The 115,343-nt window shown below is 37.2% G+C and carries 101 protein-coding genes and 2 pseudogenes (2 of these 103 cut by a window edge); 69 read left to right on the top strand and 34 right to left on the bottom strand.

What is annotated here, in order from left to right; all coding sequences use genetic code 11:
- From C4H12_RS08045 to rpe, 6 genes are all read left to right on the top strand, one after another.
- Positions 1–289 carry the 3' end of a GNAT family N-acyltransferase gene (locus C4H12_RS08045; RefSeq protein ID WP_106098465.1) on the top strand. 1,541 nt of this gene lie to the left of the window's left edge, so only the last 289 of its 1,830 coding nucleotides appear in the window; the start codon falls outside the window, past its left edge; its stop codon occupies positions 287–289.
- 13 nt (positions 290–302) lie between these two features.
- On the top strand, positions 303–1,004 hold the full coding sequence (locus tag C4H12_RS08040; RefSeq protein WP_106099452.1) for a hypothetical protein: 702 nt from the start codon (positions 303–305) through the stop codon (positions 1,002–1,004).
- A 7-nt stretch (positions 1,005–1,011) separates the two neighbouring features.
- Positions 1,012–1,446, top strand: coding sequence for a DUF4268 domain-containing protein (locus tag C4H12_RS08035; protein WP_106098464.1), 435 nt, complete (start codon positions 1,012–1,014; stop codon positions 1,444–1,446).
- A 12-nt stretch (positions 1,447–1,458) separates the two neighbouring features.
- Complete coding sequence (locus C4H12_RS08030) at positions 1,459–2,010, top strand: redoxin domain-containing protein (RefSeq protein ID WP_106098463.1); 552 nt, start codon at positions 1,459–1,461, stop codon at positions 2,008–2,010.
- A 116-nt stretch (positions 2,011–2,126) separates the two neighbouring features.
- Positions 2,127–3,596 (top strand): Fe-S cluster assembly protein SufB, encoded by a 1,470-nt coding sequence (gene sufB, locus C4H12_RS08025; protein WP_106098462.1) that lies wholly within the window; start codon positions 2,127–2,129, stop codon positions 3,594–3,596.
- A 253-nt stretch (positions 3,597–3,849) separates the two neighbouring features.
- On the top strand, positions 3,850–4,497 hold the full coding sequence (gene rpe / locus C4H12_RS08020; RefSeq protein ID WP_106098461.1) for a ribulose-phosphate 3-epimerase: 648 nt from the start codon (positions 3,850–3,852) through the stop codon (positions 4,495–4,497).
- A gap of 72 nt (positions 4,498–4,569) precedes the next feature.
- Here rpe and C4H12_RS08015 read toward each other — a convergent pair whose 3' ends face one another.
- Entirely contained in the window at positions 4,570–5,166 is a 597-nt protein-coding gene (locus C4H12_RS08015) for a hypothetical protein (protein ID WP_106098460.1), read from the bottom strand.
- A 102-nt stretch (positions 5,167–5,268) separates the two neighbouring features.
- On the bottom strand, positions 5,269–6,285 hold the full coding sequence (gene tsaD, locus C4H12_RS08010; protein ID WP_106099451.1) for a tRNA (adenosine(37)-N6)-threonylcarbamoyltransferase complex transferase subunit TsaD: 1,017 nt from the start codon (positions 6,283–6,285) through the stop codon (positions 5,269–5,271).
- Positions 6,286–6,795: 510 nt separating this feature from the next.
- Between tsaD and sucC the strand changes: the two genes are divergently transcribed.
- Together sucC and metE are read left to right on the top strand one after the other, a co-directional pair.
- Positions 6,796–7,989 (top strand): ADP-forming succinate--CoA ligase subunit beta, encoded by a 1,194-nt coding sequence (gene sucC, locus C4H12_RS08005; protein ID WP_106098459.1) that lies wholly within the window; start codon positions 6,796–6,798, stop codon positions 7,987–7,989.
- Positions 7,990–8,286: 297 nt separating this feature from the next.
- Positions 8,287–10,587 carry a 5-methyltetrahydropteroyltriglutamate--homocysteine S-methyltransferase gene (gene metE / locus C4H12_RS08000; protein WP_106098458.1) on the top strand — a complete coding sequence of 767 codons (2,301 nt, stop codon included), beginning with the start codon at positions 8,287–8,289 and terminating at the stop codon, positions 10,585–10,587.
- Between the two features lie 81 nt (positions 10,588–10,668).
- On the opposite strand, the gene C4H12_RS07995 is transcribed toward metE, so the two are convergent.
- Entirely contained in the window at positions 10,669–12,117 is a 1,449-nt protein-coding gene (locus C4H12_RS07995; protein WP_106098457.1) for an ATP-binding protein, read from the bottom strand.
- 383 nt (positions 12,118–12,500) lie between these two features.
- On the opposite strand from C4H12_RS07995, the gene C4H12_RS07990 reads away from it, so the two are divergent.
- A complete protein-coding gene (locus tag C4H12_RS07990) occupies positions 12,501–13,334 on the top strand; it encodes a hypothetical protein (RefSeq protein WP_106098456.1) in 834 nt (277 codons plus the stop codon).
- Positions 13,327–15,615 carry a DUF5682 family protein gene (locus C4H12_RS07985; protein WP_106098455.1) on the top strand — a complete coding sequence of 763 codons (2,289 nt, stop codon included), beginning with the start codon at positions 13,327–13,329 and terminating at the stop codon, positions 15,613–15,615. The genes C4H12_RS07990 and C4H12_RS07985 overlap by 8 nt, the downstream gene beginning before the upstream one ends.
- A 112-nt stretch (positions 15,616–15,727) precedes the next feature.
- Here C4H12_RS07985 and C4H12_RS07980 read toward each other — a convergent pair whose 3' ends face one another.
- Positions 15,728–16,375 (bottom strand): hypothetical protein, encoded by a 648-nt coding sequence (locus C4H12_RS07980; protein ID WP_106098454.1) that lies wholly within the window; start codon positions 16,373–16,375, stop codon positions 15,728–15,730.
- A gap of 98 nt (positions 16,376–16,473) precedes the next feature.
- On the opposite strand from C4H12_RS07980, the gene C4H12_RS07975 reads away from it, so the two are divergent.
- The gene (locus C4H12_RS07975) at positions 16,474–17,652 is read left to right on the top strand and encodes an aminopeptidase C (RefSeq protein ID WP_106098453.1); all 1,179 of its coding nucleotides are present in this window, start codon (positions 16,474–16,476) and stop codon (positions 17,650–17,652) included.
- 455 nt (positions 17,653–18,107) lie between these two features.
- Here the strand turns inward: C4H12_RS07975 and C4H12_RS07970 are convergent, their stop codons facing one another.
- The 8 genes from C4H12_RS07970 to carA form a co-directional block, all read right to left on the bottom strand.
- Complete coding sequence (locus C4H12_RS07970; RefSeq protein WP_106098452.1) at positions 18,108–18,794, bottom strand: OmpA family protein; 687 nt, start codon at positions 18,792–18,794, stop codon at positions 18,108–18,110.
- A 23-nt stretch (positions 18,795–18,817) separates the two neighbouring features.
- On the bottom strand, positions 18,818–19,312 hold the full coding sequence (locus tag C4H12_RS07965) for a lipocalin family protein (protein ID WP_106098451.1): 495 nt from the start codon (positions 19,310–19,312) through the stop codon (positions 18,818–18,820).
- 68 nt (positions 19,313–19,380) lie between these two features.
- Positions 19,381–20,142, bottom strand: a complete 762-nt coding sequence (locus tag C4H12_RS07960; protein ID WP_106098450.1) for an MBL fold metallo-hydrolase — start codon at positions 20,140–20,142, stop codon at positions 19,381–19,383.
- A 91-nt stretch (positions 20,143–20,233) separates the two neighbouring features.
- Positions 20,234–20,392, bottom strand: coding sequence for a 50S ribosomal protein L34 (gene rpmH, locus C4H12_RS07955; protein WP_002669412.1), 159 nt, complete (start codon positions 20,390–20,392; stop codon positions 20,234–20,236).
- 102 nt (positions 20,393–20,494) lie between these two features.
- Positions 20,495–21,259 (bottom strand): carboxypeptidase-like regulatory domain-containing protein, encoded by a 765-nt coding sequence (locus C4H12_RS07950; RefSeq protein WP_106099450.1) that lies wholly within the window; start codon positions 21,257–21,259, stop codon positions 20,495–20,497.
- 74 nt (positions 21,260–21,333) lie between these two features.
- Complete coding sequence (eno, locus tag C4H12_RS07945; RefSeq protein ID WP_106098449.1) at positions 21,334–22,626, bottom strand: phosphopyruvate hydratase; 1,293 nt, start codon at positions 22,624–22,626, stop codon at positions 21,334–21,336.
- A 36-nt stretch (positions 22,627–22,662) separates the two neighbouring features.
- The gene (locus C4H12_RS07940) at positions 22,663–23,136 is read right to left on the bottom strand and encodes a DinB family protein (protein ID WP_106098448.1); all 474 of its coding nucleotides are present in this window, start codon (positions 23,134–23,136) and stop codon (positions 22,663–22,665) included.
- A gap of 1 nt (position 23,137) precedes the next feature.
- On the bottom strand, positions 23,138–24,241 hold the full coding sequence (carA, locus tag C4H12_RS07935) for a glutamine-hydrolyzing carbamoyl-phosphate synthase small subunit (protein WP_106098447.1): 1,104 nt from the start codon (positions 24,239–24,241) through the stop codon (positions 23,138–23,140).
- 447 nt (positions 24,242–24,688) lie between these two features.
- Between carA and C4H12_RS07930 the strand changes: the two genes are divergently transcribed.
- Entirely contained in the window at positions 24,689–25,102 is a 414-nt protein-coding gene (locus C4H12_RS07930; protein WP_106098446.1) for an energy transducer TonB, read from the top strand.
- 82 nt (positions 25,103–25,184) lie between these two features.
- Here C4H12_RS07930 and dnaE read toward each other — a convergent pair whose 3' ends face one another.
- The 7 genes from dnaE to C4H12_RS07890 all read right to left on the bottom strand — a co-directional run bounded on the left by dnaE (position 25,185) and on the right by C4H12_RS07890 (position 34,621).
- The gene (dnaE, locus tag C4H12_RS07925) at positions 25,185–29,645 is read right to left on the bottom strand and encodes a DNA polymerase III subunit alpha (RefSeq protein WP_106098445.1); all 4,461 of its coding nucleotides are present in this window, start codon (positions 29,643–29,645) and stop codon (positions 25,185–25,187) included.
- Between the two features lie 66 nt (positions 29,646–29,711).
- A complete protein-coding gene (locus C4H12_RS07920) occupies positions 29,712–30,575 on the bottom strand; it encodes a lysophospholipid acyltransferase family protein (RefSeq protein WP_106098444.1) in 864 nt (287 codons plus the stop codon).
- Between the two features lie 193 nt (positions 30,576–30,768).
- Positions 30,769–32,403, bottom strand: a complete 1,635-nt coding sequence (gene groL, locus C4H12_RS07915) for a chaperonin GroEL (protein WP_106098443.1) — start codon at positions 32,401–32,403, stop codon at positions 30,769–30,771.
- Between the two features lie 34 nt (positions 32,404–32,437).
- A complete protein-coding gene (gene groES / locus C4H12_RS07910; RefSeq protein WP_002673428.1) occupies positions 32,438–32,716 on the bottom strand; it encodes a co-chaperone GroES in 279 nt (92 codons plus the stop codon).
- A gap of 113 nt (positions 32,717–32,829) precedes the next feature.
- Positions 32,830–33,198 carry a preprotein translocase subunit SecG gene (gene secG, locus C4H12_RS07905; protein WP_106098442.1) on the bottom strand — a complete coding sequence of 123 codons (369 nt, stop codon included), beginning with the start codon at positions 33,196–33,198 and terminating at the stop codon, positions 32,830–32,832.
- A 141-nt stretch (positions 33,199–33,339) separates the two neighbouring features.
- A complete protein-coding gene (locus C4H12_RS07895; protein WP_106098441.1) occupies positions 33,340–34,128 on the bottom strand; it encodes a hypothetical protein in 789 nt (262 codons plus the stop codon).
- Position 34,129: 1 nt separating this feature from the next.
- Entirely contained in the window at positions 34,130–34,621 is a 492-nt protein-coding gene (locus tag C4H12_RS07890; RefSeq protein WP_106098440.1) for an LptE family protein, read from the bottom strand.
- Between the two features lie 418 nt (positions 34,622–35,039).
- Between C4H12_RS07890 and C4H12_RS07885 the strand changes: the two genes are divergently transcribed.
- From C4H12_RS07885 to C4H12_RS07685, 42 genes are all read left to right on the top strand, one after another.
- The gene (locus C4H12_RS07885) at positions 35,040–35,975 is read left to right on the top strand and encodes an aspartate carbamoyltransferase catalytic subunit (RefSeq protein ID WP_106098439.1); all 936 of its coding nucleotides are present in this window, start codon (positions 35,040–35,042) and stop codon (positions 35,973–35,975) included.
- A 24-nt stretch (positions 35,976–35,999) separates the two neighbouring features.
- The gene (locus C4H12_RS07880; protein ID WP_106098438.1) at positions 36,000–36,866 is read left to right on the top strand and encodes a bile acid:sodium symporter family protein; all 867 of its coding nucleotides are present in this window, start codon (positions 36,000–36,002) and stop codon (positions 36,864–36,866) included.
- Between the two features lie 14 nt (positions 36,867–36,880).
- A complete protein-coding gene (gene lepB, locus C4H12_RS07875; protein WP_106098437.1) occupies positions 36,881–37,756 on the top strand; it encodes a signal peptidase I in 876 nt (291 codons plus the stop codon).
- Between the two features lie 360 nt (positions 37,757–38,116).
- A complete protein-coding gene (locus tag C4H12_RS07870) occupies positions 38,117–38,491 on the top strand; it encodes an NVEALA domain-containing protein (RefSeq protein WP_106098436.1) in 375 nt (124 codons plus the stop codon).
- 95 nt (positions 38,492–38,586) lie between these two features.
- Entirely contained in the window at positions 38,587–39,810 is a 1,224-nt protein-coding gene (locus C4H12_RS07865) for a 6-bladed beta-propeller (protein ID WP_106098435.1), read from the top strand.
- Between the two features lies 1 nt (position 39,811).
- Entirely contained in the window at positions 39,812–40,420 is a 609-nt protein-coding gene (locus tag C4H12_RS07860; RefSeq protein WP_106098434.1) for a hypothetical protein, read from the top strand.
- 9 nt (positions 40,421–40,429) lie between these two features.
- On the top strand, positions 40,430–42,358 hold the full coding sequence (locus C4H12_RS07855) for a hypothetical protein (RefSeq protein WP_106098433.1): 1,929 nt from the start codon (positions 40,430–40,432) through the stop codon (positions 42,356–42,358).
- Positions 42,358–43,953 carry an O-antigen ligase gene (locus C4H12_RS07850; protein ID WP_106098432.1) on the top strand — a complete coding sequence of 532 codons (1,596 nt, stop codon included), beginning with the start codon at positions 42,358–42,360 and terminating at the stop codon, positions 43,951–43,953. Before C4H12_RS07855 ends, C4H12_RS07850 begins: the two co-directional genes overlap by 1 nt.
- A 174-nt stretch (positions 43,954–44,127) precedes the next feature.
- Positions 44,128–45,348, top strand: a complete 1,221-nt coding sequence (locus C4H12_RS07845; RefSeq protein WP_106098431.1) for a 6-bladed beta-propeller — start codon at positions 44,128–44,130, stop codon at positions 45,346–45,348.
- Between the two features lie 95 nt (positions 45,349–45,443).
- On the top strand, positions 45,444–46,610 hold the full coding sequence (locus C4H12_RS07840; RefSeq protein ID WP_106098430.1) for a 6-bladed beta-propeller: 1,167 nt from the start codon (positions 45,444–45,446) through the stop codon (positions 46,608–46,610).
- Positions 46,611–46,914: 304 nt separating this feature from the next.
- Positions 46,915–48,045, top strand: a complete 1,131-nt coding sequence (locus C4H12_RS07835; protein WP_106098429.1) for a 6-bladed beta-propeller — start codon at positions 46,915–46,917, stop codon at positions 48,043–48,045.
- A 90-nt stretch (positions 48,046–48,135) separates the two neighbouring features.
- Positions 48,136–49,176 carry a BF3164 family lipoprotein gene (locus tag C4H12_RS07830; RefSeq protein WP_106098428.1) on the top strand — a complete coding sequence of 347 codons (1,041 nt, stop codon included), beginning with the start codon at positions 48,136–48,138 and terminating at the stop codon, positions 49,174–49,176.
- A gap of 269 nt (positions 49,177–49,445) precedes the next feature.
- A complete protein-coding gene (locus C4H12_RS07825; RefSeq protein WP_106098427.1) occupies positions 49,446–50,663 on the top strand; it encodes a 6-bladed beta-propeller in 1,218 nt (405 codons plus the stop codon).
- 131 nt (positions 50,664–50,794) lie between these two features.
- Positions 50,795–52,033 (top strand): 6-bladed beta-propeller, encoded by a 1,239-nt coding sequence (locus C4H12_RS07820; RefSeq protein WP_129588220.1) that lies wholly within the window; start codon positions 50,795–50,797, stop codon positions 52,031–52,033.
- Positions 52,034–52,355: 322 nt separating this feature from the next.
- Positions 52,356–53,576 carry a 6-bladed beta-propeller gene (locus tag C4H12_RS07815; RefSeq protein ID WP_106098425.1) on the top strand — a complete coding sequence of 407 codons (1,221 nt, stop codon included), beginning with the start codon at positions 52,356–52,358 and terminating at the stop codon, positions 53,574–53,576.
- A gap of 259 nt (positions 53,577–53,835) precedes the next feature.
- Positions 53,836–54,975: a 6-bladed beta-propeller gene (locus tag C4H12_RS07810; protein ID WP_164997597.1), complete on the top strand. Its 1,140-nt coding sequence runs from the start codon at positions 53,836–53,838 to the stop codon at positions 54,973–54,975.
- Between the two features lie 100 nt (positions 54,976–55,075).
- A complete protein-coding gene (locus C4H12_RS07805; RefSeq protein ID WP_106098423.1) occupies positions 55,076–55,957 on the top strand; it encodes a carboxypeptidase-like regulatory domain-containing protein in 882 nt (293 codons plus the stop codon).
- Positions 55,958–55,978: 21 nt separating this feature from the next.
- Positions 55,979–56,905 (top strand): carboxypeptidase-like regulatory domain-containing protein, encoded by a 927-nt coding sequence (locus C4H12_RS07800; RefSeq protein ID WP_106098422.1) that lies wholly within the window; start codon positions 55,979–55,981, stop codon positions 56,903–56,905.
- Between the two features lie 830 nt (positions 56,906–57,735).
- Positions 57,736–58,842 carry an efflux RND transporter periplasmic adaptor subunit gene (locus tag C4H12_RS07795; RefSeq protein ID WP_106098421.1) on the top strand — a complete coding sequence of 369 codons (1,107 nt, stop codon included), beginning with the start codon at positions 57,736–57,738 and terminating at the stop codon, positions 58,840–58,842.
- Positions 58,843–58,874: 32 nt separating this feature from the next.
- Positions 58,875–59,768 (top strand): hypothetical protein, encoded by an 894-nt coding sequence (locus tag C4H12_RS07790; protein ID WP_106098420.1) that lies wholly within the window; start codon positions 58,875–58,877, stop codon positions 59,766–59,768.
- A 22-nt stretch (positions 59,769–59,790) separates the two neighbouring features.
- Complete coding sequence (locus C4H12_RS07785; RefSeq protein WP_106098419.1) at positions 59,791–60,663, top strand: carboxypeptidase-like regulatory domain-containing protein; 873 nt, start codon at positions 59,791–59,793, stop codon at positions 60,661–60,663.
- 5 nt (positions 60,664–60,668) lie between these two features.
- The gene (locus tag C4H12_RS07780) at positions 60,669–61,229 is read left to right on the top strand and encodes an Ig-like domain-containing protein (RefSeq protein ID WP_106098418.1); all 561 of its coding nucleotides are present in this window, start codon (positions 60,669–60,671) and stop codon (positions 61,227–61,229) included.
- Between the two features lie 12 nt (positions 61,230–61,241).
- On the top strand, positions 61,242–61,793 hold the full coding sequence (locus tag C4H12_RS07775; protein WP_106098417.1) for a carboxypeptidase-like regulatory domain-containing protein: 552 nt from the start codon (positions 61,242–61,244) through the stop codon (positions 61,791–61,793).
- 2 nt (positions 61,794–61,795) lie between these two features.
- Positions 61,796–63,196, top strand: coding sequence for an efflux transporter outer membrane subunit (locus C4H12_RS07770; RefSeq protein WP_106098416.1), 1,401 nt, complete (start codon positions 61,796–61,798; stop codon positions 63,194–63,196).
- A gap of 41 nt (positions 63,197–63,237) precedes the next feature.
- Positions 63,238–63,786, top strand: coding sequence for a hypothetical protein (locus C4H12_RS07765; RefSeq protein ID WP_106098415.1), 549 nt, complete (start codon positions 63,238–63,240; stop codon positions 63,784–63,786).
- 44 nt (positions 63,787–63,830) lie between these two features.
- Positions 63,831–64,241: an SMI1/KNR4 family protein gene (locus C4H12_RS07760; protein ID WP_106098414.1), complete on the top strand. Its 411-nt coding sequence runs from the start codon at positions 63,831–63,833 to the stop codon at positions 64,239–64,241.
- A gap of 17 nt (positions 64,242–64,258) precedes the next feature.
- Complete coding sequence (locus C4H12_RS07755; protein WP_106098413.1) at positions 64,259–64,981, top strand: SMI1/KNR4 family protein; 723 nt, start codon at positions 64,259–64,261, stop codon at positions 64,979–64,981.
- A 13-nt stretch (positions 64,982–64,994) separates the two neighbouring features.
- Positions 64,995–65,603 carry a hypothetical protein gene (locus C4H12_RS07750; RefSeq protein ID WP_106098412.1) on the top strand — a complete coding sequence of 203 codons (609 nt, stop codon included), beginning with the start codon at positions 64,995–64,997 and terminating at the stop codon, positions 65,601–65,603.
- Between the two features lie 17 nt (positions 65,604–65,620).
- Complete coding sequence (locus tag C4H12_RS07745; RefSeq protein ID WP_106098411.1) at positions 65,621–66,088, top strand: hypothetical protein; 468 nt, start codon at positions 65,621–65,623, stop codon at positions 66,086–66,088.
- Between the two features lie 144 nt (positions 66,089–66,232).
- On the top strand, positions 66,233–66,670 hold the full coding sequence (locus C4H12_RS07740; RefSeq protein ID WP_106098410.1) for a hypothetical protein: 438 nt from the start codon (positions 66,233–66,235) through the stop codon (positions 66,668–66,670).
- Positions 66,671–66,750: 80 nt separating this feature from the next.
- Positions 66,751–67,338 (top strand): zeta toxin family protein, encoded by a 588-nt coding sequence (locus C4H12_RS07735; protein ID WP_106098409.1) that lies wholly within the window; start codon positions 66,751–66,753, stop codon positions 67,336–67,338.
- On the top strand, positions 67,319–67,471 hold the full coding sequence (locus C4H12_RS13710; protein WP_009412294.1) for a hypothetical protein: 153 nt from the start codon (positions 67,319–67,321) through the stop codon (positions 67,469–67,471). Before C4H12_RS07735 ends, C4H12_RS13710 begins: the two co-directional genes overlap by 20 nt.
- A 39-nt stretch (positions 67,472–67,510) precedes the next feature.
- Positions 67,511–68,329, top strand: coding sequence for a DNA alkylation repair protein (locus C4H12_RS07730; protein WP_106098408.1), 819 nt, complete (start codon positions 67,511–67,513; stop codon positions 68,327–68,329).
- Positions 68,330–68,353: 24 nt separating this feature from the next.
- Entirely contained in the window at positions 68,354–68,584 is a 231-nt protein-coding gene (locus C4H12_RS07725; RefSeq protein WP_002665645.1) for a bacteriocin immunity protein, read from the top strand.
- An 8-nt stretch (positions 68,585–68,592) separates the two neighbouring features.
- Entirely contained in the window at positions 68,593–69,309 is a 717-nt protein-coding gene (locus tag C4H12_RS07720; protein ID WP_106098407.1) for a GNAT family N-acetyltransferase, read from the top strand.
- Positions 69,310–70,059: a hypothetical protein gene (locus C4H12_RS07715; RefSeq protein ID WP_106098406.1), complete on the top strand. Its 750-nt coding sequence runs from the start codon at positions 69,310–69,312 to the stop codon at positions 70,057–70,059.
- A 30-nt stretch (positions 70,060–70,089) separates the two neighbouring features.
- Complete coding sequence (locus tag C4H12_RS07710; protein WP_106098405.1) at positions 70,090–70,824, top strand: hypothetical protein; 735 nt, start codon at positions 70,090–70,092, stop codon at positions 70,822–70,824.
- Positions 70,825–70,900: 76 nt separating this feature from the next.
- On the top strand, positions 70,901–71,638 hold the full coding sequence (locus C4H12_RS07705; RefSeq protein WP_106098404.1) for a hypothetical protein: 738 nt from the start codon (positions 70,901–70,903) through the stop codon (positions 71,636–71,638).
- Between the two features lie 69 nt (positions 71,639–71,707).
- The gene (locus tag C4H12_RS07700; protein WP_106098403.1) at positions 71,708–72,247 is read left to right on the top strand and encodes an NAD(P)H-dependent oxidoreductase; all 540 of its coding nucleotides are present in this window, start codon (positions 71,708–71,710) and stop codon (positions 72,245–72,247) included.
- Positions 72,248–72,367: 120 nt separating this feature from the next.
- A complete protein-coding gene (locus tag C4H12_RS07695) occupies positions 72,368–73,006 on the top strand; it encodes a Type 1 glutamine amidotransferase-like domain-containing protein (protein WP_106098402.1) in 639 nt (212 codons plus the stop codon).
- Positions 73,007–73,515: 509 nt separating this feature from the next.
- Positions 73,516–74,265, top strand: coding sequence for an SDR family oxidoreductase (locus tag C4H12_RS07690; protein ID WP_106098401.1), 750 nt, complete (start codon positions 73,516–73,518; stop codon positions 74,263–74,265).
- A gap of 11 nt (positions 74,266–74,276) precedes the next feature.
- Entirely contained in the window at positions 74,277–77,435 is a 3,159-nt protein-coding gene (locus C4H12_RS07685; protein ID WP_106098400.1) for an efflux RND transporter permease subunit, read from the top strand.
- Between the two features lie 68 nt (positions 77,436–77,503).
- Here the strand turns inward: C4H12_RS07685 and C4H12_RS07680 are convergent, their stop codons facing one another.
- The 4 genes from C4H12_RS07680 to pbpC form a co-directional block, all read right to left on the bottom strand.
- Positions 77,504–78,145, bottom strand: coding sequence for a protein-L-isoaspartate(D-aspartate) O-methyltransferase (locus C4H12_RS07680; protein ID WP_106098399.1), 642 nt, complete (start codon positions 78,143–78,145; stop codon positions 77,504–77,506).
- Positions 78,142–79,392, bottom strand: a complete 1,251-nt coding sequence (locus tag C4H12_RS07675) for a WG repeat-containing protein (RefSeq protein ID WP_106098398.1) — start codon at positions 79,390–79,392, stop codon at positions 78,142–78,144. The genes C4H12_RS07680 and C4H12_RS07675 overlap by 4 nt, the downstream gene beginning before the upstream one ends.
- A gap of 60 nt (positions 79,393–79,452) precedes the next feature.
- Positions 79,453–80,748 (bottom strand): tyrosine--tRNA ligase, encoded by a 1,296-nt coding sequence (gene tyrS, locus C4H12_RS07670; RefSeq protein WP_106098397.1) that lies wholly within the window; start codon positions 80,746–80,748, stop codon positions 79,453–79,455.
- A 503-nt stretch (positions 80,749–81,251) separates the two neighbouring features.
- On the bottom strand, positions 81,252–83,567 hold the full coding sequence (gene pbpC / locus C4H12_RS07665; RefSeq protein WP_106098396.1) for a penicillin-binding protein 1C: 2,316 nt from the start codon (positions 83,565–83,567) through the stop codon (positions 81,252–81,254).
- Between the two features lie 339 nt (positions 83,568–83,906).
- Here pbpC and C4H12_RS07660 point away from each other — a divergent pair, with 339 nt between their 5' ends.
- From C4H12_RS07660 to atpG, 13 genes and pseudogenes are all read left to right on the top strand, one after another.
- A complete protein-coding gene (locus C4H12_RS07660) occupies positions 83,907–87,101 on the top strand; it encodes a TonB-dependent receptor (protein WP_106098395.1) in 3,195 nt (1,064 codons plus the stop codon).
- Between the two features lie 9 nt (positions 87,102–87,110).
- A complete protein-coding gene (locus tag C4H12_RS07655) occupies positions 87,111–89,063 on the top strand; it encodes a RagB/SusD family nutrient uptake outer membrane protein (RefSeq protein ID WP_254424731.1) in 1,953 nt (650 codons plus the stop codon).
- 99 nt (positions 89,064–89,162) lie between these two features.
- Complete coding sequence (locus C4H12_RS07650; protein ID WP_106098394.1) at positions 89,163–89,969, top strand: glycoside hydrolase family 16 protein; 807 nt, start codon at positions 89,163–89,165, stop codon at positions 89,967–89,969.
- A 115-nt stretch (positions 89,970–90,084) separates the two neighbouring features.
- Complete coding sequence (gene ctlX, locus C4H12_RS07645; protein WP_106098393.1) at positions 90,085–91,026, top strand: citrulline utilization hydrolase CtlX; 942 nt, start codon at positions 90,085–90,087, stop codon at positions 91,024–91,026.
- Position 91,027: 1 nt separating this feature from the next.
- Entirely contained in the window at positions 91,028–91,546 is a 519-nt protein-coding gene (locus C4H12_RS07640; protein WP_106098392.1) for an adenine phosphoribosyltransferase, read from the top strand.
- A 108-nt stretch (positions 91,547–91,654) separates the two neighbouring features.
- The gene (gene atpB, locus C4H12_RS07635; RefSeq protein WP_106098391.1) at positions 91,655–92,722 is read left to right on the top strand and encodes a F0F1 ATP synthase subunit A; all 1,068 of its coding nucleotides are present in this window, start codon (positions 91,655–91,657) and stop codon (positions 92,720–92,722) included.
- Positions 92,723–92,751: 29 nt separating this feature from the next.
- Positions 92,752–92,949: an ATP synthase F0 subunit C gene (atpE, locus tag C4H12_RS07630; RefSeq protein ID WP_106098390.1), complete on the top strand. Its 198-nt coding sequence runs from the start codon at positions 92,752–92,754 to the stop codon at positions 92,947–92,949.
- Positions 92,950–93,041: 92 nt separating this feature from the next.
- Entirely contained in the window at positions 93,042–93,533 is a 492-nt protein-coding gene (locus C4H12_RS07625) for a F0F1 ATP synthase subunit B (RefSeq protein WP_106098389.1), read from the top strand.
- A gap of 7 nt (positions 93,534–93,540) precedes the next feature.
- Positions 93,541–94,089 (top strand): ATP synthase F1 subunit delta, encoded by a 549-nt coding sequence (atpH, locus tag C4H12_RS07620; protein ID WP_106098388.1) that lies wholly within the window; start codon positions 93,541–93,543, stop codon positions 94,087–94,089.
- A gap of 151 nt (positions 94,090–94,240) precedes the next feature.
- Entirely contained in the window at positions 94,241–95,821 is a 1,581-nt protein-coding gene (gene atpA, locus C4H12_RS07615; RefSeq protein WP_106098387.1) for a F0F1 ATP synthase subunit alpha, read from the top strand.
- 28 nt (positions 95,822–95,849) lie between these two features.
- Positions 95,850–96,569, top strand: a pseudogene (locus C4H12_RS07610) (DUF1266 domain-containing protein).
- 2 nt (positions 96,570–96,571) lie between these two features.
- Positions 96,572–97,249, top strand: a pseudogene (locus C4H12_RS07605) (DUF2625 domain-containing protein).
- A gap of 49 nt (positions 97,250–97,298) precedes the next feature.
- On the top strand, positions 97,299–98,159 hold the full coding sequence (gene atpG / locus C4H12_RS07600; RefSeq protein ID WP_106098386.1) for an ATP synthase F1 subunit gamma: 861 nt from the start codon (positions 97,299–97,301) through the stop codon (positions 98,157–98,159).
- A gap of 55 nt (positions 98,160–98,214) precedes the next feature.
- On the opposite strand, the gene C4H12_RS07595 is transcribed toward atpG, so the two are convergent.
- The 3 genes from C4H12_RS07595 to C4H12_RS07585 all read right to left on the bottom strand — a co-directional run bounded on the left by C4H12_RS07595 (position 98,215) and on the right by C4H12_RS07585 (position 102,437).
- On the bottom strand, positions 98,215–99,843 hold the full coding sequence (locus C4H12_RS07595) for an acyl-CoA carboxylase subunit beta (RefSeq protein WP_106098385.1): 1,629 nt from the start codon (positions 99,841–99,843) through the stop codon (positions 98,215–98,217).
- Between the two features lie 247 nt (positions 99,844–100,090).
- Positions 100,091–101,116, bottom strand: a complete 1,026-nt coding sequence (ruvB, locus tag C4H12_RS07590; RefSeq protein WP_106098384.1) for a Holliday junction branch migration DNA helicase RuvB — start codon at positions 101,114–101,116, stop codon at positions 100,091–100,093.
- 22 nt (positions 101,117–101,138) lie between these two features.
- Positions 101,139–102,437, bottom strand: a complete 1,299-nt coding sequence (locus C4H12_RS07585) for a pseudouridine synthase (protein WP_106098383.1) — start codon at positions 102,435–102,437, stop codon at positions 101,139–101,141.
- 635 nt (positions 102,438–103,072) lie between these two features.
- On the opposite strand from C4H12_RS07585, the gene C4H12_RS07580 reads away from it, so the two are divergent.
- Positions 103,073–103,552, top strand: coding sequence for a Dps family protein (locus C4H12_RS07580; RefSeq protein WP_106098382.1), 480 nt, complete (start codon positions 103,073–103,075; stop codon positions 103,550–103,552).
- Positions 103,553–103,611: 59 nt separating this feature from the next.
- Positions 103,612–104,103: a thioredoxin family protein gene (locus C4H12_RS07575; RefSeq protein ID WP_106098381.1), complete on the top strand. Its 492-nt coding sequence runs from the start codon at positions 103,612–103,614 to the stop codon at positions 104,101–104,103.
- Here C4H12_RS07575 and C4H12_RS07570 read toward each other — a convergent pair.
- From C4H12_RS07570 to sprA, 8 genes are all read right to left on the bottom strand, one after another.
- Complete coding sequence (locus tag C4H12_RS07570) at positions 104,086–105,099, bottom strand: Gfo/Idh/MocA family oxidoreductase (protein ID WP_106098380.1); 1,014 nt, start codon at positions 105,097–105,099, stop codon at positions 104,086–104,088. The genes C4H12_RS07575 and C4H12_RS07570 overlap by 18 nt on opposite strands.
- 37 nt (positions 105,100–105,136) lie before the next feature.
- Positions 105,137–105,817: a hypothetical protein gene (locus tag C4H12_RS07565; protein ID WP_106098379.1), complete on the bottom strand. Its 681-nt coding sequence runs from the start codon at positions 105,815–105,817 to the stop codon at positions 105,137–105,139.
- Between the two features lie 84 nt (positions 105,818–105,901).
- Positions 105,902–106,606, bottom strand: coding sequence for a DUF4272 domain-containing protein (locus tag C4H12_RS07560; protein WP_106098378.1), 705 nt, complete (start codon positions 106,604–106,606; stop codon positions 105,902–105,904).
- 30 nt (positions 106,607–106,636) lie between these two features.
- Positions 106,637–107,248 carry an SMI1/KNR4 family protein gene (locus C4H12_RS07555; RefSeq protein WP_106098377.1) on the bottom strand — a complete coding sequence of 204 codons (612 nt, stop codon included), beginning with the start codon at positions 107,246–107,248 and terminating at the stop codon, positions 106,637–106,639.
- 28 nt (positions 107,249–107,276) lie between these two features.
- The gene (locus tag C4H12_RS07550; RefSeq protein ID WP_129588219.1) at positions 107,277–108,053 is read right to left on the bottom strand and encodes a hypothetical protein; all 777 of its coding nucleotides are present in this window, start codon (positions 108,051–108,053) and stop codon (positions 107,277–107,279) included.
- Between the two features lie 182 nt (positions 108,054–108,235).
- Positions 108,236–109,288 (bottom strand): ankyrin repeat domain-containing protein, encoded by a 1,053-nt coding sequence (locus C4H12_RS07545; RefSeq protein WP_106098375.1) that lies wholly within the window; start codon positions 109,286–109,288, stop codon positions 108,236–108,238.
- A 12-nt stretch (positions 109,289–109,300) separates the two neighbouring features.
- Entirely contained in the window at positions 109,301–109,918 is a 618-nt protein-coding gene (locus C4H12_RS07540; RefSeq protein ID WP_106098374.1) for a YigZ family protein, read from the bottom strand.
- A 209-nt stretch (positions 109,919–110,127) separates the two neighbouring features.
- Positions 110,128–115,343 carry the 3' portion of a cell surface protein SprA gene (gene sprA / locus C4H12_RS07535; RefSeq protein WP_371514455.1) on the bottom strand. 1,873 nt of this gene lie beyond the right edge of the window, so only the last 5,216 of its 7,089 coding nucleotides appear in the window; its start codon lies off the right edge, out of view; its stop codon occupies positions 110,128–110,130.

Genomic DNA, 115,343 nt, shown 5'->3' with positions numbered 1-115,343 from the left:
AGATGCTGATAAAGACTTTATTTTTGATGAAACTAAAGCAGATCTTAATAAATTTGACAAGCTAATTGATGAGCTTGAACCAGGCAACCTACGCTTACCAGTACTTATTAAAAAGTATATTAAGCAGAATGCAAAAGTAATAGCTTTCAATGTAGATCCTCTATTTAATAACTCAGTAGATGGGTTGATGTATATTAGAATAGCAGATCTTCCTGAAAGTACTATGAAGCCTGTTATTGAAGAGTTTCAAGCTGAATTGGAAGCTAAAATGAAAAATAATGAAGAATGAAAATCAATATATAATGAAAAAAATATTATTTTTAGTAATACTACTACCTATAACACTTGCTGCACAAATAATAATTGTACCTAATCGTTATACATTTCAGAAAGAGGATAATCAATACCAACTAAATGTACTTACGAAATTCTTATTTGAAAAACAAGGTTTTAAAACTTATATAGAAAGTGAACTTCCTGCAGGGCTATTGCAAAATCCTTGCAACTTATTAAAAGCTGATGTAAAGAATGAATCAAATATGATGACTTCTAAGCTACAGCTTATTTTGAATGATTGTACTAATAATGTAGTTTTTACCTCAGAAATAGGTAAGAGTAGAGAAAAAGATTATAAAAAATCATATCAAGAAGCCTTAAGGAATACTTTTACAGGAAATGCATTAGCAGCTTTTAGAGCAAAATTTCAAACTCCTGAAATACAAAATGAAACATCCAAACCATTAAAAGTAACTATGCAGCCCTATATAGCTTTACTTCATGCTAAGCAAATAGAGGGAGGTTATGAGTTATATGACAATACAATAAATGAGTTGCAATTTATAATTAAGAAAGTAGATACACCTAATATATTTGTTGCTTTTTGGGTAAAATACCAAAAATATGGGGTGCTTGAGAAAGATGGTTCTACTTTCTATAAGTTTACTTTTTATAAATCAATAGAAGAATTACCAACTGTTATTTCTGCTCAAATTCAATTTAATTAGTTCTATTTTGTACTCAAAATCCGAAGCAAAAAAACTACGTGAAGATTTTTGGATATCCTTTGGTAAATCTTTTCCTTATAAATGGACTCTTTATGATACTAAAATCAAGGATTTCACTTTTAAGTTTTCATTTAATACCCGTAAAGCACAGGTGCAACTTGCTATAGAAGACCCTGATAAATCAATACGTAAATTGTATTATAACAAGTTGTTATCACTTAAAACTATACTACAAGAAGAATATCTTCCTGAAGCTGTTTTTGAAGAACATTTTATTTTAGAAAATGGTAAAGAAATTGCTTGTGTATATGTTGAACTACCTAACGTAAATATTCACAATAAAGCTACTTGGCAACAAACAATGGTATTTTTAAATTATACCATGCAGCAGTTTGAAATCTTTTGGGCAGAGTATAAAGATATTATTCAAGAAGAAAAATAAAGTCATTTTTATATGAAAAAAAAAACAATTTGGAATTTATTTCTTATCCTTTTTATTATCTCATTTTTTGTAACCCCTTTAGGCTATGAAAGTAAGATTTTATTGCAACGTATTTTCGCAGCGTCAGTTCAGATTATTCCTGCAGAAAAAACTCGTAGAATAGACTTTGATTGGCAGCTAAAAGATCGCAATGATAAGCAATTTAATTATTTGCAAACAGAAGGTAAAAAGCCTTCATTTGTTTATTTTTTTTCATCTTGGCGTGAAGTGAGTGTAGCTGATCTTTATGCTGTTGAAAAACTCTATGATGCTTACAAGGATAAAGTAGATTTCTATATTATTACTAATGAGCGCCCTGAACCAGTGGATGAGATGATGCAAAAACGTAATTTTCATTTTAAAGTTACTTATCTCATTATTGGTGAGAAAATGCCTTTTGACCCAGAAAAGATCCCTTCGGGGTATTTAGTAGATAAAAATGGTTATGTGCGTGCTGAAAAAGAGGGCATTGCTCGTTGGAATAGTGATGTAGTTCATCAGCTTATAAATAGCCTTATTCAGTAATTCTATAAGAAATCTCTATCTTTTAAATGAAAATATTTATAAAAATATTATTTTAATCCAATCTAAAGTACTACCTTTGCACTCCGTTGATAATTATGGACTTATAATTGATAAAAATGGCTAAATATACAGAAGAAGAACTTAAAGAAGAATTAGAAAATAACGAATATAAATACGGGTTTTATACCGATATTGAGTCTGAAACTTTTCCTAAAGGGCTTAATGAAGAGGTAGTTATTGCTCTTTCAAAAAAGAAAAATGAACCTCAATGGATGACAGATTGGCGTTTAGAGGCTTTTCGTGTATGGCAATCTATGGAAGCTCCTTCTCATTGGGCAAACCTTAAGTTTGAAATTCCTAATTTTCAGGATATAGCCTATTACTCTGCTCCTAAACAAAAACCTAAACTCAATAGCCTTGATGAGGTAGATCCTCAGTTATTGGAAACTTTCCAAAAATTAGGTATATCTTTAGAAGAACAAAAACGCCTTACAGGAGTAGAAGACAAACCAGCTGTGGCTATAGATGTAGTGATGGACTCTGTTTCTGTAGCTACTACTTTTCAAAACACATTAGCAGAACGTGGTATTATCTTTTGCTCTATTTCTGAAGCAATCCAAAAACATCCTGAGCTTGTGCGCAAGTATATTGGTACAGTAGTTCCTAGAACAGATAACTTTTACGCTGCTCTAAACTCAGCTGTTTTTTCAGATGGTTCTTTCTGTTATGTGCCTAAAGGCGTACGTTGTCCTATGGAGCTCTCTACCTATTTCCGTATCAATCAGGCGGGAACAGGGCAGTTTGAACGTACCTTACTTATAGTAGATGAGGGGGCTTATGTCTCATATTTAGAAGGATGTACAGCACCACGACGTGATGAAAACCAACTACATGCCGCTGTAGTAGAGCTTATTGCTATGGAAGGCGGTGAGATTAAATACTCTACTGTACAAAACTGGTTCCCTGGTGATAAAGAAGGTAAAGGTGGTGTGTACAACTTTGTAACTAAAAGAGGTTTGGCTGAGAAAAATGCTAAAATATCATGGACACAAGTAGAAACAGGCTCTGCTATTACTTGGAAATATCCTTCTGTTGTGCTTAAGGGGGATAATTCAATAGGAGAGTTTTACTCTATAGCAGTTACTAATCACTTTCAGCAGGCCGATACAGGTACTAAAATGATTCATTTAGGAAATAATACCAAATCTACTATTATTTCTAAAGGTATTTCAGCAGGTAAATCACAAAATAGTTACCGAGGATTGGTAAAAGTAGTGCCTAATGCTCAAAACGCACGTAATTTTTCTCAGTGCGACTCTCTGTTAATGGGTAATCTTTGTGGTGCACATACATTTCCTTATATTGAAGCTAAAAACCCTACTGCTCAAATAGAACATGAGGCTACAACCTCAAAAATTGGTGAAGACCAAATTTTCTATTGTAATCAGCGTGGTATTGATACCGAAAAAGCTATTTCGCTCATCGTAAATGGTTTTGGTAAGGAAGTATTGAATAAACTTCCAATGGAGTTTGCTGTAGAAGCCCAGAAACTACTTGAAATATCTTTAGAGGGTAGTGTAGGGTAAAAAAGTAAACTATATAGCAGTTTACAGCTTAAAAAAACAATATGTCAAAGAACTTATCAGGCTCCTTAGTATACATCAGAACTTTCTGAGGGCAAAGGTCTGATGATTTTTTTACTTTTGCAAAAACTTGTAAAGCCAAAAAAATATTATTACCTGTTTTTTAGAAGATTGTAAAAGCATTTTTATAACAACCTATCTAAAGGTTACATACTAAAATTGTAAATTATTAATTCATAATAGCTAATTGAAGAATATGATTCTCGCTCCTTCTCTTCTTGCTGCTGATTTTGGTAATCTTCAGCAATCCATTGAAATGGTGAATGCTAGTGCTGCCGATTGGTTCCATATAGATATTATGGATGGGGTATTCGTACCTAATATTTCGTATGGTATGCCCGTGTTATCGGTTATTCAAAAGCACGCTACCAAACCCTTGGATGTGCATTTAATGATTATTGACCCCGATCGCTATATTAGCACTTTTGCCAAACTCGGTAGTGATATTCTTACTGTACATTATGAGGCTTGCACTCACTTGCACCGTACTGTACAGGCTATTAAAAGCGAGGGTATGAAAGCTGGGGTAGCACTAAATCCCCATACCCCTGTAAGTGTATTGGAAGATATTATTTGCGATATCGATGTAGTGCTTATAATGAGTGTGAACCCGGGTTTTGGAGGGCAGTCATTTATTGAAAATACTTATAAAAAAGTATACCAAGCAAAAACTCTTATTCAGCAAGCAGGAGCCCTCGCTCTTATAGAAGTAGATGGCGGAGTAACTCTTAAAAATGCTCCAACCCTTTTAGAAGCGGGAGCCAAAGCCCTAGTAGCAGGAAGTTTTGTATTTAATGCTCCTAATCCTACCGAAACTATAGCCTCAATGAAGCTCTTAGCTTAATAACTAAAATACACTTTGCCAAAGTATCAAACCTTTAGCAAAGTGTATTTCATTTTTAAATGCTTACGTTTATTAAGAATAACAATTTATACTGTTAAACTTATACTTCTTATCTTCACGAGGGTCTGCAGTATATTCAAACTCTTCAACTTCTTTTAAGCTAAATAGAAAACCGCTATTAGCCAAAGGAAAACCCTTCTTATCTTTGCGCTGATACCCCTGTATTTTTACAGCATATTTCCCAGATTTCACTTCAAACCGTAATCCTTTATGCAATAAAAAACCATACAAGGTGCTATAACTTATAATATTTCCTACAAATTTGCTTGTATCCCAATTCAGTAATAACCCAATTGATCCTATCCAAATACTATTATCACTTCCTACCGTAAGATTAAAATACTCATAGCAGTACTTCTCCTCCCATTCTTCCGAAAATCCCTCACCTAAGTTGCTAATCCTCACCTGATATGTTACAGAATTTATCTGGGGAATAGGAAGCCAGCTACCCGTTTCTATTGATCTTAGGTACAGTTCGTGTTCCTTTTGAAACAGTGATAGCACTTTTTTGGTGCGTGATTTCTTTTCCTCTGAAAGAAAAGAAGTTAATTGTGCTACAGAGAAAATACAGATTCCATAGTCAGAAGTTTCAATTTCATTAACCTCCATATTCTTTATGTTATTGTTTTATTCAGTTTCTTCACTCCCCAAAAGCACCTGCTTTTAGTTCAAAATATTTTAACATTCTTTGCCAATACCCTCAAACACCCCCTATTTAAATGAAAGTCTGGGTTGTGCAGTTGTGTTTTGAGTCGTGAAATCACCGTTTAAATATTTGTAATATCCTACAATTCCTATCATAGCAGCATTATCGGTACAGTACTGAAACTTAGGTACAAAAGTATCCCAGCCGTATTGCTCTCCCATAGCCGTTAAGGCAGTCCTAATACCCGAGTTTGCCGATACCCCACCTCCTATCGCTATTTGCTTAATACCAGTTTGTTTTACAGCTTTTTTCAGCTTGTTCATCAGTATCTGCACTATAGTATGCTGCGCCGAAGCACAAATATCAGCCAAGTTTTCACTAATAAAATTAGCATTCAAGGCCGTTTGTTTCTGGATGAAGTACAATATCCCCGTTTTAAGTCCCGAAAAGCTAAAGTTAAGCCCACTTATATTCGGTTTAGCAAAAGCAAAAGCCTCAGGATTACCTTCTTTGGCATAAGTATCAATCAGAGGCCCACCAGGGTAGGGCAGTCCCAATATTTTAGCCGTTTTATCAAAAGCCTCACCTACAGCATCGTCCAGCGTTTCGCCCAATATTTCCATATCAAAGAAACTATTTACCTTCACTATTTGCGTATGTCCACCGCTAATGGTCATTGCCAAAAAAGGAAATTCAGGCTTCTTTTGCCCCTCATCAATAAAATGAGCAAGGATATGAGCCTGCATATGGTTTACCTCTATCAATGGGATACCCAGTCCCATCGCCATTGATTTGGCAAAAGAAGTCCCCACCAGTAATGACCCCATAAGCCCCGGACCTCTCGTAAAAGCAATAGCCGATAGCTCCTCCTTTCCTACCTTCGCTTTCTCCAAAGCCTGCGCTACAACCGGCACAATATTCTGCAAGTGCGCCCTCGAAGCCAGTTCAGGCACCACACCCCCATATTGCTCGTGTACACTTTGGTTAGCCACCTCATTACTAAGTACTTTGTCATTCAAAAGCACTGCCGCCGAAGTATCATCACAGGACGACTCTATCGCCAATATATAAGTATTTTTCATCTCCATTTCTTTAAAGTGCAAAAATACAAATAATTTACAAAAAGGCAAATAACCGTTCACTGCCTCCCTCATCGCCCTCCCAGCCATCCCCTCTTACTTTTTTCACATCTTATTGCTTGTTTTATTGCGAATTATTCAAAAAAACATCCACCCCCATTTCATCCCCCACCTCAAAATGCAACCCATTAATAATCAAACTGTTGTACTATCAGTATTCCCCCAAGAAGCTTATAACTACCTTATAGGATGAACGAACCATAAACGAAGGATAAACGAACTGTAAACGAAGGATAAGCCTTACTCCCCTGTCTATCAGCTACTTCATTCCTCATCTCTGTTTTTGCCAAAATCGCAACCAAATCCCCAAAACATTGCATTTTCCTCAACACCCAATCCTCCTATCCCCCCATACCTCCCCCCTCAAAATTAAAACTAAAAATTAAAAAAATTTGCTAATTAAAAAAAGTTTTATATCTTTGCCCTCAAAGTTTACTAAAACATCAAAAGCAAATGAATTTACACGAATATCAAGGAAAGGAAATACTTTCAAGTTTTGGGGTAAATGTACAGCGCGGTATCGTTGCCCAAACCCCCGATGAAGCAGTTGCAGCTGCCAAACAGCTTACCGAAACCACCGGCACACAGTGGTATGTCGTAAAAGCACAAATTCACGCCGGAGGGCGTGGCAAAGGCGGAGGCGTAAAGCTCGCCAAAGGTATTGATGAGGTAAAACCCTTAGCATCTCAAATCATAGGAATGCACCTCATCACCCCACAAACACCCCCCACAGGTAAGCAAGTACACCAAGTACTCATCGCCGAAGATGTCTATTACCCAGGCGAAAGCAAAACAGCCGAGTTCTATATGTCAGTACTCCTAAACCGCGCCAAAGGTAAAAATATGATTATGTATTCTACCGAAGGAGGTATGGATATCGAAACAGTAGCCGCTCAAACACCCCACCTTATATTTACCGAAGAAATAGACCCCGCAGTCGGACTATTACCCTTCCAAGCACGCCAAATAGCCTTTAATTTAGGACTCGAAGGCAACGCACAAAAAGAAATGGTCAAATTCGTTACAGCCCTCTACAAAGCCTATGTAACCTCCGATGCCAATCTATTCGAAATAAACCCAGTACTCAAAACCTCCGATAACAAAATCTTAGCAGTCGATGCCAAAGTAGTCCTAGATGATAACGCCCTATTCCGCCACCCCGAATACGCCGCTTATCGCGATATACGTGAAGAAAACCCTATCGAGGTCGAAGCCAAAGCCGTAGGGCTAAACTACGTAGCCCTCGATGGTAACGTAGGATGTATGGTCAATGGCGCCGGATTAGCAATGGCAACTATGGATTTGATAAAACAAGCAGGAGGCTCACCAGCCAACTTCCTCGATGTAGGAGGTACCGCCGATGCCAAACGCGTCGAAACTGCCTTCCGCATCATACTCAAAGACCCCAAAGTAAAAGCCATACTCATCAATATCTTCGGAGGGATCGTACGTTGCGACCGCGTAGCACAAGGCGTAGTCGATGCATACAAAAATATGGGCGATGCAATTAACGTACCTATCATAGTACGTCTCCAAGGCACCAATGCCGAGCTCGCCAAAGAAATATTAGACGCATCAGGCCTAGCCGTACATTCAGCTATACAGTTCCAAGAAGCCGCCGATAAAGTTAAAGCTGTCCTAGCATAGCCTTTAACCTTTCCATATTCAGATTTCAGGTGTAAGATTTAGGGTACAAAGTCTAAGTTATTAGGATACAACTCCTAATACCTCCCTCTATCCTACACCTGATTTCTCTTTCACATACCCCCATCTCCTACACCCCCAACACCCAATATCTATCCCTAAAATTTTCTGCAAAAACACAAATTCACAGAAAAATTTTCTGTTTTAATGCCTATTTGCAAATTTGTTGTCGATAAATTTGCATATTACCATTAAAATGTTGTACCTTTGCACCGAAAATATAAAAGTAAAAAACATTATATGAAATCAAACGTATTAGGCTATCCTCGTATCGGTGAGAAACGAGAACTAAAAAAAGCTAATGAAGCTTTTTGGGCTGGTAACAGCACCGAAGAAGAGCTATTAGCAGTAGCGGAAAAAATCCGCGTACATAACTGGCAATTACAAAAAGATGCAGGCGTAGACTTTATCCCGTCTAACGACTTCTCTTTTTACGACCAAATGCTTGATTTTTCGTTTGTAGTAGGCGCTATCCCTGAGCGTTTCGCCCCTATTAAACACCTACGTAACTTAGATCGTTACTTCGCATTGGCTCGTGGCTATCAAAAAGATGGTATCGATATCACCGCTATGGAAATGACCAAATGGTTTGATACCAACTACCACTATATAGTACCCGAATTTACCAAAAACCAAACATTTAGTATCCTTGTAAATAAACCTTTACAAGAATATAACTTGGCAAAACAACACGGCTTCGATACCAAGCCTGTACTCATCGGTCTTGTTACTTATCTATTATTAGGTAAAGAAAAAGAAGAAGGCTTTAACCGCTTAGATCTTGCCGAGCGCCTTCTACCCGTATACATCCAATTAGTACAAAGCCTAGTCGATGCAGGTGCCAAAACCATCCAGATAGATGAGCCTTACTTAGTGCTTGATCTTCCTGCTGGTGCTGCCGAAGTATATCGCAAAGTATATGGCGAACTTAAAAAACAATTCACCAATACCGAGTTCATCCTTACCACCTATTTCGGCGCACTTGATAACAATACCGAGTTAGCACTATCATTACCATTCGATGTATTCCATATCGATTTGGTACGCGCTACCGCTCAGCTTGATAACGTACTAAAAGCCCTTCCAGCCAACAAAAAACTCTCATTAGGAGTAGTTAATGGCCGTAATATCTGGAAAAATAACTTTGAGCACTCATTAGCACTTATCGAGAAAGCCAAAGAAGCCATCGGTGCCGATCGCCTTCTTATTGCTACCTCTTGCTCACTATTGCACTCACCTTGCAACCTCGAGTTAGAGAACAATGAAAAAGTACTTACCCCCGAAATCAAACAATGGTTAGCATTTGCCAAACAAAAAGTAAAAGAGGTAACTACCCTACAAGCACTTGCTACCGGAAAGGTAACCCCCGAGGTAAAAGCAATTTTTGAAGAAAACAAAAAAGCAGCCGAAAACCGCAAAACATCAACACTTATCCACGATAACAAAGTGAAAGAGCGTGTTAATAACATCACTGCCAAAGATGATGTACGTCACAGCCCATTCTCTCAACGTAAGGTAGCACAGCACAAATCCCTGAACCTACCATTGTTCCCTACCACCACTATAGGTTCATTCCCTCAAACCGATGAGGTACGTAGCTGGCGCGCTCGCTTCAAAAAAGGCGACCTTACCCAAGCCGAGTATGACAAACTATTGGAAAAAGAAATTGAAGAATCTATCCGCTTCCAAGAAGATACACAAATCGACGTACTTGTACACGGCGAGTTCGAACGTAATGATATGGTCGAGTACTTCGGCGAACTTTTAAAAGGATACACCTTCACCAAGTTCGGTTGGGTACAAAGTTACGGTTCACGTTGCGTGAAACCTCCAATTATCTTTGGTGATATTTCACGTCCAGAACCAATGACCGTACGTTGGAGCCAGTATGCACAATCACTTACCAAATTACCAGTAAAAGGAATGCTTACAGGCCCTGTAACTATCCTGCAATGGTCATTCGTACGTGATGATCAGCCTCGTTCACAAACCTGCCTACAAATAGCCTTAGCTATTCGTGATGAAGTAGTCGATCTTGAAAAAGCAGGTATTAAAGTAATACAAATAGATGAACCCGCAATACGTGAAGGATTACCTTTGCGCCAAAATGAGTGGAAAGCTTATTTTGATTGGGCTATCAAAGCCTTCCGTATCTCAGCTTCAGGAGTACAAGATGAAACTCAAATACACACCCACATGTGCTATTCCGAGTTCAACGATATGATCGAAGCCATCGCCGATATGGATGCCGACGTAATTACTATTGAGTGTTCACGTTCACAAATGGAACTTCTTGATGTATTTGGTGATTTCAAATACCCTAATGAAATAGGACCTGGGGTGTACGACATTCACTCACCACGCGTACCTTCACAACAAGAAATGACCGATTTGATGAAGAAAGCCATCAGCGTAGTACCTAAAGAGCAGCTATGGGTAAACCCCGACTGCGGACTCAAAACACGCCACTGGCCCGAAACCAAAGCAGCCCTACACGCAATGGTTGATACTGCCAAAGAACTTCGCAATCTTTACAAATAAGATACAAGAGGTAATATATAAAAAAAGCAATGTGCATTATTTTGCACATTGCTTTTTTCTATTCTAACAGTAATCTTCCAATTATTGCAAAAGTTTTATATTTAGCGTATTAGCCCCTACATTGTAAGCATATATAGCAGAAGAAATAAAGGTAAAGTTCATTTTATCAATAATTTTAGCTCCTGTTATATCTTTAGTAGTGATAACAGCACTTCCCAATTGGTTAGCTCTACAAAAACTCATTAAGCTCGATAAATCTTGTGGCATTTGGTAATACCTATTACTCCATTTAATTTCTACCGCCCACTGTGGTTTGAAATGTTTGTCATCTATCAGTACTAAATCAACCTCTCCTTCTTTTCGCCCTTCTTTCCAGCGGGCATACGTAAGGTTTAATTTTTCTCGGTGCATCCATTGGGCTAAAATACCTGTCTCTACCATATTCCCTATTTCTTCATCACCTTCTTTGATGGGTGAGAAAAGAGCTGTACGTAGGGACGGATTGGTGAGATATACTTTAAAACTAGTAATTCTTTTAAGTTTTTTAGCATTGATATCTACTTTATTAAGTACTTTTATCAAGAAAGCAGCTTCTAAATATTCTAAGTATTTTTTGAGCATTTCTTTATTAATGCCACTTTCTTTAGCCATTTTTTCATAAGAAAACTCATTCCCTGTGTTATAAGCAATGTAGCTAAAAAAACGATTTAACTCTTGTACATCTTTAATACCATATAAACTCGGCAAATCTCTCAAAAGTACTTTATCCACAATATCATTTTTGATATATCTCCCCATATCTTGCTGTATTTTCTCAGAGAATACTACTTCAGGATAACCGCCAAAGTTAAGATATTGTATAAATTCATTATTTAATTCGTTTATATAGGGACTTATCCAATAAGGAACGTCTTTACCATCATAAGTAATATTTTGTCTTTGCATCAAATTCTCTTTTCCCTTTAAATGTATAAACTCCTGAAAAGTAAGTGGAGGTAACATAAAATCAGTGAACCTACCCGCACCACTTTCTGTACTATGCCATTTAAGAGCTGCTGCAGCCGAACCTGATACTACAAATTTAGTCTCAGGATAACTATCTACTAATACTTTTAAATGCCGTTCCCAATCTTTTAAATATTGTATCTCATCAAAAAATACATAAGTACCTTTTAGATCTGAATTACCAATGGCTTTCTGGCACATATCTAAAATATCTTGTAACCCCAAATTGATATAAATAGGATTATCTATTCCTATAAAAAATATTCTTTGAGCATTAACCCCTTCATTAATGAGTTGTGCAATTGTATGATACATCATCACAGTTTTACCTACCCTACGAGGACCCATTAGCACTACTGCCCTGCGAATTTCTCGTTCCGCAACAAAAGGATAAAACAATTCAAAATATAGTCTGCGAGGCATACTCTCGTAAGTAGCAGGTATTTTATTATTTATCCACCAAGGATTCTCGTATTGCAAACGTTCTATTATCTTTTCTGTTGGAATAAGTCCTGAATGTTTCATTATATTTATTTTTGGCGCAAAAGTAGTAAAAATAAACCGTACAAAAAATATTTATTTTTACATTTTTGTAATAATAAGTGTTTTTGTAATATTTTTCATGCTTATTTTTGCATTGTAGTTTCAAGAATTCTATAAGATTTCTTAATGCAAAATTTTTATTAAACCTCTTATCCCATCTAGATACTTGGTTCTTATCTATAACTTTCCTGAAAAAATAGGATTTAGCTGCCTCAAACCACTTTTTAATGAGAGAATACTCATTCATATTAAAAACTATAAGAGCACTATCAAGCAAAAAAATGAATGTAAATGCTGTAATTTGCTAATAACAAATTTGTTCATTTGCTAATTAATCTTTACCTTTGCACTCTAAAATTGAAACAATGAAACATCTTATTACATCTATTCTACTGTTAGCAGCTACTACTCTTTCAGCACAAAATAACACCCCTACCGATTGGCAACTCGCCAACCTTAAAGGCAAAGTAAAAACCATACGTACTATCCCTTATAGCGTCCAAATAAAAGAAGATAAAGTCGTTAAAGCACCTATTGCTAATGGCTCCGAATTCGATAAAATGCCTAATTTAAATAATTATCAAAAAGATTTTAATCCTCAAGGATACCTCACCCAAGAAATTCTTTATCAAAATGATGATAAATTTTATAACCGTACCGAGTATTATTACACCCCCAATGGCAAATTGTTTGAAACTCGATACAATTCCGATAAAACTTACTACGCCTATAACCCCGATGGCTATCTTGTAAAAGTAGCTACTTACTCACCTGGTGGCTTTCTAAAATACCATCATACTAACGAAGTTAATCCCGAAGGGAAAGTTCTAAAAAGAGAAATTTATCAATCCAACCAGCTTATTAATATTATTACTTATACCTACAATAAGAAAGGTAATCCTACCCAAATACGTACCGAAAATTCTTCAGGAGAGCTTGTAAGTACAGAAGAAACCAAATATAACAAACACCAGCGCCCAGTGCGTATAAAAATCTCTGATGAGAAAAACAAATCACCCTATGTAATTACTCAAAAATATAATGCACAAGGTGATTGTATATGGTTTCAGGTGGTAGGAAAACAGCTCTCTACCTATCAATATATTTATGATGACCAAGGTAATTGGATAAGTATGACTACTTTTGTTGATGGCAAACCCGAACAAATAATAGAACGCACCCTCCAGTATTATGAATAACATTCACTTTTTCGGTGTAAGGCACCTTTCTCCCTCAGCAGCATATCATCTTACTGCCTTCTTAGAAGCTCATAAGCCTAAGTGTATCCTTATTGAAGGCCCTGCCGATGCTACTCCTTTAATGTCTCAAATAACACAAAAAGGGGTCAAGCCACCTATTGCTATGTTGGGGTACACTACCGAGCTGCCTATTGAAACAGTATTATATCCTTTCGCAGATTATTCTCCCGAGTATCAAGCTATTTGTTGGGGAGTAAAAAAGAAAGCCGACCTGCGTTTTATTGATTTACCTTCAGAAAATATGCTGAAGCTAAAGCAAGAACAACCTACTGATGAAGAAGCCGAAAAAGCTCAAGAATTCTACCTCTATCACAATACACTCTATAAGCGCATAGCTCACGAAAGTGCCGAAACAGATTATGAAGACTTTTGGGAACGAAACTATGAACATAACCTTACTACAGATAGTTTTGCACCTGCCCTTGCATTACAATCAGGCGAAATGCGTGATATGGTAATCGGGAAAGAGTATGACCAAGCCCCTTTTGATTTTTCGTACAATCTCATTCGTGAGGCCTATATGAAACGCGAAATAGAGAAGGCTTGCACTCAGTACAAACCCGAAGAAATAGTAGTAATAGTAGGGGCTTATCACCTATCAGGTATCAAAAGCAGTCTACCTGCTATGACCGATGCCGAACTGAAAAAACTGCCCAAAGCTACCTCACAACTCACCCTAATGCCTTACTCATATCTGCGCCTCAGCAGTCGTACCGGCTACGGTGCTGGTAATAGGGCTCCTTATTATTTTGAGCTGATGTGGAAGGCAATGAAAGAAGATACTATGGGGCAGTTAGCCGCTACTTATCTTGCCAAGGTAGCTAAAATACTGCGTACTCAAGGGCAAAATGCATCTTCTGCCAGTGTGATCGAGGCAGTACGCTTGGCCAATACTCTATCAGCTATTAAGGAAGGTACTTACCCCGTACTAGCCGATCTTCACGATGCAGTCATTACCTGTTTTGGTGCTGGCGATCTTGCTGTAGTAGCCGAGGCAATTAATAAGGTAGATATAGGTACCGCTATAGGTTTCCTACCCGAAGGGGTAAGCCAAACTCCTGTACAGGAGGATATGAACCAAGAACTCAAACGCCTAAAGCTCACCAATTACAAATCCGCAGTAGCCCAAGATCTCTCGCTTGATCTCCGTGAGAATCTTAAAGTCAAAACTAAGGAAGCTGCTTTTATTGATTTGAATAGGTCTACTTTCTTGCATAGGTTAGAAGTGCTTGGCATTCACTTTGCCACTCGGCAGCAAATCGCACAAGATAAAGCCTCTTGGGCTGAAAAATGGGTGTTACAATGGAGTCCCGAGGTAGAAATAGAAATAGTAGAAGCCAACCTTAAAGGTGAAACTCTTGAAATAGCCACTGCTTTTGTACTTAAAGAACAACTTACCGAAAGTACCGATTTATCAAAGGTAGCCCATATAATTAGGCAGGCTTGTGAGTGCCAGCTTACGCATATCTTTAGTAATGCTCTTAGCACCTTACAGCGCCTTTTGGTTGATACAAATAGCTTTTCGGAAACAGCTTTTGCTGCTCACGAGCTTTCTATTCTCATACAGTACGGTGATTTGCGACAGTTTAATTTAGAACCCCTAAAGCCTATCCTCCAACAACTTTTCTTACGTGCATCTTTGTTATTGCTTAATGCGGCTTCTTGTGATGATAAAGCCTCAAAATCTATAGCCGAGGCTATCAATATAATGGAGTTCATTGCCGAACAGCAATATGATTTAGTAGATGTTGAAACTTGGCATAAAGAGCTCACTCATCTTGCCTGGCGTGATGATGTGAATACAAAACTATCAGGGGTAGCTTTTGCAATATTATTAGAACATAATTTAGCTACAGAAGATGAGTGTGCGCGTGAAGTATCACGTCGTCTTTCAGCAGGTGTCCCTGCCGATTTAGGAGCATCTTGGTTTGAAGGTTTTTCAGGAAGAAACCGATATGCTCTGTTATCTCGTACAATAATATGGAAGGAGTTAGATAATTATGTAAGTCAGTTAGATGAAGAGCAGTTTATGCGTTCAGTAGTCTTTTTGCGTCGTGCATTCTCCAATTTTGAACCTAACCAAAAAAACAGCATAGCCGAACTTCTTGCCGATCTTTGGGGTACTAGTAAAGAAGTCACAGCCGAATTTCTTCAACAAGAACTCACCGAAGAAGAAACTACCAAGCTAGATGAACTTAATGACTTTGATTTTGATTTTTAATAGTGTCAATTGTCAGTTATCAATATAAAAAACTCATATCTTTATAGGGCAACCTAATGCCCTATAAAAATATGAGTCAAAAAAAAGTAACAAATAAAAATAACTCTCTTAATTATTGGTCTTTTACAATTACAAATTGTGCTTTTGAGCCTGTGGCCAAATCCCATCGGTTGCGTACAATCACATTGCCTTTATCATCCAGCACCTGAAATTCAGCAGTATTAGGTCCCGATTCCCCTTGGTTAAGAGCTAAAAACTCTATTTTGTTAAAACCTGGTTTTAAGTTAATCTGAAATCCCCTAAACCGTTCTAACAAAAAAATGTCGCGAACTTCCTCTACTCCATTCACAAATATACTCACTCTATCACCATCAATCGCAGCGAAGTCGCGACAATATACATTTACATATCCTCCATTATTTGTGAAATCTCCAAAAAACTGATTGCCTTTTGGGGCTTCATAATTTTCATTCCTTCTATCGTTTATTTCAGAGTAATTAGGTTTGAAATCAAATTTTCTTTGCACCAAATTGCTTTTTCCTGTAAAATCAATACTTTTCTCAGGTGTTTTAAAAAGCGAACTATTATCGTATTTAGGTGTTGTAGGTAGCTTAAATAAGTTACTCCCCGAGGTGGGTAACTCCGGAGCTTTTTCCAACGGAACCACTACAGGTAATTGCTTCTTCTGCGTTTCAAAAGGTTGTGCATTCATACTTACACAAGCTAATAATAGCAATAAGTATACTAATAATGATTTCATACTTTATAGGTGTTTTATTTTTATACAGCGATAATTGTGCCAAAATGTTGCTATATTAATATTATTTTGTACTTTTGCCGTAATTAATTTTTTTATTTATGAAAAACATTACATTATTTGTTGCATTGTCTTCCTTTTTTATAGGAACAGCACAAGATGATTTGATTAAATCGGTAGCAGGTAATCACTCTGCTAATGCTGGTTTTAACTTTACAACTGTTATTAACCTCGAACGCACCGAGGTGAAAGACCAAGGTAGCAGTGGTACCTGCTGGAGTTATGCAGGAGCTTCATTCTTGGAAAGTGAAATGAGCCGTATGGGCAAAAAACCTATTGATTTAGCCGAAATCTATACCGCTCGTAACACTTATATTGAAAAAGCCAAACAATACGTGCGTATGCATGGCTATTTAGATTATGGACAAGGAGGTGAACTCCATGATGTAATTAATATGTATGCTAAATATGGGGCAGTACCTCAATATGTATATACAGGCTTGCAGTATGGGACCAACCGTAATGATTTTGGTGAGTTACATGCCATTTTGAAAGGTTTCTTAGAAGGTATGGTAAAACGTACTGGCGTAAAAAAACTTACCCCTAATTGGTTGCCTGCTTTTACTGCTACTATTGATGCTTATTTAGGAGCTGTACCTGAAAGTTTTATATATGAAGGTAAGAAATATACCCCACAAACTTTTGCTAAAGAACGTGTAGGTATTAATCCCGATGACTATATCGAAATGGTAGCATACAATAATCAACCACTTTACCAAAATGTATTTATGGCAGTACCCGATAACTGGAGTTATGACCATGCCTATAATGTAGCTATGACCGATTTTACCAAAACTATCGATAATGCTCTTAAAAAAGGGTATACAGTAGCTTGGGCTTCAGATGTAAGTGAACGTTATTTTAGCTGGAAAAATGGGGTAGCTTTTGTACCTGAAAAAGAAATAAGCGAAATGACTTATGATGAAGCTGCTCGCCTATTTTCTAACCCTCCTACTGCCGAAATGACTATTACCCCCGAAATGCGCCAACGTGATTTTGATAACTACCAAACTACTGACGACCATGCTATGCATATCGTTGGTTTGGCTAAAGATCAAAACGGACGTGAATATTATATGGTAAAAAACTCTTGGGGAGTAAGTAATGATCATAAAGGATATCTTTATGTAACTAAAGCATTTGTTCAGTTTAAAACTACTGCTATTATGCTTCATAAAGGAGGTGTCCCTGCCGAAATCCTTAAAAATTGGAAAAAATAGTATAATTACCAATTAATAAATTAGCAAATAAAAAGAGGTTGTTTCATATTGAAACAACCTCTTTTTATTTCTGTTTTTAAAACCTCTTTTTCTTGCAGTATGAATTGCTTTTATAGTTCTTTTTGGTGTCAATATTTCTCATATAGTGTTTATATAAACTATTCGCCCAATACATTATTTATAATAGAGGACCTCTTCAGTTGTAATACCTTTATCAGCTATTTAGGAGTTATTTATAATAGTTTTGTAACAGAATCGAATAAAGTAAACTGACGCACATGTCCCTTTAATCCTTACTTATGAACATCTAGCAAAGCTCTTTACAAAATATTTCATCACCATAATACTATTCACTTCGCTTTTGAAAAACTGAAAAAGTTGTAATATAAAACACAAAAGAGGCTGTTTCATTGAAATAGCCTCTTTTGTGTTTTATAATTACTATTTGAAATAAACTATTGCCCAGCTTGTTTTTGAGCTTCAGCTTTCATTTTCTCATTAGGAACGATAACAACATTCACTCGACGGTTTTTAGCACGTCCTTCAGCAGTGTTATTGTCAGCTACTGGGTTTTGTTCACCAAACCATTTAGTAGTGAAACGACTTGCAGCTAAGCCTTTACTAGTAAAATAATTAGTTACAGCTTGTGCTCTGCGCTGAGATAGTCCCATATTGTAAGCATCTTTACCTTGACTATCAGTATGTCCAGCTACTACTACATTAGTTTCAGGATATTCTTTCAAGATAGCTACTAATTTATCTAAGGTTTCTCTTGATTTTTCATTAATATTATGTTTAGCGGTATCAAAATATACACCACTATTTTCATCAAAAGTAACTACAATACCATCGTCTACGCGTTTTACTTCAGCACCTGGTATTTCTTCTTCAATTTTTTTAGCTTGTTTATCCATTTGGTTGCCAATTACAGCACCTGCAGCACCTCCAACAACAGTACCTAGTACAGCACCTAATTCACTATTGTTACCACTGCCTACATTGTTACCTAAAATAGCACCCAATAAAGCACCTCCAGCAGCTCCTATTACAGCACCACGCTGTGCTTTGTTAGTGTTGTTATATGCCTCACAGCCTGATAAAAGTACAACTGCCGATAAAGCTAATACTATAATTTTTTTCATTCCTTTCTTATTTAATTAAATTGTTATTTTACAAAATTCATAGTGATAACAAAAGGTTTGCCATCAACTCTTACTGTCTGTTCCCATACCATAGCATTTTCAGATAAACTTGCTAAGTGCAAACGAATACCAGCATTAGTTTCAGAAACATATTTTTCATTAGTAGGTTTTAGTAAGAAATCATAATAACCTGTAGCTTTATCAATTTCTTGTACTACAAAAATGAAGTTTCTTTGTCCAGTAGAACAGTCACTGCTGTTAATAGTATAGTGTCCACGATTATTGTTAGGTACAAACTTCCAAGTACTACCTTCAAAACACTCTTTTGATGTGTCATTTAGCAGAGTAACATCAAATTTGCCTTGCTGGCTGTAGGTGATGGATTGCAAAGTCCACTCGCCTTTAATAGCCTTGTTAGCAACGCTAGATTCTTTAGGTTTGGCAGTCATTGAGCCTGAACCAGTTTTACAAGCCATCATTAATGCTGCCATTACAAATAAAAGCGCAATTTTTTTCATCATAATTCTATTTAATTCGGTGCAAAGATACTCTTTTTCCTTTAATAAGAATAACAATTAACTAAAAATTAACATTCTACTACTAAGTTATCGTATGCTAAAAACACATTTCGTGGTAAGCGTTTTTCTACCTCATCGTGGAACCCAAAGGTCTGGCTAATATGAGTAAGATAGGTCTGTTGAGGTTTTAACTCTTCAATAATTTCCAATGCTTCTGGCAAATTTAGGTGAGTAGGGTGAGAAGTATCACGCAAGCAGTTTAGTACTAGTACATCCAATCCCCGTAATTTATCCATTTCTTCAGGGGCAATATGTTTAGCATCAGTAATATATCCCAAATTTTCAATACGATACCCCAATATAGGTAAACTACCATGTTCCACTTGTATTGGTTGAATAGTTTTACCTTGAACTACAAAAGGCTGGGTAGCTACTTCATTAACTATAACTGATGGTGCTCCCTCATAACGATTTTCAGTAGCAAAAATATAAGCAAAGCGAATTCTTAGTTCATCAATCACTCGTTTTAGTCCATATATAGGCATATCTCCTTGCAAATATACAAAAGGTCGAATATCATCTAACCCCGCTGTATGGTCTGCATGTTCATGGGTAAAAAGGATTGCTTCTAAGTGCTGTACTTCATTCCGAAGCATCTGCTGTCTAAAGTCAGGACTACAGTCAATGGCAATATTAGCCCCTTCCCAACTGATAAGAGCTGAAGTACGTAGCCGTTTATCTTTAGGATTAAGGCTTTTGCCTACAGGGTGATTGCTTGCTATTACTGGTACCCCTTGTGAAGTGCCTGTACCAAGAAATGTAATCTTCATCTTTGATAGTGATAAGAGTTAAGAGGTAAGAAGCAAAAGCCCATAGCTCTTACTTCTTACCTCTTATTTCTTACCTTGTTTGAAAAGGTTCTTATTTTTTATGACGTGGTTCTGATGAAACAGTAAGTTTTTTACGTCCTTTAGCACGGCGACGAGCTAATACTTTTCTACCATTGGCAGTTGCCATACGTTCTCTAAATCCGTGTTTATTTCTTCTTTTTCTTTTAGAGGGTTGAAATGTTCTTTTCATTGCTTGTAATCGTTTAAAATCTTATTAAAATGACTAATTCTCTCTATTTATCTAATAGCGGCTGCAAAATTACATCTTTTTTTTTGAACCACAAAATATTTTTTACTTTTTCTTATGCAATACCCTATATTCTTCATAACACTGACTGATAGCTTCCAGCACTTGCAGGTCATTTGCAGTCATTATAAAATCATTAGAATAATTGCATGAGCGTATTATTTCTTCCAATTCATTACGGTCTATTTGTAGTAATTCTAGCAAAGTTTCTCGGTCATAACGTGTTGATAGTAAGTCGCTAAGTTCATTATCTTTTTTTATGTCTCGCAGTTTACGCATTTCCTTCCCTTTTTTACTAAACTGCCTACTTAGCAAGTCTGCAGGGTTCATAACAGCACTTAGCACGCGCCCTACAGCACTAGCACTAGCCCTACTTTCGTAACCTATTTCTAAGCCCGAAACACTGTAGCGTATATGGTTATTATCGTTAATAGGAGCATTTTTAGCATCAATATCTAAGTATCCAGTAAGCTTATAGGGGCGTACCACAACCTCCTCTAAGGCATAAGCAAGCTCAGTCATACCTATTTTCAAGCCTTGGAACTTAAGCATATCATTAGTAACAGCTATTTTAGTCGATTTGTACCCTAAAAAAGAAATATAAAGAGTATCGTTGGCACTTGCCTTAATGGTAAAGTCACCCCTCACGTTACTTGTAGTTCCTTTTACTTTGTTCAAGTTTAGGATATGTACATTCATCATAGGCTTGTTGTCTTGCACACTATAAACATGCCCATGCAACTCTGTTTCCTGAGCAGCAAGAGTACTTATACACAAGAGCATACAAAACCATAATATCTTCTTCATCATATTTTTCATTCTTTTTAAGGTAAAAAAAGAGTGTTCAGGTGTAACCCCGAACACCCTTAATCAAATCTAAAATATTAGTTCTTTACATTGAAAGCTTTTTCTTTAGGATAGTAAGCTACACTGCCCAATGATTCTTCAATACGAAGCAATTGGTTGTATTTAGCCATACGGTCAGAACGTGAAGCCGAACCTGTTTTAATTTGTCCAGTGTTCAATGCTACAGCAAGGTCAGCAATAGTATTATCTTCAGTCTCTCCTGAACGGTGTGACATTACTGCAGTGTAACCAGCGCGGTTAGCCATTTCAACAGCTGCAATAGTTTCAGATAGCGTACCAATTTGGTTTACTTTAATAAGGATAGAGTTAGCAATACCTTTAGCAATACCTCTTTCAAGGATTGATACATTGGTAACAAACAAGTCATCACCTACCAATTGTACACGGTCGCCAATCTTTTCAGTAAGTAATTTCCATCCATCCCAGTCATTTTGATCCATACCATCTTCAATAGAGATGATAGGGTATTTAGCAACCAATTCTGCCAAGTAATCAGCTTGTTCAGCCGAAGTACGTACTTTACCTTTAGCTCCTTCAAAAATAGTATAATCATATTTACCATCTTTAAAGAATTCTGATGAAGCACAGTCCAAAGCAATCTTAATGTCTTCACCCCATTTGTAACCAGCTTTGTTTACAGCTTCTTTTATAGAGTCAAGTGCATCTTCAATGTCTTTAAATGCAGGTGCAAAACCTCCTTCATCACCTACAGCAGTACCCAATCCTTTATCGTGTAATACTTTTTTAAGGTTGTGGAATACTTCAGCTCCCATTTGGATAGCTTGTGAAAAATCTTTAGCATTCACAGGCATAATCATAAACTCTTGGAAAGCGATAGGAGCATCAGAGTGCGCACCAGCGTTAATGATGTTCATCATAGGTACTGGTAAAGTATTAGCATTCACACCTCCTATGTAGCGGTATAGAGGCAAGCCCAATTCTTCAGCAGCAGCTCTTGCTACAGCCAATGAAACCCCAAGAATAGCGTTAGCACCTAATTTCGACTTGTTAGGAGTACCGTCAAGCTCAATCATTGTGCGGTCAATAAGGTTTTGGTCAAATACATTCATACCAACCAATTCTTCTGCTATGATATCGTTCACATTAGCAACAGCTTTAAGTACGCCTTTGCCCATATAATCTTTGCCACCATCACGTAATTCAACAGCCTCATATTCACCAGTTGAAGCTCCTGATGGTACTGCAGCTCTACCAATTGCGCCGCTTTCAGTTACTACGTCTACTTCTACAGTAGGATTTCCTCTTGAATCCAAAATCTGACGTGCGTGTACGTCTACAATAATACTCATATTTTTATTTTTTATTAATTATTTACGTGTTAATTATTACTTGTTAAAACTCTCCCTCCCCCAAAAGAAAGGCGGTTCAATACCCAAAGCACGCAGATAAGTATAACCTTGTCCGCGATGGTGACTCTCGTTTTCAATAGCGTATAATATCCATTGCACAAAACTAAAAGTCATTTGATAAATAGTAAGCGATTGGCTATAATCACCCACTTCTTTCCATTCCCGATCTATGATTTTAGTAACCTTGTCCCACAAAGCCAACACTTCTTTTTTGCTAGTTGGGAACTGTCCCTCAGTGTAAAAAGAGGTATGTTTTTCGTGAAGCGTTTCTCTGAAAATATAATTAGTAATCATCAAAAACTCTTCTACCATTTGTGAAAACGGACGCAAGTTAGCTACACTGAACTCAAAAAGATCTTTCTCAGGGAAAGCCTCAATCACCTTGCGGGTGAGGGCACGTGCATCTTTTAAGCTCGTAAGCAGTCCCTCTTGTGTTAGTAATTCTTTCATATTATTTTTTAGCCATTAGCTTTACAAAATCATCAAACAAATAAGTAGCATCATTAGGTCCAGGTCCTGCTTCAGGGTGATATTGCACGCTAAAACACTTCTTCCCTTTAATGCGCAATCCCATAACAGTATTGTCATTCAGGTGTGTATGAGTAATCTCCACATTAGCATTAGCCTCAGCCTCAGCTCTGTTCACCGCAAAACCATGGTTTTGTGATGTAATCTCATCCTTGCCCGTAAGTAAGTTCTTCACAGGGTGATTAATCCCACGATGCCCATTATGCATCTTATAAGTACTAATACCATTAGCCAGCGCAATAATCTGATGCCCCAAGCAAATACCAAATATAGGCAAATCCTCCTCAATCATCTGTTTTACCTGCGCAATCACCTCAGTAAGAGGCTCAGGGTCTCCAGGCCCGTTTGATAGAAAATACCCATCAGGATTCCACGCTTTAAGCTCAGCCAAAGGCGTATTATAAGGGAAAACCTTTATGTACATATCCCTGTCAGCCATATTCCGCAAAATGTTCCGCTTAATACCAAAATCAAGCGCAGCCACTTTATACTTAGCTTCCGGATTGCCAAAAAAATAAGGTTCTGTAACCGACACACGCGATGCCAATTCCAAACCTTTCATATTAGGTACCTCACTCAACTTCTTTTTAAGGACCTCCAAATCATCAGTTTCGGTCGAAATAACAGCATTCATACTGCCATTATCACGTATGTAACTCACCAAAGCACGCGTATCAACCTCGCAAATAGCTACCAAATGGTTGCTGCTCAAAAAAGACTCAAGCGTTTCAGTAGCCCTCGCCCGCGAAGCATCATAACTAAAATTCCTGCATACCAAACCAGCAATTTTTATGCCACCCGACTCATAATCGTCCTCACTAATCCCATAATTACCAATATGAGCATTCGTTGTAACCATAATCTGACCAAAGTATGAAGGGTCGGTAAATATCTCTTGGTAACCAGTCATACCGGTATTAAAACACACTTCTCCAAAAGCAGTACCTTGAATGCCAACACTTTTACCCCAAAAGGCAGTCCCATCAGCAAGCAGCAATACCGCTTTTTTCTTTTGTTGATACTTCATTGTGCTATCCTTTAATTTGCCGCAAAAGTACAAAATATTTTTTAAAGCACAATGATTAATCATTATTTTTTTCCGAACCCCAATCCCACCCACAAAAACACCCCCACACCCCCTCCACCCCACACATTCACCCAAAGATAATTAAGCAACCAATCCACCCACCCACCAATCATAACCACCCATCCTAATAAGCCCCCCAAAGCACCCCCCTAAGATGAACGAACGAATAACGAAGGATAAACGAACTATAAACGAAGGATAGTTCTTCAGTCATTCCAGCCAAGTAAGTCATAAAATCACCACATCAGCTCCCAACCCAAAATCCCTCCAAAACCAATCTCCTTCACAAAAAAACTTGCACAAAAAAGAAAAAATAGTAATTTTGCCTACCGATGTAACACACATAACTATTCATAAATCCCTAAAAACATCAAGTAACAACAAAATATGAAGCATTATTTTTTATTTTTCGCCCTACTTTTCCTGTATTTGCCAAAAGGTTACACCCAATACACCGATGTAATAGTCAAAGAAATGCCCACCTTCACCTATTACGACGATAACAAAAAGGAAGAAGTAACCATAAACATCAAAACCTTTTTAGACAGATGGGTAAGCAAGCACCCCGACGCCTTTACCGAGTCCAAGAAGAACAAACATCAAGGTGTCATAGTTACAAAATTCAACGTCAATACCCAAGGCGAGTTAATCTTAGAAACAGTAACAGCCCCCCATTCCACTTTAGAGAATGATGCCCGCAAACTCTTCCAAACCATACCCAAACTAAATCCCGCCAAAGACCAAAACGACAAACCCATCCAAATAAGCTTCACCTACACCATCAACTACATAACCAATTAGCACAACACAAAAAAAGAGCTACCCCCAATAGGGTAGCTCTTCTTATCTCCTGTTAGCAAAAATAAATCTACTAAAAAACTCCTTAATCCGAAAGTCCTAACTCCTCTAATACAACCTCCTCTTCCTCTTGGGTTTCATTAGCCTTTTTGCCAATCTTCTCTACACGTAAGTCATTAAGGTTATATTGCGCTTCCAAGCGCTCTAAATCATCCAAAAACTCCTTGTCAATAGCTACTTTCAAAGCGTTATTCTCCATATTAAGATGAATATTCTCTTTGTTATGGTGTACTACAAAGTAAATAGGCAATTCTCCTTTGTGTTTCTCAACCACAGTCTTGTACTTCTCTATTAAGTTAGGAGCAATTTCTTCTATATCAAAATGCAAAGTAAGCTTTTTAGCCAAAGATTTCATCACATCTTGTAGCTGCGCCATTTGCACAAACTGCATACGAGGCTCTCCCAAGGCATTAGTCTCCTTATTGCGGAAACCTTCTACCACCTTGAATTTTATATACAAAAATGCCCCCGGAACCATATACATCTGGAACTTCAGATAATCATCCCCAAAAAGGCGAAACTCGTATGAGCTATCATAGTCTTCCAAGGTCAAGAACCCAAACGGTTTGCCATTCTTGCTAGTGCGGTGCTGCACATCAGTCACCATACCAGCTACAGTAATCTCTCTGTTCACAAGGGGTTGCAAGTCCTGTAATTGTGATAACGAACTATTGCAAAAATGATGTATTTCATGTTTGAAATCATCCAAAGGGTGTCCCGAAATATAGATGCCCACCACTTCCTTCTCACGGCGTAGCTGCTCTAAGTTACCCCATTCCTCGCACTTAGGTACAGTAGGTTCCGGTATAGTAACTTCACTCTCTTCACCAAAAAGGCTCATTTGGGCAGAGTTCTTACTCTCTTGATATTTATTGCCAAAACGTACAGCTTTTTCTAAAAAAGGAATACCATCAGCTTCAGCGTGGAAGTACTGCGCACGGTGTACATTGCCAAAAGAGTCAAACCCTCCAGCCAAGGCAATACTCTCAAAAGCTTTCTTGTTAATATTTCTGTAATCTACACGCTTAGCCAAATCAAAAATAGAGATGTAAGGGCGTTCCTTTCGCTGCTCTACAATAGTATCTACAGCAGCCTTACCTACACCCTTTACAGCCCCCATACCAAACCGAATATTACCATCCTTATTTACCGTGAATTTATAAAACGACTCATTCACATCAGGGCTTAGTACCTTTATACCCATACGGTTACACTCTTCAAGGAAGAACGTAATAGTTTTGATATCTCCCATATTGTTAGAAAGTACAGCAGCCATATACTCAGCGGGGTAGTTAGCTTTCAAGTAAGCCGTTTGGTATCCCACCCACGCATAGCAGGTCGAGTGCGATTTATTAAAAGCATAAGCAGCAAATTTCTCCCAGTCAGCCCATATCTTTTCCAGTTTCTGTGCGTTGTGTCCCTTTTCCGATGCTTGGGTTATAAACTTAGGCTTCATCTTGGCTAGTACAGCTATTTGTTTTTTACCCATAGCCTTACGCAATACGTCAGCCTCACCTTTGGTAAATCCTGCAAGCTTTTGTGATAGTAGCATCACCTGCTCTTGGTACACAGTAATACCGTATGTTTCTTTTAGGTATTCCTCCATATCCGGCAGGTCGTATTCTATAGGCTCTATACCGTGTTTTCGTTTGATAAAGCTCGGTATATACTCCAATGGGCCTGGCCTATAAAGGGCATTCATAGCTATTAAGTCAGCAAATACAGTAGGTTTTAGCTCCCGCATATACTTCTGCATCCCAGCCGACTCGTATTGGAATATACCTACCGTTTCACCACGTTGGAAAAGCTCATAAGTTTTCACGTCATCAAGCGGGAAAGCCTCAGCATCCAGCTCTATGCCGTGTGTTTGCTTAATATTGTCAATAGTATCTTTTATAAGGGTGAGGGTACTCAGCCCAAGGAAGTCCATCTTTAGTAGCCCAGCACTCTCTACTACCGAGTTGTCAAACTGAGTAACAAAAAGGTCAGAATCCTTAGCCAAGGCTACCGGTACAAAATTGGTAATATCATCAGGGGTAATAATCACCCCACAGGCGTGAATACCAGTATTACGTACCGAGCCTTCAATAATATTAGCCTGCTGAATGGTTAAGTAACTTTCTTCTTCACCTTTACCAGCCAAAAGGTTTTTCAGTTCATCTACCTTAGGTAGCTCTTCACTGCGTACCTTTTCTTTTAGTTTTTTCTCATCCCAGTTAAAAAGGTCTTTTAGTGAAAGTCCAGGTGGTTTAGAAGGTACCAAAGCAGCCAATCGGTTCGATTCTTGTAGCGGTACATCTAGCACGCGGGCAGTATCTTTAATAGCCGATTTAGCAGCCATTTTACCATATGTAATAATACGTGCTACTTGGCTTTCACCATATTTATCAATTACATAGTTAATAACATCTTGCCTTCCCGAATCTTCAAAGTCTATATCAATATCGGGCATTGATACACGGTCAGGATTAAGAAAGCGCTCAAAAAGTAGGTCATACTTAATGGGGTCCATATTCGTAATATCCAAGCAAAAAGCCACTGCCGACCCCGCTGCCGATCCCCTTCCAGGCCCCACCGATACTCCCATACGGCGCGCAGCCGCAATAAAGTCTTGTACAATAAGAAAGTAACCTGGGTACCCTGTCTTCTCAATAATAGAGAGTTCAAAATCCAAACGTTCGCGTATCTGTTCAGTAATTTCAGGGTATTTGCGTTTAGCACCCTCATAGGTAAGATGGCGTAGGTAGTTATTTTCACCTTTTTTACCTGTAGGGTCATCTGTAACCTGAAACTTTTCAGGAATATCAAACTTAGGTAACAGAATATCACGTGCCAAGCCATAAGGTTCTACCTTATCAATAATCTCTTGAATATTTAAAATAGCTTGTGGTATATCTTTAAAAAGAGCTTTCATTTCAGCAGCTGTTTTAAAGTAATACTCATTATTAGGCATACCAAAGCGGAAACCACGTCCTCGCCCTATAGGGGTTTTCTTTTTCTCCCCATCTTTTACACACAGAAGAATATCGTGGGCAGGAGCATCATTTTTATGTAGGTAAAAGGTGTTGTTAGTACCAATAATTTTTACATTATGTTTATATGAAAACTCAAGAAGGGTTTCATTCACACGGTTTTCATCCTCTTGGTTGTGGCGCATTACTTCTAAGTAAAAATCATCAGCGAACTGTTCTTTCCACCATAGCAAAGCCTCTTCGGCCTGTTTACTTCCTATGTTAAGTATTTTAGAAGGTATTTCACCATTTATCCCACCCGATAGCACTATAAGGTCACCTTTGTACTCTTCTACTACAGCCTTATCAATACGAGGCACATAATAAAAACCCTTAGTAGAGGCAATCGAAGCCATTTTAGTAAGGTTGTGATAACCTTGTTTGTTCTTGGCTAAAATTACTACTTGATAACCATTGTCTTGTCTACTTTTATCTAAGTGATTTTCACAAATATTGAATTCACATCCTATGATAGGTTTTATAATAGTTTCAGTAGGAGTTTCGCCTTTTTCTTCAGCTTCTTTGTTTTTAGTTTCAGCATCTTTATTATGAGCTTGAACGGCTTGTATGAAGTGGAAAGCTGCCATCATATTACCACTATCGGTAAGCGCAACGGCAGGCATTTTTTCTTTGGCAGTAATTTTTATAAGGTCTTTAATACCCGTGGTAGATTGAAGAATGGAGTGCTGGGTATGGTTGTGTAGATGCACAAAGTGAGCCTCCTCCAAAAGGGCAGCATCAGCGTGAGGTTCATAGGTTTGCTTGTTAGCACTGCTTTTGCGCAAAGCCTCCGAAGCCTCTTTCAGGTTCACGTGCTTTAAGCCTATAAGGGCAATAGGCGCAGGGTGATGAGCCTGAAATTCTGTAATGTAAGTATAGCCAAATGTACCTTCTTTAAAACCTTCATTACGGCGTATTAATTCAAAGAAGCAGCGGGTAGTAGCTTCCACATCGGCAGTAGCGTTATGGGCTTCAGCAAAAGGTACTCCAAAGAGGAAAGAGTGTAGTTCAGTAAGGGTAGGAAGTTTGTAGCGTCCACCACGTCCTCCTGCTATTTTACACAGATTAGCAGTAGCTTCGGTACAAGTATCAATTACCGGCATAGTGGTAATGGGGCTTTCTACCCCATAACGGTAGAATTCTGCCCCCATAATATTAATATCGAAGCCTATATTTTGCCCTACTACATATTTTGCTTTGCTAAGAGCTTCATTAAAAGCCTTAAATACTAGAGCAATAGGAACCCCTTCTTTCTCTGCCAATTGGGTAGAAATACCATGTACTTTTTCAGCATCATAAGGTATGTCAAAACCATCGGGGGCAATAAGAAAATCCTGATGTTCAATAAGTTCTCCCCATTGGTCGTGTAATTGCCAAGCTATTTGTACGGCACGAGGCCAGTTATTACTATCACTAATAGGGGCATTATAGTTACGGGGTAAGCCCGTAGTTTCGGTATCGAATATTAAGTACATTATATATCTAACTGATTTGGAGGGACAAAGGTAAAAATTAATAAGCAGATAAGCAAATTAGTCAAATTACATTCGCTTGAAACGATTATGAGTCCAGAGGTAGTACTCTGGGCGGTCATATATTTGCTGATTTACACGTTCAAAGAAAGCATCGGTAATTTGGAAATCTACATAATCAGAAGGATTTTCTGCTAAAACCTCAAAGGTAGTTTGGTAGTATCCACGTTTTAGTTTTTCAATCTTAGCAAATACAATAACAGTGTTTAGGGCTTTGCCTAAGCGTTCTGCACCTGTAAAAACAGGCACTCTCAGCCCTAAAAAGGGTCGGCGGTAGCTTTTCTGGTTGTTAGGCACTTGGTCTGCAGCAAAGCCATACGAATAGACTTTATGTTCATCCTTATGCTTTTTCATCTCACGTTGTGCTGTGTAGCGTGAAAGCAGGTAGCTGTGGTGTTTCATTCGTACTTTCTGTAAAAATTTATCAAAATACTTATTGCTAAGAGGGGTGTACAGCGCATATGACTGGTGTTTTAAGTAATAAGCCAAAGATAGTAACCATTCATAACTAGCATAATGGCTACACATAATAATGATATTTCTTTCTTGATCTTCATATTTTTTTAATACTTCCAAATTAGGAAATATCATTCTCTTTTTCATTTCTTTCTCACTCATTCCGTATGATTTTACCATTTCTAGTAGGGTGTCACAAAAATGGTGATAAAAATGGCGTTCAATAGTAAGTAGCTCTTCTTCCGACTTAAAAGGAAACGCAGTATATAGGTTTTTGCGTACCACTTTTACCCTGTATTTCAGTAAGGTATAGAGGATGAAGTACAAAAAATCAGACACAGCATACAGCAGCCTAAAAGGCAAACGTGATAGCAACCAAATAAGCGGATATGATAAAATATAGATAATAAAATTCATAGTTACTTAAAAATTTCGGGGCAAAGATACAGATAATTTGCTAATTAGCAATTTGTTAATAAGGCTAAATAGAGGTATTTAGGCTAAAAAGACGAGTAAAGTCCAAAAGATAAAACATAACTATATAAAAATAAAAGAGGCTGTCCTCTTTCGAGACAGCCTCTTTTTGTATAATTTAAAATCTACAATGAAATTACATCATTCCTGGCATACCACCGCCCATAGGAGGCATAGCTGCAGCCTTCTCATCTTTGATATCAACCAAAGCGCACTCGGTAGTAAGTATCATACCTGCTACTGAAGCAGCATTTTCAAGTGCTACACGAGTAACTTTTTTAGGATCGATGATACCAGCTCTAAACATATCGCAATAAGCATCTGTTTTAGCATTGTAACCAAAAGCATCACGTGATGACTCTAATACTTTAGCTACAATTACAGATCCTTCTACACCAGCATTTTCAACAATGGTACGCAAAGGAGCTTCCAATGCTTTTAAGATGATTTTTATACCTGTTTCTTCATCAGCGTTTACAGGTTTTATTTTAGCTAAGGCATTCTTAGCGCGTAGCAGAGCGATACCACCACCAGCTACAATACCTTCTTCAACTGCTGCACGGGTAGCATGTAATGCATCGTCTACACGGTCTTTTTTCTCTTTCATTTCTACTTCAGAAGCAGCACCGATATACAATACAGCTACACCGCCTGATAATTTGGCTAAGCGCTCTTGTAGTTTTTCACGGTCATAGTCTGAAGTAGTGTTTTCAATTTGTGCTTTTATTTGGGCTGCGCGTGCTTTGATATCTTCAGATTTACCTGCTCCATTTACAATGGTGGTATTATCTTTATCAATGCTTACTCTTTCAGCAGTACCAAGCATATCTACAGTAGCATTTTCAAGAGTAAAGCCTCTTTCTTCAGCAATTACAGTACCTCCAGTAAGGATAGCTATATCTTCAAGCATAGCTTTACGACGATCACCAAAACCAGGAGCTTTTACAGCTGCAATACGTAGGGTACCACGTAATTTGTTTACTACTAGGGTTGCTAAGGCTTCACCATCTATATCTTCAGCAATGATTAAAAGAGGTTTCCCTGATTGAGCTACTGGCTCCAATACAGGAAGCAAATCTTTCATAGTAGAGATTTTCTTGTCATATAACAAGATGTAAGGGCGATCAAGCTCAGCTACCATCTTTTCAGAGTCAGTAACAAAATAAGGAGATAGGTAACCACGGTCAAACTGCATTCCTTCTACTACATCTACATAAGTATCTGTACCTTTAGCTTCTTCAACAGTGATAACGCCTTCTTTACCTACTTTCTCAAACGCTTGCGCTATAAGTTCACCAATAGTATCATCGTTATTAGCTGAGATAGAAGCTACTTGTTTTATTTTCTCAGATGATGAACCTACTTCTTTAGCTTGTTTAGCTAAGTTTTCAACTATTTTAATTACGGCTTTATCAATACCGCGTTTCAAATCCATAGGGTTAGCACCAGAGGCTACGTTTTTAAGTCCTTCTTTTACGATAGCTTGTGCCAATACGGTAGCGGTAGTAGTACCATCACCAGCAAGGTCGTTGGTTTTAGAGGCTACTTCTTTTACCATTTGAGCGCCCATATTTTCAAGAGCGTCTTCCAATTCTATTTCTTTAGCTACGCTTACCCCGTCTTTAGTTACTTGAGGAGAGCCGAATGATTTGCTAATAATTACATTACGCCCTTTAGGTCCAAGGGTTACTTTTACTGCATTGGCCAACGCATCAACACCGCGTTTAAGACCTTCGCGAGCTTCTATATCAAATTTTATATCTTTTGCCATTTTTTAGTTTATATTTTTGAATGTTGTTTGTGAATTAGATTACTGCTAATACATCGTTTTCGCGCATAATTAGGTAATCTTTACCTTCTAATTTAAGTTCAGTACCAGCGTATTTTCCATAAAGTACAGTATCCCCTACTTTAAGGGTTACAGGGTTATCTTTAGTACCTGCTCCTACAGCTACTACAGTTCCTTTTTGAGGTTTTTCTTTAGCGGTATCAGGGATGATGATACCTGAAGCGGTAGTAGTTTCAGCTACTGCAGGCTCGATAACTACTCTGTCGGCTAATGGTTTAATATTCAATTTTGCCATTTTAGTTTTTTTGTTTTTAGTTACTTATTCTTAGTTATTAGGTATTTTAGGGTCGGCTACTGTTATATAGCCATAAGTGTGCCAAAGGCTAAAAACTGACAAACTGTCAGTTTTTAGTTGTTGGTGTTAGAATTTGTGGCAGGTGTAGCAGGAGTTTGTGCTGCGTTATTACCTGTTGCCTGATTGTTTTGAATAGGGGCAGTAGGAGTATTACCGTCTAATAGCTTTGAATCACCACCAAATCCTCCTGAAGGAGCTAAAAGGGTATTAGCAATTAGGATAAGTACTGCTAAGGCACCAGCGAATGTCCAAGTACTACGCTCAAGGAAGTCACCAGTTTTTTTCACGCCTCCTACCACTTGTGTATTACCACCGAAGGTAGACGATAACCCGCCGCCTTTAGGGTTTTGTACCATAATTACTAACGCAAGTAGTAAACATACTACTACAATAAGTACTAAAAAGATGTTGAATGCTGTCATTTGTTTATAAATTATTTTGCTGTAATTTTTTAATTTGTTCTATTTGGGCTGCAAAGTAACTACTTTTTTTTAATTACTAACGCAAGTAGTAAACATACTACTACAATAAGTACTAAAAAGATGTTGAATGCTGTCATTTGTTTATAAATTATTTTGCTGTAATTTTTTAATTTGTTCTATTTGGGCTGCAAAGTAACTACTTTTTTTTGGATTTTTCAAAATTAATATTTCATAAGCTTGTATGGCTTGTTTGTATTTGCCCTGATTTACATACACTTGGGCTAAGGTTTCCGTCATTAATTGTTTTTCATCAGCTTGCACTTGGTCGGCTAAATTCACGTCAGAATTGTAGTCCTTTTTAGCTTCAATTTTAGGGTTGTTCTCAAGGAACTTGTCAATAAGCTTAAATTTCTCGGCTACATTCTCATTTTTGTAATCGTCTAGGTTAGGGGTTGGTTGTGGTTCTTTAGGTGTGAATACCTGTGTTAGATCTTGATTTCTGATCAGTTCTTCAGGGAAAATATTTTCTTCAAATATAGGTTGTGGCGGTTGTGGTTGTGGGCGGAAAGAGGGGCGTATCTCGGGCTCTATATAGCTTACCTTTGGAGGGGTATGCTCATCGGGTAGTGGCTCTTTCCGTTCATGACTCTTGCTAATACGTTCAAAATCGCTCCGTATAGCCGAAAAGTCAGGTATTTCTTTTGAGTTTATAAAGTTAAAAAGTACGGTTCGGTCGCTAACATGTACTGCTGCTAATTTCAGAGCTTTATTATAGAGGTAATTCCCTTCCGAGTGTAGTATTTTCAGTTGTAGTACTCTTGCCGCCTGAAAATAAGGGTATTCCTTCACTATCTCGCCCAGTTCACTTACTTGTTCTTTGCTAATAGTGTAGGGATTTTTAATAATTTCTATGAATTGTTTTACGGTCAAGTTACCAGTCTGCCAGTGATGCGTTAAATATGTCTTGTGTAATGCGCTCAAAGATTTGAGGTATAGCTTCATTTTTTACAGCATTGAACTGTGCTGCCGCAGGATAGTCGTAGTAAAAAGAGAAGCGCTTTTCAAAATCTTTTTTTTCTTCGGTATGGTTGGTAAAGCGTACATTTACGCTTATAGTTACGCGGTTTTGTGCAGCTGTTTGTTGGGCGGTAGCAGTCATAGGGGTAATGTTAAATTCCACTATTTCGCCCTCGTACACTAAGTCCGCATTGCGGTTGGTAAGGCTCAGGTTGGTTTGGTTATTGATAAGGTCTTGCAGGGCAATGGTAAAGTCCCTATCAAGGCCTGGTTCTACAAGCGGAGCGTCATTACGGAAAAAATTTACCTGAAAGGTTTTGGCATTTCCAGTGCTTCCGCCAGTAAAGTTATAGATGCCACAACTAAGGGTACTAAAGGCGAGGCATATATATATGAGATATTTCATTGTTTTTTCAATTTCAGGGGGCAAAGATACGATATTTTTCTTAATAAGCAAAAAATACTTCGTTTAGCCAACCACCAGCCAATACCCCTTCTACCACAAGCCCCTCCCAACCGCCTTTTAAGCCGAACGAACGAATAACGAAGGATAAACGAACTATAAACGAAGGATAGTTACCGAGCTACCACAGCTAAGTATGTTGCGAAGGATACTCACCAAGCTGCCACAGCTAAGTATCTCGCCAGTATAGCATATCTCTTCCCGCCATCAAGTACCACCCCCTCTTTACCTCTTATTTCCTAGCTAAATTCACCAATTGCCAGTAGGCAAAAAGAACAACGTGTGTTAAAAATGTTATTGTTCCTTGCCAATTGAAAATTGTTTTGTACCTTTGCACAATCGCTTAACAAAAATCAAAACAATGAGCCAATTAAGTGTAAACCATCTTTTAGGTATTAAATATATTACTGAGGCTGATATTCAGCTCATATTTCAAACAGCCGACCATTTTAAGGAGGTCATCAACCGCCCCATAAAGAAAGTGCCTTCACTGCGTGATATTACCATTGCAAATCTTTTTTTTGAGAATAGCACCCGCACCCGCCTTTCTTTTGAATTGGCCGAAAAACGCCTCTCAGCCGATGTCATTAATTTTTCAGCTTCACAATCATCAGTTACCAAAGGCGAAACACTGGTCGATACCGTCAATAATATCCTCTCAATGAAAGTCGATATGGTAGTGATGCGCCACCCCAACCCCGGTGCCGGAGTGTTCTTGTCCCAGCACGTCAAAGCTGCCATTGTCAATGCCGGCGATGGTGCCCACGAGCATCCTACACAAGCCTTGTTGGACTCATACTCCATACGCGAACGCTTGGGCGATGTAGCTGGTAAAAAAGTAGTAATAGTAGGCGATATATTGCACTCAAGGGTTGCACTTTCCAACATTTTCGCCCTACACAAGCAAGGGGCCGAGGTAATGGTATGTGGCCCACAAACCCTTATACCCAAATACATACATACCCTTGGGGTAAAGGTAGAAACCAACTTGCGCAAAGCACTCAACTGGTGCGATGTAGCCAATATGCTACGCATACAAAACGAGCGCTTAGATATAAGTTATTTCCCTTCCACACGTGAATATGTACAACAGTATGGGCTTACAATGGAGCTCCTCAAATCATTGGATAAAGAGATTCTCATTATGCACCCAGGCCCTATTAACCGTGGAGTCGAGATTACTAGTGAAGTGGCAGATAGCCCTCAATCCGTTATATTGCAACAGGTAGAAAATGGAGTGGCTATACGTATGGCTGTTATTTACTTACTTGCCGAAAAGCTACAACCCCAAGCCTAACCCCCCTTCATTCGCAAATAAAAAATGAATTTTATAGATTACTTGCTTTCAGCAGTGCTGATGCTTATTACCTTTGCAATAGGTAGCTCACTGCGTTTTTCTGATTTTGAGAATATATTTAAGAAATCAAAGCCCTTGTACTTAGGGCTTTTCTTGCAGATGGTATTTTTGCCTATCTGCGCCTTTATAATCGCCGAGTTTATGAACTTATCACCAGCCGAAAAAGTAGGCTTGGTAATAGTTTCAATATGCCCAGGAGGCACAACATCCAATTTTATTAGCTACCTTATAAAGGCCGATACAGCCTTGGCAGTAGCCCTTACAGCAGTCAATAGCCTGCTCATACTCCTCACCATCCCCGTGCTTTCCAACTGGGCATTAGAGATTTTTATGGGAGGACACACACAAGTATCACTCCCCATTATAGATATGGTATGGGAGGTAGCCAAAGTCATAATTATACCCGCTTTGTTAGGGCTCTTCTTTAACCGATTTTTCCCCAATATATCACTTAAAATACGTTTCCCCTTAAAGGTAGTTAATACTATTTTGTTAGGAATGGTCTTTGCCATTAAGTTTTTTGGCGGTACCGAGTCAGGAGGAAGTGGTATTTCCGTCGATGAAATATGGCGACTTCTGCCAGCTACCCTCCTAATGCACCTAATAGCTATGATATGCAGCTATTTTATTGCCTTAAAGTCCAAACTTTCAGGAGTACAAGCTACAACTATAAGCATAGAAGTAGGGCTGCAGAATACAGCTTTGGCAATTTTGGTAGCAGGTACCCTATTGGGTAATGCCAATATGACCAAGCCAGCATTAGTATATGCTATCTTTTCATTTTTTACTACGTTTGCCTTTGCCATTGTAACTATAAGGATAAAAAAGTGAGATAAAGGATTTATATGAAGCAAAGAATAGTAAAAATTTTAAAAATATCTTTTGATATTTTCTTCTACTTACTAATGATAGGAGTAGGATATTTCCTATTACGTATTTTTGTAGTTGATTCATACAAAATACCCACACACTCAATGATGCCTACTCTCATTCCTGGTGATAATATATTAGTAAATAAGTTAGCCTATGGTCCACGTTGGTACGATATTTTTGAAGTAGCAACAGGTAAGCGCACCAATATAAATAGATTACCAGGTTACCAGAATATACAACGTAATGATGTAGTGGTGTTCAATAATCCTTACCCTAATAATAACCAGCAAATACAAATGGAATTTGCAAAATTCTATCTTAAGCGCTGCATAGCTCTGCCTGGTGATACCTTATATATTAAGGAAGGCTTTTACAGTGTGAATCACCTACCCGATACATTAGGTTATTATCCAGCACAGCAACAGTTACATAGCCTTAGCCGTGAACAACTGAAAGGTGTAGAGTATGAAGCTTTTCCTTGGGATAGTATTGTAGGATGGACAATTAAAGATTTTGGAGGACTTTATCTTCCTAAAAAAGGTGATATGCTTACCCTTCATCGCACCGAAAGCTTACTGTATAAAAAACTTATTGAATGGGAAACTGAATGCCCCCTACGCTGGGAGCGTGATACCTTATGGCAAGACCAGACTCCCCTTACTCATTATACTTTTAAGCACAATTATTACTTTATGGCAGGCGATAATGTGCTAAATTCACGTGATTCTCGTTATATAGGCCTCATTCCCGATGAGTATATAGCTGGTAAGGTATGGTTTATTTGGAAAGCAGTAAATCTCAATACAAACGAGTTTCGCTGGGAACGGTTCTTAAAAGTAGTTAGGTAAAAAAATCGTATAGTATGCTTTTTCTTAGTTCTATAAAAAGAAATTAACGGCTATGCGTTTGCTTTTCTTTTTTTTTGCATCAGATAATAAACAAAAAAAAAGATTACAAATGCAATTTACAAACTATTAATTTTCAGAGCTTTACTATTTACCTCTTTATATATCCTATAATTTATATTGAAATTTTAACATTTAAAATTTGGAAGTTTTAATAAAGTGTTTTATCTTTGCTGCGAAATTGTTACAAGGATTTATATTTGTCTTAACTTAAGGTAAATAGATAGCTAAGCTACGAGTTATCTCCTTATATGAAAACAGTGCAAAAATAAAGAAATGTTAATCTAAATTTAATTAAAAAAAATGAAAAGAAAAATTATCACAAGTTTAGTAGTTCTTGCTGTCAGTGCAGTAAGTGGTTATGGTGTAAGCAAAAAGCTTAACAGTGAAAATGATGTTTTACAAAACTTGACATTAAGTAATGTGGAAGCATTAAGTAGCTCTGAATGGGGCTTTTGGGATGGAGTTGGTAACACTTTAAAAGGTCAGGGATGGACTAAAGATGAAAGAGAATGGAAACGTAATTGTCCAAATAAAGAGTCCGGAGGAAAAGTTTCTGGCGGGTATGGAGGAGTATCAGGTTCTGTGGAAGGTTACGATTCTCAATACAATCCTTATATTAGGAAAGAAATAACCTGCCCTGTAGGAGAAGTTAATTGCTCAGAGATAGAGTGTTAAAAAAAAGTCCGAAAAGTTTTAATAAAAGATTTATTTATTAAATACAAAAACTTTTCGGGCTTCTCTTTGTTTGATTATTTTAATGTTTTTTTGTTATGCACAAATATTATATATTATACATAATAGGATTATTATATTTATGTTCTTGTAATAACACTCCTAAAGAGGTTCGTTTTACAGAACAACAAATAGCCTCTCTGCATTTAGGTGATACTAAAATATTGGTTCCTGAAGAAAAAATGGCTACCCATTTAAATCTTACTCCTTTTCTTGGGAAAAAGAAATTTGATTTAGGTAGTATGGTAGAAAAAGTAAAATTAGTTACCTTAGAAACAACAGAAGAAAGTTTGGTTGATGGAATTTATAAGATTATTACTACCGATGACTATATCTATATATTGGATAAATTTAAAGGAGGAAGTATTATCATTTTTACAGCTGAAGGTAAATTTGTAAAACGTTTTTCACACGGTCAAGGACCTGGCGAACTGCAACGTCTTTACGACATTGATTATAACTTTGATACAGAAGAGTTAATAGCTTTCCAGCATTCTTTTTTTCTGTTTTTTGATAAAGAAGGGAACTATCTTCGTCAAGAACGATTGCCTATTAACTTTTATAATTTTATAGCGGTTGATAATGGCTATATATTGAAAACTATTCCTAAACAAGGTAATACACACCTAAATGAAAAAGAGAACTATGCTTTTTTGTTTACAAAAACTGATTTTAGTTTGGAATCTGTAGCTATATCTCAAACGAAAGATATAAAAGCACTGTCAGCTTATTATTTTATATATAAAAATGATAGTTTGATAAGTTTAACAGGGCAATTTTCTGATAGTATTTACAAATATGACGCAAAAAAGGATAAACTATATACCGAATTTGTTTTAGATTACGATAAAAAACTTCCTAAAAAGTATATTTACGGAGATGATTCTAGTGTTTTTGAAAGGTATTCTCAAAATAATGATTGCTATTTTAATATAGGAGACTACCTTGAGACATTTTCTCAAAATGTATTCTTTCTCCAAAATTATTATAATGGCTATCGGAATATTATTTTTCGAGATAAAAGAACGGGCAATATGATAGGAGGAGCCATAACAAGTTTTAATCGTACTGAAATACCTGTTTTTGGGTTTCCTATAGCGGTAACGGGTGATAATTTTGTTTCCTTATACAAACCTGATACTAATGATTATGCTGCTTTAAAAAACAGCAAATATATTTCTGAGGCCGATAAAGAAAAAATCAAACAGTTTAAGGACGATGATAATCCTATATTGGTGTATTTCACTTTAAAAGAGTTTTAAAATGAAAAAGAATTTGTTATATCTTTTATTTTTGATTTTATTAGGGGTAATGATAGGTTTTGTAATAAACTATTACCAATTCAAAAAGCAAACAGCTGTAGTTATAACTGCCTTAAGAGAGCAGCTTACAACTAAACGGTCTATTGAAAAAATTACTGAAATTACCCTTAATAATATAGGTTTTAATTTAGGTGAGGAGCTTGTAAAAGACAGTAGAAGTACACTAATTCCCCTAAAAGCCTTTTTTAACAAAGGGCAAAAATACCTGATAGTAAGTAGGTTTTTGGAAAACAACTGCGAGAGCTGTGTGAACTACTCTATACAAATGCTCAAAAACAAGCTGCCTATACTCAAAGCTGAAAACGTACTTTTCTTGGGTGGGTATAGAAATAATATGCTTTTCAATCAATTAAAACCTACTTACCAAATAGATAGTTTAAATGTTGCTAATGTAACAGCTTTACCCCTTCCAGCAGAAGAATTAGGCTATCCTTACTATTTTGTAATAGATAGTACTCTTACAGTACTAAATGTTTTTGTACCCGATAAAGGTTCACCTTCTATAGATGAGAGATATTTAGAGGCAGTGCAAGCAAAATTCTTTAACTAAAAGCCACTTATGAAATATATCTTGTTTCTTATTCTACTTATACTACTCTCTTGTTCGCAAAAGAATGAGAGAGTAGCTTTTGCTTTAGAGCAAGCAGGTAGTAACCGTACTGAATTAGAAAAAGTACTACAACACTATGAGGGTGATAGCCTTAAATACAAAGCTGCGGTATATCTTATTGAAAATATGCCCTATTACAGCTACCCCCAAAGTGCCGAAATAGATAGTATTAAAGGCTTGCTAAGTGATATATTCCAACGATGGGATTTAACGGAAGCAGAACGCCAGAAAGGTATACGTTGGCAACAACATTCAAAACCTGTAATAAAGCACGATGTGCAGCAGGTAACTGCCGCTATGCTTATTGAGAATATAGATTTGGCATTTACGGTATGGCAAACCAAACCTTGGAACAAACACTTGCCTTTTGATGATTTTTGTGAACTTATTCTGCCCTATCGTATAGCCGAAGAACCCCTTACTCAATGGCGAAAACGATACTATGATAAGTATAATCCTATCTTAGATTCCCTCTATCAGGGTACAGATGTAGTAGAGGCTTGTAATAGATTATCCAATTACCTAAAAACTGAAAAGTTTTACTACTTTGTAGATTTTGGTATACCACGACAAGGAGCTATTTTTCAGTTACAAACGCATATAGGAACTTGTCGTGAAGCTTGTGATATTGCTACCTATGTGATGCGCTCTGTAGGTATACCTGTAACTACTGATATTTACCCTTACTCTCCAGAATTCCAGTCTAAACACGAATGGAATGTACTACGTGATACTACTGGTAAATACTTGCCTTTTTGGTATGAACAATTTGCTGCAACCCGTGATGTTGCTTTTACTGACAAACGCAAAAAAGGAAAAGTAAAACGTATGACCTACGCTTGGCAAGGAGCACTTACTAACCGACAAATGTTACCTCCTACACTTCGCAATCCTTTTGTAAAAGATGTTACTGAGGAGTATTTTGGCAAAAACCAAGTGAATATTCCTCTACAAAAAGTTGCAAAAAACGCTTTTATAGGTGTTTTTACAGCACGCAATGGCTGGTATGTAGTGGGACAAGGTAAAATAGAAAATAGTTCTGCTATTTTTGAGAATATAGAGCCTTTTGTTATCTACCAACCTCTTAGTTATGAAAATAATAAGCTTACTCCTATAGCCTATCCTTTTATGTTAAAAAAAGGTAAGGTACATATTTTTCAGCCACAAGAAAACCAGACTGTAGCTCTTACCCGCAAGTATCCTTTGCGTAAAAACAGTACTGCCCGCTATAAGAACTGGTTGTTAGGCACCCAAATAAAGGGTAGTAATCAGGTTGATTTTTCCTTTGCCGAAAGGCTACACTTAATGCAGAAGCTTCCTCCTGAAAATGTGATCAATATCCCCCTACACCCCTCAAAACCCTATCATTACTTTCAGTACGAAGTACCTAAAGACTCAGTGCTTTCTATAGCTGAAATACATTTTTATAATAAAAATAATCGTGAAATAACTTTTGATACTATCTATAGCAATGGAAAACCTTGGAAAGATGTAGCTCTTTACCAACTTAAGAATTGTACTGATAACGACCCTGTCTCATTTTTTAACACGTGGGAGACTGGAACAAGTATTTTTTTTAAAAGTAATACCCCACAACTTGTTAGCAAGGTAATACTTATCCCTCGTAATGATGATAATTTTATTAGGGAAGGTGATAACTATGAGCTTTTTTACAATAATGGTAGCAAAGGTTGGACGTCATTGGGCATACAAAAAGCTAGTGATCTGCCAATATTGTATTTTCAAGCTCCTAAGAATGCTGTACTTTGGCTTAAAAACCTCACTCGAGGCAAAGAAGAACAGCTCTTCTTTTATGATAATAGACAAGTGTTTCCTACTTTTGAAGAAGAGAAGATACTGAAACAAAATAAAAGTTAATGTCTCTAAAATCTAAACATATTTCCTCTTTTTTAGCACTTTTACTTTTAGGGTGTTTTCTCTTCACATATAATTATACCCAAGCTCTTTCACCACAAGGACTATGGGCAGTCCTGCTCTGCTTTAGTGGTTGGGGCTTGCTGAGGCTTGTGTTTAGCTATTTCCGCAAAGCTACTGTAATAGCTATAACATTCCTCTTATTATGGGGCTGTACCGAAGCTTTATGGGGCTTGGCACAACTATATGGTTGGCTACCTGCAGGTCATAACCGTTTTAAAATTACAGGTTCTTTCTTTAACCCGGGACCTTATGGTGGTTTTTTGGCTGTATTACTGCCTTTAGGTATACACTACACTTACCTGTTAAAACACCAGAAAAGCCCTTGGTATAATGTGTTTCTAAGCCTATTAATACCTTATATAATAATGTTGCCAGCTACCCTTAGCCGCACTGCTTGGATAGCAGCTTTGTTAGGCTGTGGTATAGTATTATTGCTAATGCAATGGGAACACATTAGCTTATGGTTAAAAAAGCAACCTAAAAGTAAACTTTTTTACATCTCTCTTATTTTTTCTACTATTATCATAGCTCTTGCCTATGGAGGATATCAACTAAAAAAGGACTCGGCTAATGGCAGACTCTTGATATGGAAACTAAGCACCAAAGCGGCAATACAGCAAGGGCTTGTAGGTGAAGGATTGGGCAGCTTTGCCCATAATTATGCCCTTGCCCAACAAAACTACTTTAAGAATAATGGTACTGAGATTGAGAAATCTGTAGCTGGAGTTCCTGAATATGCCTTTAATGAGTACCTCCGCCTATGGATAGAACAAGGAGCTTTAGGTTTACTTCTTTGGCTCTTATTATTCATCTCTATTTTCTACCATTCACTGAAGAATAAGCAATATGGAGCTGCAGGAGCTCTTATAGCCTTTGCTACTTTTGCCTTTGCCTCTTACCCCTTCTATTTGTGGCAATTTCTTATAACAATAGTACTTATAGCTAGTATAGGTTCTCATTCCCAAGTTATTAGCTGTAAAAAATATTTTTTAGGGGTGTTGACAAGTATAGTTTTTATAATACCTATAATCTATTGTTTTTCCAAACTTTATAACTACCACCAAGCAGAAAAGCAATGGCAACAACTAGCAATACTTTATAGGAATAAGCAATTTGAGATCATAGAAAACAACTATACTCTGTTGTACCCCACCCTTAATAGTAATCCTAATTTTATATTTGAGTATGCTAGTATTCTTAATGCCGTAGCTCAATACCACCAAGCTAATATAGTAATTGAGCGTGGACTTGCCATCAGTGCTGACCCCATGTTTTACAATTTACAAGGGCGTAATTACCAGCAAATGCAACAATATGACAAAGCAGAAGCTGTTCTACTGGAATCAACTTACCTTTTGCCTAACCGTATATACCCTTACTATCTTCTTACTAAGCTCTATTCTGATAGTGCTTATTATCATCCTAATAAACTGTTATGGGCAGCTAATAAGGTGCTATACACTCCTATTAAAGTATACTCTCCTGCTATTAGTGAAATGCGAAAACAAGCCCAAACTATTATAGATTGTTATTGAGTTTTATTTATAATATAATCATTTTGAATTTTTAGGAAAGCATTTTACATTTAATTACTAGTAATAAAAGTAGTTATTAAGGAAGTTTATACAAGTGAAGTAATATTAGCTGTTACAAATGATGTAAAAGCAAGTAATTTATTTTAGAAAAGTATATTTTAAAAGCCATTTTATATGAAAAAAGTTATTAATTCTCTATTTGTTTTATTTTTAGTAGCCTGCCATAATAACACTCCTAAAGAGGTTCGTTTTACTGAACAACAAATAGCCTCCCTGCATTTAGGTGATACTAAAATATTGGTTCCTGAAGAAAAAATGGCTACCCATTTAGATCTTACTCCTTTTCTTGGGAAAAAGGAATTTGATTTAGGTAGTATGGTAGAAAAAGTAAAATTAGTTGCCTTAGAAACAACAGAAGAAAGTTTGGTTGATGGAATTCTTAAGATTATTATTACCGATAACTATATCTATATATTCGATAGATTTAAACGAGGAGGTATTATCATTTTTACGGCTGAAGGTAAATTTGTAAAACGTCTTTCACACGGTCAAGGACCTGGCGAACTGCAACGTCTTTACGACATTGATTATAACTTTGATACAAAAGAGTTAATAGCTTTCCAGCATTCTTTTTTTCTGTTTTTTGATAAAGAAGGGAACTATCTTCGTCAAGAACGATTGCCTATTAACTTTTATAATTTTATAGCGGTTGATAATGGCTATATATTCAAAGCTATTCCTAAACAAGGTAATACACACCTAAATGAAAAAAAGAACTATGCTTTTTTGTTTACAAAAACTGATTTTAGTTTGGAATCTGTAGCTATATCTCAAACGAAAGATATAAAAGCACTGTCAGCTTATTATTATATATATAAAAATGATAGTTTGATAAGTTTAACAGGGCATTTTTCTGATAGTATTTACAAATATGATGCAAAAAAGGATAAACTATATACCAAATTTGTTTTAGATTACGATAAAAAACTTCCTAAAAAGTATATTTACGGAGATGATTCTAGTGTTTTTGAAAGGTATTCTCAAAATAATGATTGCTATTTTAATATAGGAGACTACCTTGAGACATTTTCTCAAAATGTATTCTTTCTCCAAAATTATTATAATGGCTATCAAAATATTATTTTTCGAGATAAAAGAACGGGCAATATGATAGGAGGAGCCATAACAAGTTTTAATCGTAGTGAAATACCTTTTTTTGGGTTTCCTATAGCGGTAGCGGGTGATAATTTTGTTTCCTTATACACCCCTGATGCTAATGATTATGCTGTTTTAAAAAACAGCAAATATATTTCTGAGGCCGATAAAGAAAAAATCAAACAGTTTAAGGACGATGATAACCCTATATTGTTGTATTTCACTTTAAAAGAGTTTTAATTTTCTGTTTGGAAGTATTACTCATAAAACCTTTATATGAAAAAAGTTATTAATTCTCTATTTGTTTTATTTTTAGTAGCCTGCAAACAGGAAGAATGACGGGGAGTCGTTATACTGAAGAAGAAATAGCGACATTACTGTTGGATGATACCCAAATCATAACTCCTGAAACCTCACAAACTAAACATCTTAATCTTAATCCTTTTTTAGGAGAAGAAAAAGAATTTGATTTTGGTAGCATATTAAAAACGGTAAGGCTTGTACCTTTAGAAACTACAAATAAAAGCCTATTAGATCATATTCAAAAAATAATTACTACTGATGAGTATATTTATATAATGGATAGATATAAAGAAGGTAGTATTATTATCTTTACTAAAGATGGTAAATTTGTAAAACGCCTTTCACACGGGCAAGGACCTGGTGAATTACAACGCCTTTATGATATCGACTATGATTTTCAAAATAATGAGCTTGTGGCATACCAACATTCGTTTTTTCTTTTCTTTGATAAACAAGGTAATTATCTCCGTCAAGAAAAATTGCCTTTGGGGTTTTATAATTTAGCAGTTACTCCCAAAGGCTATGTGATGAAAGTACTTACAGGACGAAGTGATATCCAGATGGAAGACAAACAAAATTACAGATTACTATTTACAACAAAGAATTTTAAACTGAATTCAGTAGCCCTACCCGAACATAAAAAAATACGAGCCTTTTCTGCAAATAATTACCTTCATAAGGTAGGTGATTTGGTAAAGATAACTTCAGAGATATCAGATACTATTTATCAGTATAACTATAAGAATAATAAGCTATCGGCAGAGTTTGTATTAGATTATGATAAAAAATTGCCTCGCAAATATATTTATGGCGATACATTTGATGTTTTTAAAAAAGCAGCTTATCATAATGATTATTATTATTGCTTGGGTGATTACCTTGAAACTTATAATCAGAATGCTTTTTTTGTGCAAAATGAATTTAAAAACTATGAAGGTATAGTTTATCGTGATAAGAAAACAGGCAATATGATAGGAGGTAATAGCTCTATAAGTACAAAAGAAAAATCATTTGCATTTATAGCTTTTCCTATAGCTACTTTTGGCGATGAATTTATTAGTTTTTTTAAGCCTCATTCAGATAATTATGAAACTCTCAAAGATAATATTCTTCTTTCGAAGGCTGATAAAGAGAAAACTAAACACTTTAAAGATGATGATAACCCTATATTAGTATATTTCACTTTAAAAGAGTTTTAACTTTCTGTTTGGAAGTATTACTCATAAAACCTTTTAGCTAAAATATTCTATGTATATAACTCTCTTATTCGTAAAAGAATGAGAGAGTTTTTTATTGTCTATTAATTAAAAAAGCGCTTAAAAATTAACATTTTAAATTTGCAAGTTTTACAAAAGCATTCTATATTTGTCCCAAAATTATAAGGGCTTATGTCTTTCTTGTTTGTAGATAAGAAAAAGCAATCTAAAGAGGTGATAAAATGAACTTAAGAGTGTTATTTATTTTTGGTTCGCTTCTTCACTGCAAAATTTAAAATATAAAGAAATGAAATTTATTATACTATTATCCTATTTATTAGTAACTTTGATGATTAGTTGTAATATTCAAAGTAGCAAAGATGATGAACTTACTTCTATTTCAGTACAATTAGAAGATAAACCTGTTCATCTTTCTCATATTTTTTCAGATATAGAAGTTATCCCTTTAGAAACATCAGATACAATACTAGTTGAACCTGAAGCTAAAATTAATTTTACAGATAGTTTAGTGTTTTTGGAAAGTAATAAAAGTATCCTCATTTTCAATTATAAAGGTGAACTAATACAAACTATTAAACATTGCGGTATAGGGCGTGGCGAATACACCTCTATTTCTGACTTTTTCGTAGATGATAATCTTCAAGTAATAGAAGTATTAGATAAAAATCAAAAAAAAATACTACAATACGATTATAACAACAAATACCTAAGTGAAATTCCACTAAACTTTTTGGCTATTAAGTTTATTCGTAATGATAATAACTTATTTGTCTACAATGGTAATGAACGAGATGAAAATAATAAATACAAATTTAGAGTATTAGCTCCTAAACATAATGCTGCTTTTGCTGAAATAGACAAAAATAAAAGTAAATATCTGCATATCTTTAACCTGATAAATTTTTATAAAAGAAAAAACGAATTGTTGTTCTTTGAACCTTTTAATGATACTATCTATACCCTACAACCTAACAAATTAGAACCTAAATATGCTATTTCATACTATGAAGGTAATATACCTACTAGTTTTTATGAAAAACATCATTTTGCCAATGTGTTTGAATTTTTTCAGGAAATAAAGAAACACAATTATGTGAATAGCACTTACAATGTATTTGAAACTGAAAACAAACTCTTTTTTCAGTGTTATTATAAAGGAAAGAAATACTTAGTGGAATATGATAAACTTACACATCATTCTATTTCTTATGATAGTATTATTGATGATGTTTTTTTACCAACTCCTACACCCCTTCCTTTTCAAGATAATGATTTCATCTTTTTTGCCCAAAATGATAAAGTACTTTTTACAGTACCTACTCAATGGTTATTAGATAGTAAGCAAAAAGTAGAAGAACCTTTTTCTAATTTGAAAATAGATGATAATCCTCTGTTATTTACAGCAAAAATAAAGTAAGTTTGTAGATCCTCCTCCGTTACCCTACAAAGAAAAGGTGCCAATGTTACTTACAACTATGCAGGTAGAAATTTTTAAATATAAAAATATATGAAAGAATTATTTTATTTACTTCTGTCTATGACTATAAGCAGTTGCAATATTTCTTCTAAAAAAGAAGACTTTCCTAAAACTTTAACGCTTACCGGTGAACGTTGGTTCATTGGAGATTCATTAGGAAAAGCCTTTTCAATAGAAATGGTAGGTGATAAACTGTTACTCCACGATGAGCATACAAAAACTCTTTTTACAGCTATCGACTTGAAAAAGCCTTACCAAGCATATCATTTTGGCACGCGAGGAGGAGGACCAGACGAACTAATGAATCCTGGAGCTGTCATTGTTGAACAAAATGCTTTTAAAGTATTTGATTTTGGCAAAATGAGTTTTTTGAAATATGACTTGGATAGTGTTGTTGCAAAAAAAACAAATCCAAAAAAACTTTTCCAAATAGAAGAAAGCTATATACTCTCGGTGATAGAAATACCTCCTTACTATATAGCAAGTGGTTTTTTCCCTGATAAAAAAAGACTTTTAGTATTGGATGCTCAAGGAGAAAATGTTGTAACTACAGGCAATTATCCTGTTAATAAAGAAACATATACAAATACACCTTTCCAAGTATTAGGATTGGCTTATCAATCCCAAATATGCAAGGAACCTAATGGCAATAGATTTGCTTTAGCTACACGTTATGGTGGCATTATACAGTTTTTTGAATGGAATGCTGCCCAAAAACAAGCAGAAGAAATACATCGTATAGAATATTTTTCTCCAGAATTTGCTACAGAAAATATAGGAGGAACCCCTAACTTTCTTCCTACTAAAAAAACACGTTGGGGGTACTTATCAGTAACAGCTACTGATAAGTATGTTTTTGCTCTGTATTCTGGAAAAATACAAAGTCCTGAGAATGCTTTTTATGCAGGAAATATAGTACACATATACGATTGGGAAGGCAAACCTATAAGTATGTTACAGTTAGATTATAATGTTACTTCAATCACAATAAAAGAGAATACTCTTTATGCTCTTATTGATGATAAGAAAATAGGTAATGATGTTGTAATGTATAATTTAAGAGATTTGTAACTAAAAGATTAACTTCCCCTCAAACAATGAAATATATCTTATTTTCTATTTATACTACTCTCTTATTCGTAAAAGAATGAGAGAGTTTTTTATTGTCTATTAATTAAAAAGACTCTTAAATTTTAACATTTTAAATTTGGAAGTTTTACAAAAGCATTCTATATTTGTCGCCGAATTGTTATAAGGGTTTATATCTATATTAGCTATTACAAATGATCTAAAAGCAGGTAATTTATTTTAGAAAAGTATATTTTAAAAGGCATTTTTATATGAAAAAAATTATTAATTCTCTATTTGTTTTATTTTTAGTAGCCTGCCAAACAGGAAGAATGACGGGGAGTCTGTATGTTGAAGAAGAAATAGCTGCATTACAGTTGGATGATACCCAAATCATAACTCCTGAAACCTCACAAACTAAACATCTTAATCTTAATCCTTTTTTAGGAGAAAAGAAATTTGATTTTGGTAGTGTGTTAAAAACGGTAAGGCTTGTGCCTTTAGAAACTACAAATAAAAGCCTATTAGATAATATCCGAAAAATAATTACTACTGATGAATATATTTATATATTGGATGCATATAAAGGATGTAGTGTTATTATCTTTACTAAAGATGGTAAATTTGTAAAACGCCTTTCGCATGGGCAAGGACCTGGTGAATTACAACGCCTTTATGATATTGATTATGATTTTCAAAATAATGAGCTTGTGGCGTACCAACATTCTTTTTTTCTTTTCTTTGATAAACATGGTAATTATCTCCGTCGCCAAAAATTGCCTATAGGGTTTCATAGCTTAGCAGTTACTCCAAAAGGCTATGTGATGAAAGCAATTACAGGACAAGGTGATATCCAAATGGAAGACAAACAAAATTACAGGTTACTATTTACAGAAAAGAATTTTAAATTGAATTCAGTAGCCTTACCTGAACATAAAAAGATACGAGCCTTATCCACATATACTTATCTTTATAAGGTAGGTGATTTGGTAAAGATAACTTCAGAGATATCAGATACTATTTATCAGTATAATTATAAGAATAATAAGCTATCAGCCGAATTTATATTAGATTACGATAAAAAATTACCTCGCAAATATATTTATGGCGACACATTTGATCTTTTTGAAAAAGCAATTTATAATAATGATTATTATTATTGCTTGGGTGATTATCTTGAAACTTACAATCAGAATGCTTTTTTTGTGAGAAATGATTTTAAAAACTATCTTAACATAGTTTATCGTGATAAGAAAACAGGCAATATGATAGGAGGTAGCATAGCTAGAAGTGAAAAGGGAATGGCCTTTATAGTTTTTCCTGTAGCTACTTTTGGTAATGAGTTTGTCAGTACTTTTAAACCTCATTCAAATGATTATGACGCTTTCAAAGATTATCCTATTCTTTCAGATGCTGATAAAGAGAAGGCCAAACACTTTAAAGATGATGATAACTTTGTATTAGTATATTTCACTTTAAAAGAGTTTTAAGAAGAGTTTTTATTTAAAGGAAAAATATTGTAAGTTTAGTTGTTCTTACTATCAGTGCAATTGCCAATTATGGAGTGAGCAAGCAGCTTAACACTGAAATTGTTATTTTAGAAAACTTAGCCCTAAACACTATGAAATTATTTTTTATGCATAGATATTTTACTTATATAATTGTTTTTTTGTTTTTAGTAGCCTGCGATAATAACACTCCTGAAGAGGTTCGTTTTACTGAGCAACAGATTGAATCTCTTCATTTATCAGGAACACAAGTATTGGAGCCGCAGACAGATAGTATTATCCATATTAACCTTACTCCTTTTTTAGGTAAAAGAGAATTTGATTTTGGTAATATTGTAAAAGAAGTGAAAATTGTTCCGTTAGAGACTACTAAAAATAGTTTATTAGATGGTATTTACAAAGTGATTACAACTGATGAATATATCTATATAATGGACAATTTTAAAGGAAAAAGTCTTATTATTTTCACCAAAGAAGGTAAGTTTATAAAACGACTTTCACACGGGCAAGGACCTGGAGAGTTGCAACGTCTTTATGATATAGACTATGACTTTCAAACTAATGAACTTATTGCTTATCAGCATTCTTTTTTTCTTTTCTTTGATAAAGAAGGGAATTTTCTTCGTCAGGAACGATTACCGATAAATTTTGATAATTTTATATCACTTGACAATGGTTATATACTTAGAACAGCTCCCGTACAAGGTAATACACACTTAGACGATAAGGAAGGGTATACTTTTTTATTTACTGATAAGATTTTCACCTTAAAATCAGTTGCTGTGTATCAGCCAAAAGATATAAAAGCTATGTCAGCTCACACTTATTTGTACAAAAATGATAGTTTGATAACCTTAGCTGGTAGGTATTCTGATAGTATTTATAAGTATGATGCTAAAAAAAATAAACTATATACAGAGTTTGTTTTAGATTATGACAAAAAACTTCCTAAAAAATATCTTTATGGAGAAAATTTTCGTGTTTTTCAAGAAGTAACAAAAAATAATGATTACTATTTTAATATAGGGGAGTATTTTGAGACTTTCTCACAGAATGTTTTCTTTTTATGGAATAATTATATCAATCTTCAAACTATAGTGTACCGAGATAAAAAAACAGGTAATATGATAGGTGGTACTTCTGCGATGTTAAATTTGGAAGAAGTTCCTGCTTTCAATTTTCCAATAGGGGTAGATAAAAATTACTTTGTTTCAGTATACAATCCTTACATTAATAGGTATGAAAAATTAAAGAATAGCAAACTCATTTCAGAAGCCGATAAAGAAAAAATAAAACAGTTTAAGGACGATGATAACCCTATGCTAGTATATTTCACTTTAAAAGAGTTTTAACTTTCTATTTGTGAGTATTACTCATAAAACTTTTCAGCTAAAATATTCTATTCATACAACTCTCTTGTTCGTAAAAGAATGAGAGAGTTTTTTTATTGTCTATTAATTAAAAAGACTCTTAAATTTTAACATTTTAAATTTGGAAGTTTTATAGAAGTATTCTATATTTGTCGCGGAATTGTTATAAGGGTTTATATCTTTTTTAAATAGAAAGTAAATAGAAGGCTATGCAGTGCGAGAATCCTTATATATTGAGCTATTACAAATGATGTAAAAGCAGCTAATTTATTTTAGAAAAGTATATTTTAAAAGGCATTTTTATATGAAAAAAGTTATTAATTCTCTATTTGTTTTATTTTTAGTAGCCTGCCAAACAGGAAGAGTGGCAGGGAGTCATTATACTGAGGAAGAAATAGCAACATTACAGTTGGATGATACCCAAATCATAACTCCTGAAACCTCACAAACTAAACATCTTAATCTTAATCCTTTTTTAGGAGAAGAAAAAGAATTTGATTTTGGTAGCATATTAAAAACGGTAAGGCTTGTACCTTTAGAAACTACAAATAAAAGCCTATTAGATAATATCCGAAAAATAATTACTACTGATGAATATATTTATATATTGGATGAATATAAAGAAGGTAGTATTGTTATGTTTACTAAAGATGGTAAATTTGTAAAACGCTTTTCGCACGGACAAGGACCTGGTGAATTACAACGTCTTTATGATATCGACTATGATTTTCAAAAAAATGAGCTTGTGGCGTACCAACATTCTTTTTTTCTTTTCTTTGATAAGCAAGGTAATTATCTCCGTCGGGAAAAATTGCCTTTGGGATTTTATAACTTAGCAGTTACTCCGAAAGGCTATGTGATGAAAGCACTTACAGAACAAGGTGATATGCAGATGGGAGACAAACAAAATTACAGATTACTATTTACAGAAAAGAATTTCAAACTGAATTCAGTAGCGTTACCTGAACATAAAAAGATACGAGCCTTTTCTGCATATACTTATCTTCATAAGGTAGGCGATATGCTAAAGATAACTTCAGACATATCAGATACTATTTATCAGTATAATTATAAGAATAATAAGCTATCAGCCGAATTTGTATTAGATTACGATAAAAAATTACCTCGTAAATATATTTATAGCGATACATTTGATGTTTTTAATAAAGCAGCTTTTTATAATGATTATTATTATTGTATGGGTGATTATCTTGAAACTTATAATCAGAATGCTTTTTTTGTGAGAAATGAATTTAAAAACTATGAAGGTATAGTTTATCGTGATAAGAAAACAGGTAATATGATAGGAGGTAATATCCCTGTAAGTTATAAGGGAATGGCCTTTATAGCCCTTCCTAAGGCTACTTTTGGCAATGAGTTTGTAAGTTTTTTTAAACCTTTTCCAAAATATTATAACGCTTTCAAAGATTATCCTATTCTTTCAGATGCTGATAAAGAGAAGGCTAAACACTTTAAAGATGATGATAACCCTGTACTAGTATATTTCACTTTAAAAGAGTTTTAACTTTCTGTTTGGGAGTATTACTCATAAAACTTTTTTCTAAAAATATTCTATTCATACAACTCTCTTGTTCGTAAAAGAATGAGAGAGTTTTTTATTGATTTTTTTAAACATTTTTGACATTTATAAAAAATATTGTATTTTTGTTGCTTTAAAGATTGAAGAAAAGTAAAATATGAATAAAAGAAAATTAAACAGCTTACTTACTGCTACAATTGGTGTGGCAAGGAGCTATAGTAAAAAAATGTTAAATGCAAATGTTATGAGGAAGAAATACTTGTACATTGTAGGATTTGTAGGGCTTATAGCCTGCAAGCAGCAAACGGAAGGTAACGCTCCTACTATAACTATGAACCCTGAAGAGAAAATAACTCTTTTGGAGGAAGCTGCTACTGATATACAATTAATCAGGTTGGAAATACCTAAGGGGGTATTGTTTGGTGAAATTTCGGCATTGAAGAGCAAGGATGATAAGCTCTTTTTGTGTGATGAAAACCAGACGAAGAGTATTACAATGTTCAATGCACAAGGGAAGTATTTGGGACAGCTACGCCAGCAAGGGCAGGGTCCTAAAGAGTATCATAACATTAGTGCTTTTGCTATTAGCCCTGATGCTAAGCAAATGACAGTGTACCAACGCCCTTTGGGCTTTGTAAGCTATTCGGTACCTAATTTTGAGCATATAGCTACTACTGCTTATCAGAAGTACTTACTAAACTTTGAGTATTTAAGCACTAATGAGTTACTAACAGTAAGTGATGAGAATATTACCAATAATAAGTATGTGGGATTAGAACGATTGAACCTTTCATCATTGCAAGCTACCCCTATAGAAGGGATTACTAATGATGCTGCAAGTATTGAACTATCGTACCCTAATACTATGGTAGGCAGGAATGATTTTACTCTTTACGCTTCGCCTAATGAGTTTACACGTCTTTACAAAATTACTGACAAGCAAACGGACTTATTGGCTAAGGTAGATTTTGGCAAGTACAATATTCCTGAAAATAACTGGAAAAAGGCTGAAGCAAGTGATTTTGAGGAGAGTTTTGCAAGTGGTATTAGGGCTACTTGGGTGCAGAATATTACTTATAATCATCCAAAAATGGCATTTTACTATATATTTAAAACGCCTGAACTGAAGAATGTGGCTGTATGTAACTTACAAACAAATGAAGTGAAAGATTACGGTGTATTGCGCCTTTCTAAAACAAGTAAAGCGGTGCCTTACCCTGTAGGTACTTACAATGATTACTATGTATCGGTTATTTTTTCGGAAGATATTGATATGATTTTTCCTGAGGATACTGATGTAAATAGCCTTAATGGCTGGCAACGGAAGCTATATGAGGCTAAAGATACTGAAGAGGTTTTTTTGTTAATGTATAAATTACTATAAAAACAAAAATGTTCTTGGTATTGGTAATTGTAATGCTTGGAACTTTTGTAGCAGAATGGACAACCTTACCCTAAAATAAACAACTTAATATTAAAAGGAAATGAAATTATTATGTATGTTATTGTTATTCCCTTTGGTGGCTTTATCACAGGTTACTTTTAAGGGGAAAGTAGTGGATAAAAACACTAAACGCCCTATAGCTTATGCTGGTATTTATTACATAAGTAATGAAGATGCTGTGGGGACTACTACCGATGCCAATGGGAACTTTACCCTTACCCTTACGGAGGATTTGTACCAAAAATATCGTATTACTGCAACTGGCTATACGGATATGCTGGTAGATATTACGTACCAACAGCGAGAAGGGCGCTATGAGCTTACGCCACAAGCAGAAGCTGCTGCACCTACAGTGAGTGCTGATGCTAATGCGCCTATCTTTTCGATAGGAGAGAAGGTAGATAAATCGGGATTAAAGACAGGGAAAATTGATGGTTTTGAGAGAAATACCCGCCGTGCAGGATGGTTTGACCTGAGGAAGCTGAAGGGGGATATAGCCTTAAAGAGAATTCATCTTTACATATCGGGTGAGGGTGATGATGAGGGTGAACTTATTTTGCGCCTTATGACTCATAGAAGCAAAAAGTTTTCGACAGGGGTAAATAGAATTGATAATTATTACGACCTTCTGTTGGAGCCTATAGTATTAAAATGTAAAAAGGGCTGGAATACTTATGAGATACCGCCAGTGAAAATGCCTAAAAAGGCAATAGTATTTATCATAGGGCAGGTGGATAGTAACAAATTAGGGAAATGGTACAATGAGTACAAAGAACCTCGAGTAGGGGTGAGTTTGGCTTCATACAAAAAATATGTGCAAAGCAGTGTGATGTATGGTTCTGTTAATAATATGTTTTATTTTTCAAAGTACGAAGATGTTCCAAGCGAAAGTGCTGCAATAGTATTTGATTTTCAGTATTAACAAAATTCTTCTGTTATAATAATGAAAAAGATTTTAATTTTAATCCTGAGTAGTGTTTTTGGCTTGGTACAAGCCCAAAAAGTGAATGGTGAGTTGGTAGATGCTTTTACCGATGAAAAGGTGCCTTATGCTAATATTTATTGTAAAGAGCAGGCTACTATAGGTAGTACTGCTGATGGTGATGGTAAGTTTGGCTTTCGTGTTCCTGAAAAATACAATGAAAAGGAGTTTGTATTTTCGGCTATAGGCTATCGGGATACGATTATACGCCTTAAGAGTGAAGATAAGAACTTGAAAATAAGGCTTACCCCTATAATGTATGAGCTGGATGAAACTACTGTAACGGCTAATGTTACTTACGAGAAAATACAGTACGGCTCGGTAGAATACCCTATACAGGTGAATAAAAAAGGAAAAACAACAGGTGAGTTTTTAGAGAAGAAAACGCCTTTTGGTTTTTTGGTGAAAGCGAGTTCGAGATCGGTATTGCGGAAGTTTAGTTATTTTATAGCTGATGAAGGAAAGCTGGGCAGTACCTTTGTGATGAAAATAGTGGGTTTTGATAAGAGTAGGAAGTTTAAGCAAGGGTATATGAATAAATTTACGGACTCGCATTCATACGATGTGAGCCATAAACCTATTGTATTTACTGCTGAAAAGAGGGGTTGGAACACGATTGAATTACCTAAAGATGATTGGATTATATTGCCTAAGGGTATTTCATTATGTGTTATCTACCAATTGGATAAAGGTAATGACTTGGTGTGGGAGAATGATAGCAAAACTTATAACTTTTACGGCTCGGTAATTGCGAATTATGATGTGCCTTTTTCACGTACTAAATTGAAAAACTGTAGAGTGAGGTATGGTAGTCCTTATGATTTTTTTTCGTATGAAATAGCGAGTCCTTCGCCTGCTGTTATTTTGGAATGTGATAAGCTGAAGTAGCACTGAGGCGAGTTTTTTTAAAAATAGAAATATCTTTATATTTAAGCACCCCTATTTTGGGGGTGCTTTTTTTGTTGTTATTACTCGTATGGCAGGGAGGGTTATTGGCAATTGACAAAAATAGGGGAAAAACGGGTGAAATGTGAATATAATGCAATGATTAGGAGATTTTGTTGCGGATTATGCAAAGAGAATGTTTGGAGGTGGAGGGGCTGATAATCAGGTGGATAATGTTTATCCTTCGTTTATAGTTCGTTTATAGTTCGTTATTCGTTCGTTTAAAGTAGGTAATAGATAAGAGATAAGAGGTAGGAGGGGTAGGGTGTAATGGGTTGATTATTAGGGGGAAGGAGTTAGGAGATAGGGAATAGGGAGGGGTAGGTGATTTTTGCATTATTCGCAATAAAGGGGAGAGGAAATTTAGGTAAGAGATAAGAGGTAGGAGGTAAGATAGAACGAGGAAGTGAAGGGAGTAGAAAGGGAGGGGTGGATGCTTAGTGAATGAGGATGTGGTGTATGGCTGGCTGGTGGAGGGTGAGTTTCTGTCGATAAAAAGAGGGTTTCTGTCGATAAGATGTGTGGGGGAGGGTGAAAACATTGTATTTTTGTGGCACAAATAGGTGTTTTGGCAAGGGGAAAGTTTAACAAAAGATTAACGTATAAAGGCAGTTGTCTGTAATCTTTTTTGGCGTATTTTTGCGCAATATAAGGTGAGCCTATTGGGGGGTATCTTTCATTGGCAGGGGTAGTGATTGGAAGAGAGAAAAGAGTTTGGATACAGATAGATTGGATAGATATTTTAAATCTAATAATTTTAAAAAAATAGAAAAATGAATAGAATCTTTTTAGTAGCATTAGGGGCTATCGGGTTGGTAGCTTGTAATAATGGGCAGGGGCAAAAGCAGGAAGCGAAAAAGCCTGCTTCGTATCCGGTAATTGTGGTAGATGAGCAAAATACGGTATCGGACTTATCATACCCTGTGAATATAGAGGGTGTGGTGAATAGCCAAGTGCAGGCTAAGATATCGGGTTATATTACCAAAGTATTGGTGGATGAGGGGCAGGTGGTTACGCAAGGACAGCCGCTTTTTCAGTTAGAGACGCAGACTTTGAACCAGTCGGCAGCATCGGCAAAGGCGGCGGTAGATGCAGCTAAGGTGGAAGTGGATAAGCTGGTGCCTTTGGTAGAGAAGAATATTGTGAGTGGTGTGCAACTGGCTACGGCTAAGGCGAACTTACAGCGTGCGCAAGCGGCTTATAATGAGGTAGCGAGCAATATAGGTTTTGCGGTGGTGAAGGCTCCGGTGAGTGGGGTAGTAGGCGCTATAGCTTATAGGGAAGGAGCTTTGGTAACGGCTAACAATACGGTGCTTACAACGGTATCGGATGTGAAGGATGTGTATGCTTACTTCTCGATGAATGAGAAGGAGTACCTTGATTTTTTGGCGGATACTGAGGGTAAGACTACTGCTGAGAAGTTGAAGAATTTGCCTGAGGTATCATTGGTATTGGCTAATGGTAAAGAGTATGCTGAAAAAGGCAAGATACAGGCTGTAACAGGGCAGATAGATGCTGCTACGGGTAGTATTCAGTTCAGGGCTACTTTTCCTAATCCTAATAAAGTGCTTACCAATGGGAATAGTGGTAGGATAAAGATACCACAGCACTTTAAAAACTCACTTGTGATACCAGAAGTGGCTACCTTTGAGCAACAAGGGAAGGTTTTTGTGTATAGATTGGCAGAAAAGGATACTTTGAAGCAAACAGTGATTACCGTTAAGAACCGCGCTGATAACTATGTGGTGGTAGAAAACGGTTTGAAAAAAGGAGATACTATTTTGGTAGAAGGACTAAACAAAGTACATAGCGGGGTAGTTATTAAGCCAGAGAGCGTATCAATGGAAAGTGTGGTGAAGAAGATACAACCTATATTTTAGGCCAGAGTGATATTGAGACTTAGTATTTTATTATGAAGAGCTTTTGGTTATTAATGCTTATTTGGGTGCCTCTGACAGCACAAGTAGCTAAGGAAACTAAAGAGGGAGGTATAAAAGATTTAGGAGAGATATCTTATAAGACTCCTCTTTGTATTCTTGATGGGAAGAAGGTAAGTAAAATCTTCTTGAAGGGTAGGACTTTGCAAATGGATGATATAGCCAAAATTTTGGTGTTTTCAGAGCCAAGAGCCAAAGGTCTTTTTGGTAAGAGGGGAAGAAATGGGGCGGTATATATTATCAGTAAAAATGCTTTTGAGAAGGCAGAAGCACTTGCCAATAATCTGCCTAATAGAAAACTTAATAGGAAGGAGCAGCATTATAGAGAGATATGGGAGTTCTATCAAACACAACGCCCTATAGTGGTTTCAGGTAAAGTTACTGATAAAGAAGGGAACCCTTTGGCTAATATTAGGGTGTATAACAAAGATAGGAATACCGATACTTATACAGATAGTTTGGGTAATTATACTGTCAAGGCAGACCGTTGGGATATGCTGATGGTGCATTGTTGTACTTCTTGCAAGCTGATTACTGATGAAGAGAGAGAACAAGAAATAAATTTTGAGGGATTATTTGAAGGAACTTATAAAGAAGCTGAGAAAGCGTATATAGAAGAGATGATAAAGCGGATTCCTCCAAATGCAATAATGCGATTTTCAGAGGATCCTTGTGCTTCACCCTTGTTTGTATTGGATGGTATGCCTATGGACAAGAAGGAGTTTATAGAGAAAACAAGTAGGCTAAAGATTTCAAAAGAGATTCATTACGTTACTCCAGCAGCAGCTACAGCTATTTATGGCTCTGGTGCTATTAATGGGGTATTGGTAGCAGTTACTGAAAAAGCTAAAAGAACAACAAGCCCGTAAAGCTCAGAAAAAGCAATAAGCTATGACCCGACTTGCTATATTTATATTCTTTTTTACACTTTCGGCTATGGCACAAGATGCTAAAGACTCTATAGAAGATTCAAATGCTATATCCGAAATAGCAATTGCTTTTAGAGCCTGTCATTCTATTGTAAAAAATACACCTCCTCTTATTATGCTGGATGATGAAAGTGTTAGTGATAATAATAAATTCCTTGACGAATGGGAAAATAGAGCAGATGAGATTGAAACAATTTATATATTAAGGAATGATATCATAACAGCTTTATATGGATCACGTGCTATAAATGGCTTGATATATGTTATCACCAAAGCAGCTAAGCAAAAAGCTGATAGCCTTGTAATGGAACGTTGGACAAGAAGGAAGGTAAAGAAATATCAGAAATATAGGAATATTTTAGGGTGGTATAACTATATGAATTCTTTTATTACTATAACAGGGAAAGTTACTGATAAAGAAGGTAACCCACTGGCTAATGTTAAAGTGCGTAACAATGATAGTAATAACGAGGTTCTGACTGATAGCATAGGTAATTACACTATCCAAGCCCGTCGTTGGGAGGCGATACAAGCTGAAAATATAGAGGATTGTTACCTTGTTGTAAAAGAAGCAAAAGAGCAAAGGCATAACTTTGTGCAACACCCTCCTATTGAAAGAAGAAGCGACCCAAGAGCCTCTACACTTTCTGTATTTGGATCGCCTTGTAATAAATTGTTTGTTCTTGATGGAGTGCCTATAGAAAAAAAGGAAGAGTTTCTTAAAAAAATACGACGGAAGAAAATAGAGGAAATAATAGAGTTGGACGCACAACAAGCTTCGATATATGGCTCTCTTGGAGTCTATGGAGTAATCATTGTAAACACTAAAAAATAAAAGCTATGAACAGACTTACTATATTTTTATTCTTTTTTACGCTCTCGGCTATGGCGCAAATCACTATAACAGGGAAGGTTACCGATTATCAAGGAAAGCCTCTTGCCAATATTACTGTAAATACAGACGTGATAACTTATACAAACGAAGGGCATTATGCCGCTAATTATGTAACAACGGATGCCAATGGTATGTATAAGATACAAGCAAAACAGTGGGATACACTTCACTTTGGAGGAGTGATGTATTGCTATGTGGTGTTTAAAGACACACCTTACCAAGTATATAACCATACTATGGATAGTACCTATATGAGTGGTATTTGTCTTGAATATGAATATGCTTATGGTTGTGGCATCCTTTTTATACGTAATGATAAGATAGTTAAAGAAAGAGATAGAGAAGCTTTCAAAGAAGAACTTAGGAGTGGACAGTTTTATAAGTATTCTGTAATGGACTATCAAGAGTTATCTAAACATTATGGCTATCGCAGTCAATATGGATTAGTAGCTTATACTGAAGATTACTATAATCGGCATAAAAAGAATAAGAGTAAAAAGAAATAAAATGCTTTTGATATGACACGAATTACTATATTTCTATTCTTTTTTACCTTTTCGGCTATGGCACAAATTACTATAACAGGTAAGGTTACTGACTATCAAGACAGACCTTATGTTGATTTTCCGGTTACCAATGGAAGAGATACAGTGCGAACTGATAGCAAAGGAAGATATAAAATAGAAGCTAAACTATGGGATGTTATTTATTTTTATAGATTGGAGAAGAAATCTCAAACTTATTATGATGGAATTCCATACTATGTACTAAAAGAAACGCCTCATCAGAGTTATGATGCTTTTGTAGGTTTTAGTTCTATACATGAGTGTAGAAAAGGGGCACGAAATCCAGATATACTTTTTGTACTTGATGGAGTGCCTATTAAAGCAAAGGATAAAGAATCTTTTAAGGAAAGGCTAAGAAACGGGGAGTTTTACCAATATGTACTAAAGGAAGATGCTTTTTTTTCGGATAGAATTAGGGACTATTACGCTTATATTCTATATGTTTACACTCAAGATTACTATAACGAGCATATCAAAGATAAAGAGAAAAGTACTAATAACTAAATATGAACAGAATTATTTATAAATCAATAGCAATAGCTGCTATAGCCCTTAGTTTTACGGCTTGTGTAGCGCCTAAAAGGCAAGAATATATGCCTGAGGGCATCAGTGAGAAATTATACCGAGTGGATAATGTATTGGTAGATAGCCTGAGCAGTGGAGCGGTATCGTGGCGTGATATTTTTACTGACCCACTTTTGCAAGAACATATAAACAAAGCGCTTAATAAAAATCTTGATGTGCGTGTGGCACTACAAAGTGTAGTATCGGGACAGGCTTATCTTAAACAAAGTAAGGCAGCCTTTATTCCTACTCTTTTGGTAGGGGCTAACTACACCCGTAGTACCTCATCTCTAAATGCAGGGAGCTTGGCTACTGAACGTACTTACAACAACTTGTTTGACCTTACAGGAAGTGCTTCGTGGGAAGCTGATATTTGGGGTAAGTTATCGGCGCAACAACAGGCCGCTAAAGCGACTTATTTAGCGACCTTGGAGGCACAAAAAGCAGTGCAATCGGAGGTGGTGGCTACCTTGGCAACTGCCTATTACCAGCTATTAATGTTGGACGAGCAGAAAAAAGTATTGGAGCAAACTATAGAATTCCGCACTAAGAGCTTAGAAACAACTAAGCAACTTAAAAGTGCGGGCTCGGCTACTGAAGTAGCTGTAAAGCAGATAGAAGCCTTAGTATATAATGCCAAAGCACAGCTTATTAGTATAGATAACAGTATATGGGCAGCTGAGAGTAGCATAAGTATACTATTGGGTGAAGAGCCTCACGCTATTGAGCGTAGTACCCTTGCGCAACAGCAATTTCCTACTGATTTTAAACAAGGATATCCTGTAAAACTGTTAGAGAATCGACCTGATGTAGCACGTGCTATGTTCAATCTGATAAATGCTGTTAAGCTTACTAATGTGGCTAGGGCTAACTTTTTCCCGACGCTTACCTTATCGGCGCGTGGTGGTTTAAGTAGTACAGAACTTGATACTTGGTTTTCGGCTAAATCAATGTTTGCTAACTTGGTAGCAGGATTGGCGCAACCGATATTGAATAAAAGGCAAATACGTACCCAATACGAGGTACAAAGAGCATCCCAAGAGACTGCCTTATTGAACTTTAAGAAGGCGATACTATCGGCAGGGAAAGAAGTATCGGATGCTATGCACCAGTTTGCAAATCAAGATGCTTTTATTGAGCTTAAAACCAAAGAAATGAAAGCTTACCAAGAAGCTACAGATTACTCTAAACAGCTTTTTGACAGTGGTATGGTAAACTATTTAGAGGTTATTACTGCTGAGGTAAATAGACTTAATGCCGAACTTAGTGTAGCTAACGCGCAGTTTACCCGTATGCAATACGGCATTACCTTATATAAAGCCCTTGGTGGTGGATGGAGGTAGAGTATTAAAACTTATCAAAGGAACAAGTAAAACTGAACTTTATGGCAAATATATTATTACAACAATTAGAAAAAGCCCTCCCCGAGGGAATGCAAATCCCTGAGGAACTCCACAAACTCTATCAGTGGATAGAAGATAATGGCTATTATGAGGACAGAGACGATGGTGTACGCTATGGGTATCTGTATCCTAAAAATCCTCTTAGGAATACATATCTAGATGATATAGACGTAGATATAGATATTGCCTTCTATATAGAAGAAGAAAATTTTAGGAAAGAACTTATGACCATTTCTTTTGGTGAGAATGCCGACAATGCAGCTCAGCGTTTTTTACAAATTGCAGGAAATGAGTATACCGGTTCTATGGTAGCTTTGTGGTTGGACTACAAAGGGACAACCCAAATAGTCCGTTGTCTGAATACGGTTGAAGAGGCAGGTAACTGGGAAGTGGTAAAAAAGCAATTGAACTTCTATAAAAAGCCTATGCGTACTAATGGGATAGATATTTTTGTGCCTATGGGACAGGAAGATAATGGCTTAAATGATGATTTTGAAGGTTGGTATGATGCGATGATGTATAATGGATAGAGGACAACACTAAAGCTATTTTACTCAATAAAATATTATAAAAAATGAAAATTCCAGAAAAGTATTTTGCATTAGTTAAAAAGTATAGCAACTCCGATGATAGTTGGGTAGCTGACAAAGATCAGTTTGGAAATCCAATAGAAACTGAACTAAACATATTCTACAAAACTGAAAAACAAATAATAAAACACAGTAAAGAACTTGTGGAAGACTTCCCCACTGAAGAGGCTGAAGAATATGCCGACACAGAGCGTATTAATGAATACGATTTAGGGTATATTACCGATTTTTCTAAGATATTCATATTTGGGGTAGATGGTGCAGACTGTCAGTTTTGTATGGATTTTAGTGTAGGAGAGCAACCTCGTATTATCTTCTGGGATGATGCGGAGCTTACTTGGCGGGTGATTGCCAATACTATTGAAGATTTCTTTGCTCTTTTTCATAAAGAATAATCTCTTAAATTAGGAAAATGTCAAACATCTTATTGCAACAATTAGAAAACGCACTTCCCGCAGGAATGCAAATCCCTGAGGAACTCCGCCAACTCTATCAGTGGATAGAGGATAATGGATATTATTCAGAGAATGAAGGCATTCGTTATGGCTATCTCTACCCACAAGATAAGCTAAGAGAAAGCTGGAAAGAAGAGGAACGAGAAGGAGGGACTGACATTGCTTTTTCGGTATTAAAAAACATTGACCGTGAGGAAGTGTTGGAGAATTATTACAAAAAACATAAGGATGAAGTAAGACGCCGTTTGCTCGTCTTTGCACAGAGTGGTGCCAATGGTTCGGAATGTGCCTTGTGGCTAGATGACGAAGGGCATACCCAAATTGTGCATATAGGTTCGGGACCAGCACCTGTGTGTATGTGGTTGGATGATGAAGGTAATACCCAAATAGCTTCAGGTTCGGTGATGACTTGTATATTAGTAAAAAATGCTTTGGATTTCTTACGCCTTTTAGCCATTGGCTATGATGAGATTTGCTGGGGTGAGGATTATTCACTTCCCCCTAATAAACTTGGAATTAATACATTCGTTCACCCCAATACACAATACCAAGAGTGGGTACAAAATACCTTTCATACCACTATCCCTAAGATAGGTTTAGAGGTTGTAACCCCTCATAGTATGTGCGATGAACCTATTACAGACCCTTTTTTGAAGTGGTTTTTTGAAATGACAGAATAATCATAAAAAGAAAATGAACATTTATTTATCAGAAATAGCTCCTTTTTGTACCACCGATGCAGAAAAAGTATTGTGGCTACGGCTTAAAAAGATACAGAAGTTCCGTATCAAGCGCCATAGTGATAGTTTTCTGTTGGAATCGTTGTTGCAAAGCTTCCATATAGAAGAGAAATATGAACCCATAATGTATTATTATGAGGAGATCATCAAGTTACCATTAGACGAAGAGTTTCCGCTATGGGATACTTTTTGGGATATTTTATCCGTTTTCTATAACAATCCGCTGTGTACAGAGGCGCAAAAAGAGACTATTTTTGCACGCTATAAAGAGGTTACCCTATATACTTCCTCTTTTGAAGGGGCACAAGATCTTTTTACTAACTTTTTTGCTAATATTTTTTCGTTGGAAGCGATAAAAGAACGCGAACAAGTACTAAAAAAAGCTGTAAAAGAGAATGATTTACTGCTTGAGTTTTCAATGCGTAAGAGCTTGATACTCCGCGCTACAAGAGTAATTATTGTCAACAATGGTAAAGATGTAGCCCTACAAGAGCAGATGCAAAACCTTGTAGCAGAGCAAACGCAAGCCTTGCGGTCAGGAAAATTTGAAGAATATATATAACTAAATATAACAAACCTATGAACAACGAAGTATTACCTACAACATATTTAGGGAGAGAGCTCCCAAAAGAGTATGTAAACAGTATTGAAAAGGGAGAGACCTTCCCAGAATGGCTCACAATGTTCCCTCATACAGAATATGAACACAGTACCGAGATTGAAGTATGGAGCAAAGAATTTCTCTTGTCGCACACTTATAGCGAATCTTTCTGCAATTACGCTTTCTTTACTCGTGATGATCTTGATTTTTCGGTGCTGCAAACCCGTGATGAAGACACTTTAACGCCAGAAGAACTCCAATCAGCCTTTGCTATAGGTTCTGTAAACGAAGGATTTGTGTTTATCAACCTGCACGATGGTTCGCTTTGGATTTGGTATCACGATATGTTTTGTGAGAAAGTTGCTGAAAACTTTTCCGACTTCCAAAATCTTCTTACTAAAGAGCCTATGGATGGAGATGAGGAGGATATAGATGAGGAGGAATAATTTATTGTATGGATATAGAAATTATCAAGAACAGAAAAGGGGTTCAAACCTACAAGAGCAGATGCAAAACCTTGTAGCGGAGCAAACGCAAGCTTTACGGTCAGGAAAATTTGAAGAATATATATAACTAAATATAACAAACCTATGAACAACGAAGTATTACCTACAACATACTTAGGGAGAGAGCTCCCAAAAGAGTATATAAACTGTATGGAAAAGGGAGAGACCTTCCCCGAATGGCTCACGCTGTATCCTCATACAGAATACGAACACAGTACCGAGATTGAAGTATGGAACAAAGAGGATCTCTTGTCGCACACTTATAGTGAATCTTTCTGCAATTACGCTTTCTTTGCTTGTGATGATGTTGCTTTTTCGGTGCTACAAACCCGTGATGAAGACACTTTAACCCCCGAAGAACTCCAATCAGCCTTTGCTATAGGTGCTGTAAACGAAGGATTTGTGTTTATCAACCTGCACGATGGTTCGCTTTGGATTTGGTATAGCGATACGTTTTGTGAGAAAGTAGCTGAAAACTTTTCCGACTTCCAAAATCTTCTTACTGAAGAGCCTGTGGATTAAAGATGAGTAAATGTAGCACAACAGCTTTGCGGTCAGGAAAATTTGAAGAATATATATAGCCAATATATAAACACAACAGAATGAGCAAACAACTTTATATCATAGCAGGTTGTAATGGCGCGGGAAAAACCACCGCTTCCTTTACCATTTTGCCCGAAGTACTCGACTGCAAAGAGTTTATCAATGCCGACGAGATCGCCAAGGGGTTATCGCCTTTCCAGCCCGAAAGTGTAGCTATGCAAGCCGGTAGAATAATGCTCGCTCGTATGGATGAACTATTGCAAAAAGGCGAAACTTTTGCCTTTGAAACTACTTTGGCTACTAAAAGCTATAAGCAAAAAATAGAATGGGCGCAAGCCAATGGCTATGAGGTTACCCTGTTGTTCTTTTGGTTGGACTCGCCCAATATGGCTAAAAAGCGGGTCGCTCAGCGCGTTTCCGAAGGAGGACATAGCATTCCCTCTCAAACCATTGAAAGAAGGTATCATAACGGGATTGCTAATCTCTTTGCTATCTATATGGATATGGTAGATATTTGTTATATATTTGATAATTCAGAGGGAGAACGTACTCCTATTGCAAAGAAATACAAAGGAGGGAAAGAAATAATTTATAATACAGACCTCTATAATCAAATGAAAAACAGCTATGAAAAAGAAAGAAGTTAAAAAAGACATATTAGAAGAGAAACTTTTAAAAGGTTTATCTCTTGCTTATGAGCGAATGATTGCCCAAAAACGCAAGAATAATCAAAAGATTGTAGTGCGCCGCGAGGGAAAAATCGTTACTATCACACCATAAGAATTAGCAAAAGTATCAATTAACACATTAATTAAGTTTATGACCGAAGAAATCAAAAACAGAAAAGGAGCTCAAAAGGCAGTAGATATACCTTCCGAAGTGCTTTCGCTATTAAATGCGGGGCGTATAGAAACGGTAAACCTTACCGAATGGCTGGCTGTAGACCATTCACAGCTGGTAAAATCTGTTTTTCCTACTTTGGGGATTGATAAAAATATCATTGAAGAGTTGGTTTGCCAGATCAATCAGCAAAAGAAACCTTCTACAATGAATACAATTAAGCTCATAGGGGCATTGTTATACGAAAAATATGCAAATACTGACCTTTATGAGCCTTTGTTTAAGCAAATCAGCACGCACTTATCCGATTCTGTACGCTGTTATGCTTGTTATTTGGTGGCTTTGCATACCGAAATTCCTTTAGAAGATAAGCTACACAAACTAAAACCTTTGGTAGCCGATAGTCATTTTGGCGTTCGTGAGATTATTTGGATGGCATTACGCCCCGAAATGAGCGAGCATTTAGACTTTTCCATTGCTTTTCTTTCCCATTGGGCAGAAAGTGAAGATGAGAATATCCGCAGGTTTAGTACAGAAGCCTTGCGCCCGCGGGGTGTTTGGTGTGCTCATATAGAAGCCTTGAAAGAAAAACCAGAGGTGTATTTGCCTATATTAGATAAATTGAAGTCCGACAAGGCAAAGTATGTGCAAGATAGCGTAGGGAACTGGCTGAATGATGCCAGCAAAACCCGCCCTGATTTCGTAACAGCTCTTTGTGATCGTTGGGAACGCGAAAGCCCTACCAAAGAAACCAAATATATTGTAAAAAAGGCACTGAGAACCCTTGCCTCTAAATAGTATAAAAACTTATTTTTTTACCGAATGACCCGAGAAGAACTCATACAATTAGGGAACCAAATCATAGAAGAAACCGATGACGATCGCCAAGAGGAGCTAATGGAGCGCTTCGATCGCAATGTACCTCACCCCGAGGGCAGTTCATTATTCTTCTATCCGGAAAACTACAACGCCCGCACTATGGATATTTCCTCCTACGACCCCACCGTCGAGGAAGTAGTAGACAAATGCTTGGCGTATCAACCGATTATCTAAAACAAACAATGAACACAAACCAATACAATCAACCCATAGGGGATGCATTACCTAATTTTTCAGTAGGAGCAACCCCTCATATAACCCTCTTAGAGGGAAATTATTGTCTGTTGGAACCTCTTTCGGTAGCCAAACACTTAGACGATTTGAGTGATTTCTATTTGGAAGCCAATGCTGTGATGCCCGATTGGACTTATTTATCTATAGCTCCTGCAAAGAACAAAGAGGAGTTGCACGCTTTACTCACCAAGCAGGAAGCCTCTGCCGACCCTTATTTTCTGACGATTGTAGATAAGCAAACGCGAAAAGCAGTGGGTACGCTTGCCCTAATGCGTATAGACCCTAAAAACAGAGTGATAGAAGTGGGGTGGGTGAACTATTCGCCGGCTTTACAGCGTACGTGTATGGCTACAGAAGCACAGTTTTTGTTGGCAAAATATGTGTTTGAAGTCCTTCAATACAGGCGTTACGAATGGAAGTGTGACAGCCTTAATGAACCTTCGCGTCGTGCTGCAGAGCGCTTGGGCTTTGTATATGAGGGTACATTCAGGCAGGCAGTGGTTTACAAAGGGCGTTCGCGAGACACCGCTTGGTTTGCTATGATAGATAAGGAATGGGAAGCTAACAAACGCGCTCTTGAGCAATGGCTCTCCCCTGAGAATTTCGACTCGCAGGGTAAGCAACAGAAGTCTTTGAAGATGTTGAGAGAATTGGCAGAAGAATAGATGAAGTTAAAAAGTAAGAAGAATATACAAACCTTAGGCAAGCACTTGGAAGTTTACCCTTCTTTAGATGCTTTATTCACAGAAGAACAACGTTGGCTTACAGCGCATTTTGTTCCGCTTATTAGTATTGATTTGGCAGTATTAAATAAGGAATGGGCAGGGCAATGTCTTACAGTGATAAGCCCAATAGAACCTCCTCCTGTAGAATTGTTAGGCGAAGGTACATTAGAGTATCATAATGATTATACTTCTATTAATTGGCTTACTTTTAAGCTTACAGATGATAATCGTTATATATTTTTGGGAGAAGAAGGATATTTTAAACGTACAGCTATTCACCATTGGGATTTTGATTCTGAAATGGAAAAAGAATTTCAAAAAATGAAAGAAAAGTACCTTCAAAACAAGGAAGGTTTTGCCGAATATGGTTATATTCCCTCAAGGAGTTATAAAGATAAAGAAGGCAACATACATAAAGGTAATCTTTTAGATAGATTGGGAGGAGAGATACAATATGCTAATTGGACTTGTGATGTAGAAGATGGTATATATCCAAAGGCTTTTGAGATGGAAGTACAAACAAATGAAGATATTGATGATACAGTGGTTTCTATTTCTTATCAAGGAAATCCATTTTACTTTATTGCAGATACCGCAAGTTATAATTGGTGTGGGGGGTATATAGATGGTATCATTATGCTTTATGAACCTGTAAGCCGTATCGTGCTATTCACTTTTGATTATTCGTAAGAAAAATAAATTAATTAATATAAAAACACAATGACAACAAGAGAAGAAATTAAAGAATTGAACGACCATTTGCAGGCGTTCCCAAAAGCAGAAGATATTTTTGTAAAAGAGCAACAATGGCTTAAAAATCATTTTTTGCCCCTGATGAGTATCGATTTAGCCGAAATAACCCCTGAATGGGCAGGGCAAAAGGTATATATGATTTGTCCTTTTGAGCCTTACGATGGCTATATCGGCAATAATACCACTGAGTATCACAACGAATATACCGCGCCCAACTGGTTGGCTTTCCGCTTAACTGATGATAATAAGTTCGAGTTCCTCGGCAAGGAAGGATATTTTTGGAGAACTGCTATTCATAACTGGGATTTTAACTCTGAAATGGAAAAAGAATTTCAAAAAATGCAGCAATTCTATGAGAAATATAAAGCAAATTTTGATAAATACGGTGCATTGGTGAATTTGCAAAATCCCGAACGTAAAGGTAAGCTGAATAAGAAAAACTATTTAGAAAGATTGGGAGGAGAGATAGAGTACGGTAACTGGAGTTCCAGCATTGAAAGGAAGGAATATCCAAAGGCTTTTGAAATGAAAATACAATACGGAAAGGGTGATGAAGAGGCAGTGTTTGACATTTCTTACCAAGGAAACCCATTCTATCTCGTAGCTGAAACAGGGGCTTACGACTGGGTGGGTTCTGGTGGCTATATCATTATGTTGTACGAGCCTGTAAGCCGTATCGTGCTATTTACTTTCGATTATTAGTAGCATCGCTTTGTAGTATGTGTAGGGGCGAATAACTATTCGCCCCAAATTTAGAAACCTTAAAATAATTATCTTTATGACAGCAAGAGAAGAAATTCAAGAATTGAACGACCATTTGCAGGCGTTCCCTAAGGCAGAAGACATTTTTGTAAAAGAACAACAATGGCTCAAAAATCATTTTCTGCCCCTGATGAGTATTGATTTAGCCGAAATAACCCCTGAATGGGCAGGACAAAAGGTGTATATGCTGTGTCCGTTTGAGCCTTACGAGGGTTATATAGGCGATAATACCACCAAATATCACAACGAATATACGGCACCTAACTGGTTGGCTTTCCGCCTAACTGACGATAATAAGTTTGAGTTCTTAGGGAAGGAAGGATATTTTGAGCGAACTGCTATTCATAACTGGGATTTTGATTCTGAAGAAGAGGAAGCCATACAAGAAATGGCTGATAACTATGAAAAGAGTAAGGAAAATGTAGCTAAATATGGTACTTTGGTGAATGTGCGTTACCCTGAATATAAGGGCGAACTCAATAGAAAAACATTTTTGGAGATTTTAGGAGGAGAACTTGAGTATGGCAACTGGTGTTCCACCATTGAAGAGGAGGAATATCCAAAGGCTTTTGAAATGAAAATAGAAGACGGAAAGGATGATGATGATGTAGTGTTTGATATTTCTTACCAAGGAAACCCATTCTATCTCGTAGCTGAAACAGGGGCTTACGACTGGGTAGGGGCTGGCGACAATATTATTATGATGTACGAGCCTGTAAGCCGTATCGTGTTATATACTTTTGATTATTCGTAAATTGATTAAGCAATTTAAATATATTAACAATTTAATTAAATTATTAATTGCCCGTGCGGCTCGTATCAAATGAAAACACTCATTATAGTAACACACCCTCATATAGAGGATTCTCTCATCAACAAACGTTGGATTGAGGAGCTCGAGAAATACCCAGAGCAATATACCATACATCAGTTGTACAAAGCATATCCCGACGAACATATCGACGTTAGGAAGGAACAACAACTGATAGAGCAGTACGACCACATTGTATTTCAGTTTCCGCTCTATTGGTTTAGTATGCCCCCATTGTTAAAGAAATGGCAAGACGAAGTCCTTACCTACGGTTGGGCTTACGGAAGCAAAAGCGGTTATAAAGTAGGTGGCAAAAAGGTAACGCTTGCCATTTCGGCAGGTATTGATGAGCGTGAATATGCGCATAACGAAAAATATAAATACACCCTTAAGGAATTGTTACGCCCTTTTGAACTCACGTTTGAATACATTCACGCCGATTATCGTCCGTTTTTTGCCTATTACGGCATCGAGCTGAACAGTACAACCGAATGGATTGAGAGAAGTGTACCGCTGTACAAGCAGTTTTTAGAGGAATTTGCCAAACAATAGTTAACATATTTTTCTAAAGCTCTCCTTTAGTACTGACTTGCAGCTCGTGTCTCCCTCGTCCGACTCGTCCGACAGGTCAGCCCCGTCTGAATTATCCAATAACAGCAATTATTATTACAAATGAAAAGATTATTTTTAACCTCATCGTTCAGTTCAGTAACAAAATTGTTTGAAGATTTTGCAGGTGAACCCGTAAAAGGGAAAAAATTGGCTTTTATCCCAACAGCAAGTTTGGTAGAAAAAGTGCGTTTTTATGTAGATGACGATAGAAAAGCCTTTGAAAAATTAGGTCTTATCATAGAAGAATTAGAGATTTCTGCCGCTACAACCGAAGAAATAGCGACAGCATTAGAGCGGAATGATTATATTTTCATTTCTGGAGGGAATACATTCTACCTAATGCAGGAATTGAAAAAGAAAGGAGCTGACAAGCTACTTATAGAACAAATTAATAACGGAAAGTTGTACATAGGTACTTCGGCAGGTTCTATTATCGTTTCTCCTACTATTGAATTTGTTGGGGATATGGATGAGATGAGGAAGGCTCCTGAACTCACAGAATATTCGGGTTTGCATTTGGTAGATTTTTATTTTTTGCCTCATTATTTGAACTTTCCTTTTAAGGAAGTTACTCAAAAAATAGTAAATGACTATTCACCAAAAATAGATTTGCGACCTATTTCTAACAATCAGGTAATTACGGTTTTAGGTAATGAAATTAAAACACTTGAAAAACCTAAGCGGGTAGCTAAGAAATAGTAAAAGGCAATAAGATTGGTGAGACGTTGATACTTATATATAGAGGCTAATAAATGGTGCTTGGGAAATGAGAAAAATGTAATGTTTTGGGGGATTTGTTGTGATTTTCGCAAAGAGAAGGTTCGCTAATAAAACGACTGATAATCAGTAGGGTTACGGCTTTCTCTTGCCTATCCTTCGTTTATAGTTCGTTTATAGTTCGTTATAGGTTCGTTCAAAGTAGGTAAAAGACAAGGGGTAAGAAGTAAGAGGGTAGGGCGGAAAGGGCTGATTATCAGGTAAAAGGTAAGGGGTAAGAGGCAAGATGATGGGGGGTGGTAATTTTTGAGATATTGGCAATAAAAATGGGAAATAGATGAATTTTTCGTAAAAAACAAGACATAAAAGGAGAGATATTAAGAGGGAGCTTGGTATAAGCTATTATTAGGGGATTTTAAACATATAGTTTGATTATTTTGGGGAGGGGTGGATATAATTCAATAAAAAAAACAATTTATAACATACATATAATGAAAAAGAATATAGAAAATAAGGTTGTGATTATCACAGGCGCTAGTAGCGGGCTTGGAGAGACTGCTGCGTTACATTTGGCTAAATATGGTGCTATTATTATAGCGGCGGCGCGCCGTAAGGATAGATTAGATACATTGGTAGACCGCATTACAAGAGAAGGGGGCAGAGCCCTTGCTGTGGAGTGTGATGTGACTAAGCGGGAGGATTTGGAGCGCTTGGCACAGGAAACGCTGAAGGCTTATGGGCGGATAGATGTGCTGGTGAACAATGCTGGATTAATGGCACAAGCGCCTTTGGAGAGGCTGAAAGTAGAGGAGTGGGATAGGATGATAGACATCAACATTAAGGGGGTGTTATATGGAATAGCATCGGTACTGCCGGTGATGAAGGAACAAGGAGGGGGGCATATTATTAACCTATCGTCGGTAGCGGGCTTGCGGGTAGCATCGGGTAGGGGTACGGTGTATAGTGCTACAAAGTTTGCTGTGAGAGCGATAAGTGAGGGGCTGCGTATAGAAGAGGCTAAGCATAATATTAGAGTAACGACGCTTTGCCCTGGTGCGGTGGAGAGTGAGTTGAAATACGGGAGTTCAGACCCAGAATCGAGTGCTGGTATCCAAGCTTTTTACAAGGAGTATGAAATATCGGCGGAATCGGTAGCAAGAGCTATTGCTTATGCGATAGAACAACCTGAAGATGTAGCGATTAATGAGATTACCCTACGGCCTACGAAACAAGAATTTTAAATAAATAACTTATGATTAAGAGTTTTATTAATAGACCAGTACTATCAACAGTAATATCGATTATGATAGTTATTTTGGGGGTATTGGGGATTATATCATTACCTATTTCGCAGTATCCGGATATTGCCCCTGTAACGGTATCAATTAGTGCTAACTATGGGGGAGCTAATGCTGAGACGGTGTTAAAATCGGTAGTGATTCCTATTGAGGAGCAAGTGAACGGGGTGGAGAATATGGATTATATATCTTCTTCGGCTTCGAACAGTGGGGCTGCTAATATTACGGTGTATTTTAAGCAGGGTACCAATGGAGATATAGCTGCGGTGAACGTGCAGAATGCTGTATCACGGGCGAATGCTTTGTTGCCTTCGGAAGTAACCCAAGCGGGGGTAACGGTGCGCAAGCAGAACTCTGGTAACTTGATGTTTTTGACTTTCTTTTCGGATAACAAAGAGTTAGATGATGTTTTCTTACAGAACTATTTGAACATAAATGTAATACCAGCATTGAAGCGCATTAGTGGAGTAGGGGATGCCTCTGTTTTTGGAGGGAAGAACTACTCAATGAGAGTGTGGCTTGACCCGCAAAAGATGCAAGCCTATAAGCTGATTCCTACAGAGGTGACAGCGGCTATTTCGGCACAAAGTAGGGAAGCAGCGGCTGGTACTTTGGGGCAAAATAGTGGTAGTAGCTATGAGTATGTGATTAAATACAAAGGGAAATACAAAGAAGTTTCGGAATATGAGAATATAGTAATTAAATCTGTTGAAGGAGGGCGCATATTGCGCTTGAAGGATGTGGCAAAGATAGAGCTTGATGCCTTAAGTTACACTGGCTTTTCGGAAAGTAAAGGTAGACCAGCAGTGGCTATTGGTATTTCGCAAACACCAGGCTCTAACGCTCATGAGATTATTCAGAATGTTGAAAAGTACCTAAAAACAACAGAGGAAACCTTACCAGAAGGGATTACTTATACTATCAACTACAATGCTAATACCTTCTTGGATGCGGCGATTTCTAAAGTAGTATCGACTCTTTTAGAGGCGTTCTTGTTGGTGTTCTTGGTGGTGTATATTTTCTTGCAAGACTTTAGGTCGACGCTTATTCCTGCTATTGCGGTGCCGGTATCTATTGTAGGTACTTTCTTCTTTCTATACCTCTTTGGTTATTCTATCAATATGCTTACTCTTTTTGCCTTGGTGCTAGCGATAGGTATAGTAGTGGATGATGCCATAGTGGTAGTGGAGGCAGTACACGCCAAAATGGAACAAACGCACGAGAGAGCCAAACCAGCTACTATTTCGGCAATGAATGAGATTACAGGGGCTATCATTTCTATAACCCTTGTGATGGCAGCGGTATTTGTGCCAGTAACCTTTATGGGAGGAACAACAGGGGTGTTTTATAAACAGTTTGGAGTAACGCTTATTGTAGCAATAGCTATTTCGGCGATTAATGCGCTCACTTTGAGTCCGGTACTGTGCTCTCTTTTCTTGAAACCACACGGGGACAAGGAGTATGAAGAGAAGACATTTGTAGGGAAGTTCTTTCATAAGTTTAATATAGCTTTTAATGCAGCAACTCGTAAATATGGGCAGACTTTTACTTTCTTTCTTCGACATAAATGGGTGACATTACTGATGTTGATTTTAGCTGGAGGAGGTATTTATTATGCTAATAGACAGATGAAATCGGGATTTGTGCCTAATGAAGACCAAGGCTTTGTGATGATAAATGCGGAGATGATACCAGGTGCCTCAATGGAACGTGTAGCTAATGTAATGCGAGAAATGAATGAAAAACTATCAGGCATTGCTGGTGTTGAAAACGTAACTCTTATAACAGGACGTGGTATGCTGTCGGGTGAAGGTAGTAATAACGGTATGGGCTTCTTAAAACTGAAACCTTTCGAAGAACGATCAAAGCAGCAAGGAGAAGATATAACTACTATTATACAGAAGGCTTTTGGAGTGGCTTCTACTATTAAAGATGCTAATGTGATTTTCTTTCAACCATCTTCAGTGCCTGGTTTTGGTGTAGGGGGAGGAGTATCATTTGTGTTATTAGATAAGTCGGGAAGTGAACTAAGCCAGGTAAATGCTGATGTTCAAACGTTTTTAGAAGCTTTATCTAAAAGGCCTGAGATACAGTTTGCGCAAACTTCTTTTAATGTGAATTACCCACAATACCAAATGGATATTAATGTGGAGCGCACTATGCAGTCGGGTATTACTGTAAGTACTATACTTTCTACTTTGCAGAATTATATAGGAGGTTTTTATGCAACGGATTTTACCCTCTATGGTAAGCAGTACCGTGTAATGGTGCAGGCATTACCTAATGCGCGTAAAGATATTAATAGTCTTAATAGTTTGTATGTAAAAACAAGCAATGGCGAGATGGCTCCTATATCAGAATTTGTAACTTTAGAGCGTACTTTTGGGGCACAATCACTTAGTCGTTATAATTTGTTTACATCGGTAGCTATTTCGGCTCAGAATAACCCTGCTTATAGTACAGGAGACGCCATAAAAGCAGTAGAAGAAGTAGCAGCTCAAAGCTTGAATAGCAATTATAGTATTGATTATACAGGTTTAACGCGCGAAGAACAAAATTCGGGTTCGCAAACTATTCTTATTTTCTTACTCAGTTTGGTATTTACATACTTTATTCTATCGGCACAGTATGAAAGTTATATTTTGCCGTTATCAGTGTTATTCTCTTTACCTTTTGGTATTTTTGGAGCATATTTAGGTCAGTGGCTTTTTGGTTTGGAAAACAATATCTATTTCCAAATTTCTCTGATTATGCTGATAGGTCTTTTGGCTAAAAACGCTATTTTGATTGTAGAATTTGCAGTGCAACGCCGCCGTATGGGAGAAAGCCTTTCTAAGGCAGCTATTAATGCCGCTATGGCACGTTTGCGTCCTATTCTAATGACATCCTTTGCTTTCATAGTAGGTTTGATGCCTTTAGTGTTTGCCTCAGGAGTAGGAGCAGCAGGTAACCGTTCGGTAGCAACAGGAGCTGCTATAGGTCAGCTTATTGGTACTTTCTTTGGGCTGATTGTTATCCCAGTACTCTTTGTATTTTTCCAAGCAATACAAGAGGGTATTGGTGGACATAAAGAAAAAGAAGAGATATTTATAGAACCTACTGATAATTACTAAACACAAATTTTATAATACAAAAAAAGAGCGGCATTCCTTTTACAGAATGCCGCTCTTTTTGTATTAAGCTAATTTCTTTCTGGTAGCATAGGTACAAACTGGAAGTCTCCATATTCAGTTTTATGAAACTCTTTGTCGCTCACACGTTCATAGAGGGTCATAATTTGGGTGTCATTACCCACTGGTATTACCATCCGTCCACCTATAGCCAATTGAGATAAAAGGTCAGTAGGAACGTATGGAGCCCCTGCTGTTACTAAAATACGATGAAAAGGAGCTTGTTGAGGCAAGCCTTTATAGCCATCGCCAAAGTACATTTGTACAGGTCTATTCAGTAACTTTGGTAAGAATTGTTGTGTTTGTTTAAAGAGTTTTTGTTGTCGTTCAATAGTGTATAGTTGTACTCCTAAATACAGTAATATACTAGCTTGGTAGCCACTACCAGTACCTATTTCCAATACTTTTTGGTACGGAGCCACTTGTAATAGTTCAGTTTGAAAAGCTACAGTATAAGGCTGTGAAATAGTTTGTCCTTCACCTATTGGGAAAGCTTTGTCTTGATAGGCGTGATCTTCAAAACTGCTATCCATAAAAAGGTGGCGTGGTATAGCTCTAATAGCCTCCAATACTTGTTCGTTTTTTATACCTTTCTTTTTTAGTAGTTCCACTAACTGGTTGCGTAATCCTTGGTGTTTTAGAGTATCTATCATTGTTTTGTTAGTTCATCAGTTCTTATAAGGCGTTTGGTTTTAAGGTTAGGTAATAGATAATAACCATCCTTTACTTGTACCTCATTTTCGCGCTGTGGATAGCCCAAAAACTTATCCATCTTACTTACTTTGTTCTCTAAAGCATCATATTCATTTCCTTCTTTATCTACAAAATAAGGGGTAGTACCTTTGTATACCAAAGCCATATCTAAGTCCAATGTATTGTCATCAATCTTAGTGTATTCAGGGGGTATAAACCAATTTTCCTTGCTATTCCTGCTCAAAAAACCTATTTTACCGCCCTTTTCTAATGTATACCCTCTATAACTTCTCTTTATATGGTCATATTGGAAGGGCAGTATTTCTACTTTACTATTTATATCAATAATCCCCCATAAACTGTCTTTTGATGCAATAAGTGAAGCCGGATAAATATACTCTAAGTGTTCATATTTGGTAGGTAATAGCTCTTCACCTTTCAGTCCTATTACACCCCAAAGGTTATCTTTTTTTACCATAAAAAATGAAGGTATATTATAGCATTCATTGTATATTATTTCATTGTATTGTAGCGGAGTAAGTTCTTCACCTTTTGCACTGATAATACCCCAAAGACTATCTTTTCTCACACGCGATACCCCTTCTTTAAATACACTCATCTCACTGTATTCAGCAGGTAATAATACCTTATCCCCTTGTAGTAATCCCAATCGCTTATTGTCATAAAAAACAGCTGAAGGGTATATTTTTTCTTTAGGTTTAAAAGTTAAAGTATAGTTGTATGAATCTCCTCCCCAGCTAAAAAAAGGTATTGAAAATCCCCATTCGCGCGCATATTTATACATTTCCAAAACCCCTTCTGCCTTAGGTTTGATATATACTTTATCCACACCTTCTACCACCAAGAAAGGAAAAAAAGGTAATATAATTCTATCTTGTACATATTTCCATCCTCTTTTCCGCCATTTTCCTTTAAATACTTTAGTTTCAGTAGTCAGTACCGAATCTTGTATCTTATCATAAGTAAGATGTAAGTACCGCCCTTCAAAATGCATTTTGAAGTTCAGATATTCATAGTTTTTAGGCTCTATATCTTTATACAATAGAGGAAAAAGCTCACTACTCCTACCTCTTATACTATCAGCAAAAGCATAAAAATCCACCCCACTTACTTGTTGCATATCCATAGGGCTGCGGCAAGAAGTAAGGCATATACCGATAAGCAAAAGGAGTATGAGTCTTTTCATATCTCTTGATAAGTTTTAAAGCAGCCCCCTCTTTTTTAAGAAGAGGGGGGTCGATATTTCTTATACCTTTTTCACTATAAAATAGTTCTTTTTGCCTCGTTGTAATAAAATAAATTTATCATCTACAAGGTCTTTTTCTCCTATTTTATAGTCTTCAGCTACTTTTTCTTTATTTACCGAGATTGAGTTCTCCTTAAGAGCCCTTCTCGCTTCCGAGTTAGAAGCTATAAAGCCTGTTTTAGCCGAAAGGATACCAATCATATCCAAACCATTAGCTATATCAGCAGCAGCTACTTCAGCTTGTGGCACTCCGTCAAATACTTCCAAAAACGTTTTTTCATCAAGGTTCCTCAAGTCTGCTGAGGTCGAATTACCAAACAATATTTGTGAGGCTTGTTGCGCTTTTTCTAATTCCTCACGTCCGTGAACTAAGATAGTAAGCTCTTCGGCCAATTTGTTTTGTAATACACGCAAATGCGGCGCTTCTGTATGTGTAGCAATTAGTTTTTCTATCTCTTCTTTGCTTAGCATCGTGAAAATCTTGATATATCTCTGTGCATCAGCATCCGAAGTGTTTATCCAATATTGGTAAAACTTATAAGGCGATGTCTTCTCAGGATCAAGCCATACATTACCTCCCTCACTCTTGCCAAATTTAGTACCATCAGCTTTAGTTATTAGCGGACAAGTAAGGGCATACGCTTTACCCCCTGCTATACGCCTAATAAGCTCAGTACCAGTAGTAATGTTACCCCATTGGTCTGATCCCCCCATCTGTAAGGTAAGTCCCTTTTCTCTATACAGATGTAAGAAATCATACCCTTGTAACAGCTGGTATGAAAACTCCGTGAACGACATCCCATCCGTATTCTCATTAGGGTCAAAACGCTTCTTAACCGAGTCCTTAGCCATCATATAGTTTACCGTAATATGTTTCCCAATATCACGTATAAACGATAAGAATGAAAAGTTCTTCATCCAGTCATAATTATTCACCAATTCAGCACGATTCGCAGCCTCACTCTCAAAGTTCAAAAACTTAGCAAGCTGTTTCTTTATACCCGCAATATTATGAGCCAAAACCTCTTCAGTAAGTAAGTTGCGTTCTACCGATTTCCCCGAAGGGTCTCCAATCATACCAGTAGCACCTCCCACAAGAGCATAAGGCTTATGACCACAGTTCTGAAAATGGCGCAACATCATCACACCCACCAAGTGCCCAATGTGTAATGAATCGGCAGTAGGGTCAATCCCCACATAAGCAGCGCGCAACCCTTCCATAAGGTGTTCTTCAGTCTCGGGCATAATATCCTGAATCATACCGCGCCAGCGTAATTCTTCTATAAAATTCTTCATTTTACTACTTAATGATTAATCAATGAGTGTGCAAAGGTACAAAACAATTATCAATTAACAATAAATTATGAACATTTTTAAAGGCAAAAACATCACACACTCTTTTTTACAATACACCCTCGCTTTGCCAATCCACCTCCCTTCCTTCCCCCACACTTTTAGTTCTTACTTCTTATCTCTTACCTTAAATTGCGAATAATGCAAAAATTCCCTACCCCCACCCCTTTACCTCTTATCTCTCATCTATTCCCTGATAATCAGCCTATTTCACTCCCAGCTTCACCCCAAGCAACATACAGCTATCCCTTAGGTTGAACGAACGAATAACGAACTATAAACGAACTATAAACGAAGGAAAGACCTCACCTCCCTGATTTCCAGCTTCTTCAATCCCAAACCCTCCCTTTGCATAATTCGCAACAAAATCCTCCAATTCTTACATTATTCTTATTTTTTTCTCCTATTTCCCATCTCCTATCCCCTAACTCCTCCTCCCTTTTCGCCTACCTACAAATAATCGTAATCACCCTCTCATCTCCTTTTTCATTAATAATACGAAGTGTATGATTACCTTTTTCGGCAAAAATATTCATCTCGTGAAAAACATCAGTAGTACCCAAAAAAGTATTGTCTAAATACCAAAACACCTTCCCTTGGCGGTTAGCAGCTTTAGCCACAAAAGGCTGCTGTTCCCCTCCCAGTGCCTTAGTGCTGTAAATAATATTTTGGTGCTTCGGATATACAAAATCCAAGTTCCGCCCACTATTACTCTGTTGGCAATCACTACGCAGGGGCGGAAGGGGTTGGTAGTGTATATGCTGTTGTTTATAAAACCATTCCATCACAGGAGGCAATACAAACCACGCCTTATGTACAATATTTTGTGCCGACTCACAATTAGCATTCACTTGGTACTGCTCTGTAGGGTCTAAATGTACAAGTTTGTGGTAAGGGCATTGCGCAACTTCCTTAGGGGCAAGGCAGCTTAATACAGTCGTTTTAGGGCACTCACCCTTAGCCAAATACCCCGACTGGCTGCACACCACCACCTGCCTAAGGTCATCATAAGGCTCTTTAAACCAAGAGGTTCTCGGCAGCGCATTAAAAATACTGAACATCACAGGCGCTGCATACGAAGCTCCAGTAAGTGAAGGCCTTCCCTCACCAGTAGCATTACCCACCCATACACCTACCACATATTCAGGCGTCGCTCCTATTGCCCACGCATCTTTATTGCCAAAGCTGGTACCCGTTTTCCACGCTATTTTCCGTGCCGACTCGTAATACCGCCACGCCACATCATCCGTAGGGCGGTTCACCTCTTTCATCGCACTGAACATCTTGTACAAAGCCCCAGCCCTCAAAGGAGGTAAGGCACGGGTGTTTTCTCCAAAATCAATAGCCGTATTTGTGTACTGTAAAGGCTGAAATTCCTTCGCCCTATACTGCTGGGTAGCTGCAAATACCTCATTTTCCGATGCCAAGTTCGCATACGCTTGTACCAAGTCCCATAAGCAACTCTCAGCCCCCCCCAGTATGATTGATAAGCCGTAATGGTCAGGATGTTTATTAATATGTCTCAATTGTAAATGTTGCACTACCTCATAAAACCTATAAGTGCTGAACTGTTTCAGCAGCCATACAAAAGGTATGTTTAATGATTTAGCCAGCGCTACATCAGCAGCCACAGCTCCTTCATAGTTATTACTGAAGTTCTCAGGCGAATATCCCCCTATTTGGGTAGGCACATCCGGCAGTAGTTGGGTGGGTAATAGTTCACCCTCGTGCAGCATAGCCGCGTATAGCAAAGGCTTTAGCACACTGCCCGTACTTCTGGGGGCCTGCACTATATCCACATCCTTTTGGTGTTCAGCATCAGTAGGCGTGTTCCCCACGTAGGCAAGCACTTGGCGTGTTTTCACATCCACCACAAGGGCAGCCATATTGTATATTTCCGTTTGCAGGTAATGGCTGTAATATCCCGAAATAATACTGTTTAGCTTCTCCTGCAAAGGTAGTTGTACCGAGCTGGCAATACGCTCACCTTCGTGCTTTTTAGTAGCAAAAGCCAGTAGGTGAGGGGCAAGTTGTGGTATAGGGTGAGGCTCAGCAGGTAAGGGTTCCAGCAAAGCCAAGTCATAAGTTTCCTTATCTATAATTTTTTTGCTGAAGAGTTTATATAGTAAGGTATTGCGTTTTTGCAGCAGTCTCTCTTGGTTTTTTCCAGGGAAGATAAGGCTCGGAGCATTAGGCAGCACCGCCAGCGTTGCCGATTGTGCCCACGATAACTGATAAGGCGCAACCCCAAAGTACCGCCACGAAGCCATTTCCAGTCCCACCACATTTCCCCCAAAAGGAGCGTGTGAGGCGTACAGTTTTAAAATACTTTCTTTGGAGTACCTAAACTCCAATCGTGTAGCCCATATCATCTCAATTACCTTTTCAAAGTAAGTGCGTTGTTGGTGTTCACGTGCAATCCTGATAACCTGTTGGGTAAGGGTACTCCCTCCTCGTTCTATTTTACCACTTTTAATATTTCGGTACAAAGCCTTCCCTACCGATATAGGGTTCACACCCCAATGGTAGTAAAAGTGCGCATCTTCAAATTCCAAAACCGACATTTTAAAGCGGTACGGAACGCTGTCTATTTCAGGAAAACGCCATTGTCCATCATCAGCAATCTTAGCCCCCAGCAGCTTTCCTTCAGCACTTTCCAGTACAGTAGCGTATGGTTGTGGGAACAGCTCGCGTGGCAAGCAGAAAATATACCACACCAGCAAAGCCGAAACAATGATAGTAATAATACGATGCTTTTTCATTTCAGAGTTTACAAGGTTATCGCTGCAAAATTAGTAAAAAAACACAAAACTCAAAGCTACTTTCTACATAATCAGCCACCTAGCACTGTAAGTATGTTACTTGTATTACAGCCAAAGCAAGTTCATCTATCTAACACAATGTAGTATATAATATTAAAATAACACCCCTTTATCCACTAACTCCTATCACCTAAAACCTAAAATCTAAAACATACCCCTTAGTATAAACTATTGAAAATCGTTATGTTATGGATTCATTATAAAAAAAACACTAAAAAATTTTGTATAATTTAAAGTTATTACATAATTTTGCCCCGAAAATCATAAAGAACCGAACTTATGAAAGAAAAGTTTTTAACATTTATTTTAATTGTGCTCGCAGGTTGTTTCAGTACAGCAGTAGCACAAACAATCACTGTAAAAGGTACTGTTACCGACGATGCAAAGATGCCTTTGCCTGGTGCTTCGGTAATAGTAAAAGGAACTAAGCACGGTACTTCAACCGATGATAATGGTAAGTATGAGCTTACCGCCAAGGCCGGTGATGTGCTTGAGTTTAGCTCTATGGGTTTTGCTACCCAGTCTAAAAAAGTAAGTGGTACAAATAAAACCCTTACTCTTAATGTAGTTTTAGGTGAAGACACTGAACAACTTAGTGAAGTGGTCGTAGTAGCTTTTTCTACTCAGAAAAAAGAAAACTTAACCGGTGCGGTTGCTTCGGTAGATACCAAGGCCTTAGAAAGCCGCCCTGTGAACAACGTAACCCAAGCACTACAAGGGAACGTATCAGGTCTTAACTTCTCCGTAGGAAACGGAGGTGGTCAGCTAGATAATGCCCTCTCTTTTAACATACGTGGGGCAGGTACTATCGGTACAGGATCTAATGCAAGTCCACTAATACTTATCAATGGTATGGAGGGTGATATCAATACTCTTAACCCTCAAGATATCGAAAGTATTTCTGTACTAAAAGATGCTGCTTCTGCTTCTATCTATGGTTCTCGTGCTGCTTTCGGGGTAGTTTTAATTACTACCAAATCAGGTAGAGAAGGTAGAGTAGAAATGAACTATAATACCAACTATCGTCTTAGCTCTCCTATAGGTATTCCCGAAATGTTAGATTCAGAAGATTTTGCCTACTATTTCAACGAAGCTCAAAGAAATAACGGTGGCGCTCCTGTATTTGAACCTCATATCCTTGAGAAAATAAAAGCTTACAAAGCAGGAACCCTAACAGCAGCTACCGATTGGAACCCAAGAAAAGATGGTACCGGAGCTTGGAATGACTACAAACAAAGCTGGGCAAATGTAGACTGGTTTAAAGAATTCTACAGAACTTCGGCTCCTTCACAAGAACACAATTTCAGTGCTCGTGGCGGTAATGAAAAATTAAAATATTACGTGTCATTAGGTTGGCTTGATGTTGAAGGTCTTACCCGTTATAATACTGATAAGTTAGGACGCTATTCAGCCAATGCTAAAATCTCTTCACAAATACTTCCTTACTTGAAGTTAGAGTACAGCACACGCTTCTCTCGCAAAGATTTTTCTCGCTCTTCTTATTTAGGTGGTTTGTTCTTCCACAATATCGCTCGCCGTTGGCCTACTTTGCCACTCAAAGATCCTAATGGGCACTATATGAATGGTAACGAAATCGCTCAGCTTAACGAAGGTCGTGATAAAACACAAACCGATGAACTTACCCAACAGTTAGCTTTGGTATTCAATCCTATAAAAGGTTGGGTTACCAATGTAGAGCTTAACTACCGTACTACTGATGTATTTAATAATTGGTATTATTTGCCTATCTACAAATATGGTTTACATGGTGAGCCTATCGCTATTTCACGTGATGGTTCTGCTCCAGCTGGGCAATCAAAAATAAGTGAATCAGCATCTCGCTATAACTTCTTCAACACCAATATTTATACTTCGTATACTAAGCAAGTAAACCAACATACCTTTACATTATTAGGAGGTTTTCAATCTGAATTGCAAAAAACACGTCAATTTTCTGCTTCCCGAGATGAATTGTATAGTATAAACTCACTCTCATTAAATACTACGGGAGGTAAAAATGACGATGTAAGTGGAGACTATCAGCATTGGGCTACAGCAGGTTTCTTTGCAAGGTTAAACTACAATTATGATGGTAGATACTTATTAGAAATCAATACTCGTTATGATGGTACTAGCCGTTTCTTACGTGACCAACGTTGGAACCTATTTACATCTGCTTCAGTAGGTTGGAACCTTGCTAAAGAAAACTTCTGGAAACATCTAGGCAAGTTTGGCGAAACAGTTAATGAATTTAAATTCCGTGCTTCTTATGGTGAGTTAGGTAACCAAAACACAAATAGTTGGTACCCATTCTATCAAACAATGAATATTGGAACTAACAATGGTAACTGGTTATTAAGAGGTGATAAGACTAATACAGCAAAAGTTCCAGGTTTAGTAGCTTCTTCTCTTACTTGGGAAAAAGTAGCTTCTTGGAATGCCGGTTTCGACCTTTCTGCTTTTACCAATCGCTTAAAATTCACTTTAGAATTGTTTAGCCGTAAAACTTATAATATGGTCGGACCTGCTCCAGAATTGCCTTCTGTATTAGGTACTGATCCCGCTCGTATTAATAATACAGATATGGTGTCAAATGGTTTCGAAATTGTTACCAGTTGGAAAGATAGGATAGGAGAAGACTTTAGCTATGGTATTAGCGCTAACCTTACCGATAGCCGCCAAAAAATTACTAAATATCCAAATAAAAACAACTCATTAGGTACCTACCGCGAAGGACAATATTTGGGTGAAATATGGGGATATGAAACCGAAGGTATCGCCAAAACCGATGCAGAAATGACCGAATGGTTACGTACTCATGATCAAAGTGCTTTAGGTAATAACTGGGCTGCTGGTGATATTATGTATAAAGACCTTAATGGTGATGGTAAAATTAACGGAGGTTCTGGAACTTCAAATGATTCTGGCGACAGAAAAGTTATTGGTAACACTACCCCTCGTTACAACTTTGGTGTACAATTAGAATTGAAATACAAAAATGTAGACTTTAGTATGTTCTGGCAAGGTACAGGAAAACGTGAGCTTACTTTCAATGGCTCTCCTTATTTCAAAGGTGCTAACCAAAACGTATGGCAATCAGCAGGATTTAAAGAACATTTAGATTACTTCCGTCCTGAAAATACTGATAGTCCTTTCGGTCCTAATGTAAATTCTTATTACCCACGTCCTACTATGGACGGAGGAGGAAAGAACTTTGAAACACAAACTCGTTGGATACAAGATGCTTCTTATGTACGTTTGAAAAACATCCAAATAGGTTATACTTTCCCTAAAGATATAATGAAAACTATCGGTATTGATAATATGCGTATCTACCTTTCTGCTGATAATGTATTTACCTTTACCAAACTTTCTAAAATATTCGACCCTGAAGCTAACGGAGGTGCTTGGGGAGAAGGTAAACTATACCCACTCTCAAGAGTTGTTTCAACAGGTTTAAGTGTAACTTTCTAAAAAGACAAAATGATGAAAAAGATATACAGAAATATTATAGCTGCTACCCTTATTGTGGTAGGGCTTGTAGGATGTAATGATTTTTTGGACAGAGAGCCTCTCTCAAACATTACCCCTCAGCAGTATTTTAATACCGAAGCCGATTTAGCTGCCTATACTATTAATTATTATAGTTTCCCTACGCACTCTGGCTATAGTATAGGACGTTTCAAAGCAGATAATGGTACAGATAACCAAGCTGATAGAGATGCAAATAGAGCTTGGCTAAAAGGACAATGGCACGTCCCTACTGGTACCGATGGTTATAACTTTGGTAATATACGTGCTTTGAATTACTTTATTGCCGAAATAACCCCTAAAATTGAAGCTGGAAAAATCGTAGGTACAGCTGCCAATATTAATCACTACTTAGGCGAAGCTTACTTTTTAAGAGCTTATGAGTATTTTACTCGTTTAGAAGCCTATGGTGATTATCCAATAGTAAAAACAGTGCTTCCTGATAATGAAGATGCCCTTATAGAAGCTTCAAAACGTCGCCCTCGTAATGAGGTTGCTCGCTTTATATTAGAAGATTTGGATAAGGCTATCACCCTACTAAAATCAGGACCTGTAGAAAACAAAAACCGTATTAGCAAAGAGGTAGCACAACTTTTCCGTTCACGTGTAGCCTTGTATGAAGGTACTTGGTTAAAATACCATAAAGGTACAGCACACGTACCAGGAGGTCCAGGTTGGCCAGGGGCTAATATGCCTTACCTATCAGGTTTTAGCATTAATATTGATAGTGAAATTAACTACTTCTTAACCGAAGCAATGACTTCAGCCAAAGCTGTAGCCGATGCTTTCACATTGGTAACCAATAACCATAATGTTACAGGAGCCGATGTATTTAGCAATCCTTACTTCAAAATGTATGGAGATAACAGCCAATCAGGTTACTCAGAAGTATTACTTTGGAGACAGTACAGTGCTGAAAAAAGTGTAGGTCACTATACTAACGGTTTCTTAACAGGTGGTGGTAACAGTGGTTATACTCGTGGCTTTGTAGATGCTTTCTTAATGAAAAATGGTTTGCCTATTTATGATTTAGGATCAGGCTATCAAGGAGATGCTGATTTAACTACAGTGAAAAATAACCGTGATGAGCGTTTGCAACTATTTATGCGTGTACCTGGTGATTACTTAGCAGTTAATCAACAAGTAAATAGCTATCCTGATATCATCAACTCAATCGTTGAAAGAAAATCAGTAACAGGATATGATGTAAAAAAAGGTCTTAATGGTGATCCTAAATACCTTACCGATGCAGTACTTACCGAAGCAGGTTGTATCGTATTCCGTGCATCAGAAGCTTACCTCAATTATATAGAGGCTTGCTATGTAAAAAATAATAGCATAGATGCTGATGCAGCTCGTTATTGGAAAGCTTTACGTGTACGTGCAGGAGTAAGTGATAACTACCAAGCTACTATAGCAGCTACCAATCTAGATAAAGAAAACGACTGGGCTGTTTATTCAGCAGGACAAAAAGTAGATCCAACTCTTTACAATATCCGTCGTGAACGTCGTTGTGAATTTATAGCAGAAGGTATGCGTTGGGAAGACTTAAAACGTTGGCGTGCTATGGATCAACTAAATAACTACCAAATAGAAGGTATGAACCTTTGGGCAAGTATGTATGATAAATATAAAGATAACAAAGGAGTATCTAAATTAGTTGCTTTACCTGCTGCTAGTCCTAACATATCATCAAAGAACTTAAGCAATTACATACGTCCATACCAAATAATCCAACAAAATAACTTGTATTACAATGGTATTACTTGGACCAAAGCTCATTATCTATCTCCTATAGGTTTCGAAAACTTTTTACGTACCTCAAAAGGAGGTGATTTAAGCACTAGTGTGGTATATCCTAACCCATATTGGCCAGCTCAAGCGGATGGCATTCCTACCGAATAATTTCAATTGCTTATATCACTTTTGAAATAGGTTTATAAAAAAGAGGCTGTTTTACCTTATAATAAGGAGCAGCCTCTTTTTCAATTAATATTGTAAGAAATGAAAATAATTTTATTACTATCAGCTTTTATAGGGCTTGTTAATAGCTGTTCAGAAAAGGAAAAGCAGAAAGCCAATACACAACAGCCTTCTACCACTACCCAGTGGAAACTTACTTGGCAAGATGACTTTGATCGTGATGATATATTTGCTACTGATATATGGAGCAAAATATCACGTAACCCTAATATAGATTGGCGTAATACAATGAGTGATGATGAAAGCCTATTTGATATTACCGATGGCAATCTTATTCTCTCAGGTAAAATGAATACCGATCTACAAAAAGATTCTTCACAATATATTACAGGGGGTGTATATACTATAAATAAAAAGTACTTTGACCCCGGTAAAATTGAAGTGCGATGCAAGCTTGAAGGTACTAAAGGCTCTTGGCCTGCTATCTGGATGCTCCCCAAAACAGCCAAATGGCCTACAGGTGGTGAGATAGATATTTTAGAACGCCTTAACTATGATAGCTTTGTGTATCAAACAGTACATAGTAGTTATACCCAAAAATATAAAAATCATAAGCACAACACTACCCACGCTATTAACCCTGATGATTATAATATTTATGGAGTAGAATGGGATGATAAAGCAGTAAAGTTTTACGTGAATAACCAGCTTACTTATACTTATGAGCGTGATGCAAGTAAGGAAAATGAAGGACAATACCCCTTTACCAATGAGCCTTATTACTTACTTATTGATATGCAGTTAGGAGGTAAGTGGGTAGGCGAGGTAGAACCCTTTGATAAGCCTGTCAAAATGTATATTGATTGGGTACGCTACTATCAAAAATAGAATGTAATATAATAATAAGATAAAGAGGTTGTTTCTAATTTTTTGAACAGCCTCTTTTTTAGTTCTTTGCTAATTAAAAAAATATTTGTACCTTTGTCCCTTTCAAAAGAAGAAAATGAAAAAACAAATTACCAACACAGTACTAATGGTGCGCCCTGTGCGCTTCCGTATGAATGAACAAACCGTTGTTAATAACTATTTCCAAGAGGAAATGGATTTGAAAAACGAGGAAATAAACCGCCAAGCGCAACAAGAGTTTGATGGTCTTGTACAAAAGTTGCGTGAGGTAGGTGTAAAGGTTATTGCTATTGATGATATCTATGAGCAAAATACCCCGGATTCGGTATTCCCTAATAACTGGATTACTTTCCATCAAAATGCCAATGTAGCTATTTATCCTATGTTTGCCGAAAATCGCCGTCGTGAGCGCCGTGAAGATATTTTAGAAAAGGTTGAAGCTGAAGGTTTTGATATTGAGAATGTATATGATTATACCGAAGCCGAGAAAGAAAATATATTTTTAGAAGGTACAGGAGCTATGATACTTGATAGGGTAAACCGTAAAGCCTATTGCGCCTTATCACCTCGCGCCGATGAAGAGCTTTTTATTGAGTTTTGTGAAGATTTTGAGTATACCCCTGTACTCTTTACGGCTTACCAGCAAGTCAATGGTAAGGCAATGCCTATCTATCACACCAATGTAATGATGGCCTTAGGAGTTAATTTTGCAATAGTATGTTTAGATACCATTACCGATAAAAAAGAACGAAAAAACCTTCTCAATCACCTTAAAGAGGATAACAAAGAGGTTATAAACATTACTATCCAGCAAATGCATCAGTATGCGGGTAATATGTTACAAGTGCAAGGTAAGGATAGTACCTATATGGTAATGAGTGATACAGCTTATAATGCCCTCACGCCTCAACAAATCAGTACTATTGAAAAATACACACATATTATCCATAGTAATTTAGAAACTATTGAAACCTGTGGAGGGGGGAGTGCGCGTTGTATGTTAGCTGAAGTATTTAACCCTCTAGCAACTAATAATTAAAATGAACAAAAAAGAATACATTCAAAATAGAATTAGAGATATTAAAGATTTTCCTAAAGAAGGAATTATATTCAAAGATATTACCCCTTTGTTAATGGACGTAAAAGGAGTGGAATATGTTATTGATTTATTGGTAGAAAACCTACACGGACAAAAAATTGATAAGGTAGTAGGTATGGAAAGCCGTGGTTTCTTTTTTGGTATGCTCCTTGCGCAGCGTCTCGGAGCTGGTTTTGTACCAGTACGCAAGAAAGGGAAATTACCCTATAAAACACTCTCACAAACTTATGATTTAGAGTATGGACAAGATGTACTTGAAATTCATCAAGATGCTATTAATAAGGGTGAAAAAATTCTTATTCATGATGATATCCTCGCTACTGGTGGTACAGCTCAGGCTGTAATTAAATTAGTAGAACGACTTGGAGGACATATAGTACAGCTTGATTTCTTAATGGAATTACATTTCTTGAATGGACGTGATAAACTAAGTGGGCATTCAGTGTATAGTATCTTATAATGTCTATTGATTTACAGTGAGTTAAGAAAATGAGAGTGAAAAAGTTTGTTAAAAATTTCGCTACTTAAATAAAAACTCCTATTTTTGCACGAATAAAAATAAGTAGTAATGGCACTTAAAAAATATATCGCATATATCGCATTATTTTTAGTATTTCTACTTCCTACTATTAGCTTCTGCGCTGATAATCAGGAAAAAGAACCTTTCAATATCAATGAGCTTATTGATGAACATATCGGCGATTCGCATGATTTTCACCTTTTTGACTATAAAGGGCACGCCTATTCTATGCCCTTGCCTATCATCCTTTATACTAATAATGGGTTAGTAACTTTTTTATCAAGTGAGTTTCATCATGATAATAAAGGAACTGTAGTGGTAGAAAAAGATGGGCAGCAGTTTGTGCGTTATAAAGAAGATATCTATTACGCTACTGCAGGTACCCCTCTTTCTTTAGATGAAAAAGGAAAAGTAACTAATTCCCGTCCTCTTAATTTTTCAATTACTAAAAACGTATTCTCATTATTTCTGATTTCTGTACTATTAGTACTTATTTTTACTTCAGTAGCACGTTCTTATAAAAAGAATCCCAAAGCTCCCAAAGGCTTAGCAGGTGTGTTAGAACCTATAGTACTTTTTGTACGTGATGAAATAGCAATACCAAATATAGGCGAAAAGTATTACAATAGGTATATGCCCTATCTTCTTACTGTGTTTTTTGTAATCTGGACAGGAAACCTTTTTGGGCTTATTCCATTTTTTCCATTTGCAGGTACTGTAACTAACAATATCGTTTTTACAGGTATGTTAGCATTTTTTACCCTGCTACTTACTATATTTAGTGGTAACAAGCACTACTGGAAACACATTTTTGCTCCACCAGGGGTTCCTGTATGGATTTTGCCTATAATGATACCTATTGAGCTACTAAGTATTTTTACTAAGCCCTTTGCTCTTATGATACGTTTATTTGCCAATATGACAGCAGGACACATCATTGCTTTGAGCTTAATATCAATGATATTTATATTTAACTCAGTATGGGTGTCACCTGTATCTATAATATTTACAGTATTTATGCAAACCTTAGAGCTTTTAGTGGCAGTATTACAAGCGTATGTATTTACGCTCCTATCAGCGTTATTTATAGGGCAAGCAGTAGTTGAAGAACATTAATAACAAGTAACTATTTAAATTTTATATATATGGTTTTAGCAGGAATTGGGGCTGGATTAGCAGCCATCGGAGCAGGAATCGGTATTGGTAAAATTGGTGCATCTGCCGTTGAAGGTATTGCACGCCAACCCGAAGTGTCTTCAAAAATTCAAACTGCGATGATTATCGCTGCAGCACTTATCGAGGGAGCTGCCCTCTTTGCTATCGTTGTAGCTTTCATGGCATAATAAAACAACAAAACCGTTGTGTAACGGTTGGTTACATAACGGTTTTTTTCTAAAAACTAATAATTGATAACTGATAATAAATAACTAATAAAATGAATTTAGCACATCCTGAGAGTTTATTATTTTGGAATACAATAATCTTTTTAATATTGCTTTTCCTCCTAGCAAAATTTGCTTGGAAGCCTATAATGAGTGCAGTAAAAGAGCGTGAAAATTCTATTAACCAAGCTTTAGAAGCTGCAGAAGAGGCTCAAAAACAAATGGCTAATCTCAAAGCTGATAACGAACGTCTCTTGGCTGAAGCACGTGCTGAAAGAGATACTATCCTTAAGGAGGCAAGAGATATCAAAGATAAAATAATAACTGAAGCCAAAGACGAAGCAGGTCGCGAAGGGGCTAAGCTTATCAAACAAGCTCAACAAGCTATTGAAAGTGAGAAAAAAGTAGCTTTAGCTCAACTGAAGGACCAAGTAGCAGCACTTTCTATTGAAATGGCTCAGAAAGTGATGATAAGCGAACTCTCAGACGAGAAAAAACAAACTGCCCTCATCAATGATTACCTTAAAAATGTTACCTTAAATTAAGTAGCTTATGTACGGATTGAGAGTAGCAAACAGATATGCCAAGGCTCTTTTGGAATACACCCTCCAGCAAAATAGTTTGGAAGGAGTATTTGCCGATATGACCTTGATAGATAAAACTATAAAAGCCAATAAAGATTTGGAACGCATGCTCATTTCACCTATTGTGAAAACCACAGTAAAGAAAAGTGTACTTACCAAAGTCTTTAATGCTATTACACCTCAAACACATCGTTTGTTCGACTTGCTAATTGAGAACAGACGCTTGCCTATATTAGGAGCAGTAGCCGAAAAGTTTGTATTGCAATATAACAATTACAAAAATAACAAAATAGCGGTAGTTACTACTGCTACCCCACTTGATGCTGCTACCCAACAACAAATGTTGCAAAAGGTAATTACCCTTACCCAAAATAACAATATTACTATTGAAAATAGGGTTGATAAGAATATTATAGGAGGCTTTATACTTCGCGTAGGCGATATTCAATATAATGCAAGTGTTGCATATAAGCTCAATAGATTGCAACAAGAATTTAAAGAAAAATTATTTCTATAAGGTAGATAACAAGCATAAACTAATTAAATTCCTATAAGAATGATTGTAATGTGCTTCTCATTTATTACTACAGCTACTTTGTTTGAGCTTTTCAAAAATAGAATATTTAAAAAAATAGATAAACTAACGACTAATAGCTAAAAAATAAAAAATGGCAGAAATAAAAGCCGCTGAAATTTCAGCAATTTTAAAAGAACAACTAGCACACTTTGATGCTAATGCCTCTTTGGAAGAAGTAGGTACAGTATTACAAGTGGGTGATGGTATTGCGCGTATCTTCGGCCTATCGAATGCGCAATACGGTGAATTAGTAAAATTTGACAACGGACTACAAGGTATCGTCCTTAATCTTGAGGAAGATAATGTAGGGGTTACCCTTTTAGGTCCGTCTACTGATATTAAAGAAGGAGATACTATAAAACGCACAGGTCTTATTGCTTCTATTAATGTAGGAGAAGGAATTGTAGGACGTGTGGTAAATACCTTAGGACAACCTATTGATGGAAAAGGACCTATTACAGGTAAATTATATGAAATGCCGTTAGAGCGTAAGGCTCCAGGGGTTATTTTCCGTCAGCCAGTAAATGAACCTTTGCAAACAGGTATCAAGGCAATTGATGCAATGATTCCTATAGGTCGTGGACAGCGTGAGTTGGTTATTGGTGACCGTCAAACAGGTAAAACTACTGTTTGTATTGACACTATACTCAACCAAAAAGAGTTTTATGATGCAGGTAAACCAGTATATTGTATTTATGTGGCTATTGGTCAGAAAGCTTCAACAGTAGCAGGTATTACTAAGACTTTAGAAGATGCAGGGGCTTTAGCTTACACTACTATTGTAGCTGCTAATGCTTCCGATCCCGCTCCTATGCAGGTATACGCTCCTTTTGCAGGCGCTGCTATTGGCGAGTATTTCCGTGATACAGGCCGTCCTGCTCTTATTATCTATGACGATCTTTCTAAGCAAGCAGTAGCCTATCGTGAGGTGTCATTGTTATTGCGTCGTCCACCTGGACGTGAAGCTTACCCTGGCGACGTCTTTTACTTGCACTCTCGTCTGTTAGAGCGTGCTGCTAAAGTAATTGGTGATGATACTATTGCGCGTCAAATGAACGATCTTCCTGAAAGCATTGCACCTTTAGTAAAAGGAGGGGGATCACTTACAGCATTGCCTATTATTGAAACACAAGCGGGTGACGTATCAGCTTATATCCCTACTAACGTGATTTCTATTACCGACGGACAGATATTCTTGGAATCTGACTTGTTTAACTCAGGAGTACGTCCAGCTATTAACGTAGGTATATCAGTATCACGTGTAGGAGGTTCAGCTCAAATTAAATCAATGAAAAAAGTAGCTGGTACGCTAAAATTAGACCAAGCGCAATACCGCGAGCTTGAAGCTTTTGCTAAGTTTGGTTCTGACCTTGATGCGGCTACTATGGGAGTGATAGAGAAAGGTAAGCGCAATGTGGAAATCTTGAAACAGCCACAAAGTGACCCTTATCCTGTAGAAAATCAAATTGCGATTATCTATGCAGGTTCTAAAAACCTATTGCGCCAAGTACCAGTAAGCAAAATAAAAGAGTTTGAAAAAGAGTACTTAGAGTTTCTTAATATATCTCATCGTAATATTTTAGATGAACTAAAAGCAGGTAAACTTACTGATGAGATTACTACTACTTTGGAGCAAGTAGCTAAAGATTTGAGTGAAAAATACGCTAAATAGTAAGTGTTAATTTAAAACGTCCATTATTATGTCTACTATTTATATAATATTGATAATTATAGGAGTTCTACTTTTATTTGTTGTGCAGATTTATGTAAACAAATCCTATACAAAAAAATATTTACAAAAGCAGGTAGGACATATTAATCAGGATCCTTTAACAGAAGAGCAAAAGCGATTGCTTACTTTTGGAGCAATACTAACTTACTATCGTGGTGAGCATTTGCTTAACCTAATGCCTACTGAAATATTAGAACGTTATAAGCAAGGATTACGTCAACAATGGGAAATAACAGATAGTATTTCAGCTAAAGAAACTATAAATGATCTATTAGCACAGAAACGTTCACTCCAATTCCGTCCTCTACTTACGCAAACTTCACCTGAACTTAGCAAAATTCAAAAACAAATAGCTAAAGGCTTAGGAATAGAGGTGCAACAAGTAGAGACTGTAAAGTCCGCTTATGCTTGGGATTTGTGTAGAGCGGCTTCTTTAGCTAAATGGTGCTATTGATGTAAGTACCTTACTGAGGCTGAAATGTGGGAAGTGCTAAACCAAGTAGCCGCTATTGCAAAAGAACAAGGCAAAAATTGGCAAGAATATACTATCTCTTTCCTTTTAGGACGTACTATTCAAGGATTTAATTTGGATGAGCTTATTATTTTTACCTCTCAGCTATTCCATAGCAAGTCTCCTTCATTAAGGAAGATAGAAGATATAGATGTTTACCAGAAATACTCTTTTTAATATTGAAAACCTTAAATGAATTAATCAATACAAAAGAATCGGGCTGGGCATTAGTAAAAGAGTGGCTGCAAGAAGCAACTAACCCTTATGAGATACTTCCCAAAGATATAAAGCGTGCCGAGGAAGAGCTTCTTAGAACACAGGTAACCACTCGTTCACCTATGGGTGCTATAATCTATGAAACAGGAGGTATTCTTATTGATGATGGATAGATACGCATTTTGGGCTCAGGATGTGAAAGACTTCAAAGAGGAGTGATGGGATGGAATAAAGGTAAATCATATGATAATTATAGTGAACAACCTAGTTTTCTTCTCATTGCTGATGATATACTTGGTGGTTATTTTGCAATTAATGGAGGTGGACTTAGTGAAGGTAGTTTAGGAAAAGTATTTTATTTAGCTCCAGATACTTTAGAATGGGAAGATATGAATTGTACTTATTCTGACTTTCTGAATTGGACATTTTCTGGAGATCTCAAAATGTTCTATGAAGGTTTTTATTGGAAAGGTTGTAAGGAAGAAGTAGCACAAGCCACCGCTGATCAAGTGTTTTCGTTCTTTCCTTTTCTTTGGACAAAAGAAGGAAAAGACCTTGAAAATAGTACTAGAAGGTTAGTACCCATACAAGAGAGTTACGCTATAACAATTGAATTTCAAAGACAATTAAATAACCGTTAATAATTAGTGGTAAATAGGAATTCTTACCTCTTACCTCTTACCTAATAAAATGGCAAATTTAAAAGAAATACGAAGCAGAATTTCATCGGTAAGTTCAACAATGCAAATTACCGCAGCAATGAAAATGGTATCAGCAGCTAAATTGAAAAAGGCACAAGATGCTATTATAGCGATGAAACCCTATGCTTATAAGCTCAAGCAGTTACTGGAACACCTCAGTGCAGCTTTGGGTAGTGAAAATATGTATAATCCACGCCAAGGAGCTGTTAAAAAAGTACTTTTAGTACCTATAACTTCTAATCGCGGACTTTGCGGGGCATTTAATGCTAGTGTGATAAAAAAAGCGTTAGAATTAGAACAAACTACCTATCAGGGGAAGCAGGTACAGCTATATACTATAGGTAAGAAAGGGAATGATGTACTTAAGAAATTTGATAAGATTGTAGCACATAACAGTCAGATTTTTGATAAGCTTAGTTTTACTACAGCAGCTGTTTTAGCAGAAGAACTGATGCAGCTATATACTTCAGGTAAATATGACCAAATAGTATTGGTTTATAACAGTTTTAAGAATGCTGCTACCCAAATTCTTACTGATGAGATTTTTTTACCAATACAGCCTGTAGCTAATACTAAAACTTCAGCATTACATACCGACTATATTTATGAGCCTTCAAAACAAGAGATTGTAGAAGAACTTATCCCACGATCACTTAAAATACAACTTTTTAAAGCTTTACGTGACTCAGTAGCTGCTGAACATGGAGCTCGTATGACAGCTATGCATAAAGCAACTGATAATGCTCAAGATCTTAAAAATGAACTTATACTTACCTATAATAAAGCCCGTCAAGCAACTATTACAGGTGAGATTATAGAAATTGTAGGAGGATCCGAAGCTTTGACTTAATAATTAGATAAAAACAAAAGAGACTGCTCAATATTATTGAGCAGTCTCTTTTGTTTTATACTTGTATTACTCCTAAATTAAATTTTTTCTCAATAGGTGCGTTATTAGCCGCTTCTATACCCATTGATACCCATAGCCGAGTTTCTAATGGATCTATAATAGCATCTGTCCATAGGCGGGCAGCAGCATAATAAGGTGATATTTGTTCATCATACTTCTCTTTGATATGATTGAATAAGGTTTCTTCTTTTTCGGGCGTAAGTTCTTCACCTTTTTTCTTTAGGGTAGCAGTTTCTATCTGTAATAGTACTTTAGCAGCTTGTGCACCACCCATTACCGAAATATTGCCACTATGCCATGATACAATAAGACGTGGGTCATAAGCCTTACCACACATAGCATAGTTTCCTGCCCCGTATGAGTTACCTATTACAACTGTAAACTTAGGAACTACTGAGTTAGCCACAGCATTTACCAACTTAGCTCCATCTTTAATAATACCTCCATGCTCCGATTTTGAGCCTACCATAAATCCTGTAACATCTTGCAAAAAAAGCAAAGGAATCTTTTTCTGGTTACAGTTAGCAATAAAGCGTGTAGCCTTATCAGCACTATCCGAATAGATAACACCTCCAAACTGCATCTCTCCTTTTTTAGTCTTTACTACCTTGCGTTGGTTAGCTACAATACCTACTGCCCATCCTTCAATACGTGCATATCCTGTGATGATTGTTTGTCCATAACCTTCTTTATATTCATCAAATTCTGAATTATCTACCAATCGCAGAATAATTTCCTTCATATCATAAGGTTCAGAACGTAGTTTTGGTAATAGGCCATATATTTCATTAGGATCTTTTAGCGGTTTGTGTGCTTCTATACAGTTTAAGCCCGCCTTTTCAGCATCAGCAAGTTTCGCCATAGTACGCCTTACACGGTTAAGAGCATCTTTATCATCAATAGCCTTATAGTCTGTTACTCCGCTAATTTCGCAATGAGTAGTTGCTCCACCTAAAGTTTCATTGTCAATAGTTTCACCTATAGCAGCTTTTACTAAGTAGCTTCCTGCTAAAAAGATACTACCTGTTTTATCTACTATCAGTGCCTCATCACTCATTATAGGAAGATAAGCCCCTCCTGCCACACAACTCCCCATTACCACAGCTATTTGGGTAATACCCATACTGCTCATCAAGGCATTGTTCCTAAAAATACGTCCAAAGTGTTCTTTATCTGGAAAAATCTCATCTTGCAAGGGCAAATAAACCCCTGCGCTATCTACTAAATAGATGATAGGCAAGCGGTTCTCCATAGCTATTTCTTGGGCACGAAGGTTCTTTTTAGCAGTAATAGGGAACCAAGCTCCTGCCTTCACAGTAGCATCATTAGCTACTACTATACACTGTTTTCCTGATACATAGCCCATTACCACTACCACTCCACCCGAAGGGCAGCCTCCATGTTCTGCATACATACCATCGCCAGCAAAGACTCCTATTTCTATAGAAGGTCTATCTTTATCTAAAAGAAACTCAATACGTTCACGTGCAGAAAGTTTACCTTGGCTATGAAGTTTTTCAAGGTTCTTCTTTCCTCCGCCTTCCTTTACTTTCAGTAAGCGTTTGCGTAGTTCGTTTAATGCTAATTTATTATAATCTTCGTTGCTATTGAATTGAATATCCATTGTAAAAATAATCAGGCTGCAAAGATACGGATAATTAATAAATTAACAAATCTACTATGGCTCTTATCGCCCAAATTTACCAAAATTCTACTTATATGTAAGCACAAATTACCTCTCTTATAGCTATTTTCTAACTCACCCTTAATGTACCACATTTTTCATTTTTATCTCCTAATAATAACCAATAAAAATCCCTTAAAGTAACACCGTACTTTAAGGGATTTTCTTTATCTAATTGTTAATTGCTTTATTCAAACAAAGTACCTTGTCTTGCTATATTCACTCTTCCTAAGTGCTTATATGCTAGGTCAGTCACTTCACGTCCACGAGGGGTACGTACTATGAAACCTTCTTGTATCAGGAAGGGTTCATACACTTCTTCTATAGTTTCAGCACTTTCCGATACAGCTGTTGCAAGAGTTGTAATCCCCACAGGTCCTCCTTTAAATTTATCAATTAAGGTCAAGAGTATTTTATTGTCCATCTCATCCAATCCATGAGCATCTACATTTAAGGCTTTTAGTCCAAATCGTGTTATTTCAACATCTATTTTTCCATTACCTTTTATTTGAGCAAAGTCCCTAATGCGTCGCAGCAGGGCATTAGCAATACGCGGGGTACCTCTACTTCTACTAGCTAGCTCAATAGCAGCTTGAGGTTCAATAGGCACTCTTAGGATAGAAGCACTCCGTTGCACTATATCACCAAGAAGCTCGGTCGAGTAGTATTGCAGCCTACTTTGGATCCCAAAACGTGCTCGCATAGGCGCAGTAAGCAGTCCCGAACGCGTAGTAGCCCCAATAAGTGTAAAAGGATTCAGATTAATTTGCACTGTCCTTGCATTAGGCCCCGACTCTATCATTATATCAATTTTATAATCTTCCATAGCCGAGTATAGGTACTCTTCAACCACAGGACTTAGTCGGTGTATTTCGTCTATGAATAGTACATCGCGTTCTTGTAGGTTCGTAAGCAAGCCTGCTAAGTCACCAGGTTTATCCAGCACTGGGCCTGATGTAATTTTAATACCTACTCCCAGCTCATTAGCAAGTATATGGGCAAGAGTAGTCTTCCCAAGTCCTGGCGGACCGTGAAACAAAGTATGGTCTAAAGCTTCGTTTCGCATATTAGCGGCCTTTACAAATACTTTAAGATTTTCCAATACAGCTTCTTGTCCGGCAAAATCATCGAACGATAAAGGGCGCAGGGCTCGCTCTATATCAAGCTCCTGCGCCGAGTAATTCTCTTTATTAGGGTCTAAATTCTTATTCAAGATAATAAAGTGTGCTTTGGCACTATTTCATATTTCTCAGGTTTATCACTTCTTGTTGGGTTAGCCTACGCCAATGTCCGCGAGGCAAATCCTTTTTCGTTAGTCCCGCAAATACCACCCTATCAAGTTTATCCACTTGGTAACCCAAATGCTCAAAAATACGGCGTACTATACGGTTGCGTCCACTATGTATTTTAATACCTATTTCGTTCTTAGGCTTATCATTTACGTAACTAATCTCATCTACTTCAATGAACCCGTCCTCCAATTCTAGTCCTTCTTGTATTGCCACGAAGTCTTTATATTCCAACTTCCTATCCAAAATAACATGGTATATTTTGCGTACCCCGTGAGTAGGGTGGGTTAGTTTTTTGGTAAGTTCACCATCGTTAGTAAGCAGTAGTAGCCCTGTAGTAGCCCTGTCAAGGCGTCCTACCGGCAAAATACGCACATTAGTAGCGTTAGCTACCAAGTCCATTACGGTCTTGCGCCCTTTCTCATCATTAGTGGTAGTAATAAAGCCTTTAGGCTTATTCAGTAATATATATTCTTTCTTCTCCGAAGATAGCAGTTTACCGTCAAAACGCACCTCATCAGTAGGTTTCACACGGTAGCCAAGGGTAGTCATCACCACTCCATTCACCGTTACATTCCCTGCCGAAATATACACATCTGCATTCCTACGCGAACAGATACCCGCATCAGCAATAAACTTGTTCAAGCGTGTCTCAGTAGCAGGTACCGGAGCGTATTCTACAGGCTCCGAGTTATTTTTATAGGTATTGGCAAAAGGTTTTTTGTTGAATTTATTCCCGTTGTTATAACGATTGTTGTTACTGCTGTACTTATTTTCGTTATTATTGTTATACCTATTGTTATTACCCCCGCGATAGTCATTTTTAGCGTATTTATCGCCGTTGTTATATCTATTTTCGCCGCTGTTATACCTATTCTCGCTATTGTTATAGCGGTTTTCGCTGTTATTGTATCGGTTATTGTTACTATAACCGTTATTGCGTTCAGAATTATTGTTATTATAGCGGTTATTGCGTTCAGAATTGTTGTTATTATAGCGGTTATTGCGTTCAGAATTGTTACTTTCTCCCGAATAAGGCTTGTTATAGCTCCTGTTTTCATTGTTTTGCGAGTACGAATTCTTTTTATAAGGACTCTCATTGTACTCTTTTCGCCCATTACTGCTATAACTCTTGCGGTTGTCGTTGTTTTTGTACGACGAGTTGTTGTAAGGTTTACGTTCCGTATTCCCATCGGAAGCGTAGTTGTTTTTTTTGTAGTTGTTGTTAAATTTTCTGGTTTCCATACAAATTAAATCTCTCTATAATATCATAGTTTAAGGCTGCAAAGGTACGAATAATTTTTGAATTACCAAATCCCCCAATTTCTTAATCACATCCAATACACAAAATCTCACACCCTCCTCCAATCATACCCCAACAACCCCCCAATAATACTCACTTCTTCTAAAAAATACCAACTCCACCACCCCAAACCCCTTACCCCTCATCTTTTAATTATTGTCAAAAATACATCTTTTCCCCCTTTTTATTGCCAATCCTTCAATAATTCCCAACCCCAATCCTACATCCCCCTTAAAAACACAATCACCTTATAATCAACTAATTACACTTCCAGCATCACCCCAACCACCATACAGCTATCCCTTAGGATGAACGAACCTATAACGAAGGATAAACGAACTATAAACGAAGGAAAGACCTTACATCGCTCATTATCAACCCCTTCGATTTCTGTATCCCCCTTTGCTAAATTCACAACAAAATCCCCAAAACACTACATTTTCCTCATTTCATCTTATCTCTTACCTCTTACCTATAAAAATCTTATTCTAAAATCTGAAAAATCTATAATAAAACAACACCATTGTAGCAAGAAATGCCTTACCTTTGCACCGTAGAATTTTAAAAAGAACAAATTATGAGTTTAAATACTTTAGGGCTTAACAAAGCCCAAGTCGAAAAAGAAGTTAGCTTACTAAATGTATTGCTTGCCAATTACCAAACCTACTACCAAAACCTACGCGGGGTACACTGGAATATCAAAGGAAAACGCTTCTTTGAACTACACATTAAGTTCGAAGAACTTTACAACTCTGCCCAAGAACAAGTCGATCAAATCGCCGAACGTATCCTTACTCTCGGCGGCGTGCCTTTCCACACTTTGCAATCTTATGTGAAACACGCTACCGTACCCGTAGGAGAAAACATTTTTGACGACGACAAAACCGTACGTTTGGTAATCAACACCATTAGCGCACTTCTTCCCCTTGAAAGAGAATTACTTACCCTTTCCGACGAAATAGGCGACGAAGGTACCAACTCTCTCATTAGCGGATTCGTTTCCGAACAAGAAAAGAACGTTTGGATGCTTAAAGCATACCTCAATGAGGTAATTTAATCCCCTAAAAAACAACGGTTAAAAATAAAAGGCACAGTTTTTGTGCCTTTTTTGTTATGATGAGAAAATATATTTTAATAGCTGCCCTCCTATGTGGGGCAATAACTACTGCTTTAGCTCAAAGTAGTGACGATGTAAATAAAGAAAAAGCTGCCTACCAGCAGCCCTATAATCCCCAAGAAGACGGCGATGCCCGCATCACCCAGCTGCTCGCCCAAGCCAAAAAACAGCACAAAAAACTTTTAGTGCAAATAGGCGGTAACTGGTGCGTATGGTGCCTGCGCTTTAACCACCTCGTAACTACCGACCCCGAGCTAAAACGCATCCTGAACAAAAAGTACATCTTTTATCATCTTAACTACTCTCCCGAAAATAAGAATGAAAAAGCCTTTAACAAATACGGCAACCCAGGTAACCAATATGGCTACCCCGCCTTTCTTATCCTCAGCCCCAAAGGCGAAGTACTCTTTACCCAAAAAAGTGAAGATTTAGAAGAAGCAAAAGGCTACGACCGCAAAAAAGTAAAGAAGTTCTTACAAGGAAGATTGTAATATCGGCTGATTTTCCAACCATCTAATTACCTCAATGGCATCAGCCGCAGGCACAGGGTTTTTACCATTGCCTATTAGTGCTTGGTACAAAGCCTCATAAAAATGCCAGTAATTACCATCTTGTGCAGTAGTAAGCTCACGCCCACCACCAAGGGTGTGTAGTATCCCATTAGGCTCACCAATGGTAGGCAGCCAAGGGGTAGGTGAGGGGGTAGCCCCAGCTACCAAAGCCGCCTCTTGTCCATCAAAACGCTGTTGTAAGAAAGAGCCTTCACTCCCGTGCAGCGTATACTCCCATTGGCGTTCCAGTGCAAATGTAGTCGATTTCAGCCGCACCCTAAGCTGATTGTCATACATAAAAATGAGTTCAAAATAATCATCAGTTTGAGTACCTTTCCTAAGGTAACCCAAATCGGTGATTATTTTTTTGGGCTTACCAAAAAGCTGCAAAGCTTGGTCTACAAGGTGCGCCCCAAGGTCATACAGCGCACCACCACCAGGCAGCGCACTCTCCTTATGGGCTTTACTACTAATTTCACTCCGAAAGCGGTCAAAACGAATTTCTACCTCCTTCAGTTCCCCCAGCACACCACTTTCCACTACCTCCTTCACTTTAAGGTAATCACCATCATAACGCCTGTTTTGGTACACACTCAGCAGCTTCTGCTGTGCTATAGCTATCGAGTTCAGCTCTTGTGCTTCAGCAAGGGTCACAGTAAAAGGCTTTTCTACCAATACATTCTTCCCAGCCAGCAAGGCCGCTTTAGCATAAGCGTAATGCGTTTGGATAGGAGTATTCACCACTACCAAATCAATACAAGGGTCTTGTAGCATTTCCTCTACCGAGCGCAATAGCTTCGCCTCTGGGTACAAAGCACGTGAGTCCGAGCGGTGTCGCTCTACTATTGCATATAGGTTCAGCTGCGGGTGGGCAGCAATGAAAGGAGCGTGAAACACACGCCCACTCATTCCAAAACTAGCAAGAGCAATATTCATATCAAGGGTGTTATATATTTATTTTATCGAAGAAAAGCTAATCTTTCATTTTAGGGCGAAAAGAACGTTTTTTGTCAAAACCTTTGCTGTCTATTTTCAAGTTGTTAGGCAGTTCGGGCGATTGCTCGGCTTGGGTTTTCAGGTCGGAAAGGTACTGCACGATATGCTGCCATACAAAATCAGGGTCAATATAGATGCCGAGTTCCTGCAAATTTATATAATGGGTAGCCCTATTATTTTCTCTATAGTCTTTGTTGTAAATGAGCAACAACGGACTTTTCAATACCAGCCACGGCGGTCGCTCTTCCAACTTAAAGATATTCTGCTCGCGCGGGGCTTCCATTTGTTCAAGTAAGGTGTCACAAGTAGCCGATAAGTAGGAGGTTATCCTAATTTCTTTCCCATCATTCATCAGCACATAACGGTCGCCATACCACAAATCAAATAGATTGTAATGCCAATCATCAGGGTCAGCAAAGTCCCACTGGGTATATATTTTAGAGGGAGTAGCAAAGAGGTGCACAAGTGTATTCCCCACATAGAGAGCCGAGTGCAGTGCCTCATTATCAGTAGCATTCTCGAAGGTAATCCAGCTCCTTTGCGGAGTGCCAACACCTACCCCCGCAGGCAACCGTCGGTCATAGATAAGGTTTTCGTCTATGCCGTACTCAGCTACTTTATAGTCGTAGTAATCTTTGAATTTAGAGATGATTTTCATTTTGAATTGTTAACAAGGCACGAGCTATAAGCTCGCGCCAGCGATGTGCTAATTCCTATTCTCTATTTCCTATTCTCTAACTTATTAAGTACCTAGTTCGGGGTAATCCCAAGCGTTGTCGCTATCGGTAAGATTGTCGTTCTCTTGTCCTTTGCAACACAACCATTCCAAGCCAGCACGGCGTTCCATTACGATATCTTCGTCTAAACCTGCTAAGTCCGAACCGTATATACGAGCATTTACTGTTGTCCAGTGGTAGCGATAGTGCAAGTCTAAGGCTTGCAAGATTTCTTCTATGGGGCGCAGGGTGGTATGTGCCATAAAGTCATCAAGCCCCTCAAACTCGTCCATTGTATCCATTATCAAATCGCAATCGCAAATCTCATTGGGGAATGATAGTTCTTCTACGATGCCCAGAGCCCATAGTAATACCCATAATGACTCGTATTTCCAAGAGGCATTCATAGCTCCTGCCTCACTTATAGTACCTGCAATCACCTGCTGTTCCATAGGAGTTAGCAACTCAAGGGCATTGTATTTTTCTGAAAGAAAATCTTCTGCATATACTCTATCCTCTTCAGAATATTCACCTTCACTGATAGATAAAGCACACATTATAGAAGCAAATGAGCATACTGCCCGCTCAATGACTTCTTTTTTATCACGAGGGGTTACTTCCTCTGTTTCATAACGAAAGGGCAAATGTTCTATATAAGGTACGCCTTGCGACGCAAGTATTGCTATACTTCTGTTTTTGCGCTCTTGCGCAGTAATTGGTTTATTATTCATAAGATTTAGATATTGAGGTTTTTCATTTTATTACTCAAAATTCATTTCATCTACAAAGCAATAGCCATTTTTCATAAGCATTTTCAGGTAATCGTCAAAGCTGTCGGCAATGACTACCATTTCATCGGGGTCATGAAGGAATCGCACTACTTGCCCTACTTTGCCTGTAGCAGAAGGCGAAAAGTCTATAAAAAGCTGTGAGGTACCTCCATTGTTCATACAATCCGAAAAATGCAACCAATTATGAAGTTGTGAAGCATCACTCGTAATGCGATTGTCTATCTCTACCTCTTCATACTCTCGATTAATGTAATCAGCATAAAAATCAAAGGCTTCATTTTGAGTTGCTACAATCTGCTTAGCCGAAAGCAAATAATAAGGATAATCCCCCATCTCCTCATCTGCTCCTAAAATAAGGTCGCTCACCGTGCCTTTTTCATAGTCACGCCAATAAGTGCCGTCAATATGGCGGAGTAAGTCCAGCAAACTCTCTGGCACTTGTGGATAACGATTGCGGAGGGCTTGCAAATCGGCATCGGTAGCACCGTGAGCTGTATCCATAAGGTTTTGCCACGCTTCTTCTCCGCCGTTATCAATATAAGCTTGTTTCAAGCCTTCAAGGTATTGTTCTACTAAGGTCATAATGTTAAATTTATTTCATTTATACTCTCTATTTATTTTTAGATTTAGAACTATATTCATCTATTATTTTTACCCGATTTCGTGAGAAAAAAGTTTTTAATAAATGGTAGCTGTCAATATTCAGTTTTATGTGCAATATATGATCTTTCTTCGTGGTATAAACCTGCATACGAGGGTGTATCCTCATTGATTTTCCTTCTTTAGTAGCAAAAAAATGGATATGGTGAATACGATGTAAGGGGATAGTATCGGTAAGTGCTTCTTTGTAAAAAATATAAACCGACTCATTTCGTATTTCTAAAGCGTAGAAAGTACCTCTATAATTCCTTATAAAATCATAGATAAAAGCTACTATAATAGCCACTAAAACAGCTATTTCTAAATACTCTACAAAAGAACTATTTTCTCCATTCTGCTGCTCTATAATTTTTTCTACTACATTCCACAACATCCACACAAAAAAAGTACAAGAGGAAATAAGTAGTAAAACCTGATTAAGTTTGTCATTCAGTGCTTTAACTCTAATAGGAGGTAGCTCGCCTTTTGCATATTGATTATAGGCTATATGCCTACTAAGTGTCCATAAATAAACAAATAAGTACAATAAAATGAAAAAGAGTAATGGCAAGAATAAGCCAATCACCTTGTTTATAAACTCATCACCAAAAGCAGGTAAAGGCTTCTTCAATAAAACGTATGATATATTGAAAATTACTGCTGTAATTAAAAGTATATGCGCTATTTTCAGTAGTTTTGATGCAAAAATGAATTGATTTTTAGGATCCTTTTTCCTTATGGAACTCATTATTATAAATCTTATTTACACCTATGAGGGGCTTTTATTGCTGAAAGCAGATAATAAGTATAATCTCCTTGCACTTTTAAATTAAAAAATCTTGTTAATAATAGACATCAGACGAGGCAGACAAATCGGATGGCTATCCCCTGACAACTAATGCCTAATGCCTGACCCCTGATACCTGACCCCTAATACTTATAATTCACTTTGCCTAAGGCAATAGGCTGAGGATTCTGTACGACCCAAGCTGTCACCAATTCGCATAGGCGTTGGGTGCCAGTGCCATTGTCTTCCAAGATATGTTTTTGAATATCGGATACTTCGGCGAGTTCACTCTCCGAGAGAGGATTACCTTGTTGCAGATAACCACTAATAGCAGTGAGCATCTTACGGTATTCCCTATCCCAGTTGCCCATAGCATTTCGCAGAAGTTCATCATTCACTTTACCTGCTATACGCACTACCTCGCCTTGCATTGTGGAAGCCTTATCTCTACTCGGCACCAAAAGTTCCCACGCCTGTTCGTAGCGTTTTTCCCAAGTATCGCCAGTGAGTACAATAGGCGATTTGCCATCGTGTTGTATACGGCGTGGCACAGGAGGCACATCAAAGAGTTTATATAGTTGTTGTAAAGCCTCCTCCCTTTTTTCCACCCATTCAGTATCGGAATCCTCACGGTGAAATTCAAAGTCCTCGCCTACACGAGTCACTTGTTCTTTGGCATACTTAGTGGGTTTTAGTCCTGCTTTCAGATAGATCTCAGCGGCTTTGACTGCTCTCTCGATATAACCGCTATATAATCTAGAAAGCAGACGCTCCATTACATTATGTCCCCTATTGTCTTTTGCTTTGATATCAGCACCTTTTTCAATGAGTAACTGGGCTACTTCGGCATTGTACTCCGCAAAGTGCAAAGGAGTATTTTTATATTTATCTTGCGCCTCTATATCAGCTCCTCTTTCCAATAGAAGTGCTACTTTTTCTACATTATTCACCTGAGCGTGATAGTGTAGCGGAGTGCGCTCGTATTCATCTCTTGCATTGATGTCAGCCCCTTGGGTGATAAGCCAATCCATTAACTCTAACGGAATCTTATAAAAAGAGAGCGCAGGGGTCTTGAATGTACGACGGTCGTAAGCGTTTAGTTCACATTCGTTGAAAACAGCTTTAAGTGCGTCTAAATCTTTGGCTTCTATCAGTTCGTTGAAGTTTGCTGGTAGGGTTTTCTTTTTCTTTGCCATAGTAATTAAGTTTTAAGATTCAGAAGATTCATTATTAACAACTACCACCCCAAAAATATTCTCAAATATCTCTTTAGCTTTTAGGTAGTCAGACTGGCGGATGGAGAGGTATAAGGTGCAGTTTTCAGTAAGCTCCTGCCTACTTACAGTTAGGCTCTGTTCTTTTACCACACGCATTACTTTGTTCATTAGTGGGTATTCAAAACGAATAATGAGCTCTTCAGTAATTAGTTTTTCTACAATTTCAACTTCTTGTAGGGTAAGCTGGGCAGTAGTTTTATAGGCTTGTACCAATCCACCCACCCCTAACTTAATACCTCCAAAATAGCGTACCACAATCACAAGTACATTGGTAAGTCCAAACGATAGTATTTGCCCGTGGATGGGTATACCAGCAGTGTTGTTAGGCTCACCATCATCATTAGCACGATAGCGTTGCTGGCTGCCGTAGCCTAATTGCCAAGCATAGCACCAATGGCGTGCTGAAAAATGAGCTCTTTTTACCGCCTCTAAGTTGGCTTTAATCTCTTCTTCAGAAGTAACGTGGAAAGCATAGCCCAAAAACTTGCTACTTTTTTCCTTAAAAATCACTTCTTCTACAGAAGCTGCTATAGTTTTGTAAGTATCCAAATTTACTTGTTAGTATTTTTAGTTGTAAGCTATCATAGCTGCTAATAATTAGTTATTTAGGTGTTTTAAAGTTTACAAACTTGTAATATGTTGGAACAACTGTTTGCATACTTTGCAGCAATGTTAGAATTTTGCACCCAGAAAGTTTTGCAGAACTTAGTACGTTCTTTGACATATTGGGAAACCACCAAGTTTGCTAATTTTACTAATTACTGAAAAGTGTATTTCACTGATAAGCCAGTACGGAAAGTTGTCATAGGGAAAGCCGTTGAAATAGCTGATTTAGAGAAGTTGTACTGCAAATAATATGATGCCAATAAGTTTCTGCTTAAAGCGTATTCGGCAGTAAAGTTACCAAGCCATGAAGTTTGCCCTGCAGTTACTTGGTTATTGAAAATCTCCATATTGCGTATTACAGTAAATTCTTTTAGGTATGAAAGAGTTCCTTTTAGTACCAAATCACTTTTAATAGTGGTAGGTGTACCTCCTAAGCTAGTAATAAAACTCAAATCTTTAAAGCGGTACCCCGCCCCAAATTTGTATTCTCGGCGCAGTATTTCAGTAAGATAATCATTATCTAAACTGATAGATATAGTACGATCTCTGTTAAATTCAACCAATAAGCTCATTGAGTTTTTAAGCTCCATATCAGCACGTAGCAGAGGGTTGAACTGCTCAGCAAGAGTAACAGTCGAATAGAGTTTATCATTCAGAAAGTCTCCAGCAACATTGGTTTTGTTAGGATTAGCAGCCTCATACTCTAAGTTAGTGCGGAACTCGCTTAGTGAGTAGCTCGCACGATAACCGTGTGCCAATGAAAAGCGTTTAAAAGTATTCTTGATGAAATCTAAACGCATTAAGCCTGTATAGCGCACATTCCATTCAGGAATAGGAATGTTTTTAAAAGCATTAAGTGATACACCACTAGCACTACTACCTGAATAGGCAGCAAAGAAAGCAGGAATCATTACCGCTTGGCTCTTTTTGCTATACCCTTTAGGGAAACCTTCAGCATCTACATCAGCAGGATTTAAACCACGAGCTTCAGCCAAGCGGCGGGCTATAGTCATACGGTTATTCTTGAAAGTTTCAAAAGTAGCCGAGTTGTACTCATCAATCTTATTAAAGGTAGTAGCCATAAGGTTAGTCGAAATATTAAAGCTACCTACCTGATTTCCTACCAACTTGTTGTATACAAAGTTGCGAATCTCAAAGGTTTCTGTATAGTTTTCTGTATATTGCCTATTACCTTTTAGGTTGATTTGCAAATCAGGAATAGGCTGTAAGTTTGCAGTAATTAGTAGCTGTTTCTCTTTAGAACTGATGTATTGGTCATTAAAATCAGCAAATTCAGTAAGCTGTCCACGTTTTGCCATTTCATAACGCAAATCGGTTTGGTCACCAAACATAAAGCCAAATGAAGGTTTAAGGGTGCCCAAGAAACCTATCCGTTGGGTATAACCTGGCAAGGTACGTGCATTAGTAACCGAGTAGTTCACAGCTGCTGTTTTAAGCATAGTAGCAATAGATTTAGCTATACTTGTTTTCTCACCACGAGGGGTAGGTTTCACACCCAAATAACGATACAGCTGGTCGAAAGTAAAGTTAGCAGTAAGGTTATGAGTATTACCATTTTGCAGTGTGTTAATATCTTGGTGTGCTAACTGCAAGAGGGTTTGTGAGCCTCGTTGGTAATCAAAATCTCCAGAATAGGTGTAATTAGCACGGATAAACTCAAAGTAAGGGAACTTGTTAAATGGCAAGTCATAATTTAGTTGGAATTTAGAGAAAAAGTGATCAGGAGTACCTAAATCCCAAAAGTCAGTCCATAGGTTTACATCTTTTTGTACGCCAGCAATATCTCCATTAGCATCATACACATAGTAGTTACGTATGATACTGTTATTAGTAGCATTGAAATTCAAGCGCAATGACTTGGTAAGGTTATAGTTAATAGCATATTGGTAGTTCATTAGGTAATTACGCTGTTGCAGCTCTGGCAAAGCTTTTTGCTGACTTGTATTTACTCCTTCAAAATGTACATCACGGAACAGCTGTTTAGTAAAGGTTCTATTTAAGTCAGTAGTGAACATAATGCTAGTAGGCAAGATGTTTAAGTTTAGGTCACTAAGCCATTGCCAATAGCGCTTACCCGAGAATTTAGTTATCTTTTTAAAAGGCTCTACTGTAGCAGGTTTAAAAGTATAGTTATACATAAAGCCAGCACGTACTTGCTGCTCATCTTCATACTTTAATTCATAATCTCTATGGCTTTTTTCGTTATAAGCATAGTTAAAAGTAAAGTTTTCAATATTGTAAATTCTGTTTTTCTGCCCTTCCGAAAGATTCTTCTTCACCCCAATGAGGTTAATACCACGCCTTAGGGTGTAGTCTTCAGCCTGTTCCCGAATAGTTTCACGTTCTTGTGCTGTTTGGGCTACGCCAAGTCGGTTATCAAGTTTGATATCTTGATATACAGGGTCATATTCAGGGGTAGAACGTTTTTGTGAGTGATTTAAGCCTACAGGTATTTGCACATTCCATTTTGGAGGTAACAATTTGCCTGCATTGATGTTCATCATCACATCGTATTCTTGTGTACTTTCCAAAGCACGTTGGTTAGGAGCTTGGTCTACAGCTCCAAAACCTACAGTGTGCATACGTCCTGTAGCCGAGATGTTCAATAGTTCAGAAGCATTAGCATCTAAAGAGCCTACTGCAGCCCAACCACCATGATTTTCTAACTCAGCCACACGTAGCTCGTTAAACCAGAATTCTCCACTAAGGTCATGCCCCGATGCATTTTTAATACCTAACATTATAGCACGTACACTACCTAAGGAAGGATTTCCTTTAATAGCATAACGATTTTGCCCCTGTTGATGAGGGGTATTATTTGGGTTAGTTATCAGGTTGAAATTCTCATCGTAATAACTCTCTTCATTTAAAGGGTCTGAGCTACGAAGTTTAATAGCCTTAAGTTTGGTAAGTACCTCCATTGGAATGCTTAGCTCATTAACTTTAGGCCAAATCAAATAGTCAGCAGAGGTACCAGCAGGAGTTACTTGTAAAGGTATTTCCACCTGATAGTAATTCTCATTAAAGTCTGTACCTACTCTAATAAAAGCTACAGCTTGGTTATCGTTCAAAGCATTGTTTTTATAGGCTTCAGCGTGTACAAACATTTTAATATACTTGTATTGTCGCAGGTCAAAACGCAAAGCTTTGTACACAGCACGACTATCTTTATCTCTTAAGTTACGCACTATATATGATAAGGCTTGCTCATTTTGTTCCACTAAAGTATTATTAGTATTAATACGCTCCCGATTTACTCCTGGAGGCATACGATAAGGTATAGGTTGGCGGTTTTCATTCTCAATAAGGTTTACTGAGTTGATTTCAACTGTGGTATTAGAACTTGTTCCTACGATGTTATTAAGAGGGTAGTTATAGTAACGCCAGTCACCACGGATAAGATCAAGTGTACCAAAACGTAACAGCATTTCTTGAGGGAATCCTGTTAGGTACATACGCATATGTGTCATTGAGTTAATGATACTTATCTGGTCTTTGGTATCGGTAACAGTACCCACAGGGAATTTATAGCCTTCACGCCATAAAGCTCCATTAGCAATAGGTATTTTAAACTGTATCCAGCGGGTAGCTACTTGCTGCCCATTAGGTGCCTCAACTGATACATTACGAATATCATTTACATAAGGATCAGCAGTACTGATATTAGGGTGTATACGAACACGATACTCCAAGTAATTATTAGTAGTATTCATTGTATAATCACCATTGATATCTTCAATATCAGGTAGGGTAGTGGAGCCTCGGTTATTATCACTTGTACTTATAGGCGAGTTACCTTGAGTCCCGTTGTAGTTGTAATAACGATTTAAAATACCTCCGCTGCGTGCTAAGAAGTATTCATAGTTATCCATAGCTGGGTCATTAGGTGAAACGCTAAGATTGTTAGTGTAAATATTGCGTTCATCAGCATCGCTCATACCATCAAGTCCTATATCTTGTAAGTTGCGGTTATCCGAACTCTCATCAAAAGCATATACTAATGATTGAGCAGCAGGTACTTTACCCCAAGTTGTTTGATTAGTACTAGCTGTAGATGAAAGTCCCGGTAAGCCATTTTCGTATTGTTTCCGCCCGTCTTTAAGTACATCTTCTGAGATATTCCCTAAGTTAAAAACTAACTCACCAGTACCACTATATTCACCCGAATAGTATGGATCCATTACCCAAAATTGCAAGAACTCAATATTACTTTCTTGAAAGTCAGAATAGCTCATACTACGCATAATACCTGCCCATTTATTTTCAGTATTAAAAGAAGGGCTATTATTATAAGGACCTTTTACATTAGGGTAATAAGCTAAATCTAAGGTACTTTGTACAAGTGATTGTCCTTGAGCTAATTGTTGTTGAGGAAAAATTTCTTCAATGAAGATACGACGTGTACTATTCTTAGAAATTTCATTAGAACCTACATCCGATGGTTTTTGAGTCGAATAAAACACTGGATCGATTGTATACCATGCCATTTTAGCACGTCCATAACCGTTACGTAAGTTATTGTTGTCAGTGGGGTCATTACCGTAAAGGGTACGAGAAGAAGTACCACTTCCTTGGCCAAACTCTAATGGAGTACTAGCTAATTTCCAAGCTAAAGGAGAGCGCATATCAATAGTAGCTTGTGAAGCTTCAAAGTCATCTAAATATACAGTTGTTTCTCCATCAAAATCATCTGCTTTAGGAGTACCTGCCATAAGATAGGCAAATTCACCTCGTACTGATAAGTTCGAAGGGGCATCACTTTTTATAGTTGGAATACGATTCACCCAGCGGGTAAGAAAAGGTAGTTCAGTAGAATATGAAGCACCAACACCAAAAATAGTATTATTCACACTCTCCTGTCCATAACTTGTTTTTTGAGTAAAAGGGCGTTCACGTAAATTTACAACAGCTCCATTTATAATAAATTTATCACTGAATTTATGTTCTACATTTACTCCCATAAAACGTGTTGTTTGTCCACCAAAAATAAGGTTATTCTCCAATGATACTTGTATCGGTAGATTACTTGCTTCAACACTTGGATTGATAATCTCAACTGTACCTGATTGGTAATCCACTAAATAATCAAGACCTTCTACCAATATACGCCCTCCGGCACTAACAGTTACTGAACCTCTTGGCACATTAAAAGCTCCTAATGAAATACCTCTACGGCTAGAAGCTTTGTAACGGCCTTTCATTACAAACTTGTTTTTATCGCCATCCATTTGAGCTTGAGTTTTTGTATTTCGGTAGAGTGAGTTGTATACGTATTTCTTTTGATTATTGTTATAAGTAGCGGGATCTTTGTAAGTACCACCTCCTAAGGTTGTATGTAAGAATTTTC

The organism is Capnocytophaga sp. oral taxon 878 (assembly GCF_002999135.1).
In the GTDB taxonomy this organism is placed as follows: Bacteria; Bacteroidota; Bacteroidia; order Flavobacteriales; family Flavobacteriaceae; genus Capnocytophaga.
The sequence above is the reverse complement of the archived record's forward strand: the minus strand, read 5'-3'. Positions and strand labels throughout refer to the sequence as shown.

Coding starts and splice junctions, on each gene's coding strand:
- C4H12_RS08040 (WP_106099452.1), top strand. CDS start 303: ATGAAAAAAATATTATTTTTAGTAATACTACTACCTATAACACTTGCT.
- C4H12_RS08030 (WP_106098463.1), top strand. CDS start 1,459: ATGAAAAAAAAAACAATTTGGAATTTATTTCTTATCCTTTTTATTATC.
- sufB (WP_106098462.1), top strand. CDS start 2,127: ATGGCTAAATATACAGAAGAAGAACTTAAAGAAGAATTAGAAAATAAC.
- rpe (WP_106098461.1), top strand. CDS start 3,850: ATGATTCTCGCTCCTTCTCTTCTTGCTGCTGATTTTGGTAATCTTCAG.
- C4H12_RS08015 (WP_106098460.1), bottom strand. CDS start 5,166: ATGGAGGTTAATGAAATTGAAACTTCTGACTATGGAATCTGTATTTTC.
- tsaD (WP_106099451.1), bottom strand. CDS start 6,285: ATGAAAAATACTTATATATTGGCGATAGAGTCGTCCTGTGATGATACT.
- sucC (WP_106098459.1), top strand. CDS start 6,796: ATGAATTTACACGAATATCAAGGAAAGGAAATACTTTCAAGTTTTGGG.
- metE (WP_106098458.1), top strand. CDS start 8,287: ATGAAATCAAACGTATTAGGCTATCCTCGTATCGGTGAGAAACGAGAA.
- C4H12_RS07995 (WP_106098457.1), bottom strand. CDS start 12,117: ATGAAACATTCAGGACTTATTCCAACAGAAAAGATAATAGAACGTTTG.
- C4H12_RS07990 (WP_106098456.1), top strand. CDS start 12,501: ATGAAACATCTTATTACATCTATTCTACTGTTAGCAGCTACTACTCTT.
- C4H12_RS07985 (WP_106098455.1), top strand. CDS start 13,327: ATGAATAACATTCACTTTTTCGGTGTAAGGCACCTTTCTCCCTCAGCA.
- C4H12_RS07980 (WP_106098454.1), bottom strand. CDS start 16,375: ATGAAATCATTATTAGTATACTTATTGCTATTATTAGCTTGTGTAAGT.
- C4H12_RS07975 (WP_106098453.1), top strand. CDS start 16,474: ATGAAAAACATTACATTATTTGTTGCATTGTCTTCCTTTTTTATAGGA.
- C4H12_RS07970 (WP_106098452.1), bottom strand. CDS start 18,794: ATGAAAAAAATTATAGTATTAGCTTTATCGGCAGTTGTACTTTTATCA.
- C4H12_RS07965 (WP_106098451.1), bottom strand. CDS start 19,312: ATGAAAAAAATTGCGCTTTTATTTGTAATGGCAGCATTAATGATGGCT.
- C4H12_RS07960 (WP_106098450.1), bottom strand. CDS start 20,142: ATGAAGATTACATTTCTTGGTACAGGCACTTCACAAGGGGTACCAGTA.
- rpmH (WP_002669412.1), bottom strand. CDS start 20,392: ATGAAAAGAACATTTCAACCCTCTAAAAGAAAAAGAAGAAATAAACAC.
- C4H12_RS07950 (WP_106099450.1), bottom strand. CDS start 21,259: ATGATGAAGAAGATATTATGGTTTTGTATGCTCTTGTGTATAAGTACT.
- eno (WP_106098449.1), bottom strand. CDS start 22,626: ATGAGTATTATTGTAGACGTACACGCACGTCAGATTTTGGATTCAAGA.
- C4H12_RS07940 (WP_106098448.1), bottom strand. CDS start 23,136: ATGAAAGAATTACTAACACAAGAGGGACTGCTTACGAGCTTAAAAGAT.
- carA (WP_106098447.1), bottom strand. CDS start 24,241: ATGAAGTATCAACAAAAGAAAAAAGCGGTATTGCTGCTTGCTGATGGG.
- C4H12_RS07930 (WP_106098446.1), top strand. CDS start 24,689: ATGAAGCATTATTTTTTATTTTTCGCCCTACTTTTCCTGTATTTGCCA.
- dnaE (WP_106098445.1), bottom strand. CDS start 29,645: ATGTACTTAATATTCGATACCGAAACTACGGGCTTACCCCGTAACTAT.
- C4H12_RS07920 (WP_106098444.1), bottom strand. CDS start 30,575: ATGAATTTTATTATCTATATTTTATCATATCCGCTTATTTGGTTGCTA.
- groL (WP_106098443.1), bottom strand. CDS start 32,403: ATGGCAAAAGATATAAAATTTGATATAGAAGCTCGCGAAGGTCTTAAA.
- groES (WP_002673428.1), bottom strand. CDS start 32,716: ATGGCAAAATTGAATATTAAACCATTAGCCGACAGAGTAGTTATCGAG.
- secG (WP_106098442.1), bottom strand. CDS start 33,198: ATGACAGCATTCAACATCTTTTTAGTACTTATTGTAGTAGTATGTTTA.
- C4H12_RS07890 (WP_106098440.1), bottom strand. CDS start 34,621: ATGAAATATCTCATATATATATGCCTCGCCTTTAGTACCCTTAGTTGT.
- C4H12_RS07885 (WP_106098439.1), top strand. CDS start 35,040: ATGAGCCAATTAAGTGTAAACCATCTTTTAGGTATTAAATATATTACT.
- C4H12_RS07880 (WP_106098438.1), top strand. CDS start 36,000: ATGAATTTTATAGATTACTTGCTTTCAGCAGTGCTGATGCTTATTACC.
- lepB (WP_106098437.1), top strand. CDS start 36,881: ATGAAGCAAAGAATAGTAAAAATTTTAAAAATATCTTTTGATATTTTC.
- C4H12_RS07870 (WP_106098436.1), top strand. CDS start 38,117: ATGAAAAGAAAAATTATCACAAGTTTAGTAGTTCTTGCTGTCAGTGCA.
- C4H12_RS07865 (WP_106098435.1), top strand. CDS start 38,587: ATGCACAAATATTATATATTATACATAATAGGATTATTATATTTATGT.
- C4H12_RS07860 (WP_106098434.1), top strand. CDS start 39,812: ATGAAAAAGAATTTGTTATATCTTTTATTTTTGATTTTATTAGGGGTA.
- C4H12_RS07855 (WP_106098433.1), top strand. CDS start 40,430: ATGAAATATATCTTGTTTCTTATTCTACTTATACTACTCTCTTGTTCG.
- C4H12_RS07850 (WP_106098432.1), top strand. CDS start 42,358: ATGTCTCTAAAATCTAAACATATTTCCTCTTTTTTAGCACTTTTACTT.
- C4H12_RS07845 (WP_106098431.1), top strand. CDS start 44,128: ATGAAAAAAGTTATTAATTCTCTATTTGTTTTATTTTTAGTAGCCTGC.
- C4H12_RS07840 (WP_106098430.1), top strand. CDS start 45,444: ATGACGGGGAGTCGTTATACTGAAGAAGAAATAGCGACATTACTGTTG.
- C4H12_RS07835 (WP_106098429.1), top strand. CDS start 46,915: ATGAAATTTATTATACTATTATCCTATTTATTAGTAACTTTGATGATT.
- C4H12_RS07830 (WP_106098428.1), top strand. CDS start 48,136: ATGAAAGAATTATTTTATTTACTTCTGTCTATGACTATAAGCAGTTGC.
- C4H12_RS07825 (WP_106098427.1), top strand. CDS start 49,446: ATGAAAAAAATTATTAATTCTCTATTTGTTTTATTTTTAGTAGCCTGC.
- C4H12_RS07820 (WP_129588220.1), top strand. CDS start 50,795: ATGAAATTATTTTTTATGCATAGATATTTTACTTATATAATTGTTTTT.
- C4H12_RS07815 (WP_106098425.1), top strand. CDS start 52,356: ATGAAAAAAGTTATTAATTCTCTATTTGTTTTATTTTTAGTAGCCTGC.
- C4H12_RS07810 (WP_164997597.1), top strand. CDS start 53,836: ATGAGGAAGAAATACTTGTACATTGTAGGATTTGTAGGGCTTATAGCC.
- C4H12_RS07805 (WP_106098423.1), top strand. CDS start 55,076: ATGAAATTATTATGTATGTTATTGTTATTCCCTTTGGTGGCTTTATCA.
- C4H12_RS07800 (WP_106098422.1), top strand. CDS start 55,979: ATGAAAAAGATTTTAATTTTAATCCTGAGTAGTGTTTTTGGCTTGGTA.
- C4H12_RS07795 (WP_106098421.1), top strand. CDS start 57,736: ATGAATAGAATCTTTTTAGTAGCATTAGGGGCTATCGGGTTGGTAGCT.
- C4H12_RS07790 (WP_106098420.1), top strand. CDS start 58,875: ATGAAGAGCTTTTGGTTATTAATGCTTATTTGGGTGCCTCTGACAGCA.
- C4H12_RS07785 (WP_106098419.1), top strand. CDS start 59,791: ATGACCCGACTTGCTATATTTATATTCTTTTTTACACTTTCGGCTATG.
- C4H12_RS07780 (WP_106098418.1), top strand. CDS start 60,669: ATGAACAGACTTACTATATTTTTATTCTTTTTTACGCTCTCGGCTATG.
- C4H12_RS07775 (WP_106098417.1), top strand. CDS start 61,242: ATGACACGAATTACTATATTTCTATTCTTTTTTACCTTTTCGGCTATG.
- C4H12_RS07770 (WP_106098416.1), top strand. CDS start 61,796: ATGAACAGAATTATTTATAAATCAATAGCAATAGCTGCTATAGCCCTT.
- C4H12_RS07765 (WP_106098415.1), top strand. CDS start 63,238: ATGGCAAATATATTATTACAACAATTAGAAAAAGCCCTCCCCGAGGGA.
- C4H12_RS07760 (WP_106098414.1), top strand. CDS start 63,831: ATGAAAATTCCAGAAAAGTATTTTGCATTAGTTAAAAAGTATAGCAAC.
- C4H12_RS07755 (WP_106098413.1), top strand. CDS start 64,259: ATGTCAAACATCTTATTGCAACAATTAGAAAACGCACTTCCCGCAGGA.
- C4H12_RS07750 (WP_106098412.1), top strand. CDS start 64,995: ATGAACATTTATTTATCAGAAATAGCTCCTTTTTGTACCACCGATGCA.
- C4H12_RS07745 (WP_106098411.1), top strand. CDS start 65,621: ATGAACAACGAAGTATTACCTACAACATATTTAGGGAGAGAGCTCCCA.
- C4H12_RS07740 (WP_106098410.1), top strand. CDS start 66,233: ATGAACAACGAAGTATTACCTACAACATACTTAGGGAGAGAGCTCCCA.
- C4H12_RS07735 (WP_106098409.1), top strand. CDS start 66,751: ATGAGCAAACAACTTTATATCATAGCAGGTTGTAATGGCGCGGGAAAA.
- C4H12_RS13710 (WP_009412294.1), top strand. CDS start 67,319: ATGAAAAAGAAAGAAGTTAAAAAAGACATATTAGAAGAGAAACTTTTA.
- C4H12_RS07730 (WP_106098408.1), top strand. CDS start 67,511: ATGACCGAAGAAATCAAAAACAGAAAAGGAGCTCAAAAGGCAGTAGAT.
- C4H12_RS07725 (WP_002665645.1), top strand. CDS start 68,354: ATGACCCGAGAAGAACTCATACAATTAGGGAACCAAATCATAGAAGAA.
- C4H12_RS07720 (WP_106098407.1), top strand. CDS start 68,593: ATGAACACAAACCAATACAATCAACCCATAGGGGATGCATTACCTAAT.
- C4H12_RS07715 (WP_106098406.1), top strand. CDS start 69,310: ATGAAGTTAAAAAGTAAGAAGAATATACAAACCTTAGGCAAGCACTTG.
- C4H12_RS07710 (WP_106098405.1), top strand. CDS start 70,090: ATGACAACAAGAGAAGAAATTAAAGAATTGAACGACCATTTGCAGGCG.
- C4H12_RS07705 (WP_106098404.1), top strand. CDS start 70,901: ATGACAGCAAGAGAAGAAATTCAAGAATTGAACGACCATTTGCAGGCG.
- C4H12_RS07700 (WP_106098403.1), top strand. CDS start 71,708: ATGAAAACACTCATTATAGTAACACACCCTCATATAGAGGATTCTCTC.
- C4H12_RS07695 (WP_106098402.1), top strand. CDS start 72,368: ATGAAAAGATTATTTTTAACCTCATCGTTCAGTTCAGTAACAAAATTG.
- C4H12_RS07690 (WP_106098401.1), top strand. CDS start 73,516: ATGAAAAAGAATATAGAAAATAAGGTTGTGATTATCACAGGCGCTAGT.
- C4H12_RS07685 (WP_106098400.1), top strand. CDS start 74,277: ATGATTAAGAGTTTTATTAATAGACCAGTACTATCAACAGTAATATCG.
- C4H12_RS07680 (WP_106098399.1), bottom strand. CDS start 78,145: ATGATAGATACTCTAAAACACCAAGGATTACGCAACCAGTTAGTGGAA.
- C4H12_RS07675 (WP_106098398.1), bottom strand. CDS start 79,392: ATGAAAAGACTCATACTCCTTTTGCTTATCGGTATATGCCTTACTTCT.
- tyrS (WP_106098397.1), bottom strand. CDS start 80,748: ATGAAGAATTTTATAGAAGAATTACGCTGGCGCGGTATGATTCAGGAT.
- pbpC (WP_106098396.1), bottom strand. CDS start 83,567: ATGAAAAAGCATCGTATTATTACTATCATTGTTTCGGCTTTGCTGGTG.
- C4H12_RS07660 (WP_106098395.1), top strand. CDS start 83,907: ATGAAAGAAAAGTTTTTAACATTTATTTTAATTGTGCTCGCAGGTTGT.
- C4H12_RS07655 (WP_254424731.1), top strand. CDS start 87,111: ATGATGAAAAAGATATACAGAAATATTATAGCTGCTACCCTTATTGTG.
- C4H12_RS07650 (WP_106098394.1), top strand. CDS start 89,163: ATGAAAATAATTTTATTACTATCAGCTTTTATAGGGCTTGTTAATAGC.
- ctlX (WP_106098393.1), top strand. CDS start 90,085: ATGAAAAAACAAATTACCAACACAGTACTAATGGTGCGCCCTGTGCGC.
- C4H12_RS07640 (WP_106098392.1), top strand. CDS start 91,028: ATGAACAAAAAAGAATACATTCAAAATAGAATTAGAGATATTAAAGAT.
- atpB (WP_106098391.1), top strand. CDS start 91,655: ATGGCACTTAAAAAATATATCGCATATATCGCATTATTTTTAGTATTT.
- atpE (WP_106098390.1), top strand. CDS start 92,752: ATGGTTTTAGCAGGAATTGGGGCTGGATTAGCAGCCATCGGAGCAGGA.
- C4H12_RS07625 (WP_106098389.1), top strand. CDS start 93,042: ATGAATTTAGCACATCCTGAGAGTTTATTATTTTGGAATACAATAATC.
- atpH (WP_106098388.1), top strand. CDS start 93,541: ATGTACGGATTGAGAGTAGCAAACAGATATGCCAAGGCTCTTTTGGAA.
- atpA (WP_106098387.1), top strand. CDS start 94,241: ATGGCAGAAATAAAAGCCGCTGAAATTTCAGCAATTTTAAAAGAACAA.
- atpG (WP_106098386.1), top strand. CDS start 97,299: ATGGCAAATTTAAAAGAAATACGAAGCAGAATTTCATCGGTAAGTTCA.
- C4H12_RS07595 (WP_106098385.1), bottom strand. CDS start 99,843: ATGGATATTCAATTCAATAGCAACGAAGATTATAATAAATTAGCATTA.
- C4H12_RS07585 (WP_106098383.1), bottom strand. CDS start 102,437: ATGGAAACCAGAAAATTTAACAACAACTACAAAAAAAACAACTACGCT.
- C4H12_RS07580 (WP_106098382.1), top strand. CDS start 103,073: ATGAGTTTAAATACTTTAGGGCTTAACAAAGCCCAAGTCGAAAAAGAA.
- C4H12_RS07575 (WP_106098381.1), top strand. CDS start 103,612: ATGAGAAAATATATTTTAATAGCTGCCCTCCTATGTGGGGCAATAACT.
- C4H12_RS07570 (WP_106098380.1), bottom strand. CDS start 105,099: ATGAATATTGCTCTTGCTAGTTTTGGAATGAGTGGGCGTGTGTTTCAC.
- C4H12_RS07565 (WP_106098379.1), bottom strand. CDS start 105,817: ATGAAAATCATCTCTAAATTCAAAGATTACTACGACTATAAAGTAGCT.
- C4H12_RS07560 (WP_106098378.1), bottom strand. CDS start 106,606: ATGAATAATAAACCAATTACTGCGCAAGAGCGCAAAAACAGAAGTATA.
- C4H12_RS07555 (WP_106098377.1), bottom strand. CDS start 107,248: ATGACCTTAGTAGAACAATACCTTGAAGGCTTGAAACAAGCTTATATT.
- C4H12_RS07550 (WP_129588219.1), bottom strand. CDS start 108,053: ATGAGTTCCATAAGGAAAAAGGATCCTAAAAATCAATTCATTTTTGCA.
- C4H12_RS07545 (WP_106098375.1), bottom strand. CDS start 109,288: ATGGCAAAGAAAAAGAAAACCCTACCAGCAAACTTCAACGAACTGATA.